Origin of the sequence: Aquincola tertiaricarbonis (assembly GCF_000969605.1) — a bacterium.
Classification (GTDB): domain Bacteria; phylum Pseudomonadota; class Gammaproteobacteria; order Burkholderiales; family Burkholderiaceae_C; genus Aquincola; species Aquincola tertiaricarbonis.
On record NZ_JZUE01000009.1, the window covers coordinates 111429 to 224669 of the forward strand.

Annotated in this window: 105 protein-coding genes and 1 riboswitch (2 of these 106 running past the window's edge); of the genes, 69 read left to right on the forward strand and 36 right to left on the reverse strand. The window is 70.7% G+C overall.

Annotated features, from left to right (window positions below; translation table 11 throughout):
- Positions 1-597, reverse strand: the 5' portion of a protein-coding gene (locus VO99_RS12900) for a fumarylacetoacetate hydrolase family protein (protein WP_046113397.1). 393 nt of this gene lie to the left of the window's left edge; the window shows 597 of its 990 coding nt (coding positions 1-597); its start codon is at positions 595-597; its stop codon lies off the left edge, out of view.
- A 13-nt stretch (positions 598-610) separates the two neighbouring features.
- Here VO99_RS12900 and VO99_RS28820 point away from each other — a divergent pair, with 13 nt between their 5' ends.
- From VO99_RS28820 to VO99_RS12925, 5 genes are all read left to right on the forward strand, one after another.
- Positions 611-1795, forward strand: a complete 1185-nt coding sequence (locus VO99_RS28820) for a DUF3108 domain-containing protein (protein WP_052736301.1) — start codon at positions 611-613, stop codon at positions 1793-1795.
- A gap of 111 nt (positions 1796-1906) precedes the next feature.
- On the forward strand, positions 1907-2194 hold the full coding sequence (locus tag VO99_RS12910) for a BTH_I0359 family protein (protein ID WP_046113285.1): 288 nt from the start codon (positions 1907-1909) through the stop codon (positions 2192-2194).
- Between the two features lie 60 nt (positions 2195-2254).
- Positions 2255-4585 (forward strand): ATP-binding protein, encoded by a 2331-nt coding sequence (locus VO99_RS12915; protein ID WP_046113286.1) that lies wholly within the window; start codon positions 2255-2257, stop codon positions 4583-4585.
- 87 nt (positions 4586-4672) lie between these two features.
- Positions 4673-6823 carry a putative bifunctional diguanylate cyclase/phosphodiesterase gene (locus tag VO99_RS12920; protein ID WP_052736302.1) on the forward strand — a complete coding sequence of 717 codons (2151 nt, stop codon included), beginning with the start codon at positions 4673-4675 and terminating at the stop codon, positions 6821-6823.
- Positions 6820-7878: a homocysteine S-methyltransferase family protein gene (locus VO99_RS12925; protein WP_046113288.1), complete on the forward strand. Its 1059-nt coding sequence runs from the start codon at positions 6820-6822 to the stop codon at positions 7876-7878. Before VO99_RS12920 ends, VO99_RS12925 begins: the two co-directional genes overlap by 4 nt.
- Positions 7879-7898: 20 nt before the next feature.
- Here VO99_RS12925 and VO99_RS12930 read toward each other — a convergent pair whose 3' ends face one another.
- Complete coding sequence (locus VO99_RS12930; protein ID WP_157039554.1) at positions 7899-8411, reverse strand: OmpA family protein; 513 nt, start codon at positions 8409-8411, stop codon at positions 7899-7901.
- Positions 8412-8520: 109 nt separating this feature from the next.
- Positions 8521-9162 (reverse strand): OmpA family protein, encoded by a 642-nt coding sequence (locus VO99_RS12935; RefSeq protein WP_046113290.1) that lies wholly within the window; start codon positions 9160-9162, stop codon positions 8521-8523.
- Positions 9163-9272: 110 nt separating this feature from the next.
- A riboswitch (S-adenosyl-L-homocysteine riboswitch) is annotated at positions 9273-9357 on the forward strand.
- 60 nt (positions 9358-9417) lie between these two features.
- Here VO99_RS12935 and metH point away from each other — a divergent pair.
- The 3 genes from metH to VO99_RS12950 all read left to right on the forward strand — a co-directional run bounded on the left by metH (position 9418) and on the right by VO99_RS12950 (position 15733).
- Entirely contained in the window at positions 9418-12159 is a 2742-nt protein-coding gene (metH, locus tag VO99_RS12940; RefSeq protein ID WP_083440560.1) for a methionine synthase, read from the forward strand.
- A gap of 146 nt (positions 12160-12305) precedes the next feature.
- Positions 12306-14201, forward strand: coding sequence for a DUF1800 domain-containing protein (locus tag VO99_RS12945; protein ID WP_232315351.1), 1896 nt, complete (start codon positions 12306-12308; stop codon positions 14199-14201).
- 2 nt (positions 14202-14203) lie between these two features.
- Positions 14204-15733 carry a DUF1501 domain-containing protein gene (locus tag VO99_RS12950; RefSeq protein WP_052736314.1) on the forward strand — a complete coding sequence of 510 codons (1530 nt, stop codon included), beginning with the start codon at positions 14204-14206 and terminating at the stop codon, positions 15731-15733.
- Between the two features lie 11 nt (positions 15734-15744).
- Here the strand turns inward: VO99_RS12950 and VO99_RS12955 are convergent, their stop codons facing one another.
- Complete coding sequence (locus VO99_RS12955; protein ID WP_046113292.1) at positions 15745-17271, reverse strand: YifB family Mg chelatase-like AAA ATPase; 1527 nt, start codon at positions 17269-17271, stop codon at positions 15745-15747.
- Positions 17272-17628: 357 nt separating this feature from the next.
- Here VO99_RS12955 and VO99_RS12960 point away from each other — a divergent pair, with 357 nt between their 5' ends.
- The 9 genes from VO99_RS12960 to VO99_RS13000 all read left to right on the forward strand — a co-directional run bounded on the left by VO99_RS12960 (position 17629) and on the right by VO99_RS13000 (position 27770).
- A complete protein-coding gene (locus VO99_RS12960; protein WP_046113293.1) occupies positions 17629-17967 on the forward strand; it encodes a P-II family nitrogen regulator in 339 nt (112 codons plus the stop codon).
- 27 nt (positions 17968-17994) lie between these two features.
- Positions 17995-19533, forward strand: a complete 1539-nt coding sequence (gene amt / locus VO99_RS12965; protein WP_046113294.1) for an ammonium transporter — start codon at positions 17995-17997, stop codon at positions 19531-19533.
- Between the two features lie 155 nt (positions 19534-19688).
- Positions 19689-20981 (forward strand): glutamate--cysteine ligase, encoded by a 1293-nt coding sequence (gshA, locus tag VO99_RS12970; RefSeq protein ID WP_046113295.1) that lies wholly within the window; start codon positions 19689-19691, stop codon positions 20979-20981.
- 127 nt (positions 20982-21108) lie between these two features.
- Positions 21109-22947, forward strand: a complete 1839-nt coding sequence (locus VO99_RS12975; RefSeq protein WP_259376497.1) for a potassium transporter Kup — start codon at positions 21109-21111, stop codon at positions 22945-22947.
- A 2-nt stretch (positions 22948-22949) separates the two neighbouring features.
- Entirely contained in the window at positions 22950-24119 is a 1170-nt protein-coding gene (locus VO99_RS12980; protein WP_046113296.1) for a benzoate/H(+) symporter BenE family transporter, read from the forward strand.
- 14 nt (positions 24120-24133) lie between these two features.
- Entirely contained in the window at positions 24134-25093 is a 960-nt protein-coding gene (gshB, locus tag VO99_RS12985) for a glutathione synthase (RefSeq protein WP_046113297.1), read from the forward strand.
- Positions 25094-25172: 79 nt separating this feature from the next.
- Positions 25173-26279 (forward strand): S-(hydroxymethyl)glutathione dehydrogenase/class III alcohol dehydrogenase, encoded by a 1107-nt coding sequence (locus tag VO99_RS12990; RefSeq protein WP_046113298.1) that lies wholly within the window; start codon positions 25173-25175, stop codon positions 26277-26279.
- 13 nt (positions 26280-26292) lie between these two features.
- The gene (gene fghA, locus VO99_RS12995) at positions 26293-27150 is read left to right on the forward strand and encodes an S-formylglutathione hydrolase (protein WP_046113299.1); all 858 of its coding nucleotides are present in this window, start codon (positions 26293-26295) and stop codon (positions 27148-27150) included.
- Positions 27151-27155: 5 nt separating this feature from the next.
- Positions 27156-27770, forward strand: coding sequence for an IMPACT family protein (locus VO99_RS13000; RefSeq protein WP_046113300.1), 615 nt, complete (start codon positions 27156-27158; stop codon positions 27768-27770).
- Here VO99_RS13000 and VO99_RS13005 read toward each other — a convergent pair.
- The 3 genes from VO99_RS13005 to VO99_RS13015 form a co-directional block, all read right to left on the reverse strand.
- The gene (locus tag VO99_RS13005; protein ID WP_232315352.1) at positions 27767-29983 is read right to left on the reverse strand and encodes a TonB-dependent receptor; all 2217 of its coding nucleotides are present in this window, start codon (positions 29981-29983) and stop codon (positions 27767-27769) included. The two genes, VO99_RS13000 and VO99_RS13005, sit on opposite strands and share 4 nt — an antisense overlap.
- 94 nt (positions 29984-30077) lie before the next feature.
- Positions 30078-31115, reverse strand: coding sequence for a purine-nucleoside phosphorylase (locus tag VO99_RS13010; RefSeq protein WP_052736303.1), 1038 nt, complete (start codon positions 31113-31115; stop codon positions 30078-30080).
- A gap of 17 nt (positions 31116-31132) precedes the next feature.
- The gene (locus VO99_RS13015) at positions 31133-32149 is read right to left on the reverse strand and encodes a 5'-methylthioadenosine/S-adenosylhomocysteine nucleosidase (protein WP_052736304.1); all 1017 of its coding nucleotides are present in this window, start codon (positions 32147-32149) and stop codon (positions 31133-31135) included.
- Between the two features lie 143 nt (positions 32150-32292).
- Between VO99_RS13015 and VO99_RS13020 the strand changes: the two genes are divergently transcribed.
- A complete protein-coding gene (locus VO99_RS13020; protein WP_046113302.1) occupies positions 32293-33195 on the forward strand; it encodes a recombination-associated protein RdgC in 903 nt (300 codons plus the stop codon).
- A gap of 16 nt (positions 33196-33211) precedes the next feature.
- On the opposite strand, the gene VO99_RS13025 is transcribed toward VO99_RS13020, so the two are convergent.
- Positions 33212-34279: a porin gene (locus tag VO99_RS13025; protein WP_046113303.1), complete on the reverse strand. Its 1068-nt coding sequence runs from the start codon at positions 34277-34279 to the stop codon at positions 33212-33214.
- A 28-nt stretch (positions 34280-34307) separates the two neighbouring features.
- Between VO99_RS13025 and VO99_RS30245 the strand changes: the two genes are divergently transcribed.
- From VO99_RS30245 to VO99_RS13040, 4 genes are all read left to right on the forward strand, one after another.
- Positions 34308-34478, forward strand: a complete 171-nt coding sequence (locus VO99_RS30245) for a hypothetical protein (RefSeq protein WP_157039555.1) — start codon at positions 34308-34310, stop codon at positions 34476-34478.
- Positions 34475-36319 (forward strand): 5'-nucleotidase C-terminal domain-containing protein, encoded by a 1845-nt coding sequence (locus VO99_RS13030; protein WP_198156934.1) that lies wholly within the window; start codon positions 34475-34477, stop codon positions 36317-36319. The genes VO99_RS30245 and VO99_RS13030 overlap by 4 nt, the downstream gene beginning before the upstream one ends.
- Before the next feature lie 76 nt (positions 36320-36395).
- Positions 36396-38291 (forward strand): ATP-binding cassette domain-containing protein, encoded by a 1896-nt coding sequence (locus tag VO99_RS13035; protein WP_046113304.1) that lies wholly within the window; start codon positions 36396-36398, stop codon positions 38289-38291.
- A gap of 18 nt (positions 38292-38309) precedes the next feature.
- Positions 38310-38714: a PaaI family thioesterase gene (locus VO99_RS13040; protein WP_046113305.1), complete on the forward strand. Its 405-nt coding sequence runs from the start codon at positions 38310-38312 to the stop codon at positions 38712-38714.
- Between the two features lie 33 nt (positions 38715-38747).
- Here VO99_RS13040 and VO99_RS13045 read toward each other — a convergent pair whose 3' ends face one another.
- Positions 38748-39479, reverse strand: coding sequence for a hypothetical protein (locus tag VO99_RS13045; protein ID WP_232315353.1), 732 nt, complete (start codon positions 39477-39479; stop codon positions 38748-38750).
- 89 nt (positions 39480-39568) lie between these two features.
- The gene (locus tag VO99_RS13050) at positions 39569-40996 is read right to left on the reverse strand and encodes an aminotransferase-like domain-containing protein (RefSeq protein ID WP_046113307.1); all 1428 of its coding nucleotides are present in this window, start codon (positions 40994-40996) and stop codon (positions 39569-39571) included.
- 133 nt (positions 40997-41129) lie between these two features.
- Between VO99_RS13050 and VO99_RS13055 the strand changes: the two genes are divergently transcribed.
- The 6 genes from VO99_RS13055 to VO99_RS13080 are packed head-to-tail and all read left to right on the forward strand — an operon-like array spanning position 41130 to position 46264.
- A complete protein-coding gene (locus VO99_RS13055) occupies positions 41130-42107 on the forward strand; it encodes a DMT family transporter (protein ID WP_046113308.1) in 978 nt (325 codons plus the stop codon).
- A complete protein-coding gene (locus tag VO99_RS13060; protein WP_046113309.1) occupies positions 42104-42829 on the forward strand; it encodes an aspartate/glutamate racemase family protein in 726 nt (241 codons plus the stop codon). Before VO99_RS13055 ends, VO99_RS13060 begins: the two co-directional genes overlap by 4 nt.
- Positions 42826-44004 (forward strand): aminotransferase-like domain-containing protein, encoded by a 1179-nt coding sequence (locus VO99_RS13065; protein ID WP_046113310.1) that lies wholly within the window; start codon positions 42826-42828, stop codon positions 44002-44004. The genes VO99_RS13060 and VO99_RS13065 overlap by 4 nt, the downstream gene beginning before the upstream one ends.
- The gene (locus tag VO99_RS13070) at positions 44001-44852 is read left to right on the forward strand and encodes a PhzF family phenazine biosynthesis protein (protein ID WP_046113311.1); all 852 of its coding nucleotides are present in this window, start codon (positions 44001-44003) and stop codon (positions 44850-44852) included. Before VO99_RS13065 ends, VO99_RS13070 begins: the two co-directional genes overlap by 4 nt.
- An 18-nt stretch (positions 44853-44870) precedes the next feature.
- On the forward strand, positions 44871-45542 hold the full coding sequence (locus tag VO99_RS13075; protein WP_046113312.1) for a VOC family protein: 672 nt from the start codon (positions 44871-44873) through the stop codon (positions 45540-45542).
- A 5-nt stretch (positions 45543-45547) separates the two neighbouring features.
- Positions 45548-46264 (forward strand): alanyl-tRNA editing protein, encoded by a 717-nt coding sequence (locus VO99_RS13080; protein ID WP_046113405.1) that lies wholly within the window; start codon positions 45548-45550, stop codon positions 46262-46264.
- 15 nt (positions 46265-46279) lie between these two features.
- On the opposite strand, the gene VO99_RS13085 is transcribed toward VO99_RS13080, so the two are convergent.
- Together VO99_RS13085 and VO99_RS13090 are read right to left on the reverse strand one after the other, a co-directional pair.
- Positions 46280-47197, reverse strand: a complete 918-nt coding sequence (locus VO99_RS13085) for a phosphotransferase family protein (protein WP_046113313.1) — start codon at positions 47195-47197, stop codon at positions 46280-46282.
- A 24-nt stretch (positions 47198-47221) separates the two neighbouring features.
- On the reverse strand, positions 47222-47677 hold the full coding sequence (locus tag VO99_RS13090; RefSeq protein WP_046113314.1) for a c-type cytochrome: 456 nt from the start codon (positions 47675-47677) through the stop codon (positions 47222-47224).
- Positions 47678-47842: 165 nt separating this feature from the next.
- Here VO99_RS13090 and VO99_RS13095 point away from each other — a divergent pair, with 165 nt between their 5' ends.
- From VO99_RS13095 to VO99_RS13110, 4 genes are read left to right on the forward strand one after another with little or no spacing between them, the layout of a single operon-like run.
- On the forward strand, positions 47843-48529 hold the full coding sequence (locus VO99_RS13095) for a cytochrome b/b6 domain-containing protein (protein ID WP_046113315.1): 687 nt from the start codon (positions 47843-47845) through the stop codon (positions 48527-48529).
- Between the two features lie 4 nt (positions 48530-48533).
- Positions 48534-49028, forward strand: a complete 495-nt coding sequence (locus VO99_RS13100; RefSeq protein ID WP_046113316.1) for a GNAT family N-acetyltransferase — start codon at positions 48534-48536, stop codon at positions 49026-49028.
- Positions 49029-49061: 33 nt separating this feature from the next.
- Positions 49062-49934 (forward strand): aldose 1-epimerase, encoded by an 873-nt coding sequence (locus VO99_RS13105; protein WP_046113406.1) that lies wholly within the window; start codon positions 49062-49064, stop codon positions 49932-49934.
- Complete coding sequence (locus tag VO99_RS13110) at positions 49931-50848, forward strand: SMP-30/gluconolactonase/LRE family protein (RefSeq protein ID WP_046113317.1); 918 nt, start codon at positions 49931-49933, stop codon at positions 50846-50848. Before VO99_RS13105 ends, VO99_RS13110 begins: the two co-directional genes overlap by 4 nt.
- 9 nt (positions 50849-50857) lie before the next feature.
- Here VO99_RS13110 and VO99_RS13115 read toward each other — a convergent pair whose 3' ends face one another.
- The gene (locus VO99_RS13115; RefSeq protein WP_232315354.1) at positions 50858-51475 is read right to left on the reverse strand and encodes a redoxin domain-containing protein; all 618 of its coding nucleotides are present in this window, start codon (positions 51473-51475) and stop codon (positions 50858-50860) included.
- A gap of 46 nt (positions 51476-51521) precedes the next feature.
- Entirely contained in the window at positions 51522-53663 is a 2142-nt protein-coding gene (locus VO99_RS13120) for a protein-disulfide reductase DsbD family protein (RefSeq protein WP_046113407.1), read from the reverse strand.
- A gap of 200 nt (positions 53664-53863) precedes the next feature.
- On the opposite strand from VO99_RS13120, the gene VO99_RS13125 reads away from it, so the two are divergent.
- From VO99_RS13125 to VO99_RS13165, 9 genes are read left to right on the forward strand one after another with little or no spacing between them, the layout of a single operon-like run.
- Positions 53864-54343: an ATP synthase subunit I gene (locus VO99_RS13125; RefSeq protein ID WP_046113319.1), complete on the forward strand. Its 480-nt coding sequence runs from the start codon at positions 53864-53866 to the stop codon at positions 54341-54343.
- Between the two features lie 28 nt (positions 54344-54371).
- Complete coding sequence (atpB, locus tag VO99_RS13130; RefSeq protein ID WP_046113320.1) at positions 54372-55256, forward strand: F0F1 ATP synthase subunit A; 885 nt, start codon at positions 54372-54374, stop codon at positions 55254-55256.
- Positions 55257-55314: 58 nt separating this feature from the next.
- Positions 55315-55566: a F0F1 ATP synthase subunit C gene (gene atpE, locus VO99_RS13135; protein ID WP_046113321.1), complete on the forward strand. Its 252-nt coding sequence runs from the start codon at positions 55315-55317 to the stop codon at positions 55564-55566.
- Positions 55567-55606: 40 nt separating this feature from the next.
- Positions 55607-56077: a F0F1 ATP synthase subunit B gene (locus VO99_RS13140; protein WP_046113322.1), complete on the forward strand. Its 471-nt coding sequence runs from the start codon at positions 55607-55609 to the stop codon at positions 56075-56077.
- A 4-nt stretch (positions 56078-56081) separates the two neighbouring features.
- On the forward strand, positions 56082-56606 hold the full coding sequence (locus tag VO99_RS13145) for a F0F1 ATP synthase subunit delta (protein WP_046113323.1): 525 nt from the start codon (positions 56082-56084) through the stop codon (positions 56604-56606).
- Positions 56607-56640: 34 nt separating this feature from the next.
- Positions 56641-58194 carry a F0F1 ATP synthase subunit alpha gene (atpA, locus tag VO99_RS13150; protein WP_046113324.1) on the forward strand — a complete coding sequence of 518 codons (1554 nt, stop codon included), beginning with the start codon at positions 56641-56643 and terminating at the stop codon, positions 58192-58194.
- Positions 58195-58206: 12 nt separating this feature from the next.
- A complete protein-coding gene (atpG, locus tag VO99_RS13155; protein WP_046113325.1) occupies positions 58207-59085 on the forward strand; it encodes a F0F1 ATP synthase subunit gamma in 879 nt (292 codons plus the stop codon).
- Positions 59086-59108: 23 nt separating this feature from the next.
- Positions 59109-60515: a F0F1 ATP synthase subunit beta gene (atpD, locus tag VO99_RS13160; RefSeq protein ID WP_046113326.1), complete on the forward strand. Its 1407-nt coding sequence runs from the start codon at positions 59109-59111 to the stop codon at positions 60513-60515.
- 15 nt (positions 60516-60530) lie between these two features.
- Entirely contained in the window at positions 60531-60950 is a 420-nt protein-coding gene (locus VO99_RS13165) for a F0F1 ATP synthase subunit epsilon (RefSeq protein WP_046113327.1), read from the forward strand.
- Between the two features lie 107 nt (positions 60951-61057).
- Here the strand turns inward: VO99_RS13165 and VO99_RS28825 are convergent, their stop codons facing one another.
- The 4 genes from VO99_RS28825 to VO99_RS13185 all read right to left on the reverse strand — a co-directional run bounded on the left by VO99_RS28825 (position 61058) and on the right by VO99_RS13185 (position 63848).
- The gene (locus tag VO99_RS28825; RefSeq protein ID WP_083440563.1) at positions 61058-61540 is read right to left on the reverse strand and encodes an FxDxF family PEP-CTERM protein; all 483 of its coding nucleotides are present in this window, start codon (positions 61538-61540) and stop codon (positions 61058-61060) included.
- Between the two features lie 157 nt (positions 61541-61697).
- Positions 61698-62219 (reverse strand): TPM domain-containing protein, encoded by a 522-nt coding sequence (locus VO99_RS13175; RefSeq protein ID WP_046113328.1) that lies wholly within the window; start codon positions 62217-62219, stop codon positions 61698-61700.
- Positions 62219-63208 carry a TPM domain-containing protein gene (locus VO99_RS13180; protein ID WP_083440564.1) on the reverse strand — a complete coding sequence of 330 codons (990 nt, stop codon included), beginning with the start codon at positions 63206-63208 and terminating at the stop codon, positions 62219-62221. Before VO99_RS13180 ends, VO99_RS13175 begins: the two co-directional genes overlap by 1 nt.
- 4 nt (positions 63209-63212) lie before the next feature.
- Positions 63213-63848, reverse strand: a complete 636-nt coding sequence (locus VO99_RS13185) for a LemA family protein (protein ID WP_046113329.1) — start codon at positions 63846-63848, stop codon at positions 63213-63215.
- 95 nt (positions 63849-63943) lie between these two features.
- Here VO99_RS13185 and VO99_RS13190 point away from each other — a divergent pair, with 95 nt between their 5' ends.
- The 4 genes from VO99_RS13190 (at position 63944) to VO99_RS13205 (ending at position 69416) form a co-directional block, all read left to right on the forward strand.
- Entirely contained in the window at positions 63944-64741 is a 798-nt protein-coding gene (locus VO99_RS13190) for a hypothetical protein (RefSeq protein ID WP_046113330.1), read from the forward strand.
- Positions 64742-64783: 42 nt separating this feature from the next.
- Positions 64784-65863 (forward strand): uroporphyrinogen decarboxylase, encoded by a 1080-nt coding sequence (hemE, locus tag VO99_RS13195; protein WP_046113331.1) that lies wholly within the window; start codon positions 64784-64786, stop codon positions 65861-65863.
- Positions 65864-66797: 934 nt separating this feature from the next.
- Positions 66798-68921: a primosomal protein N' gene (locus VO99_RS13200; protein ID WP_310733657.1), complete on the forward strand. Its 2124-nt coding sequence runs from the start codon at positions 66798-66800 to the stop codon at positions 68919-68921.
- A gap of 216 nt (positions 68922-69137) precedes the next feature.
- The gene (locus VO99_RS13205) at positions 69138-69416 is read left to right on the forward strand and encodes a cupin domain-containing protein (RefSeq protein WP_046113332.1); all 279 of its coding nucleotides are present in this window, start codon (positions 69138-69140) and stop codon (positions 69414-69416) included.
- An 11-nt stretch (positions 69417-69427) separates the two neighbouring features.
- Here the strand turns inward: VO99_RS13205 and VO99_RS13210 are convergent, their stop codons facing one another.
- Positions 69428-69763: a hypothetical protein gene (locus VO99_RS13210; RefSeq protein WP_198156935.1), complete on the reverse strand. Its 336-nt coding sequence runs from the start codon at positions 69761-69763 to the stop codon at positions 69428-69430.
- Positions 69764-69811: 48 nt separating this feature from the next.
- Between VO99_RS13210 and VO99_RS13215 the strand changes: the two genes are divergently transcribed.
- Positions 69812-70990 (forward strand): NAD(P)/FAD-dependent oxidoreductase, encoded by a 1179-nt coding sequence (locus VO99_RS13215; RefSeq protein WP_046113333.1) that lies wholly within the window; start codon positions 69812-69814, stop codon positions 70988-70990.
- 8 nt (positions 70991-70998) lie between these two features.
- Here the strand turns inward: VO99_RS13215 and VO99_RS13220 are convergent, their stop codons facing one another.
- The 4 genes from VO99_RS13220 to VO99_RS13235 form a co-directional block, all read right to left on the reverse strand.
- The gene (locus tag VO99_RS13220; RefSeq protein ID WP_046113334.1) at positions 70999-71748 is read right to left on the reverse strand and encodes an amino acid ABC transporter ATP-binding protein; all 750 of its coding nucleotides are present in this window, start codon (positions 71746-71748) and stop codon (positions 70999-71001) included.
- A 16-nt stretch (positions 71749-71764) separates the two neighbouring features.
- On the reverse strand, positions 71765-72415 hold the full coding sequence (locus VO99_RS13225; protein WP_046113335.1) for an amino acid ABC transporter permease: 651 nt from the start codon (positions 72413-72415) through the stop codon (positions 71765-71767).
- A gap of 23 nt (positions 72416-72438) precedes the next feature.
- A complete protein-coding gene (locus VO99_RS13230; protein ID WP_198156936.1) occupies positions 72439-73095 on the reverse strand; it encodes an amino acid ABC transporter permease in 657 nt (218 codons plus the stop codon).
- Positions 73096-73189: 94 nt separating this feature from the next.
- Entirely contained in the window at positions 73190-74098 is a 909-nt protein-coding gene (locus tag VO99_RS13235) for a LysR substrate-binding domain-containing protein (protein ID WP_046113337.1), read from the reverse strand.
- Positions 74099-74259: 161 nt separating this feature from the next.
- On the opposite strand from VO99_RS13235, the gene aspA reads away from it, so the two are divergent.
- Positions 74260-75678: an aspartate ammonia-lyase gene (aspA, locus tag VO99_RS13240; protein WP_046113338.1), complete on the forward strand. Its 1419-nt coding sequence runs from the start codon at positions 74260-74262 to the stop codon at positions 75676-75678.
- Between the two features lie 4 nt (positions 75679-75682).
- Here the strand turns inward: aspA and VO99_RS13245 are convergent, their stop codons facing one another.
- Genes VO99_RS13245 through VO99_RS13255 form a run of 3 tightly spaced genes read right to left on the reverse strand, consistent with a single transcriptional unit; the run spans position 75683 to position 77937 of the window.
- A complete protein-coding gene (locus VO99_RS13245) occupies positions 75683-76594 on the reverse strand; it encodes a ketopantoate reductase family protein (RefSeq protein WP_046113339.1) in 912 nt (303 codons plus the stop codon).
- A gap of 10 nt (positions 76595-76604) precedes the next feature.
- Positions 76605-77405, reverse strand: coding sequence for a transporter substrate-binding domain-containing protein (locus VO99_RS13250; protein WP_046113340.1), 801 nt, complete (start codon positions 77403-77405; stop codon positions 76605-76607).
- Between the two features lie 58 nt (positions 77406-77463).
- Complete coding sequence (locus VO99_RS13255; protein WP_046113341.1) at positions 77464-77937, reverse strand: GFA family protein; 474 nt, start codon at positions 77935-77937, stop codon at positions 77464-77466.
- A 183-nt stretch (positions 77938-78120) separates the two neighbouring features.
- Here VO99_RS13255 and VO99_RS13260 point away from each other — a divergent pair, with 183 nt between their 5' ends.
- From VO99_RS13260 to VO99_RS13315, 12 genes are read left to right on the forward strand one after another with little or no spacing between them, the layout of a single operon-like run.
- The gene (locus VO99_RS13260) at positions 78121-78867 is read left to right on the forward strand and encodes a FadR/GntR family transcriptional regulator (RefSeq protein WP_046113342.1); all 747 of its coding nucleotides are present in this window, start codon (positions 78121-78123) and stop codon (positions 78865-78867) included.
- 37 nt (positions 78868-78904) lie between these two features.
- Complete coding sequence (locus VO99_RS13265; protein WP_052736308.1) at positions 78905-79987, forward strand: L-idonate 5-dehydrogenase; 1083 nt, start codon at positions 78905-78907, stop codon at positions 79985-79987.
- 49 nt (positions 79988-80036) lie between these two features.
- Positions 80037-81029 (forward strand): sialic acid TRAP transporter substrate-binding protein SiaP, encoded by a 993-nt coding sequence (locus tag VO99_RS13270; protein ID WP_046113343.1) that lies wholly within the window; start codon positions 80037-80039, stop codon positions 81027-81029.
- Positions 81029-81652 carry a TRAP transporter small permease gene (locus tag VO99_RS13275; protein WP_083440565.1) on the forward strand — a complete coding sequence of 208 codons (624 nt, stop codon included), beginning with the start codon at positions 81029-81031 and terminating at the stop codon, positions 81650-81652. The genes VO99_RS13270 and VO99_RS13275 overlap by 1 nt, the downstream gene beginning before the upstream one ends.
- A gap of 16 nt (positions 81653-81668) precedes the next feature.
- Positions 81669-83075 carry a TRAP transporter large permease gene (locus VO99_RS13280; RefSeq protein WP_046113344.1) on the forward strand — a complete coding sequence of 469 codons (1407 nt, stop codon included), beginning with the start codon at positions 81669-81671 and terminating at the stop codon, positions 83073-83075.
- Complete coding sequence (locus tag VO99_RS13285; protein WP_046113345.1) at positions 83072-84175, forward strand: mandelate racemase/muconate lactonizing enzyme family protein; 1104 nt, start codon at positions 83072-83074, stop codon at positions 84173-84175. Before VO99_RS13280 ends, VO99_RS13285 begins: the two co-directional genes overlap by 4 nt.
- Positions 84176-84194: 19 nt before the next feature.
- On the forward strand, positions 84195-84950 hold the full coding sequence (locus VO99_RS13290; RefSeq protein WP_046113346.1) for an SDR family oxidoreductase: 756 nt from the start codon (positions 84195-84197) through the stop codon (positions 84948-84950).
- Positions 84951-84969: 19 nt separating this feature from the next.
- A complete protein-coding gene (locus tag VO99_RS13295) occupies positions 84970-85833 on the forward strand; it encodes a fumarylacetoacetate hydrolase family protein (RefSeq protein ID WP_046113347.1) in 864 nt (287 codons plus the stop codon).
- 18 nt (positions 85834-85851) lie between these two features.
- A complete protein-coding gene (locus VO99_RS13300; RefSeq protein ID WP_046113348.1) occupies positions 85852-87384 on the forward strand; it encodes a UxaA family hydrolase in 1533 nt (510 codons plus the stop codon).
- A 7-nt stretch (positions 87385-87391) separates the two neighbouring features.
- A complete protein-coding gene (gene manD, locus VO99_RS13305) occupies positions 87392-88603 on the forward strand; it encodes a D-mannonate dehydratase ManD (protein ID WP_046113349.1) in 1212 nt (403 codons plus the stop codon).
- Positions 88604-88608: 5 nt separating this feature from the next.
- On the forward strand, positions 88609-90102 hold the full coding sequence (locus VO99_RS13310; RefSeq protein ID WP_046113414.1) for a mannitol dehydrogenase family protein: 1494 nt from the start codon (positions 88609-88611) through the stop codon (positions 90100-90102).
- Positions 90099-91151 carry an Ldh family oxidoreductase gene (locus tag VO99_RS13315; RefSeq protein WP_046113350.1) on the forward strand — a complete coding sequence of 351 codons (1053 nt, stop codon included), beginning with the start codon at positions 90099-90101 and terminating at the stop codon, positions 91149-91151. The genes VO99_RS13310 and VO99_RS13315 overlap by 4 nt, the downstream gene beginning before the upstream one ends.
- A 36-nt stretch (positions 91152-91187) precedes the next feature.
- Here the strand turns inward: VO99_RS13315 and VO99_RS13320 are convergent, their stop codons facing one another.
- Positions 91188-92447, reverse strand: coding sequence for a glycerophosphodiester phosphodiesterase (locus VO99_RS13320; protein ID WP_083440566.1), 1260 nt, complete (start codon positions 92445-92447; stop codon positions 91188-91190).
- Positions 92448-92531: 84 nt separating this feature from the next.
- Positions 92532-93491, reverse strand: a complete 960-nt coding sequence (locus VO99_RS13325; RefSeq protein WP_046113351.1) for an AEC family transporter — start codon at positions 93489-93491, stop codon at positions 92532-92534.
- Positions 93492-93644: 153 nt separating this feature from the next.
- Here VO99_RS13325 and VO99_RS13330 point away from each other — a divergent pair, with 153 nt between their 5' ends.
- Genes VO99_RS13330 through VO99_RS13355 form a run of 6 tightly spaced genes read left to right on the forward strand, consistent with a single transcriptional unit; the run spans position 93645 to position 100045 of the window.
- Positions 93645-94493: an HTD2 family dehydratase gene (locus VO99_RS13330; protein WP_046113416.1), complete on the forward strand. Its 849-nt coding sequence runs from the start codon at positions 93645-93647 to the stop codon at positions 94491-94493.
- An 11-nt stretch (positions 94494-94504) separates the two neighbouring features.
- Entirely contained in the window at positions 94505-95671 is a 1167-nt protein-coding gene (locus VO99_RS13335; RefSeq protein WP_046113352.1) for an acyl-CoA dehydrogenase family protein, read from the forward strand.
- Positions 95671-96873: a CaiB/BaiF CoA transferase family protein gene (locus tag VO99_RS13340; protein WP_046113353.1), complete on the forward strand. Its 1203-nt coding sequence runs from the start codon at positions 95671-95673 to the stop codon at positions 96871-96873. Before VO99_RS13335 ends, VO99_RS13340 begins: the two co-directional genes overlap by 1 nt.
- Positions 96874-96886: 13 nt before the next feature.
- On the forward strand, positions 96887-98245 hold the full coding sequence (locus VO99_RS13345) for an MmgE/PrpD family protein (protein ID WP_046113354.1): 1359 nt from the start codon (positions 96887-96889) through the stop codon (positions 98243-98245).
- Positions 98242-99042 (forward strand): HpcH/HpaI aldolase/citrate lyase family protein, encoded by an 801-nt coding sequence (locus VO99_RS13350; protein WP_046113355.1) that lies wholly within the window; start codon positions 98242-98244, stop codon positions 99040-99042. Before VO99_RS13345 ends, VO99_RS13350 begins: the two co-directional genes overlap by 4 nt.
- A 28-nt stretch (positions 99043-99070) precedes the next feature.
- Positions 99071-100045, forward strand: coding sequence for a tripartite tricarboxylate transporter substrate-binding protein (locus VO99_RS13355; protein WP_083440577.1), 975 nt, complete (start codon positions 99071-99073; stop codon positions 100043-100045).
- Here VO99_RS13355 and VO99_RS13360 read toward each other — a convergent pair.
- Complete coding sequence (locus tag VO99_RS13360) at positions 100017-100958, reverse strand: LysR family transcriptional regulator (RefSeq protein ID WP_046113356.1); 942 nt, start codon at positions 100956-100958, stop codon at positions 100017-100019. The genes VO99_RS13355 and VO99_RS13360 overlap by 29 nt on opposite strands.
- A 15-nt stretch (positions 100959-100973) precedes the next feature.
- On the reverse strand, positions 100974-101651 hold the full coding sequence (gph, locus tag VO99_RS13365; RefSeq protein WP_046113357.1) for a phosphoglycolate phosphatase: 678 nt from the start codon (positions 101649-101651) through the stop codon (positions 100974-100976).
- A 153-nt stretch (positions 101652-101804) separates the two neighbouring features.
- Between gph and VO99_RS13370 the strand changes: the two genes are divergently transcribed.
- The gene (locus VO99_RS13370) at positions 101805-102305 is read left to right on the forward strand and encodes a hypothetical protein (protein WP_157039556.1); all 501 of its coding nucleotides are present in this window, start codon (positions 101805-101807) and stop codon (positions 102303-102305) included.
- 12 nt (positions 102306-102317) lie between these two features.
- Here VO99_RS13370 and VO99_RS13375 read toward each other — a convergent pair whose 3' ends face one another.
- The 5 genes from VO99_RS13375 to prsT form a co-directional block, all read right to left on the reverse strand.
- Positions 102318-103022, reverse strand: coding sequence for an ArsR/SmtB family transcription factor (locus VO99_RS13375; protein ID WP_046113358.1), 705 nt, complete (start codon positions 103020-103022; stop codon positions 102318-102320).
- Between the two features lie 13 nt (positions 103023-103035).
- Entirely contained in the window at positions 103036-103815 is a 780-nt protein-coding gene (locus tag VO99_RS13380; protein WP_046113359.1) for a sulfite exporter TauE/SafE family protein, read from the reverse strand.
- Positions 103816-103873: 58 nt separating this feature from the next.
- Positions 103874-104554: a ribulose-phosphate 3-epimerase gene (gene rpe, locus VO99_RS13385; RefSeq protein ID WP_046113360.1), complete on the reverse strand. Its 681-nt coding sequence runs from the start codon at positions 104552-104554 to the stop codon at positions 103874-103876.
- Between the two features lie 92 nt (positions 104555-104646).
- Entirely contained in the window at positions 104647-105477 is an 831-nt protein-coding gene (gene xdp1, locus VO99_RS13390; RefSeq protein WP_157039557.1) for an exosortase-dependent surface protein XDP1, read from the reverse strand.
- 138 nt (positions 105478-105615) lie between these two features.
- A complete protein-coding gene (prsT, locus tag VO99_RS13395; RefSeq protein ID WP_052736311.1) occupies positions 105616-108456 on the reverse strand; it encodes an XrtA/PEP-CTERM system TPR-repeat protein PrsT in 2841 nt (946 codons plus the stop codon).
- A gap of 141 nt (positions 108457-108597) precedes the next feature.
- On the opposite strand from prsT, the gene apaG reads away from it, so the two are divergent.
- From apaG to mltA, 3 genes are all read left to right on the forward strand, one after another.
- Positions 108598-108966: a Co2+/Mg2+ efflux facilitator ApaG/CorD gene (gene apaG, locus VO99_RS13400; protein WP_046113361.1), complete on the forward strand. Its 369-nt coding sequence runs from the start codon at positions 108598-108600 to the stop codon at positions 108964-108966.
- A gap of 16 nt (positions 108967-108982) precedes the next feature.
- A complete protein-coding gene (gene tlpB / locus VO99_RS13405) occupies positions 108983-111094 on the forward strand; it encodes a transporter-like protein TlpB (RefSeq protein ID WP_046113362.1) in 2112 nt (703 codons plus the stop codon).
- Positions 111095-111758: 664 nt separating this feature from the next.
- Positions 111759-112934 carry a murein transglycosylase A gene (gene mltA / locus VO99_RS13410; protein WP_046113363.1) on the forward strand — a complete coding sequence of 392 codons (1176 nt, stop codon included), beginning with the start codon at positions 111759-111761 and terminating at the stop codon, positions 112932-112934.
- Positions 112935-112941: 7 nt separating this feature from the next.
- Here the strand turns inward: mltA and VO99_RS13415 are convergent, their stop codons facing one another.
- Positions 112942-113241: the 3' portion of a globin domain-containing protein gene (locus tag VO99_RS13415; RefSeq protein ID WP_046113364.1), read on the reverse strand. It continues 123 nt past the right edge of the window; the window shows 300 of its 423 coding nt (coding positions 124-423); the start codon falls outside the window, past its right edge; it ends in the stop codon at positions 112942-112944.

Consider the following 113241-nt stretch of genomic DNA (forward strand, 5'->3'; position numbering starts at 1 on the left):
GGGGCTGAAGGCGGTGGCCGGCTTGCTCTGGAAGAAGCCGAAGCCCTTGGCCAGCTCGGCGGGCACGAGGTTGCGCAGGCTCCAGTCGTTGACCAGCATCAGCAGGCGGATGCCTTCCAGCGCACGGTCGGGGGCGCAGCCCATGGGGATGTCGCCGGTGACCACCGCCAGCTCGGCCTCGAAGTCGATGCCCCAGGCCTCGTCCCCGAACACCGCTTCGTCGCACGGGCCCAGGAAGTCGTCACTGCCGCCCTGGTACATCAGTGGGTCGCTGTAGAAACTCTCGGGCACTTCCGCTTTGCGGGCGCGACGCACCAGCTCCACATGGTTGAGGTAGGCTGAACCGTCGGCCCACTGGCAGGCGCGCGGCAGCGGCGCCATGCATTTCTGCGGCTCGAAGGCGAACGCATGCCGGGCCTTGCCGTGGTTCAGGGTCTGGTACAGGTCTTCCAGCTGCGGGCTGAGGAAGTTCCAGTCGTCCAGCACCTGCTGCAGGCGGGTGGCGGTGCCGGTCGCAAAATGGGCGGTGGCCAGGTCGCGCGACACCACCACCAGCTGGCCGTCCCGCGATCCATCCTTGTACGTAGCGAGTTTCATGAAAGCGATTGTGATGGCTCCCCCCGCGCCCGGCCGTTGGCGCCGCCGGCTGGTGCTGGGCGGCGTGGCCGCCGCCATCGTGCTGGCCCACGGCGTGGGGCTGCAGCACCTGGGGCTGGCCACACAGGCCGATGGCGAGCTGCCGGGCCGCCCCGGTGCCTTCACCGTGCGCACGCTGGCGGCGGTGGACGTGCCAGCGCAGCCGGCCGCCGCCGCCCCGCAACCCGCCACCCCGCCCATGCCGGCGGCCCAGGCCGGCAAGACGCCCCGGCCCACCGCGGCGCTGCAGGCCATGCCCCAGCCGGCGCCCGCGCCCGGCCAGCCGGCCGAAGACGCGGCCCGGGCCCCGGTGGAGGACGACCCGCCCGCGCCCGAGGAAGCCCCGGCCGCCGACACGCATGCCGAACTGCCCGCGCCCGAACCGACGGTGGCACAGACTGACCCCGGCCCCGACCCCGCCGCCCCCGAGCCCGCCGACCTGCCCCTGGTGATGGCCGCCGCCGCCACCGCCGTGGCCCCCGCCGCCGCGCGGGCGGAAACGGTGGAAGTGCCCGTCTACCCCACCCGGCTGGCCGCCGCTTTCAGCGCGCGCTACCGGCTGCAGCGCGGCATGCTCGGCGGCACCGGCACCCTGCGCTGGGCGCCATCGGCCGACGGCCGGCGCTACGAAGCGCGGCTGGACGGCAGCGTGGCCGGCTTCAACGTGCTGGACTGGACCAGCACCGGCGCCATCGACCGTGCCGGCGTGGCACCCGAGCGCTTCCTCGTGCGCCGCCGCGGCCGCGATGCGCAGGCCGCCAACTTCCAGCGCGGCGCGGGCAAGATCACCTATTCCGGCCCGTCGGTGCAGTACGACTTGCCGACCGGCGCGCAGGACCGCCTGAGCTGGATGCTGCAGCTCGGGGGCGTGCTCAACGCATCGCCCAAGCGCTTCGGCGTGGGCTCGCGGCTGTCGTTCTTCGTCTCCGGCGCGCGGGGCGACGCCGACCTGTGGCAGTTCAGCGTGGTCGGGCTCGAGAACGTGCCGGCCGGCGGCGGCCGGGACACCCTGGCCTTGAAGCTGGTGCGCGAGCCGCGCAAGGCCTACGACACGCACGTGGAGGTCTGGCTGGACCCGGCCCGTGAAGACCGCCCGGTGCTGGCCCGCCTGTCCACGGCCGGCAACGACGACGCGTTGGAGCTGAGGCTGGCCGACTGAACCGGGCGCCCGCGGCCCGGGCCGCCCGATTGCTCCGCAGCGGTCATGAATGCCGTGCATGGCTTGAAACTTGCGATCACGGCGCCAACTGGCCTGCAAGGAGAGAACTCCATGTTGATGCTCTACAACTCGGACAGTTTTGCGGTGGTGCAGTTCGACCTGCCTACCGAAGCCACGCCGGCCCAGGCCAGCCCGGCACAGGACGCACCGCTCACCCGCGGCGGCTACGAAATCGTCGACAAGTTCGCCCGCAAGGAAATCTTCCTGGAAGGTGCGATGGCGGAAAGCTTCAAGGAGGGCGTGGAAGCGCTGATCCAGACCAGCCCGTCGGAGGACGAGCTGGACGACTACATCGCCCGCTTCACCCAGCTGGCCCAGCACCCCGTCGTGCTGCACTGATCCGCCCCGCCAAGGCCCTGCCACCGGCAGGGCTTGCCCAGGCCCGGCGGCTGGGCGAACATGCAGCGCACAACCCCGCTGCGTGCCGTGAATCCCACCGCCGACGTCCCGCTCCACCTGTCGCCCGACCTGCGCGATGCGCCCGTGATGGACCGCATGTGCTCGCGCTTCGTGCTGGCGCTCACGATGCGCAACGCGGGCCGCTTCAACCTGCGGCGCGACTGGAACAGCCTGCTGTCGCTCACCGGCCGCCACCTGGCCTGGCCCGAGCCGGTCCTGCGCCGGCTGCGCGCCTTCCTCGCCCAGCGCTGCCAGAACAACGAGCACTGGCGTGGCCACGAGGCCCTGGGCGACGACGCCTTCCTGCAGCGCCACGGCCACTGGCGCGGGCCGTATGAGGAAGGCACGGTCTTCTTCTACATCGACGAATACATCAAGGACGCGCCGAAGGACTTGCTGACGGTGCTGGCGGCCACCTCGCAGTGGCTGGAGCGCAGCCTGAAGAAGGAGCTGACCCTCGTCGAGAAGAACATCGACGCGCTGGCCGGCCTGCTGCAGCTCAATGCGGCCGAGCGCGCGCTGCTGCTGTACGGCACGCTGGCCCGCTACCAGCGCGACCTGCGCGGCCTGCTGGTGGAGTTCAAGGTGTCCAGCGCGCAGGAGGCGTATGCCGCCATTGCCGACGTGGCCGGCGTGGACCAGCGCGACGTGGCCGAGGCCCTGCGCGCCGGATCGCGGCTCGAGCGCATCGGCATGGTGGAGAACCTCATCTCCGAGCACAACATCACCGACCTGGCCGACCTGATGAAGGTCAGCGACCAGCTGCCGCCGGTGCTGATGCGCGAGTACCCCGGCCCCAACGACCTGATGGCCGTGTTCACCCGCCCGGCGCATGCCAGCGAGCTGCAGCCGGCCGACTTCCAGTTCGTCGGCGACGACCTGGCCGTGCTGGCCGGCCTGCTGCGCAATGCGGTGCAGCGCAAGGCGCCCGGCGTCAACGTGCTGCTGTACGGCCCGCCCGGCACCGGCAAGACGGAGCTGGCCAAGGTGGCCGCGCAATCGGCCGGCCTCACGCTGTACGAGGTGGAGTACGCCGACCGCGACGGCAACTCGCTGTCGGGCCGCGACCGCTACCGCTCGCTGCAGATCAGCCAGGTGTTCCTCAAGACCAGCCCGCAGGTGGCCCTGCTGTTCGACGAGGTGGAGGACGTGTTCCCGCCGCTGTCCACCGACACCGCGCAGCTGATGGCCCGGCTGGACAGCAGCGACGCGCCCAGCGGCAGCGTCAGCGGCAAGGCCTGGGTCAACCAGATCCTCGAGACCAATCCGGTGCCGGTGATCTGGGTCACCAACCGCATCGAGCAGATCGACCCCGCCTTCCGCCGCCGCTTCCAGTACCACCTGGAGCTGAAGTCGCCGCCGCCCGGCGCGCGCGAGGCGCTGGTCACCCGCGCGCTGGCCGAGGTGCCGGTGCGCGCGGGCTTCGCGGCGCGGCTGGCCGAGCGCCGCGGCCTCACGCCGGCGCAGATCCGCACCGCGGTGCGCTTCGCGCGGCTGGCGCAGGCGCCCGATGCGGACGGCGCGGCCATCGAGAGCCTGATCGAGCGCCAGCTGGGCAATGCCGACAAGGCGCTGGGCCAGAGCGGCAGCCAGCGGCCGGCGCGGCCGGTGGTCACGCAGTACGACCTGTCGCTGCTGAACGTGGAAACCCGCTTCGAGCTGCCGCGCATCATCGAATCGCTCGGCCGCCGCGGCCACGGCACGCTGTGCTTCCACGGTGCGCCGGGCACCGGCAAGACGGCGCTGGCCGAGCACATCGCCCAATCGCTGCAGCGGCCGCTGATGGTGCGCCAGGCCAGCGACCTGGTGAGCAAGTTCGTCGGCGAGACCGAGCAGAACATGGCCCGCATGTTCGAGGAAGCCACCGCCGAGGGCGCGGTGCTGCTGCTGGACGAGGCCGACAGCTTCCTGCGCAGCCGCCAGCGCGCCGAGCGCACCTACGAGGTGACCGAGGTCAACGAGATGCTGCAGTGCATGGAGCGTTTCGCCGAGATCTTCATCTGCACCACCAACCTGTTCGACGAGCTGGACGAAGCCGCGCTGCGCCGCTTCACCTTCAAGATCCGCTTCAACCCGCTGACGCCGGCGCAGCGGCTGCGCATGTTCGCGGCCGAGGCGCTGGGCGGCGAGGAGGCGGCGCTGCAGCCGGAGCACCGGCAGCGGCTGCTGCAGCTGGACCAGCTCACGCCCGGCGACTTCGCCGCGGTGCAGCGCCAGGCCGAGGTGCTGGGCGACGTGTTCGATGCCGACGGCTTCCTGGCCCAGCTGGAAGGCGAGCACCGCGCCAAGCCGCTGGTGCGCCAGCGACGCGGCATGGGCTTCGTGCGGTAGCGGCCCGATAGCTCAAGCGTCGGCAGCAATGGCCGACAACGGAAGGTCACGGGTGGCGGCTCCACTCGACCAGCCGCAGTACCCCGCATGGAAGTTACATCAATGGCCCTGCGCTACGACCCGCTCGTCGTCGCGCTGTCCTACCTGATCGCCACCCTGGCGTCCTTCGTGGCGCTGAACCTGGCCCACCGCGTGCGCGCCGAAGACCGGTTGATGGCGGCCAGCTGGTGGATCGGCGGATCGCTGGCCATGGGCTGCGGCATCTGGTCCATGCACTTCGTGGGCATGCTGGCGGTGCAGATGCCGATCGAGATCGGCTACGAAGTGGGCCGCACGCTGCTGTCCTGGGTTGCCGCGGTGGCTTCGTCGGCCATGGCGCTGGGCATCGCCTCGCGGGCGGAATTGCGCTGGTCCACCCTGGCCGGCGGCGCGCTGGCCATCGGGCTGGGCATCTGCGCCATGCACTACACCGGCATGTCGGCGCTGCAGATGGCGCCGGGCATCCAGTGGCACTGGCCCACGGTGGCCGCGTCGGCCGCGGTGGCGGTGGCTGCCTCGGCCGCGGCGCTGCTCATCTTCTTCTGGCTGCGCCGGCTGAGCGGCTCGGCCGCGCGCGCCGGCCAGACGCTGGCCGCCCTGGTGATGGGCGCGGCCATCTGCGGCATGCACTACACCGGCATGGCCGCCGCGTCCTTCGCCGAGGGCTCGGTATGCCTGAGCGCCAACGGCCTGCGCGGCGACAGCCTGGGCATGCTGGTGTCGGTGGCCGCGGTGACGCTGCTGCTGCTGACGCTGTTCACTTCCTTGCTGGATGCGCGGCTGCAGGGCCGGGCACAGCTGCTGGCGCAATCGCTGCAGGCGGCCAACGACGAGCTGCACCAGCTGGCCTTCCGCGACGCGCTCACCGGCCTGCCCAACCGCCTGCTGTTCGACGACCGCGTGGCGCAGGCGGTGCAGCGCACCGGCCGCGACGGCAGCACGCTGGCGGTGCTGTTCGTCGACCTCGACGGCTTCAAGCCGATCAACGATTCCTTCGGCCATGCCTTCGGCGACCTGGTGCTGCGCGAGATGGCGCAGCGCCTGGCCGCCGAGGCCCGCGCCAGCGACACCGTGGCCCGCGTGGGGGGCGACGAGTTCGTGCTGCTGCTGCAGGGCGTGCGCAACGAGGCCGCGGTGGCCCAGGCGGCGCAGCGCATCATCGACGCGCTGTCGCGGCCGGTGACGGTGCAGGAGCGCGAGGTGGCCCTGTCGTGCTCGGTGGGCATCGCGGTGCATGGCAGCGGTGGCGAACGCGGCAAGCTCATGGCCAATGCCGATGCCGCGATGTACGCCGCCAAGCGCGCCGGTGGCCGCGGCTATGCCTTCTTCGAGCCGCACATGGACGCCCATGTGCGCGAGCAGGTGGAGCTGCAGCGCGACCTGCGCCTGGCGCTGGAGCGCGGCGAGCTGGAGCTGCACTACCAGCCCAAGGTGTCGGGCGACGGCAGCGTGATCACCGGTGCCGAGGCGCTGGCACGCTGGCGCCATCCGCGGCGCGGGCTGGTGAGCCCGGCGGTGTTCATCCCGGTGGCCGAGCGCTTCGGCCTCATCGGCGCGCTGGGCGACTGGGTGATCGAGCGCGCCTGCCGCCAGGTGCGCCAGTGGCTGGACGAAGGCCTGCGCGTGCGCGTGGCCATCAACCTGTCGGTCTATCAGCTGCGGCAGGACGACCTGGTGGAGCGGGTGCAGCGTGCCATCGACGAGCACCGCATCGATGCCACGCTGCTCACCTTCGAGATCACCGAGTCGGTGGCGATGGAAGACGCCGAGAGCACCCTGCGCACCTTCGAGCGCCTGGCCTGCATCGGCGTGCAGATGTCGATCGACGACTTCGGCACGGGTTATTCCAGCCTGTCCTACCTGCGCAGGCTGCAGGCGCGGCAGCTCAAGATCGACCGCGCCTTCGTGCGCGACCTGGAGACCAGCGCCGATGCGCGCGCCATCGTGGAAGCGGTGGTGCGACTGGCCCATGCGCTGGGCCTGAACGTGGTGGCCGAAGGCGTGGAAACCCCGGGCCAGCGCGACGTGCTGCATGCGCTGGGCTGCGACGAGCTGCAGGGCTTCCTGTTCGCCAAGCCGATGCTGCCGCACCTGATGGCGCTGTGGGCCGACGGCGTGGGCCGGCCCGAGTCGCTCACCTTCGGCGATTCCGCCTACGTCGCCGTGGATGAAGCGCCGTCCCTAGAATCGGGCGCATGAACTACACCCGCGCCGCCGAACTGCCCGAGCTGCTGAAGCAACGCATCGTCGTCATCGACGGTGCCATGGGCACGATGATCCAGCGGTACAAGCTGACGGAAGCCGACTTCCGCGGCGAGCGGCTGAAGGACCATCCGAAGGACCTGAAGGGCAACAACGACCTGCTGGTGCTGACGCGGCCCGACGTGATCCGCGAGATCCACGACCAGTACCTGGCGGCCGGGGCCGACCTGATCGAGACCAACACCTTCGGCGCCACCTCCATCGCGCAGGAGGACTACGGCCTGCAGGATTTGGCGTACGAGATGAACGTGGCCGCCGCCCGCATTGCCCGCGAAGCCTGTGACGCGGCCAGCACGCCCGACAAGCCGCGCTTCGTGGCCGGCGCGCTGGGCCCCACGCCTCGCACCGCCAGCATCAGCCCCGACGTCAACGACCCGGCGGCGCGCAACGTCACCTTCGAAGCCCTGCGCGCGGCCTACTACGAGCAGGCCCAGGGCCTGCTGGACGGCGGCTGCGACCTGTTCCTGGTCGAGACCATCTTCGACACGCTGAACGCCAAGGCGGCGATCTTCGCGCTGGACGAGCTGATGGAAGCCACCGGCGAGCGGCTGCCGGTGATCATCAGCGGCACCGTCACCGACGCCTCCGGCCGCATCCTGTCGGGCCAGACGGTCACGGCCTTCTGGCACTCGGTGCGGCATGCCAAGCCGCTGGCGGTGGGCCTGAACTGCGCGCTGGGCGCGGCGCTGATGCGCCCCTACATCGAGGAACTGGGCAAGGCGGCGCCGGACACCGCCATCTCCTGCTACCCGAACGCCGGCCTGCCCAACCCGATGAGCGACACCGGCTTCGACGAGACGCCCGACGTCACCGGCGGACTGATGGAAGAGTTCGCAAGGAGCGGCTTCCTGAACATCGTGGGCGGCTGCTGCGGCACCACGCCCGACCACATCGCCGCCATCGCGCAGCGGGTGTCGGCCTACCGGCCGCGCAGCCGGCGCGATCCGCTGTTCAGCGGCCTGGTGCAAGCCGAGGCGGCCGAAGCCGCCTGATCCGCATCGGCCGGCCGGGCTCAGGCGCCGGCGGCCGGATTGACGCGCAGCCGCAGGCCGACCACCGGCCCATCGGCCGCCGCGGGCGCGATGCGGCCGGCGTTCACGCCGCGGCCGGTCAGGTGGCGCGTCATCGACTCCACCCGGCGCCGTCCCAGCCCGGCCTCGCCCCCCGCGGGAGGCGCCACCGTCAGCACCAGCAGGTCGCGCCGGCGCATGCTTTCCGCCACCCGGTCCAGCACCGCGGCCAGCGCCGGCTTGATGGCCGCCTGGCCGGCATCGAAGGCAAAGGCATCCGGCACGTCCACCCGCAGCGCGCCGCTGCGCTCCTGCGCAATCGCCACCGGCGTGCCGCTGAACCATTGCTGCAGCCATTGCTGCTCGGCCATCAGGGCCGCCGGTGCGGCGGCTCGGCGGTCGGCCTCGCTGCCGGCAGGCGTGCTGCCGGCGCCGCCACCTTGCGGACCGGTGGCGCAGCCGGACGCCAGCAGCGCGGCGGCCACGCAGGCGGCAGCCGCGGTGCGGCGGGACATGGGGCGAGGGGAGTGCGTGAACATCGTGGTCATCGCCCGATTGCAGCGCGGCCCGCGGACCCGGCGCGCTGCGCCATGTAAGCGGTGTTGCGGGCGGTGAACCGCGCCGTCAGCCGCCGGTGCCGCCGTTGATCACCAGCCGCACCGGCGCGCCGGGCAGGCCATCGGCCTCGGTGATGCGGGTGGGGGAGATGGCGGCGCTGTAGAAGTGCTCGCGCACGCGGGTGCTGCGCTCACGCGCCAGCGAGCCGGGGCCGCCCGATTCGGCCGGCGCCTCGATGCGCATCTGCAGGCTGGGCTGGCGCTCCAGGCTGCTGCGCACACGGGTGAGCACCGCGGCCAGCGGCGGCTTGACGGCCGAGGCGCCCACGTCGAAGCAGAACTCGGCCGGCACTTCCACCAGCAGCGTGCCGTCGCCCTGCGGCGCGATCACCACCGGCGTGCCCTCGAACCACTGCTGCAGCCAGCGCTGTTCGGTCATCAGCGGCCCGTTCTCGGGCGGCAGCAGCGGCACGCCCGGCTGCGTCTGGGTGGTGGTGGAAGGCGGTGCGGCTTCCGATGCCGGCGGCGCCGGCGGCAGCGCGGCCTCGGCCGAAGGCGCCACCGGCATCGGCGTGGCCGCGGGAGGCAAGGGCAGGGGCGGCGGGGGCTCGGGCAGCGGCGGCGGCGGCACCGTCATGCGGGGCGTGGGCTGGTCTAGCGGCACCCGGGTGCCGCAGCCTGCCAGCACGGCGGCTGCCAGCAGCGCCATACCGACCGGGGTTGATCGATTCCACCACTGCATCGCGTCATCTCCTGCTGAAGTTCATGTGCTTGGACCATTGTGCAGGCGGGGCAGGCCGGCTCGCTAAAATCGCGCCCCTGTCCGAGGAGCGTTGCGACGGCCACACCGGCTGCCAGGCTCGGACACCGGCCCTTCCGCCGTGTGCAACCACGCTCACCCGGCACGGACGACGTTGCGGGTGGGCCGCAGCCGACTCGCCGTGCCGGACTCCTGGATTCCGCCATGTCCGACGCTAGCCTGCCTCACCGCCCCCAACCCGCCCCGCTGCGCCTGGCCGGCCTCGAGCCCGTGACCATCGGCGCAGGCTCGTTGTTCGTGAACATCGGCGAGCGCACCAACGTCACGGGCTCCAAGGCCTTCGCCCGCATGATCCTCAACGGGCAGTTCGAGGACGCCCTGGCCGTGGCCCGCCAGCAGGTGGAAAACGGCGCCCAGGTCATCGACGTGAACATGGACGAGGCGATGCTCGATTCGCAGGCGGCGATGGTGCGCTTCCTGCACCTGATCGCCAGCGAGCCCGAGATCGCACGGGTGCCGATCATGGTCGATTCGTCCAAGTGGTCGGTGATCGAGGCCGGGCTGCAGTGCATCCAGGGCAAGGGCATCGTCAACAGCATCTCGTTGAAGGAAGGCGAGACGGAGTTCAAGCGGCAGGCCAACCTGGTGCGCCGCTACGGCGCGGCCGCGGTGGTGATGGCCTTCGACGAGAAGGGCCAGGCCGACACCTACCAGCGCAAGATCGAGATCTGCGAGCGCGCCTACCGCATGCTGGTGGACGAGGTGGGCTTCCCGCCCGAGGACATCATCTTCGACCCCAACATCTTCGCCATCGCCACCGGCATCGAGGAACACGACAACTACGCGGTCGACTTCATCAACGCCACGCGCTGGATCAAGCAGAACCTGCCGGGCGCGAAGGTGTCGGGCGGCGTCAGCAACGTGAGCTTCAGCTTCCGCGGCAACGACCCGGTGCGCGAGGCGATCCACACCGTGTTCCTGTACCACGCCATCCAGGCGGGCATGGACATGGGCATCGTCAACGCCGGCATGGTGGGCGTGTACGACGACCTGGAGCCGGTGCTGCGAGAGCGCGTGGAAGACGTGGTGCTGAACCGCCGGCCCGATGCGGGCGAGCGGCTGGTGGAGATCGCCGAATCGGCCAAGGGCGCGGCCAAGGACGACTCCGCCCGCCTGGCCTGGCGCACGCTGCCGGTGGCCGAGCGGCTGTCGCATGCGCTGGTGCACGGCATCACCGAGTTCATCGTCGACGACACCGAGGAGGTGTGGCAGCAGATCCGCGCCGACGGCGGCCGGCCGCTGCACGTGATCGAAGGCCCGCTGATGGCCGGCATGAACGTGGTGGGCGACCTGTTCGGCGCCGGCAAGATGTTCCTGCCGCAGGTGGTCAAGAGCGCGCGGGTGATGAAGCAGGCCGTGGCCCACCTGCTGCCCTACATCGAGGAAGAAAAGCGCCTGCTGGTGGAAGCGGGCGGCGACGCCAAGCCCAAGGGCAAGATCGTCATCGCCACCGTCAAGGGCGACGTGCACGACATCGGCAAGAACATCGTCACCGTCGTGCTCCAGTGCAACAACTACGAGGTGGTGAACATGGGCGTGATGGTGCCTTGCCAGGAGATCCTGGCGAAGGCCCGCGAGGAGGGCGCCGACATCATCGGCCTGTCCGGCCTCATCACGCCCAGCCTGGAGGAGATGCAGTACGTGGCCGCCGAGATGCAGCGCGACGACTTCTTCCGCAGCAAGAAGGTGCCGCTGCTGATCGGCGGCGCCACCACCAGCCGCGTGCACACCGCGGTGAAGATCGCGCCGCACTACGAAGGCCCGGTGGTGTACGTGCCCGATGCCTCGCGCAGCGTGGGCGTGTGCTCGGAGCTGCTGTCGGACGAGCGCGCCGCCAAGTTCATCGACGACATCACCGCCGACTACGCCAAGGTGCGCGAGCAGCATGCCAACAAGAAGGCCACGCCGCTGGTGACGCTGGCCGAGGCGCGCGCCAACAAGACGCCGGTGGACTGGGCCGGCTTCACGCCGGTCAAGCCGCGCTTCATCGGCCGCCGCGTGTTCCGCAACTACGACCTGGCCGAGCTGGCCGCCTGCATCGACTGGACGCCCTTCTTCCAGACCTGGGACCTGGCCGGCCGCTTCCCCGAGATCCTGCGCGACGAGGTGGTGGGCGACTCGGCCACGCGGGTGTTCAGCGACGGCAAGCGCATGCTGCAGCGGCTGATCGAGGGCCGCTGGCTGCAGTGCCATGGCGTGATCGGCCTGTATCCGGCCAACACGGTGAACGACGACGACATCGAGATCTACGCCGACGAATCGCGCACCGAGGTGCTGATGACCTGGCACGGGCTGCGCATGCAGAGCGTGCGGCCGGTGGTCGACGGCGTGAAGCGGCCCAACCGCTGCCTGGCCGACTACGTGGCGCCCAAGGGCACGAAGCCGGACTACGTCGGCCTGTTCGCGGTGAGCGCGCAGGGCGTGGAGAAGAAGGAGAAGCAGTTCCTCGACGACCACGACGACTACTCGGCCATCATGCTCAAGGCGCTGGCCGACCGCTTTGCCGAGGCCTTCGCCGAGCGGCTGCACCAGCGCGTGCGCACCGACTTCTGGGGCTATGCGGCCGACGAGGCGCTGAGCAACGAGGAGCTGATCGCCGAGAAGTACCGCGGCATCCGCCCCGCGCCGGGCTACCCGGCCTGCCCCGACCACCTGCCCAAGCGCGACATGTTCCGCGTGCTGGACGCGGCCGACGTCGGCATGGAGCTGACCGAGAGCCTGGCCATGAAGCCGGCGGCCAGCGTCAGCGGCTTCTACCTGGCGCATCCGCAGGCCACGTACTTCAACGTCGGCAAGATCGGCGACGACCAGCTGGCCGACTGGCAGGCCCGCAACGCGCTGGACGAGCGCGACGCCCGCCGGGCGCTGGCGCCGCTGCTGGGGTAGCGGCCGGCTACTCCGGCCTTCCGACGCGTTCTGTTGCAACTCCGCCGAAGCCCCGGCGCTTCCGGCGTTCAGCCCGCTTCGGCACCTTGCCAGCCCTGCCGATAAGCCTCTGAGACACGCAGGCCAGTGCCTGCTCAGGGGCGATGGTGAACGAGGTATCGACGACGGCGCTGCGCCGTCCGTGGTTCCACCGCGGCATGCGGTGGGTGGCAGTGGCGGCAACCGCCGGCTTGGTGGCGGCTTGCGGTGGCGGCGGTGGCGGCTCCGGCGGCGGCGAGACGGCCGTCGGTTCGGGCGCCTCGCCCGCCGTGGGGGCCGACAGCGGCCCGCCCGCCGGCAATGCGCCCGCCACCGGCGGCGGCGTGGCTGCGCCGGGACCGACTGGACCTTCCGTGGAGGCCTCCTACCCGTCTGGCACGCCCACGCGTGCCGATGCGGTGCGCTTCCTGACCCAGGCCACCTTCGGGGCCACGCCGGCCGACATCGAGCGTGTGCTGGCCCTGGGCTACCAGGGTTGGCTAGACGAGCAGTTCGCCCGCCCAGGCGGCTCGCTGCGCAGCAGCTGGGACGCCGCCCACGCCGCCATCCAGGCGGCCGATGCCACCAAGTCGGCCGGCCAGCGCGAGGTGCTGGACGCCTTCTACCGCGAGGCGGTGACCACCGACGCCCAGCTGCGCATGCGCGTGGCCTTCGCGCTGTCGGAGATCTTCGTCGTCTCGTTCCAGAACGACGCCGTCACCAACAACACCCGCGCCGTCGCGGCCTACATGGACATGCTGCGCGGCAACGCCTTCGGCAGCTACCGCCAGGTGCTGGAAGGCGTGGCGCTGCATCCGGCGATGGGGCTGTACCTCTCGCACCTGCGCAACCAGAAGGAGAACGTCGCGGCGGGTCGCGTGCCCGACGAGAACTTCGCGCGCGAGGTGATGCAGCTGTTCTCCATCGGCCTGCACCAGCTCAACGCCGACGGAAGCCGCAAGCTCGACGGCAACGGCGCGCCGATCGCCACCTACACCCACGACGACATCGCCGGCCTGGCCAAGGTGTTCACCGGTTTCAGCTACGCCGGCCCGGACACCCACAACAACCGCTTCTGGGGCGCGACTGGTTACCAGGACCCCGACCGCCTGTGGAAGCCGATGCAGGGCTATTCGCAGTTCCATTCGGTGAGCGAGAAGCGCTTCCTCGGCGCCGTGGTGCCGGCCCAGGGCACGGCGCAGCCGGCCGCCAGCCTGAAGGCGGCGCTGGACACGCTGGCCGCGCACCCCAATGTCGGCCCCTTCATCGGCCGCCAGCTCATCCAGCGCCTGGTGACCAGCCATCCCAGCCCGGCCTACGTGGGACGCGTGTCGGCGGCGTTCACCGGCTCGGGCGGCGACCTGAAGGCGACCGTCAAGGCCATCCTGCTGGACAGCGAGGCCCGCGGCAGCGCGGCGCTGGCCGATCCCGCCTTCGGCAAGCTGCGCGAGCCGGTGCTGCGCCTGACGGCCACGCTGCGTGCGCTGGGCGCCACCTCCGATTCGGGCAGCTGGCTCATCAGCAACACCGACGACGCCGCCACCGCGCTGGGCCAGACGCCGCTGCGCTCGCCGTCGGTCTTCAACTTCTTCCGTCCGGGCTATGTGGCGCCGGGCACGCTGTCCGGCGCCGCCGGCATGACCACGCCGGAACTGCAGCTCACCCATGAATCGTCGGTGGCCGGCTACGCCAACTACATGCGCGGTGGCGTGCAGTCGGGCTGGGGCATGCAGGGCCTGGACGGCAAGGCCGCCCGCCGCGACGTGCAGGTGGACCTCAGCGGCGAGGAGGCCGTGGCCGACCGCCCCGATGAACTGGTCGACCGCGTGGCCGCCCGCCTGATGGGCGCCGCCGCGCCCGCCGCCCTGCGCGGCGAGTTGCTGACCGCCGTGCAGTCGGTGGCCATCCCCGCCGCCCGCGCCGACGGCAGCAATGCCACCCAGATCGCCAACGCCCGACGCAACCGCGCGCTCATCGCCACCTTCCTGGTGCTGGTGTCCCCCGAATTCCTCGTGCAGAAATGACCATGGACCGCTCCGTGAACGCTTCCCGCCGCGCCTTCCTGCAACGGGCGGCCGCGCTCTCCTCCCTGGGTGCCGCCGCCACGCCGCTGGCGCTCAACCTGGCCGCGATGGGCACTGCCAGCGCGCAGACCGCCGGCGACTACAAGGCGCTGGTGTGCGTCTTCCTCAACGGCGGCAACGACGCCTTCAACATGGTGCTGCCCACCGACGCCGCTTCCTGGCAGGCGTACACCACGGTGCGCAACCAGGCGCCCGACCCGATCAACCTGCGCGCGGCCGGCACCGCGCCGGTGGCCACCGCCGCCATCGGCTCGCCCGACCGGCTGGGCGGCGTGCTGGCGCTCGACCCGGTGAACGCACAAGGCCGCAGCTTCGCGCTGCATCCGCTGATGACCGGCGCGCGCGACCTGTTCGCCGCCGGCCGGCTGGCGGTGCTGCCCAACATCGGCCCGCTGGTGCGCCCGACCACGCGCGCCGACTACAACACCGCCTCGTTCCCGCGGCCGGCCAGCCTGTTCTCGCACAACGACCAGCAGGCCGCATGGCAGACGCTGGGCGCCGAAGGCAGCACCGCGGGCTGGGGCGGCCGCATGGGCGACCTGCTGATGTCCGCCAACAGCGGCGCCACCTTCACCTCCATCTCCGCCGCCGGCAGCGCCGTGTGGCTGGCCGGCCGCAGCGTGCTGCAGTACCAGGTGTCGGCCGGCAGCGGCGCCATGCGCATCGGCGGGCAGGGCGCCACCACGCTGTTCGGCAGCGCGGTGGCGATGAACGGCATGCGCAACGTGATGCGCAACGCCCGCACCAGCGACCTGCTGGCCCGTGACCATGCGGCCATCGTCGGCCGCTCGATCGATGCCGAGCAGCTGGTCTCCGCCGCGCTGCCGGCCGCCAACCAGGCGCCGTACGACGCGCCGGGTGCGACCGCCGGCGTGGCGACCTCGCAGCTCTGGTACGACACGGTGAACGGCAGCCGCGCGCTCAACCCGCTGGCGCAGCAGCTGCAGGTGGTGGCCCGCCTGATGGCGGCGCGCGACACGCTGGGCGTGCGCCGCCAGGTATTCTTCGTCAACCTGGGCGGCTTCGACACCCACGATGCGCAGAACCGTGTCCATGGTGACCTGATGGCGCGGCTGTCGCACGCGCTGGCGTACTTCGACGGCGTGCTCGGCGCGATGGGCCTGCGCGAGAGCGTCACCACCTTCACCGCCAGCGACTTCGGCCGCAGCTTCACCAGCAACGGCGACGGCACCGACCACGGCTGGGGCGCGCACCACTTCGTGCTCGGCGGTGCGGTGCGCGGCCGCGACCTGTACGGCACCTTCCCGCAGCTGGGCCTGCCCGACGGCCGGGGCGGCTTCAACAGCCCCGATCAGATCGCCAACGGCGCCCTGCTGCCCACCACGTCGGTGGAGCAGCTCGGCGGCACCCTGGGCCGCTGGTTCGGCCTGTCGGACGGTCAGCTGATGGACGTGTTCCCCAACCTGGCGAACTTCGACGCCAGCAAGCGCAACCTGGGTTTCATGGCCTGACGGCCACGGGCTCAGCGCCCCACCACCGACGTCCGGTACTGCAGCGCCTCGGCCATCTCCGCCACGCCGATCGCGTCGGCCCCTGCCAGGTCGGCCAACGTGCGCGCCACGCGCAGCGTGCGGTGCAGCCCGCGCCCCGACCAGCCCAGGCGCTCGGCGGCGCGCTGCAGCAGCGCGGCTGCGGCGGCGTCGGGCTGGCAGTGCAGCGGCACGTCGGCGGCTTCCAGCTCGGCGTTGATGCGTCCCTGCCGGCGCAGCTGCCGCTCGCGCGCCAGCGCCACCCGCGCGGCCACGGCGGCGCTGGGCTCGCCCTCCGGCGCGCGCATCAGCTCGGCCGGCGCCATGGTGGGTACCTCCACTTGCAGGTCGATGCGGTCCAGCAGCGGGCCGGACAGCCGGCCCTGGTAGCGCGCCACCTGGTCGGGCGTGCAGCGGCACTGCCGCAGCTGCCCCGCCGGCGTGCCGAGAAAGCCGCAGGGGCAGGGGTTCATCGCCGCCACCAGTTGGAACCGGGCGGGGTAGGTGGCCTGCCGCGCCGCGCGCGACAGGGTGATCCGGCCGGTTTCCAGCGGCTCGCGCAGCGCTTCCAGCGCCAGGCGCGGGAACTCCGGCAGTTCATCCAGGAACAGCACGCCCCCGTGCGCCAACGAGATCTCGCCCGGCCGCGGTGGTGATCCGCCGCCCACCAGGGCCGCCGCACTGGCCGAATGGTGCGGCGCACGCACCGGCCGCACCCGCCAGCGCGCCAGGTCGAAACCCTTGCTGCCCAGGCTGGCGATCGCCGCGCTGGCCAGCGCCTCGTCCTCGTCCATCGGCGGCAGCAGGCCGGGCAGCCGCTGCGCCAGCATTGACTTGCCGGTGCCCGGCGCGCCGATCATCAACAGGCTGTGGCCGCCGGCGGCCGCCACCTCCAGCACCCGTTTGGCCGCCGCCTGCCCACGCACGTCGCGCAGGTCGGGCCCGGGCGACGCGGGGCCCGGCGGGCTGCGTTCGGCGCGTGGCAGCGGCTGGGCCTCGTCACCGGGCTGCAACGCGCCCACCACGTCCATCAGGTGGCGTGCGCCATGCAGCACCACGCCGTCCACCAGCGCCGCCTGCTGCGCGCTCTCCCAGGGCAGCACCAGCGCCCGCTGCGCGCCGGCCCGGCGGGCGGCGAAGGCCAGCGCGATGGCGCCACGCACCGGCCGCAGCTCGCCGGCCAGCGACAGCTCGCCGGCGAACTCGTAGCGCGCCAGCCGGGCAGCGTCGATCTGCTCGTTGGCCGCCAGGATGCCCAGTGCGATCGGCAGGTCGAAACGGCCGGACTCCTTCGGCAGGTCGGCCGGCGCCAGGCTGACCGTGATGCGCTTGTTATGCGGAAAGCCCAGTCCGCTGTGCGCCAGGGCGGCGCGCACCCGCTCGCGCGCCTCCTTCACCTCGGTGTCGGCCAGGCCCACCAGCGTGAAGGCCGGCAGGCCATTGGCCAGGTGCACTTCCACCTGCACGGCGGGGGCGTCGAGCCCGTCGAGCGCACGGCTCGCAACGATGGCCAGCGTCATGCCGGACCTCCTTGGCGGGGTTGCAACAGGTGTCCGAACGGCGACGCGGCCATTCTCCAATGGTCCGCCGGCCCTCAAACGCCAGAACAACTGGCACCGCAACGGTGCACTTTCGGCGCATTCACCCGTCTGGTGCGGCCGGCGCTGGCTGGTGGTGCGGTGTGCCGGCGGGCGCCCTGCGCTGGGGCGCGGGGGGCGAAACGGCTTGTTGGCACAAAAGCTGCAAAAAGTTGCTCAGTCGCTCGGCCGTCACCGGTCGGGGCTCTCTTCATCGCCGGTCTGCGGCGAGTTGTCCTGCTCGACCGGCGTCGTCATCGGCGTTCGGCACACCTTTTGATCCAACGGGAGAAAGCAACCATGAAGATGGTGACCGCCATCGTCAAGCCGTTCAAGCTCGACGAAGTGCGTGAGGCCTTGAGCGGCATTGGCGTTCAGGGCATCACGGTGACGGAAGTCAAGGGCTTCGGCCGCCAGAAGGGCCACACCGAGCTCTATCGGGGTGCCGAGTACGTCGTCGACTTCCTGCCCAAGGTGAAGATCGAGGCGGCGGTGGATGACGCCATCGTCGACCGGGTGATCGAGGCCATCGAGGCCTCGGCGCGCACCGGCAAGATCGGCGACGGGAAGATCTTCGTGTCGCCGCTGGAGCAGGTGGTGCGCATCCGCACCGGCGAGACCGGCAAGGACGCGCTCTGACGACGCCCAACACTAAAAGAAGCACCCATGAAAAAACTGATTGTCTCGTTGGCCCTGGGCTTGTCGCTCCTGGGCATCGGAGGGATGGCCGCGGCGCAGCCTGATGCCGCCTCGGCACCGGCGGCGACGGCACCGGCCGAAGCTGCCTCTGACGCCGCCGCCGCACCGGCCGCGGCCGCTCCGGCTGCCGATGCAGCCTCGGCCCCGGCCGAAGCCGCGGCTGCCGCACCCGTTCCCAACAAGGGCGACGTCTCGTGGATGATGCTGTCCACGCTGCTGGTCATCATGATGGCCGTGCCCGGCCTGGCACTGTTCTACGGCGGCCTGGTGCGCAGCAAGAACATGCTGTCGGTGCTGATGCAGGTGATGGTCACGTTCGCGATGATCGTCGTGCTGTGGGCCATCTACGGCTACAGCCTGGCCTTCACCGAGGGCAATGCCTTCATCGGCGGCTTCGACCGCCTGATGATGAAGGGCGTGTGGGACAACACCGCCGGCACCTTCGCCAACGCAGCCACCTTCAGCAAGGGCGTGGTCATCCCGGAGATCGTGTTCGCCGCCTTCCAGGCCACGTTCGCCGGCATCACCTGCGCGCTGATCGTCGGTGCCTTCGCCGAGCGCATCAAGTTCTCGGCCGTGCTGCTGTTCACCGCCATCTGGTTCACGTTCAGCTACACGCCCATCGCGCACATGGTGTGGTTCTGGATGGGCCCGGACGCCTACAGCGGCGCCGACGTGGCCGACGCGATGACCGCCAAGGCCGGCCTGATCTGGCAGTGGGGCGCGCTGGACTTCGCGGGCGGCACCGTCGTGCACATCAACGCAGCGGTCGCCGGCCTGGTGGGTGCCTACATGGTGGGCAAGCGCATCGGCTACGGGCGTGAATCCATGGCGCCGCACAGCCTGACGCTGACCATGGTGGGTGCCTCGCTGCTGTGGGTGGGCTGGTTCGGCTTCAACGCCGGCTCCGCGCTGGAAGCCAACGGCTTTGCCGCGCTGGCCTTCATCAACACGCTGTTCGCCACCGCCGCCGCCGTGCTGGCCTGGTGCATCGGTGAAGCGCTGATGCGCGGCAAGGCGTCCATGCTGGGTGCCGCCTCGGGCGCCGTGGCGGGCCTGGTGGCCATCACGCCGGCGGCCGGCAACGTCGGCATCGCCGGCGGCCTGATCATCGGCTTCATCGCCGGCTTCGCCTGCCTGTGGGGCGTCAACGGCCTGAAGAAGATGCTGGGCGCGGACGACTCGCTGGACGTGTTCGGCGTGCACGGCGTGGGCGGCATCGTCGGCGCGCTGCTGACCGGCGTGTTCAATTCGCCCAACCTGGGCGGCCCCAGCGCCGTGGCCGACTGGACCACGGTGGCGATGATCGCCCCCGACGCCTACACCATCGCCGGCCAGGTGTGGACGCAGGCCAAGGCGGTGCTGCTGACCATCGTGTGGTCGGGCGTGGTCTCGGTGATCGCCTACAAGATCGTCGACCTGACCATCGGCCTGCGCGTGCCGGAAGAAGACGAGCGCGAAGGCCTGGACATCACCTCGCACGGCGAGACGGCCTACAGCAAGTAAGCCGCTGCGCCAGACAGATCGACAGAGCGATTGGGCCGCCTTCGGGCGGCCCTTTTTTTGCCCGTGGCGGAAGGGGCCCCTGGCGTTCCGGCCGGCCGGCCCCACCTGCCGCACTCCTAGAATCGATCATCACTCTGCGCAGACGGGCGATCAGCATGGTTCCGCATCTCATCACCGCCCTCACCGGGCCGATCAACGAACTCGAGCAGCGCATCCTCGAATCGATGCCCGCCATCGAGCGCTGGTTCCGGCTGGAATGGATGGAGCACACGCCGCCGTTCTACACCTCGGTGGACCTGCGCAATGCCGGGTTCAAGCTGGCGCCGGTGGACACCAACCTGTTCCCGGGCGGCTGGCACAACCTGACCCCCGAGATGCTGCCGCTGGCGGTGCAGGCCGCGATGGCGGCCATCGAGAAGATCTGCCCCGAGGCCAAGAACCTGCTGCTGGTGCCCGAGCGGCACACCGGCAGCTTCTACCTGGCCAACGTGCAGCGGCTGAAGAACATCTTCCACCAGGCCGGGCTGAACGTGCGCCTGGGCTCGCTGGACGAGAGCCTGACCGGCCCCACCACCATCACCCTGCCCGACGGCAGCGACCTGACGGTGGAGCCGCTGCAGCGCATCCGTGGCCGCGTGGGTCTGAAGGACTTCGATCCCTGCACCGTGCTGCTGAACAACGACCTCTCGGCCGGCCTGCCGCACGTGCTGGAGAACCTGCACGAGCAGTACCTGCTGCCGCCGCTGCATGCGGGCTGGGCGGTGCGCCGCAAGAGCAACCACTTCCAGAGCTACGAGGAAGTGGCCAAGAAATTCTCCAAGCTGATGGGCATGGACCCGTGGCTGATCAATCCGATGTTCGCGCAGTGCGGCCAGGTCGATTTCACCGAGGGCGAGGGCCTGGAGTGCGTGCAGACGCAGGCCGACGCCATGCTGGCCAAGGTGCGGCGCAAGTACAAGGAATACGGCATCAACGAGAAGCCGTTCGTGGCCGTGAAGGCCGACAACGGCACCGACGGCATGGGCATCCTGATGGTGCGCGACGCCAAGGAACTGGCCGAGCTGAGCCGCCGCGCGCGCAGCAAGCTCAGCGAGGTGAAGGACGGCCAGCACGTGTCGCAGGTGCTGATCCAGGAAGGCGTGCCCACCTACGAGCGCATGCACGACGCGGTGGCCGAGCCGGTGGTCTACATGATCGACCGCTACGTGGTGGGCGGCTTCTACCGCGTGCATGCCGAGCGCGGCACCGACGAGAACCTGAACACCCCGGGCGCCTCCTATGTGCCGCTGGCCTTCGCCGAGCACAACCAGCTGCCCAAGCCCGGCGCCAAGCCGGGGGCCAGCGCGCCCAACCGCTTCTACATGTACGGCGTGATCGGCCGCCTGGCGATGTTGGCCGCCAGCTACGAGCTGGAAGCCACCGACCCGGACGCCGAGGTCTACGAGTAGGGTTTGCGCTGCGGTGCAGCACGGCCGGCGAGCACAATAGCCGTGTTTCGATGACCGACCCCCGCCGGTGGGGTGCCGCTTCGTGGGTTCTCACAACGCCAACCGCTCCCCGGCCGCCCTGGCCGCCTTGACGCTCGCCGCCCTGGGCATCGTCTACGGCGACATCGGCACCAGCCCGCTGTATGCCCTGAAGGAAGTGTTCGCCGAAGGGCGCGTGCCCGTCACGCACGACAACGTGCTGGGCGTGCTGTCGATGATCTTCTGGACGATGACCATCGTCGTCTCGCTGAAGTACGTGCTGCTGATCCTGCGCGCGGACAACAACGGCGAGGGCGGCCTGATCGCCATGCTGGCGCTGGCCACCACCGCGGTGAAGGAACGGCCCGCGCTGCGGCAGACGCTGCTGCTGGTGGGCATGTTCGGCACCGCGATCTTCTACGGCGACGGCGTCATCACGCCGGCCATCTCGGTGCTGTCGGCGGTGGAGGGCCTGGAGGTGGCCGCGCCGGCGCTGCACGGCGTGGTGGTGCCGGTCACGCTGCTGCTCATCACCGTGCTGTTCGCGGTGCAGCGCTTCGGCACGCGCGGCATCGGTCGCTTCTTCGGGCCGGTGATGCTGGTGTGGTTCATCGTGCTGGTGGCGCTGGGGCTGCCGCACATCCTGCGCAACCCGCATGTGCTGCTGGCGCTCAATCCGGTGTTCGCGATGGGCTTCATCGCCGAGCATCCGACCACCGCGTTCATCGCGCTGGGGGCCGTGGTGCTGTGCATCACCGGCGGCGAGGCGCTGTATGCCGACCTGGGCCACTTCGGCAAGCAGCCGATCCGCATCGCCTGGTACAGCTTCGTGATGCCGGCGCTGGTGGTGAACTACTTCGGCCAGGGCGCGCTGCTGCTGGAGCAGCCCGAGGCGGCGGCCAGCCCCTTCTACCTGCTGGCGCCGCAGTGGGCGGCGCTGCCGCTGGTGGGCCTGGCCACCTGCGCCACCATCATCGCCTCGCAGGCGCTGATCACCGCGGCCTTCTCGGTCACGCGGCAGGCCATCCAGATGGGCCTGCTGCCGCGCATGTACATCAAGCACACCTCGGTGCGCGACACGGGGCAGATCTACGTGCCCTTCGTCAACTGGGGGCTGTATGCGCTCATCGTGCTGGCGGTGGGTCTGTTCGGCAGCTCGTCCAACCTGGCGCATGCCTACGGCATCGCGGTCACGCTGGACATGACCATCACCACCGTGATGACCTTCTACGTCATCCGCTACGGCTGGAAGTACTCGCTGCCGCTGTGCCTGCTGGCCACCGGCTTCTTCTTCATCATCGACGTCACCTTCTTCGCGTCCAACCTGCTGAAGTTCTTCTCCGGCGGCTGGTTCCCGATCGTCATCGGCCTGGGCATGTTCACGCTGATGACAACCTGGATGCGCGGCCGCCAGCTGGTGGCGGAGCGCCTGCGCGACGACGCCATCGACCTCAAGAGCTTCCTCGAGTCGGTGTTCATCAGCCCGCCCACGCGGGTGCAGGGCACGGCCGTGTTCCTGGCGGCCGACCCCACCATCGTGCCCAATGCGCTGATGCACAACCTCAAGCACAACAAGGTGCTGCACGAGTACAACCTGTTCGTGTCGGTGCAGAACCACGAGGTGCCGTGGATCGGCTTCGGCCGCCGGCTGGAGATGACGCCGCTGGGCCACGACTGCTGGTCGGTGCTGCTGCACTTCGGCTTCAAGAACGACCCCGACGTGCCCGAGGCGCTGAAGCTGCTGGCCGGCCGCGGGGTGCCGCTGGACGAGATGGAGACCAGCTACTTCCTCAGCCGCGACATTGTGGTGCCCAGCATCGGCCAGGGCATGGCGATGTGGCGCGAGAAGCTGTTCGCCAACATGCACCGCAATGCCGCGGCCGCGGCCGACTTCCTGCACCTGCCGGCCAACCGCATCGTGGAGCTCGGCTCCAAGGTCGAAATTTGAGCATGCGCTTTCTGCGTGACGCGTCGCTGAGCGCGACGGTCGCCGGCTTCGTGGCGGTGCTGGTGGGCTTCACCAGCTCGGTGGTCATCGTGTTCCAGGCGGCCGCCAGCCTGGGCGCAACGTCGGCGCAGCTCACGTCGTGGATGTGGGCGCTGGGCCTGGGCATGGGCCTGACCAGCGCCGGCCTGTCGCTGTGGTACCGGCAGCCGGTGCTCACCGCCTGGTCCACGCCGGGCGCGGCGCTGCTGGTCACCGCTGGCGCGGGCCGCTCGATGGGCGAAGCGGTGGGTGCGTTCATGCTCTGCGGGCTGCTCATCGCGCTGGCCGGTGCCACCGGCGCCTTCCGCCGGGCGATGGACCGCATTCCGCAGGCGCTGGCCGCGGCGTTGCTGGCCGGGGTGCTGGCGCGCTTCGCGTTCGATGCCTTCCTGTCGCTGCGCACCGAGTTCACGCTGGTGCTGTGCATGCTGCTGGCCTACCTGGCCGGCCGCCGCGGCTGGCCGCGCTATGCGGTGCCCGGCGTGCTGGCGGTGGGCATCGCGGTGGCGGCCTGGCGCGGGCTGCTGCACCTGGAGGGCATCTCCTGGGCGCCGGCGATGCCGGTGTTCACCGCGCCGGCGTTCAGCCTTGGCGGGCTGGTGGGCATCGCGCTGCCGCTGTTCGTGGTGACCATGGCCTCGCAGAACCTGCCCGGCGTGGCGGCGCAGCGTGCCGCGGGCTACGACACGCCGGTGTCGCCGGTGATCGCCGTCACCGGCCTGGCCAGCCTGCTGCTGGCACCGTTCGGCGGCTTCGCCTTCAACCTGGCGGCCATCACCGCGGCCATCTGCATGGGGCGCGAGGCGCATGAGGACCCGCGCCGGCGCTACATGGCCGCGGTGGCGGCCGGGGGCTTCTACATCGCCATCGGCCTGCTGGGCGGCGCGGTCGTGGGCCTGATCGCCGCCTTCCCGAAGGAACTGGTGCTGGCCGTGGCCGGCTTCGCGCTGCTGGGCACCATTGGCAGCGGGCTGTCGGTGGCGATGAAGGACGACGCCAGCCGCGAGGCCGCGCTCATCACCTTCCTGGTGACGGCCAGCGGGCTCAGCCTGTTCGGCGTGGCATCGGCCTTCTGGGGCGTGGTGGCCGGCGGCCTGGCGCTGGCTGTGCAACACTGGCGCCCCGCCCGCTGACCCGTCTGCGCCCCATGGATCTGCTGTTCGTTGCCGACCCGCTGGAGGTCTTCAAGACCGCCAAGGACACCACCTTCGCGATGATGCGCGAGGCCGCCCGCCGCGGCCATGCGATCTGGGCCTGCGAGCAGCGCGGCCTGGCCTGGCAGCGCGGTGCCAGGGTGGTGGCCCGCGGCGCTCGCCGCATCACGCTCACCGGCGATGCCTATGCCTGGTTCCAGGTGGCCGAGCAGGCCACCGTGGAACTGGCTGCGGTGGACGCGGTGCTGATGCGCAAGGACCCGCCCTTCGACAGCGAGTACTTCTACGCCACCCACCTGCTCGAGCAGGCCGAGCGCGAGGGCGCGCGGGTGCTCAACAGCCCGCGGGCGCTGCGCGACCATCCCGAGAAGCTGGCCATCCTGGAGTTTCCCGACGTGATCGGCCCCACGCTGGTCACGCGTGATGCGCAGGCCATCCGCGACTTCCATGCCGAGCACCAGGACATCATCCTGAAGCCGCTGGACGGCATGGGCGGGATGGGCATCTTCCGCGTGGGTGCCGACGGCCTGAACCTCGGCTCCATCATCGAGACGCTGAACCAGCACGGCCGCACCACGGTGATGGTGCAGAAGTACCTGCCCGAGATCGTGCAGGGCGACAAGCGCATCATCCTGATCGACGGCCAGCCCATCCCGCATGCACTGGCGCGCATTCCGCAGGGCAGCGAGATCCGCGGCAACATGGCCGTGGGCGGCAAGGGCGTGGCCCAGCCGCTGTCGGCGCGCGACCGCGAGATCGCCGAGGCCATCGGCCCGGTGCTGGCCGCGCGCGGCCTGCTGTTCGTGGGCCTGGACGTGATCGGCGACTGCGTCACCGAGATCAACGTCACCAGCCCCACCGGCTTCCAGGAGATCACCCAGCAGACCGGCTTCGACGTGGCGGCCCGCTTCGTCGATGCGCTGGAAGCCGCGGTGGCCGCGCCCCGCACCTGACGCGGCACCCGCCGCCCACCCCACCCCTGCTGGCCGTCTTCAGCGGCCGGTTCCGTTTGCAGAAGCAGGAGACCCACCGATGAAGACCAAAGCCGCCGTTGCCTGGAAGGCCGGAGCCCCGCTCACCATCGAAGAAGTGACGCTGGACGGCCCGCGCGAAGGCGAGGTGCTGGTGGAGATCAAGGCCACCGGCATCTGCCACACCGACTACTACACGCTGTCGGGCGCCGACCCCGAAGGCATCTTCCCGGCCATCCTCGGCCATGAAGGCGCCGGCGTGGTGGTGGACGTGGGCCCGGGCGTCACCTCGCTCAAGCCCGGCGACCACGTGATCCCGCTCTACACGCCGGAATGCCGGCAGTGCAAGAGCTGCCTGTCGCGCAAGACCAACCTGTGCACCGCCATCCGCGGCACGCAAGGCAAGGGCCTGATGCCGGACGGCACCTCGCGCTTCTCGATCGACGGCAAGCCGCTGTTCCACTACATGGGCACCAGCACCTTCGCCAACCACATCGTGGCCCCGGCCATCGCGCTGGCCAAGATCCGCGAGGACGCGCCGTTCGACAAGGTCTGCTACATCGGCTGCGGCGTTACCACCGGCATCGGCGCGGTGCTGTGGACGGCCAAGGTGGAGGCCGGCGCCAGCGTGGTGGTGTTCGGCCTGGGCGGCATCGGCCTGAACGTGATCCAGGGCGCCAGGATGGTGGGCGCCGACAAGATCATCGGCGTCGACCTGAACCCCGAGCGCGAGGCCATGGCGCGCCAGTTCGGCATGACGCACTTCGTCAACCCGAAGGACGTGCCCAACGTGGTGGACGCGATCGTGCAGCTGACCGACGGCGGCGCCGACTACAGCTTCGAGTGCATCGGCAACACCACCACCATGCGCCAGGCCCTGGAGTGCTGCCACCGCGGCTGGGGCCAGAGCGTGATCATCGGCGTGGCCGCGGCGGGGCAGGAGATCAGCACGCGGCCGTTCCAGCTGGTCACCGGCCGGGTGTGGAAGGGCAGCGCCTTCGGCGGCGCCCGCGGCCGCACCGACGTGCCGAAGATCGTCGACTGGTACATGGAAGGCAAGATCAACATCGACGACCTGATCACCCACACGCTGAAGCTGGACCAGATCAACGAAGGCTTCGACCTGATGAAGCGCGGCGAGTCCATCCGCTCGGTGGTCGTCTACTGAACGGGAGCAGCGCATGGCCTTCGAACTGCTCAGCGCGCATGGCTGCTTCGGCGGTGAACAGCGCTTCTACAGGCACGAGTCGGGCGAGATCGGCCTGCCGATGCGCTTCGGCCTGTACCTGCCGCCGCAGGCCACGCAGGGTACGGTGCCGGTGTTGACGTATCTCGCCGGCCTCACCTGCAACGAAGAAACCTTCGCCATCAAGGCCGGCGCCCAGCGCTTCGCGGCGCAGCACGGCATCGCGCTGCTGATGCCCGACACCAGCCCACGCGGCGCCAATGTGCCGGGCGAGGCCGACGCCTGGGACTTCGGCGTCGGCGCCGGCTTCTACCTGGATGCCACCGAGGCGCCGTGGTCCGCCCACTGGCGCATGGAAAGCTACCTGATGCAGGAGCTGCTGCCCGAGGCTGCGGCCGCGTTCGGGCTGGATGCGCAGCGTGCCGGCCTGTTCGGCCACTCGATGGGCGGGCACGGGGCGCTGACGCTGGCGCTGCGCCATCCGGGGCGCTTCAAGTCGGTGTCGGCCTTCGCGCCCATCGCCGCGCCCACGCGCTGCCCCTGGGGCCACAAGGCCTTCACCGGCTACCTGGGCGCTGACCGCAGCACCTGGCAGGCGCATGACGCCAGCGTGTTGATGTCCCAGCGCACGGTGGCCGCGTTCCCGCAGGGCATCCTGATCGACCAGGGCCTGGCCGACAAATTCCTTGCGGAGCAGCTGTACCCGGAGGCCTTCGAGGCCGCCTGCCAGGCCGCCGGCCAGCCGCTGACGCTGCGCCGGCATGCGGGCTACGACCACGGCTACTACTTCATCAGCACCTTCATCGCCGATCACTTGGCCCATCACGCGGCGGTGCTCAACGCCCCCGCCTGAAGGCCGTGGCCTTCACGCTGGCTGCACCGGTTTCAAGCGAGCTGGTCATCAAGAAGAGCCGCTTCATCGGCTGCGTGGAGCCGATGCGCGACCGGCCCGGCGCCCTGCAGCGTGTGGCTGAACTGCGCGCGATGCATCCCGCCGCCGCCCATGTGTGCTGGGCGCTGCTGGCCGGCGGCGACTCGGCGGCCAACGACGACGGCGAGCCCGGCGGCACCGCCGGCCGCCCGATGCTGGAGGTGTTGCGCCACCAGGAGCTGGAAGGCGTGCTGGCCACCGTGGTGCGCTACTTCGGCGGCGTGAAGCTCGGCGCCGGCGGGCTCGTGCGCGCCTATACCGATGCGGTGGCGCAGGCGCTGCTGTCGGCCCAGCGTGTGCGGCTGGAGCGCCTGGCCGCCCTGCAATGCACCGTGCCTTATGCGATGGAAGGCGCGCTGCGGCGCGAGCTGGAAGCGGCCCAGGCCACGCTGGGCGAGGTGTCCCACGGCATGGAGGTGACGCTGGCCTTCACCGTCACCGAGCCGGCCGTGCAGGCGCTTCGGCAGCGCATCGAAGACCTGACCCAGGGCCGGGTGCGATGGGCGCAGCCCGGCCCTGGCGGTGCTCACGACACGGCCTAGAACGTCGCCTTGAACGACGCACCCCAGGTGCGCGGCTCGTTGATGAAGCCGGTGAGGTTGTTGAAGTCGATCGCGCCCGTGGCCACCACCTTGTCGGTGATGTTGCGGCCGAACACCGCGGCCTCGTACTTGCCGTTGCCCCAGATGTAGCCCAGGCGCACGCCGCCTTCCAGCAGCGACTTGCCGGTGAACTCCTTCGATTCGTACAGGAAGAAGTTGACCTTGCTGCGGTACGACCAGTCGGTGAACACATACCACTCGCCGGTGGCGGTAGGCACGCTGTAGCGCAGGTTGATGTTGCCGATCCACTTCGGCGCGTTGGGCAGCGGGTTGCCGTCGATGTTGTACGAGCCGGCCACGGTGCCCGCCGGGTCGGTGACGGTGCAGCCGCCGCCGCAGCCGAACACCTGCAGGTTGCCGTCCTTGATCTTGGTGTGGTTGTAGCTGCCCGACAGGCCCAGCAGCAGGTTGTCGGTGAGGTAGGCGGTGAGGTTCATTTCCACGCCCTGGCCCTGCGACTTCTTGGCACTCACCAGGATGTTGGCGTTGTCGGTGCCGCCCACCGCGGTGAGCTGCTGGTCCTTCACCGTGTAGCGGAACACGCTGGCCGACAGGCGCGCGCGGCGGTCGAACAGGTCGGCCTTGACCCCGGCTTCGTACGAGGTGTTGGTCTCCGGCGCGGCCGAGGACATCGGCGCGAAGGCCGAGGCCGGCTGGATGCTGGCGCCGCGGAATCCGGTGGCCACGCGGGCATACACGTTCACGTCGGGCGTGAGGGCATAGGTGGCGCTGGCGTCCCAGTTGGTCTTGGAGTCGCTGGTGTCCATCGCCAGGCCGTTGGCGGTGTTCAGCGACGCATCCGGCGCGGTGCCCAACTCCTTCTTGTCATGGGTGTAGCGCAGGCCGCCGCGCAGCTTCAGCCGCGGGCTCACCGCGTAGCTCAGGGAGCCGAAGGCCGCCCAGGCCTTGTTCTCCTGCGTGGTCTCGGTCTGGCTGATCTTGGGGTTGCCGGCGGCGGTGGAGTCGTAGCCCGAGCTCAGCATGCGGTACTTCTCGTTGAAGAAGTACAGGCCGGTCTGCCATTGCAGCGGCGCGTCGGTGGCCGATTCCAGCCGGAACTCCTGCGACACCTGCCGGTGGTCGCGCAGCGCGTCGGCCGTCTCGGACGGGAAGGGGATCGGCGCCGGCTCGGCCGCCGGACCGGCGCCGAAGCCACCGTCCACGTCGCCGCGGCTGAAGCTGCTCAGCGTCTCGTAGCCGGTGATGGAGTACAGCGCCATGCCCGGCAGGCCGAACTTCAGCCGCACGCTGCCGCCGGTGTTGGACAGGGTCTGCTCGTTGATGCCGTCGATGCTCACCTTGTCCGGGTCGAAGCCATCGACCAGGCCGTTGCTGCCGGGCCGGATGATGTTGGCGCGGAACAGCCGCGCGCTGCCCGAGAGGTCGCGGTTGTGCACGTTGAACAGCGCGCTGAAGTCCTTGCTGGGCTCATACAGCGCCTGCAGCCGCACCGCACGGTCGCGGTAGCCCTCGAGGTCCTGCGTGCCGGTGGACTGGGTGTTGCTTACCCAGTCGTCGCGGCGCTGCGCCAGGGCCGACACCCGCGCCGACCAGGCGCCGGTCAGCGGCAGGTTGAACGCACCTTCCAGGTTCACCGCGCTGTCGCTGCCCACGCTGCCGCTGAAGTAGCCCTCCTGCTTCTGCGAAGGACGCACCGAATTGAACTTCACCACGCCGGCCGGCGTGTTGCGGCCGAACAGCGTGCCCTGCGGCCCGGCCAGCACCTCGATGCGTTCCAGGTCGAAGGCGGGGAAGCCCTTCAGGATCGGGTTCTCCTGCACCACGTCGTCGTAGATGAGCGAGACCGGCTGCGAGGCATTCAGCCGGAAGTCGGTGTTGCCGTAGCCGCGGATGTAGAAGCGCGGAAAGGCCCGGCCGAAGGACGACTCGATGTTCATGCTGGGCACGCGGCCCGACAGCACACGCACGTCCTGGCCGCTGGAATTGAGCACGTCCAGCACCTCGCCCGAGATCGTGGACACCGAGCTGGGCACGTCCTTGATGTTCTCGGCCCGGCGCTCGGCGGTGACGGTCACCGATTCCAGCTTGGGGGCCTCCTGCGCCAGCGCCGGCAAGGCCAGCAGCAGCGCGGCGGACAGGGGGGCGAACTGGAAGCCGGTGCGGCGGCTGGCGATACGGCGGGCAGTGGGCAAGGGTTCCTCCAGGGATGGTTTGCCCGGGGGAACCGCAAGGCCCATGCCTGTCGGCGTGCCTCAAAACAGGGTGCGGCAGCACCCTGTGCACCGCTCAAGGCTTGGGCACGCCCTCACGCCACTGCGGCCAGTTCGCCACGATGTCCCGCACCAGCGTGCCGCCCACCGTCTGCAGGTTCTGCAGCGCGGGCATGAAGCCGCCGGTCTGGCCCGAATGGGACGCGGTGAGCGAGGCATGCGCCGTCTGCCCCGGGTGCGGGCGGTCGAAGTTGGAGCCGGCGCGCAGCACTGCCAGCCGCTTGAGGTCGACCTTGCCTGCGGCAGCCGCACGCTCCAGCGCGTTGTAGGTGGCGTTGTCCTCCTGTTGCGTGGTGCAGTAGGTGGCCTGGCCGTCGCTGAGCAGCTTGCTCCAGTCGCGTGCGTGCGCGCCCAGCCGGTGGCCGTGCCACCAGGTGTCGCCGCCCAGCGTGTCGCACTGCGTCACCTGCGGCTTGGCCCGTGCAGCAGGCTCCTTGTACTTGGCGCGGTAGGCCGCGGCCTCGGGGCTGTCGGCCAGCGGCAGGCCGCGGGTCAAGGCCAGGGCCTTCTGCAGCAGGGCTTCGTCCAGCCGGGCAGCCTCGGTGCGGTACTCGAACTTGGGCTTCTCGCCGGGGCCCTTGGTGAGCAGGCCGTAGTAGCCGGTGGACCAGCCCCTGGGCATCTCGCGTGCATCGATCTCGTGCGCGATGCCGAAGTCGATCAGCCAGCGCGCCCAGGCCGCGGTGCCCAGCGTGCCCTGCTGCGGGTCGAGGCCGGCAATGCCGGCGATGAGGAACCAGGTGCGGGTGAAGTCGAAGCGCGGGTCCAGCGTCAGCGCCAGCGTGGAGGCCGCGGCATTGGCATGGCCCATGCCGGTGGTCAGCAGGCACACGTCGTCGGTGTTGCACTGGATGGCCGGGTGGTCGGGAAACAGGCCCGGCACCGGGATGCGCTCGTCCAGCTTGAACGGCTTCACCCAGCCTTCGGCCTCGGGTGAGAACATGGTGATGACCACGGCCTTGATCGGCCGCGGTGCCGCCGCGGTCTGGGCCAGCAGCGGCGTGGCCAGCGTGAGGGCCGCGGCCAGGAGGGTGAGCTTGGGCAGTGTCTTCATGGGCAGGTAGGGTGCGGTCAGCGGGCGGCCTTGCGGCGGGCCGCCCAGGCTTCGAGGAAGGACAGGGTGACGGCGGCTTCATTGGCTTCGGCCAGTCCGCTGGAGAACAGCGCAGCCACGTCGGCATTGAATTCCTCCGCGCCCGCCAGGTCGCTCACGCTGCGCATGGCGATGTAGGGCACGCGGTTGGCATAGGCCACGTGGGCCAGCGCGGCCGTCTCCATCTCGACCACCTGGGCGTTCAGGTTGTCGAACAGGTAGCGGCGGTAGGACGCATTGGCCAGGAAGGCGGTGCCCGACACGCCGGTGCCGCCCACCACCAGCTTGGGCTGCTGGCGCACGCACTGCTTCTCGTCCACGGTGCCGCCGGCGGCGGCCTTGGGGCCGCAGCGCTGCAGCGAGGGCTTCAGGGACTGCGCCACGGCCAGCATGTCGGGGTCGACGGGATAGTCGAATCGGAACTCGCCCTTGGGCGCGCTGATGGCGTTCATCACGAAGTTCTCGCGCAGGAACCAGCCCTGGTAGGCGGGCATCGGCTGGCCATCGGGCTTCTTCGCCAGCGACAGGCCGAGGCAGGACACGTCGCCCGGTGCACCGCAGGCGGCGGGCACCTGGTCGTTCGCATTCCAGAACACTTCCATCGGCATCACCCAGCGGTCGGGCACCGTCACGTCCCCCACATGGTGGGCCGGGTTCACGCCGCCGGCGATGCCGCTCATGATCAGCCGCTGCACCCGGAAGTGGTCGAGCATCAGCTGCGTGACCATCGTCGAATTGATCATGCTCACGCCGCTGAGCACGATGACGACGCGGTTGCCGCGCAGCGTGCCGGTGGTGAAGCGGTTGCCGTTGATGGTGTGCGTGCGCTTGCCGGTGGTCTGGGCCACCAGGATGTCGGCCTCCGCACCGAAGGCCGAGACGATGCCGATGCGCGGCGTGCATTCGGTCAGGCAGCGGGCCGGGGCAGCGGCCTGGGCCGGGGCGGTGAAGGCGCTGGCCAGCAGCGCGAGAAGCAGGGTGGGAAGGCGGCGCAAGAAGGTCTCCGGGCGGTGGTGGTGGAGGGTCGGCGGTGTTCGGCGGGGATGCGCAAATCAGCAATATTGATGCCATTGCACCGCGGTGGCCGCGGAGTGCGGCCAGCGGACAATCCGCGGTTTTTCGCCTTGCCCTTTCCCACGTGTTCAAGAACCTGATCGTCTATCGCATCGCGCCCGAATGGGCGGCCGACCCCGTGCAGCTGGAAGCGGCGCTGGACAAGATGCGTTTCGTGCCCTGCACGCCCACACAACCGATGTCGGCCGGCTGGGTGGAGCCGCGCGGCGTGGCCCATGCGCCGCTGCTGGAGGTGGTGGACGGCCACTGGCTGCTCAAGCTGCAGGTGGAGCAGAAGGCCGTGCCGGGCGCGGTGGTGCGCCGCCGCGCCGAGGACATGGCCGCGCAGATCGAGCAGCAGACCGGCCGCAAGCCCGGCAAGAAGCAGATGAAGGAGCTGAAGGAGGACGCGCTGCATGAGCTGCTGCCGCAGGCCTTCGCCAAGCGGGCCGCGGTGCAGGTGTGGATCGACCCCGAGCAGCGGCTGATGGCCGTGGACAGCGGCAGCGCCAACCGCGCCGACGAGGTGGTGACGCAGCTGGTCAAGGCCGCCGAAGGCCTGGGCGTGACGCTGCTGCAGACCGCCGAGACGCCCGCCGCGGTGATGTCGGCCTGGCTGGCCGGCACCGAGCCGCCGGCCAGCTTCAGCATCGACCGCGAATGCGAGCTGAAGTCGCCCGACGAGATGAAGTCGGTGGTGCGCTATGCCCGCCACGCGCTGGACATCGACGAGGTGCGCCAGCACATCGCCGGCGGCAAGCTGCCGACGCGGCTGGCGCTCACCTGGCAGGGCCGCGTGTCTTTCGTGCTGAGCGATACCGGCCAGATCCGCAAGATCGCCTTCCTGGACGGCGTGTTCGAAGGCCTGCCCAAGGCCGAGAAGGACGAGGCCTTCGAGGCCGACGCCGCCATCGCCACCGGCGAACTGCGCCAGCTGATCCCCGACCTGCTGGAAGCGCTGGGCGGCGAGCACACCATGGCGCTCTGAAGCGCCCCGGGCGCGCTCAAAAGGCGTGCACCACGCCGAGGTCGAAGCCGCCACCGCGGCGGCCGACGACGGTGGTGCCGTCGATGTTGTAGCGGGCGCCGTCCGGGGCGGTGTCCGCCGCCGCCAATGCCGATTGCGTCAGCCGCGCAACGCTGCCGTACAGCAGCGTGTGCCTGGAGAGCTTGTGCACGTACTGCAGGCCCAGCTGCCGGGCGCCCTGGTCGTCGCTGCCCATCCCCGAGCGGTCGGCCGCCGTCCACGCAACGTTGAGGCTGCCGGCCGGACCCACCGGCACCATCGCGCCCAGGTTCAGGTTGCGCTGCGTGCGGTGCTGCCCGCTGGAGACCTCCTGCGCGCTGCGCCAGTACATCACCGAGCCGAGCAGCCGCACCGGCCCGAAGTCGTGCGACAGGCCCAGCGCGCCATAGTCGAAGTGGCCCTTCGCCGCCACCTTGCGGCTGGCACCGGACAGCGGATCGACCCGCGCCACCCGGTCCACCGTCGTGCGGCCCCAGGTCAGGCGCGCCTCGGTGGCCGGTTGCCGGTAGAACAGGCCCGCTGCCACATGCCGGTGGCCGCTGCTGCCTTCGGAGGGTGCGGCCTGGAGCTGCGCATGCAGGCCCTGCCAGGCCGGCGTGATGTACGACACCGCGTTGTTCACGCGGGTGTAGGTGGCGGCATTGGAGAAGTTGAACGGCGTGGCCAGGTTCATCACGTTGCCCACGCCCTTGCCGTTGAGTGCGTCGAAGTCGCCGCCGATCGAGTTCTGCAGCGCGAAGTCGCGGCCCAGGCGCAGCTCGCCGACCGGGCCCCACAGGCGCACGATGCTCTGCCGCTCCCAGAAGGTGGAGGCGGAAGTGCCGGTGTCGGCACGGAGCTGGCTCTCCAGCACGAAGCCCGCCTTCCAGCCGTTGCCCAGGTCGTCGCTGCCTTGGACCGACAGCTTGCTGCTGCGCGCGCCCTCGCGCTGCATCAGGCGGGTGGTGTCGGGGCCGTTGTCGACCTGGCGCAGCGCCAGGTCGATGCGGCCGGAAATCGTCATCTGTTGGGCGACGACCGGCAGGGCGGCCGCGCAGGTCAGCATGCCGGCCAGGAACCGGAGGATTCGTTGCTTGAAGCGCATCGTGGACAGGAGGAGAAGGGTGGGGAGGAGAACTGCCGCGAGCCTTCAACTGCGCAAGAAGCGTTCCATCAATGATGAAAATGACACCAAGGCGCTGATACTTGCGGCTTGCATCAATCTTGCTGTGCCGCCGGACCCGCTGCTTGGTGCCCGACCGTGACCGACCTTCTTCCCAGCCCCCTGTTGCGCCGCCTGGCCCGGCCTGCCATCGCCGCCCTGTTCACGCTGCTCGCGGGGTGCGCGACGTTGCCCCCTGCCGAGCCATTCAAGCTGCGCATCGTCCACATCAACGACCACCATGCGAACCTCGAGCCGCAGCGCGGCTTCGACCTCACGGTGGAGGGCCTGCCCACGCGGGTGGAACTCGGCGGCATGCCGCGCGTGGTGTCCGCGATGCGGCAGCTGGACGACGGCCGGCCGCTGCTGAAGATCCATGCCGGCGACGCGCTCACCGGCACGCTGTTCCATACGGTGTTCGGCGTCGCGGCCGATGCGCAGGTGATGAACCTCGGCTGCTTCGACACGTTCACGCTCGGCAACCATGAGTTCGACGAAGGCGATGCGGCGCTGCGCCGCTTCCTCGACGCCTTGCGCGCCGACGGCCGCTGCGGCACGGCGGTGCTGTCGGCCAACGTGCGGCCGGCAGCCGGCACGCCGCTGGCGCCCGGGGGCGGGCCGGCCTTGGTGCAGCCATACGTGGTGCGCTCCGTTGGCGGCGTGCGCGTGGGCATCGTCGGGCTGACGATCAAGGGCAAGACGCTCGCTTCGTCGCAGCCGCTGCCCAGCACCGTCTTCCTGGAAGAAGTGGACGCCGCGGCCGATGCCGTGGCGGCGCTGCGTGCGCAGGGTGTGCGCCACATCGTGCTGGCAACGCACCTCGGCCTGCAGAACGACCTGGCGCTGGTGCGCCGGCTGCCGGAGGTCGACGTGGTGGTGGGCGGCGACTCGCACACGCTGCTGGCCTCACCGGGCCTGGCCGAGTCCGGCCTGAAGCCCGCCGGTCCCTATCCGCTGCAGGCCACCAACGCCGACGGCGCGCCGGTGTGCGTGGTGCAGGCGTGGGAATACGCCAAGGCGGTCGGCGCGCTGGACGTCACCTTCGACGCCACGGGCCGCGTCACCGCCTGCGGTGGCCGCCTGGTGCTGCCGATCGGCGAGACCGTGCAGCGGCAGGACGCGGCCGGCCGCTGGGCCGCCCTGCCGGCGCCCGAGGCCCGCGCGGTGCGCGAAGTCCTGGCCCGCTCACCCGAATGGCAGGTGTTGCCGCCCGACCCGGCCGCCGAGGCCGTGGTGGCCGGCTACGCCCGGCAGCTGGGGGAACGCCTGCGCGAGCGGCTCGGCGAGGCGCCGGCTGGCCTGTGCCACGAGCGGGTGCCGGGCGGCACGCCCAGCTCGGGCTGCGGGCCGCAGGGCAGCGACACCGCCCAGGTGGTGGCCCAGGCCTTCCTGCAGGCGTCGCGCCGCGCGCACTTCGCGCTGCAGAACGCCGGTGGCGTGCGCACGTCCATCCCGCAGGGCACGATCAGCTACGACACCGCCTACCGCGTGCTGCCTTTCGCCAACACGCTGGTGGAGATGGAACTCACCGGCGCGGAAGTGGCTGCCATGCTGGAAGACGCGGTGTCCTTCCACCGCGACCCGGTCAACGGCGTTCGCGGCTCCGACGGCTCGCATCCCTACGCCGCCGGGCTGCGCTGGTCGCTCGACCTGAACCAGCCGCGCGGCCGCCGCTTCACCGCGCTGGAAGTGCGCGACCGGGCCACCGGACGCTGGCTGCCGCTGCAGCCCGAAGGCCGCTACGTGGTGATGACCAACGACTACATCGCCGGCGGCAAGGACGGCTATGCCACGCTGGGCCGGGTGCATGCCGACCCCACGCGCTGGGTGGACACGGGCCTGTACTACACCCAGACCTTCGTCGACTTCATCCGCGCCCACGGCGCGCTGCGGCCGGTGCCGCCCGACGAGTATTCGCACCGCCTACCGCCCTCCGCCCGCTGAGGCAGGGGCCGGCGGGTATGCTCCCCCGTTGCGTGCGGCGTACCGCTGCACCGCGCCTGAACGCTGCTTGCATCCCATGGCCCTGCTGTCCCTCTCCAATGCCCACCTCGCGTTCGGCCACGTCCCGCTGCTCGATGGCGCGGGCTTCTCGCTCGAAGCCGGCGAGCGCGTGGCCCTCATCGGCCGCAACGGCGCCGGCAAGTCCTCGCTGCTGAAGGTGCTGGCCGGCACCGAGAAGCTGGACGACGGCCTGCTGCAGGCGCAGCAGAACGTGCGCCGCTTCTATGTGCCGCAGGAGCCCGACTTCCCGGCCGGCGCCACCGTGTTCGACGTGGTGAGCGAAGGCGTGGCCGAGGCCAAGGCCCTGCGCGCGCGCTATGAAGCGCATGAGCCCGGCGACGACCTGGACGCCATCCAGACCCGCATCGAGGCACTCGACGGCTGGAACTGGGAACGCCGGGTGGACGAGACGCTGCAGCGCCTGCACCTGGACCCCACGGCCGTGGTGGATGCGCTGTCCGGCGGCACCAAGAAGCGCGTGGCGCTGGCGCAGGCCTTAGCCGCGCACCCCGACGTGCTGCTGCTGGACGAGCCCACCAACCACCTGGACCTGGACGCCATCGTCTGGCTGCAGACGCTGCTCAACGAGTGGACGGGCGCGCTGCTGCTCATCTCGCACGACCGCGCCTTCATCGACGCCGTGGCCACCCGCATCGTGGAGCTGGACCGCGGCACGCTGCGCAGCTACCCCGGCCACTTCACCGCCTACGAGGCCACCAAGGCCCGCGAGCTGGAGGACGAGGCGCTGGCCAACGCCCGGGCCGACAAGCTGCTGGCCCAGGAAGAGGTGTGGGTGCGCAAGGGCGTGGAAGCGCGCCGCACCCGTAGCGTGGGCCGCGTGCAGCGGCTGCAGGCGCTGCGCGAGCAGCGTGCGCGCCGCCGCGATTCGCTGGGCCAGGTGCGGCTGGAAGTGGACTCGGGCGCGCCCAGCGGCAAGATCGTGGCCGAGCTGCGCGACGTGAGCCAGCGCTTCGGCGACCGCACGCTGATCGACCATTTCAGCGCCACCATCCTGCGTGGCGACAAGGTGGGCCTGGTCGGCCCCAACGGCAGCGGCAAGACCACGCTGCTCAAGCTCATCCTGGGCGAGCTGGAGCCCACGCAGGGCACGGTGCGCCGCGGCAGCAACCTGCAGGTGGCCTACTTCGACCAGATGCGCGCCGGCCTCAACCTGGACGCCACGCTGGTGGACACCATCAGCCCGGGCAGTGAATGGGTGGAAATCGGCGGTCAGCGCAAACACGTCAAGAGCTACCTGACCGACTTCCTGTTCTCGCCCGAGCGCGCCAACAGCCCGGTGCGCACGCTGTCGGGTGGTGAACGCAACCGGGTGCAGCTGGCCCGGCTGTTCGCGCTGCCGGCCAACGTGCTGGTGCTGGACGAGCCCACCAACGACCTCGACATCGACACGCTGGAGCTGCTGGAAGAACTGCTGCAGAGCTACAGCGGCACTGTGTTCCTGGTGAGCCACGACCGGCGTTTCGTCGACAACGTGGTCACCAGCACCATCGCCTGGGAGGGCGACGCCCAGCCCGGCCTGTGGCGCGAATACGAAGGCGGCATCGAGGACTGGCTGCAGCAGCGCGACCGCTCGCGCGCCGTGGTGGCGGCTGCGGCTGCCGCGGCCCCGGCATCAGCGCCATCGCCCGCGGCCGGCGGCACCGCGGCCGCCAAGCCGGCCGCGGCCACGCGCAAGCTCAGCTACAAGGAACAGCGCGAGCTGGACGCGCTGCCCGCAAAGATCGAGGCGCTGGAGACCGAGCAGAAGAAGCTCGGCGAGCAGCTGGCCGACCCCGACATTTACACCCGCGAAACCCACCAGAAGGTGGCCGAGCTGCAGGCGCGCTACGCCGCCATCGACGACGAGCTGCTGTCGGCACTGGAGCGCTGGGAGCAGCTGGGCGCGCGCTGAGCCGGCATGATCGGGGGCATGAGCAGTTCCTTTCCCCCCGACACGCTATTCGGCCTGAGCATCCCGCTGGCCACCACCTTCGGCCTGCAGGGCGAAGCCGTGGGCGACGACCAGGCCCGTGTGCGCCTGCCCTTCAACCCTGCCTATGCCAACAGCCGCGGCGACGTGCATGGCGGCGCCCTGTCGGTGCTGTTCGACTGCGGCCTGGCCGCCGCGGTGCGCTCGCATGCGCCGGTGCAGTTCGGCGTGGCCACCATCGACCTGAGCATCCACTTCGTGGCCGCCGCCCGCGGCGACGTGGTGTGCACCGCCCGCTGCGAACGCCGTGGCCGCTCGATCAGCTTCGCCCGCGGCGAGGCGCACGACGCCGAAGGCACCCTGGTCGCGCTGGCCACCGGCAGCTTCAAGCTGATGGAGCGCTGAAGACCGCGCAACCCGGCTGGCGGCGGCTCCGTCCTATCGACCGCCTGTTGCCGCGGGATGGGTGCGGCTGACGATCAGGCCCGCCTGCAGGTACAGGCCGTTGAGCAGCCGCGCCGCGCGCACGCGGTCGAAGCCGGGCCACTCGGCCAGGTCGCGCAGGTTGATCGACTGTCGCTGCAGCCGCTGCACCGCCGCCAGCAGCGTGCCGCTCAGGCCGAGGTTGCGAAGGTCGGTGCCGGGTGAAATGCGGTAGGCCGCCTGGCCGGCGATCTCGGGCAGCAGCTCGTCGCGCGCGCCGCGCATCGCCATGTCCCAGGTGAGCTGCGGCAAGGGGTGGTACAGGTGGGTGTCGCCCACCAGCGAGGCCTGCGCATCGCCCGGCGGCCGCAGCACCGCGGGTTCCACATGCATCACCCGCAGGTCGGACAGCCGCCCGCCCAGCAGTTCCTCCAGCGGCACCGGGCAGTGCGCCAGCTGCTGCGCGGGAAACACCGTCAACGGCAGCACCTTGTCGCCGCTTTGCAGGTGCACCGCCAGCGCATGGCCATGGCGCAGGCTGGCGGCGATGACCACCAGCACGTCGGCCGGCTGGCCGCTCTGTTCCACCCGCTGCAGGTCCATCATCAGCGACGGGCTGAGCGAGGCCAGGAATCCGGGCACGCCTTCGCTGCGCTCGGTGAGCACGAGCTCATCGAGGTACCGCTGGAAGTCACTCACCCGCATGAGGTCGGGTGTGCCAAAGGGCAGGGTGGATTCGAAATTCACGTTGGGTGCCGCGCCGGAAAAGGGGGCATACGCCCGCCCATGTTAAGCGCTGCAACCGCCGGTCCGGCCGGCGTTTCGCCGCGCAGGCTCTACAGGCTCCGTCGCACCTCGCCCAGCGTTTGCCACAGCGCCGCGTTCTGCGCGGTGGCGAAGTTCACCCGCATCAGCGTGGTGGGCCGTGGCGTGGCATGGAACAGCGTGCCCGGCGCCAGCAGCCAGCCGCGGTCGAGCATGGCTTCGGTCAGGCGCTCGGTGTCCACCTGCGTGTCCACCCATCCGAACAGGCCCTGCGGCGGCGCGGCGAAGTGGAAGCCCGCTTCCTGCGCCAGCCGCTGCGTGCGCATGCGCGCGGCCTCCAGCCGGGCGGTCACCCGCTCCGCATGGCGGCGCAGCGAGCCCTGCTCCAGCGTGACGGCCAGCGCGCGCTCGGGCGCGGTGGGCGTGCTGAGCATGCCCAGCAGCCGGGTGTCGATCAGCCGCTCCGTCAGCGCCGGCGCGGCGGCGATGCAGCCCACGCGCCAATTGGGCGTGAGGATCTTGGAGAAGCCGGTGAGGTAGACGCTGCGCTGCAGGTTGTCCAGCGCCGACAGGCGCGGCGCATGCACCGGGGCCATGTAGGCATAGGTGTCGTCCTCCACGATGGTGAAGTCGAAGGCCTCGGCCAGCTTCAGCACCTGGTGTGCGGCGGCCAGCGACAGCATGGCGCCGGTGGGGTTGTGCAGCACCGAGACCGTGATGTACAGGCGCGGCCGGTGCGCCTGGGCCAGCGCACGCATCACCTCCAGGTCGGGGCCCTGCGCGCCGCGCGGCACCGGCAGCACCCGCAGGCCGAGGCGGGCGAGGCGCGCGAATTCGATCGGCCAGCCGGGCTCGTCCACCAGCACCGCATCGCCGGGCTGGGTGAGGGTGCGCGACACCACGTCCAGCGCCTGGGTGGCGCCCATGGTGGTGAGCAGCTGCGCGGGGGTGGCGGCGATGCCGATGTCGGCCAGCCGCTGGACGAAGGCGGTGCGGAAGCGCAGGTCGCCGGCCGGCTCGCCATAGCGCAGCGCGCTGTCGTCGTCCGCCATCGCGCGGCGCATGGCACCGTTGAGCAGCGGCAGGTCCAGCCAGTCCGGCGGCAGCGTGCCCATGCCGGGGCCGGGCGTGCCCACGCCGTGGAACATGCCGCGGATCATCGCCGCCGCGTCGGTGGGGCGGATGCGCGGCGCGCTGCCGGTGGCCGCGGGGGGCCTCTGTGCCGGCCGCCGCAGCGATTGCGGACCGCGCACGAAGAAACCGCGCTGCGGGCGCGCCTCCACCAGGCCCTGCGCCGCCAGCTGGTCGTAGGCGGCCACCACGGTGCTGGGGCTCACCGTGTGGCGGCGTGCGCATTCGCGCACCGAGGGCAGGCGCGCGCCGGGTGCCAGCAGCTGCTGCTCGATGCGCTCGGCATAGCGGGCGGCCAGCTGGGCGGCCAGCGTGGCCTCGCCGTCGCGGGAGAGGGCGGTGGAAGGCAGGGGCGTAGCGGCATTCATGGGCAGGTGGTGCGCTGTAGCTGTGCTGGCAGTGGCAGCAGCACAGATCAGGCTGCAGTGTGCCGAAGTGTACTGATACTGTGCTGGTGCTGGGCCCTAGACTGGGCAGCCGACCTCCTGTGAGAGAGACGCCATGAGCACCGCGCTGCCGATCCTGCCCCGCCCGACCCCGATCACCGGCGCCGCGGCCACCCGGGCGGCCCGCCGCGGCTGGTGGCTGGGCCTGGCCGGCGTGCTGATGTTCGCGCTCAGCATCCCGATGACGCGCCTGGCCGGCGGCGATGCCGCACAGCCGCAGCTGCCGCCGGATTTCGTGGCCATCGGTCGCGCAGCGGTGGCCGGCCTGCTGTCGGTGCTGTACCTGGCCGCCACCGGCGCGCCACGCCCGCGCGGCGCACAGTGGAGCCTGCTGGCCGTCAGCGCGGCCGGGGTGGTGTTCGGCTTCCCGTGGTTCAGCGGCTTCGCCGTGCGCCATGTGGAGGCCATCCACGCCTCGGTGATCAACGGCTTCCTGCCCCTGGCCACCGCGGTGGTGGGTGCGCTGTGGCTGCGCCAGCGGCCGGCGCCGGCCTTCTGGCTGTGCGCGTTGCTGGGCTGCGGCCTAGTGCTGGCCTTCGCGGTGGTGCAGGGCGGCGGCCGGCTACAGGCGGCCGACGGGCTGCTGCTGGCCGCGGTGGCCAGCGGCGCGGTGGGCTACGTGGGCGGCGCCCGGCTGGCGGCGCAGGGCATGCGCGGCGAGCACGTCATCTGCTGGATGCTGGTGCTGTGCCTGCCGCTCACGCTGCCCTGGGCGCTGGCCATCGGCCTGCGCCATCCGGAAGCCCTGGCCGCGGCCCGGCCTGCGGCATGGGGCGGCTTCGCCTATGTGTCGCTGGTGTCGATGTGGCTGGGCTTCTTCGCCTGGTACCGCGGGCTGGCGCTGGGTGGCACGCTGCGCGTGAGCCAGGTACAACTGGTGCAGCCCTTCGCCTCGATGCTGGTGGCGGTACCGCTGCTGGGAGAGCGGCTGGACGGCGTCACCGTGCTGTTCGCGCTGGCGGTGATCGCCACCGTGCTGGTGGGCAAGCGCGTGCCCGTGGCCCCTTCCACTTCACCGGAGCCTTCGCGATGAGAACCCTCGGCCTGCTCGGCGGCATGAGCTGGGAATCCACTGCCGTCTACTACCGCCTGCTCAACCAGGGCGTGGCCCGCCGGCTGGGCGGCCTGCACAGCGCGCCGCTGCGCATCGCCAGCGTCGATTTCGCGCCGGTGGCGCAGTGGCAGTCCGACGGCCAGTGGGCCGCCGCGGCGCAGCACCTGGGCGCACTGGGCTCGGGCCTGTGGCGCGCCGGTGCGCAGGGCCTGGTGCTGGCCACCAACACCATGCACAAGGTGGCCGATGCCATCGAGGCCGCGGCTGGCCTGCCGCTGCTGCACATCGCCGATGCGACCGGCACCGCCATCCGCGCGGCCGGCCTCACCCAGGTGGGCCTGCTGGGCACCCGCTTCACGATGGAGGACGACTCCATCCTGATCGACCGCCTGCGCCAGCGCAGCGGCGTGGAGGTGCTGGTGCCGCCGGCCGCCGACCGCGCCAAGGTGCATGCCACCATCTACGATGAGCTGTGTCGCGGTGTCGTCAGCGATGCCTCGCGGCAGGTGTTCCTCGGCGTGATCGATCGCCTGGCCGCGCGCGGTGCGCAGGGCGTCATCCTCGGCTGCACCGAGATCTCGCTGCTGCTCGACCCCGAGAAGCATCCGTTTCCCCTGTTCGACAGCACCGGGCTGCATGCCGCCGCGGCCGTTGGCTGGTTGCTGGAAGAACCGTCCCACCCTGAACGAAAGCCCTCATGACCTGGAACATGGCACGCCGCGCCGAGCGGCTCAATCCGTCGATCATCCGAGAGATCCTGAAGGTCACCGAGCGCCCGGGCATCGTCTCGCTGGCCGGCGGCCTGCCCGCGGCCGAGGGCTTTCCGGTGCAGGCCATGCGCGAGGCCACCGCCCGCGTGCTGGCCGACCACCCCCAGGAAGCCCTGCAGTACGCGGCCAGCGAAGGCTTCGCCCCGCTGCGCGAATGGGTGGCCGCGCAGCTGGCCACGCAGGGCATGAAGTGCGACGCCGACCAGGTGCTGATCACCACCGGCTCGCAGCAGGGCCTGGACCTGGCCGGCAAGGTGCTGCTGGACCCAGGCAGCACGGTGGCGGTGGAGTCGCCCACCTACCTGGGCGCGCTGCAGGCCTTCGCGCCCTACGAGCCCGAGTTCCTGGCCGTCGATTGCGACGAGCAGGGCCCGCTGCCGGCCGCGCTCAAGGCGGCAAAGGGCGCGCGCTTCCTGTACATGCTGCCCAACTTCCAGAACCCGAGCGGTCGCTGCATGGGCGCGGCCCGCCGCGACGCGCTGATGGCCGAATGCCTGCGCCTGGGCCTGCCGGTGGTGGAGGACAACCCCTACGGCGACCTCTGGTTCGACCAGCCGCCCGCCGCCCCGCTGGCCGCGCATGCGCCCGACGAAGTGCTGTACCTGGGCTCCTTCTCCAAGGTGCTGGCGCCCGGCCTGCGCCTGGGCTACATGGTGGCGCCGCGCCTGCTGTACCCCAAGCTGCTGCAGGCCAAGCAGGCGGCCGACCTGCACACGCCGGGTTTCAACCAGCGCGTGGTGCACGAGGTCATCAAGAACGGCTTCCTCGACCAGCACGTGCCCACCATCCGCGCCCGCTACAAGGCCCAGCGCGATGCGATGCGTGCCGCGCTGGAGCGCCACCTGCCGGCCGGCTGCCAGTGGCAGCTGCCCGCCGGCGGCATGTTCTTCTGGGTGACGCTGCCCGAAGGCTTCGACACCCTGGCGCTGCTGCCGCGGGCGGTGGATGCCGGCGTGGCCTACGTGCCCGGCGCCGCCTTCTATGCCAGCGAGCCGCGCATGAACACGCTGCGGCTGAGCTTCGTCACCGTGGCCCCGGAGTTGATCGAGCAGGGCATTGCCGCCCTCGGCCGGGTGCTGAAGGCTTCGCAGGAGGTGCAGCCATGAGCCAGGACAAGACCCGCCGCTTCACCCAGCTCGACGTGTTCACCGGCCGTGCGCTGTACGGCAACCCGCTGGCCGTGGTGCATGACGCCGAAGGCCTGAGCGACGAGCGCATGGCCGCCTTCGCCCGCTGGACCAACCTGTCGGAGACCACCTTCCTGCTGCCGCCCACCGACCCGCAGGCCGATTACCGGGTGCGCATCTTCACCCCCACCGGCGAGCTGCCGTTTGCCGGCCATCCCACGCTGGGCAGCTGCCACGCCTGGCTGCAGGCCGGCGGCCAGGCCAGGGGCGACCATGTGGTGCAGCAATGCGAGGTGGGCCTGGTGCGCGTGCGCCGCCAGGCGGAAGGCGATGTGCAGCGCCTGGCCTTCGCCGCCCCGCCGCGCCGGCGCACCGGCCCGCTGCCGGACGACGTGCTGGCCCGCATCACCGCGGCGCTGGGCCTGCCGCGCGATGCCATCCGCCACCACGAGTGGTGCGACAACGGCCCCGGCTGGGCCGGCGTGATGCTGGATTCGGCCGGGCAGGTGCTGGCGCTGCAGTGCGACTACGCGGCCCTGGGCGACCTGAAGCTCGGCGTGGTGGGGCCGCATGCGGCCGGGCACGATGCGCAGTTCGAGCTGCGTGCCTTCATCGGCGACGGCGACTACGAGGACCCGGTGACCGGCAGCCTGAACGCAGCCGTGGCGCAGTGGCTGATTGGCGCCGGGCTGGCACCGGCGCGCTACGTGGCTGCGCAGGGCACGGCCATGGGCCGCGCCGGCCGTGTGTTCCTCGAGCATGACGGCAGCGACGTGTGGGTGGGCGGCGAGGTGGCCGGCTGCATCGAAGGCCAGGTGCGCCTGTAGGCCCGAAGGCTGCATCCGATGCACGTCGAACTCGATCACCTGGTGGTGGGCGCGCGCAGCCTGGAAGAAGGCGCGGCCTGGTGCGAAGCCACCTTCGGCATCGTGCCCGGCCCGGGCGGCCAGCATCCGTTGATGGGCACGCACAACCGGCTGCTTCGGCTGCAGGGCGGCGATGCGTTTGCGCAGGCCTACCTGGAGATCATCGCAATCGACCCGGCGGCCGCGCCGCCTGGCCGGGCGCGCTGGTTCGGGCTGGACACGCCGCCGGTGCAGGCTGCGCTGGCCCGCGGACCGCAGCTGCTGCACTGGGTGGCGCGCAGCAGCGCGCTGGCGGAGCAGCACCGGCGGCTGGCCGATGCGGGCCACGACACCGGTCGCGTGCTGGCGGCCGAACGGGCCACGCCGGCCGGCCTGCTGCGCTGGCGCATCGTGGTGGCCGACGATGGCCTGCCGCGCTGCGCGGGCGCGCTGCCCACGCTGATCGAATGGGCCGGCGCGCATCCCACCGACAGCGTGCCCGACAGCGGCCTGCAGCTGCAGGCGCTGGCAGTGCGCGGCCTGCCGAACGTCGCGGCGGAGGTGCTGCAGCCTGCCGGCATCCAGCGGCCGCAGGATGCCGGCCCGGTGCTGTGTGCGCGGTTTCTCAGTCCGCGGGGGCCGGTCATCCTGTCCTCGCCCTTCATGGTGTGATGCCGATGTCCACCGAAGAGCTGTTCCGCGAAGACGCCGAGCTGGCCGACTGCGAGGCCCGCGTCGTGCAGGCCGGCGCGGAAGGCGTGGTGCTGGACCGCACCGTGTTCTATCCGCTGGGCGGCGGCCAGGCCGGCGACCGCGGCGAGCTGCGGCTGCCCGATGGCCGGGTGCTGCGGATCGCCGACACCCGCAAGGGCGAAGCCGGCGTGCTGCATGTGCCCGCGCCCGACCAGCAGGCGCTGCTGGCCGCGCTGCAGCCCGGCATGGCGGTGCAGGCCTGCATCGACCAGGCGCGCCGTGCACGGCACCGGCGCTTCCACACCGCCACCCACCTGCTGTGCGCCCTGGTGCCGCATCCGGTGGATGGCTGCTCCATCACCGCCGAATCGGCGCGGCTGGACTTCCACATGACCGAGCCGCTGGACAAGGACGTGCTGAACGCCGGCCTGGCCCGGCTGGTGGCCGCGGCCCATCCGGTGCGCCACCGCTGGATCGCCGAGGAGGAGCTGGACGCCAACCCGGGCCTGGTGCGCAGCATGAGCGTGCAGCCGCCGCGCGGCCATGGCCGCATCCGGCTGCTGGAGGTGCAGGGCGTCGACCTGCAGCCCTGTGGCGGCACCCATGTGGCCAACACCGCCGAGATCGGCGCGGTGTTCGTCAGCAAGATCGAGAAGAAGTCGGCCCGCACGCGGCGCGTGGTGCTGGGCCTGGCCGACTAGGGCGGGTGGCGCGTCTCAGGGCCAGACGAGCGCGGCCAGGGCCGTGAAGTCCGGCGCGTCCTGCCAGCCCGCCAGCGCGATCTGCGCCGGCAGGTGGCTGTAGCGGTGCAGCAGCAGCAGGCGCAGCAGCGCCTCGCGCTGGCGGCGGTCGAAGGGCCGGCCGTGATAGCCGTCGAAGAAGGCGTCCAGCAGCGACGCATCCCCGGCGGCGAGGAAGCACATCGGCCCCAGCCAGTCGTATTCGCGCGGACCCACCAGGCCATCGCCGAAATCGAACATGCCGCTCAGCGCCTGGCCGCGGTGCAGCAGGTTGAAGGGCGTGTACTCGCCCGTCAGCAGCACCTCGGGGCCTTCGGGTACCGGGCCGTGCAGGAAGGTGTCGAGCTGCGCCAGCAGGTGCGCCGGCAGGCCGGTGCGCTGCTGGCGCGGGTGGCAGCGTTGCCGTTGGCCCTGCAGGAAGTCGGCCCAGCGCGGCGCCAGCGCGGGCAGCTCGCCCGCCGGCAATGCATGCACCTGCGCCGCGAGGCGGCCGATCTTGTGCAGCACGGCCTGCCGCTGCGGCGGCGGCAGCATGGGCCAGACGCGGTCGAGCGGCGTGCCCGGCAGCTGCGTCATCACCAGGTAAGGCCAGCCGTCATGCTCGGCGCTGTCCACCAGGCGCGGCGTGGGCAGCGCCAGCCGGCCGTGCAGCTGCGCCAGCATCGCTCGCTCGAAGGCGAAGTGGTCGCGCAGGAAGGGGGGGTACAGCTTGAGCACCAGGCCGTGGCCCAGCAGGGCCACCAGCACCGTGCCCTCGCCGGCCGGCACCGCCGGCGCGGCGGTGTAGCGCGCGCCCAGCGCGGCCATCACGCCGATCCAGCGCGCGGGGTCCTCCTGCAGGGCGTCGAACTCGGCGACGCCCGGGTTGGCAGGCAGCTGCAACGCCGCGGTCATGGGCGCAGCGGGCGGGGCCGCGGCCTACTTGGCGCGGAAGTCGTCGTGGCAGGCCTTGCAGGTCTGCGCGGTGGAACCGAACGCGGTCTTCAGCTGCGCCAGGTCGCCGGTCTTGGCGGCCACCAGCAGCTTGCCGGTCTCGTCCTGCATCTTCGCGGCGGCAGACTTGAACTTGTCCTGTTCCTTCCAGACCTCGGGCTTGGCCTTGGTGTTGTGGCCCTTGTCGGTGCCCTCGCCGAAGGCGGCCCAGGGCAGCTTGGCCAGGGTGTTCACGATCTCGGCGTTGTCGGCCGCGGCCTTGGCATCGAAGGGCGCCTTGCCGTTGGCCATGGCGCCGATGCGGCCGAAGTGCTGGCCCATCACGAAGAAGGCGCCTTGCCGGTACTCGATGGTGTCTTCGGTCTTCTGGAACTGGGCGGCGGCCGGGAAGGCGACGGCGGTCATCAGCGTGGCAAGAACGGTCGGCAACGTTTTCTTCATGCGGGGGTCTCCGGGCGGAAAGCTGGGGCTGGCAAGACCTCGCGGCGCGAGGCCCGATGAGTGTACGGACGCACCATCGCTTTCATTCCCTGGCGCCCGCAGCGGCTGGAAGCGCCGGCCCGCAGCGGTTATCTTCCAGCCCATGACAGGCTTTCGGAGCTGGGAATGAACGGGGATGCGCCGCTGCAGCGCGTGCGTGTGTGGGACCTGCCCACACGGGTGTTCCATTGGCTGCTGGCGGCCGCGGTGATCGCGCTGGTGGTCACCGCCAAGGTCGGCGGCAACGCGATGACCTGGCACTTCCGCCTGGGCTACCTGGTGATGGCGCTGCTGGCCTTCCGCCTGCTGTGGGGCCTGGTGGGCGGCCATTGGTCGCGCTTTGCCAACTTCATCTACGGCCCGGGCAGCACCTTCGCCTACCTGCGCGGCCACCGCGGACCCGACGGCCGCTTCGAAGTGGGCCACAGCCCGGTGGGCGCACTGTCGGTGTTCGCGCTGCTGGGCGTGCTGGTGGCGCAGGTGGCCACCGGGCTGGTGGCCGACGACGAGATCGCCAACCAGGGCCCGCTGTATGCCCTCGTCTCGGGCGACACCTCGGCCGCCGCCACCGGCTGGCATTCAGGCTATGGGCAGTGGCTCATCATCGGCCTGGTGGTGCTGCATGTGCTGGCCATCGTGTTCTACCGCGTGGTCAAGCGTCGCAACCTGGTGGGCCCGATGCTGTCGGGCGACAAGGCCCTGCCCGCGGGCACGCCCGCCTCGGCCGACCGTGCAGCCACCCGCGCGCTGGCCGCGCTGCTGCTGGCGCTGTGCGCCGGCGGCGCGGCCTGGGTGGCTTCGCTCGGGGGATGAGGCGATGAGCGAATCGCCCCGCATCGAGCTGGTGGACGCCGCGACGCCGGCCCTGCTGGAAGCCACCCGCGGCATCTTCCGCGAATACGCCGAGCAGCTGGGCGTGGACCTGTGCTTCCAGAACTTCGATGCCGAGCTGGCCGGCCTGCCCGGGGACTATGCGCCGCCGGCCGGCGCGCTGCTGCTGGTGTTCGTCGACGACGAACTGGCCGGCTGCGGCGGCTTCCGCCCGCTGCCCGAATCCGACTATCCCAACGCCTGCGAGATGAAGCGGCTGTACGTGCGCCGCGCCTTCCGTCGCTTCGGCCTCGGCCGGCTGCTGGCGCAGGCGCTGATGGACCGCGCGTTGCAGGCCGGCTATTCGTCGATGCTGCTGGACACGCTGGACGACATGGAGGCCGCCCGCGGCCTGTACAGCTCGCTGGGTTTCGAAGAGATCCCGCCCTACTACTTCAATCCCCTGCCGGGATCGCACTACCTGCGCGTGCAGCTGGGCTGAGGCCGCGCGCGGGCCGACGGTACGATGGCCCGCATGAACGATCCAACGCCTTCCCCGCACATCCTCGAACTGCGCGCCGGACCGCTGCGCCTGGCCCTGCGCCCCGACCTGGGCGGCTGCATCGCCGGCCTGTGGCGGGGCGACGTGGCGGTGCTTCGCAGCACCGAGCCGGCCGAGCTGCAGGCCTCGCGGCCTTCGGGTTGCTACCCGCTGGTGCCGTATTCCAACCGCATCGGCTTCCGCCGGTTCAACTGGCTGGGGCAGGCCCACACCACCCAGCCCAACTTCGACCAGAGCCCGCACTCGGTCCATGGCGTGGGCTGGAAGCGGCCCTGGGCGGTGGTCTCGCACACCGACACCGAGGCCGTGCTGCGCTACGTGCATGCGGCCGACGACCACTGGCCCTTCGCCTTCGAGGCCACGCAGACCTTCGTGCTCAACCCCGCTGGCCTGGAGGTGCGCATGGCCGTCACCAACCAGGCCGACCAGCCGCAGCCGGTGGGCCTGGGCTGGCATCCATACTTTCCCAAGCGCGAACGCAGCCACCTGCAGATCCAGGCGGCGCAGCGCTGGGATTCCGACCCCGCCGACGAGCTGCCTCGCCAGGCCGTGCCCCAGCCTGCCATCGACGCGCCGGTGCGCGAGCTGCGCTTCGACAACTGCTTCCAGGGCTGGACGGGCACCGCGCTGATCCGCGACGAACTGCTGTCGCTGCGCCTCACCTCGGCCATGCCCTACCTGGTGGTCTTCACGCCGCAGACCAAGGACTACTACTGCGTGGAGCCGGTCAGCCACCTCAGCAATGCCATCCAGATGGCGGACCCGCTGGCGCATGGGCTGGTGTCGCTGCCACCGGGGCAGACGCTGCAGGGCTGGATGAAGCTGGACGTGGAGGCGGTGCGATGAACGAGCTGCAAGCCGTCGCCGACGCGGTGGGCGTGATCCCTGTGGCCCCTTCGCTGCTCGGCGAATCGCCGATGTGGCATCCCGGCGAGCAGTGCCTCTACTGGTGCGACATCCCCGGCCACAAGCTCAACCGCTTCGACCCCGCCAGCGGCCGGCACGACGAATGGGCCTTCGACACCGACGTGGCCTGCTGCGCGCCGGTGCTCGGCGGCGAGCTGCTGCTGGCGCTGCGCAGCGGGCTGGTGAACTTCGATCCCCGCACCGGCAAGAGCCGCCCGCTGGCCAAGCCGCCCTATGACCCGGCGGTGGAGCGCTTCAACGACGGCAAGGCCGATCCGCAGGGCCGCATGTGGGCCGGCACGCTGTATGAGCCCAAGGACCGGCCGGCCGCCGCGCTGTACCGCTGGTCGGCCGGCAAGCTCACCCGGCAGGCCGAGGGCGTGACCACCGCCAACGGCCTGGCCTGGAGTCCCGACGGCCGCACCGCCTACTGGAGCGACACCAAGGCCCACACCATCTACGCCTTCGACTTCGACCCCTCGCAGGGCACCTTGTCGGGCAAGCGCGTGTGGGTGCAGTTCCCGGTCAAGCAGCCCGGCACGGACCTGGCCGACTACGGCGGCCGCCCCGACGGTGCCAGCGTCGACACCGAAGGCTGCTACTGGGTGGCGATGTTCGAAGGTGCGCGCGTGCTGCGCCTGTCGCCACGCGGCGAGGTGCTGCGCGAGGTCAGGCTGCCGGTGCGCTGCCCCACCATGCCCTGCTTCGGCGGCCCCGACCTGAAGACGCTCTACATCACCACCGGCCGCGAGAACCGACCGGCTGACGAGCTGGCCCGCACGCCCTGGGCCGGCGCGGTGCTCACGCTGCAGGTGGACGTGCCCGGCCTGCCGGCCAACTTCGCGCGGCCCTGACCGCGCCGTTCAGGCGCCGGCGGCGTACTTGATGGAGCAGCCGTAGGCCTGCGTGCGCGACTGCGACACCGGCTTGCCGGCCAGCGATTCGGCCAGGGCGGCGGTCACATGGTTGGTGGCGGTGGCGATGTCGGCCGGGTTGGCGGTGGGCTTGCTGTCGATGGCACCCGCATACACCAGCGTGCCCTTGGGGTCGATGATGTACATGTGCGGCGTGGTGCGGGCGCCGTAGGCACGGCCGATCCGGCCGTCGTCATCCATCAGCGTGGCGGTGGCGGCCGCCTGCTTCGATTGCATCCACTGCTGCAGCTCGGCCGGTGCCTTGTAGTCGCTGGCTTCGCGCGCGGTGGAGCTCACCGCCAGCCACACCACGCCCTTGGCCACTGCGGCCTTTTGGGTGGCGGGCAGGTTGCCGGCGTTGTAGTGCTTCTGGACGAAGGGGCAGCCGGGGTTCACCCACTCCAGCACCACGTGCTTGCCCTTGAAGTCGGCCAGCGAGACCGGCCTGCCCTGTGCATCCGTCGCGGTGAAGGCGGGCGCGGGCGCGCCCACCGATGCGGCGGCCGCTGCGGTGCCGGCAGCCATGGCCAGCAGTGCGGTGCAGGCCCAGGCGGTGACTGTGTTCATGCGGTACTCCATCAGACAACACCCGCAACGCCGCGGGCAGGCAGAGCTACAGCCGGCCGAGTGCTTCGCGCACGGCCTGGGCAGTGAGGATCTCGGGCAGCAACTGTGGCGCGCCGCCGCCGGCACCGGGCCGGTACAGCGCATACACCGGCACGCCGCTGCGGCCCAGTCGCGTCAGCTCGGCGCCGATGGCGGCGTCGCGCCGGGTCCAGTCGGCCCGCAGCAGCGCCACGTCGCGGGCCTGGAAGTCGGCCATCACCTGCGCATCGGCCAGCGTGCCGCGCTTGTTGAACTGGCAGGTCACGCACCAGGCGGCGGTGAAGTCCACGAACACCGGCCGGCCCTGCGCGGTGAGCTCCGCCACCCGGGCGGCGCTCCAGGGCTCCCACGCGCCGGTGGCGATGCCGGCGGTGGCCACCGGTGCATCGGCCGGCGGCTCGCGCAGCGCCGGCAGCGCCCAGGCCAGCGCCGCCGCCAGCAGCAGGGCGCTTACGCCCCCAAAGCCCAGGCGCGCGGTGCGGCCGAAGCCCGGGCCGCCCCAGGCCCAGGCCGCGAAGGCCAGTGCCAGCAGCAGGCCCAGCAGGGCCGCCACCGCATCGATGCCGGCCTGCTGGCCCAGCACCCAGACCAGCCACACCACCGTGGCGAACATCGGGAAGGCCATCAGCACCTTGAAGCGCAGCATCCACACCCCCGGGCGCGGCAGGGCGCGCGCCGCCGCAGGCCACAGGCTGGCGGCCAGGTAGGGCAGGGCCATGCCCAGGCCCAGCGCGCCGAAGACGGCCAGCGCCTGCGCCGCCGGCAGCGTGACGGCCAGGCCCAGCGAAGCCCCCATGAAGGGCGCGGTGCAGGGCGAGGCCACCGCCACCGCCAGCACGCCGGTGAGGAACGAGTCGGCCATCGGGTGGCGTGCGCGCAGGCTGGCCAGGTTGCCCGGCAGCACGGAGCCGAACTCGAACACGCCCGCCAGGTTCAGCCCGATCAGGGTGAACAGCGCGGCCAGCGCCGCCACCACCGAAGGCGATTGCAGCTGGAAGCCCCAGCCCAGCTGCTCGCCGCCGGCGCGCAGCGCCAGCAGCACGCCGGCCAGCGCCAGGAACGACAGCACCACGCCCGCGGTGTAGGCCAGGCCGCCGCCCACGCGGGCGCGCCCGTCGTGCGCATGGCTGGCAAAGCCCAGCACCTTGAGCGACAGCACCGGGAACACGCAGGGCATCAGGTTGAGCAGCATGCCGCCACCCAACGCCAGCAGCAGCGCACCGGCCCAGCCCAGCGACGTGCCGGACGGCGTGGCCTGAGCGCCTGCCTCGTGGGCCGGCGCCGGCGGCGCCGCGGCGGCGAGCGCCGGGTCGGGCCAGGGCCCGGGCACGTCGAAGGCCACCTGCACACCGGCCGGCACCCCCGCGGCCACCAGCACCGCGGCCATGCGGGCGGGGCTCTCGCTGCGCTGGGCCGACAGCGGCACCGCGGCCTGCCAGGCGTCGCCCTGCCACTGCGCTGTGATGCGCGCGGCGTTGTCGACCACGCCCGCCGTCTCGGGGAAGAACTCGACGGCGCGGCCCTGCCATGCGGCCGGCAGGCCGGCGATGCGCAGTTGCAGCGCGGTGTCGCTCAGCGTGGCGGTGGCGCGAGCCTGCGGCAGAGGCGCCGGCATGCGGCGCTGCGCCGCGTCGAAGTCGGCCGCATTCGCCGCCGTGGCGGCCTGCGCTGGCAGCGCCAGCGTGAAGTCGCCGGACTGCGGGATGCACACCTCCTTGCACACCAGCCACTCCGCATGCAGCTTCACCTCCACCGTGGGCGCGGCGAAACCGGCCGGCACCGTCAGCGGCACCGGCAGCAGCAGCGTGTCCTCGTAGCCGTAGTTCACCAGCGGGCCGACGGGCAGCTTCTTCGGCGTGGGCCAGGCCACCTCGCCGGCCTGCAGGCCGGTCGGCAGCGTCCACTGCAGCGTGGTGGGCAAGCCGGAATCGCCCGGGTTCTTCCAGTAGGTGTGCCAGTGCGGCTCGTGGGTGATCTTCAGGCCCAGCCACACGGGCTTGCCGGCCTGCACGCCATCGGGCGCATGCGCCACCAGCTCCACACGCACCTGGTCGGTCTTGACCACCGCGGGCGAGCCGCCGAACAGCACGGCATGCGCGCTACACGGCACGACGAATGCCAGGGACAGCAGGACACGTGGGAGCAGCATGCGCATTGGAAGGCCGCGGGCGGCGGCGGTTCCGGATCTCGGGGCCGATCATTTCAGCACGCTGGGCCGAGCAACGCTGCCTTACGTGAAGACACGTTCGGAGGTCAATCCGCAGCAAGAGGGTGGGATGCCGGGAAAAGCACGGGTTTGACCGTATACTCCCGCCGCTTTGCCACTGGCCGGTAAGAGAGAGCAGCACGATGTCAGAACGGACGCACCGCTCGGACACGTGGGCCGATACCGGACAAGATGAGGTCGACGAGCAGCAGGCCAAGAGCCTGTCGCCCGAAGAGGCCCAGGCTTGGCGCGAGCGGCACCCGGCGATTTCGCCGTGGCGGGTGGTGAGGTTCCAGGCCCTGGTGGGCGTGGTCATCGCCCTCGTGACGTGGGCTGTGACACGGGAGTCGAGCGCGTTCTGGTCGGCGTTGTACGGTGCCGGTGTGGTGGTGTTGCCGGGTGCCGTGATGGCGCGCGGAATCACCAGCAGGCTGAGTGCCACAGCCCCCGGGTCCGGAGCCGTGAGCTTCATGATCTGGGAGTTGGTGAAGTTGCTGGTTTCGGTGTCGCTGCTTGTGCTGGCACCAAAGCTTTTGCCGCATCTGAGCTGGCCGGCTTTGCTGGTCGCCCTGGTGCTGTGCTTGAAAACGTACTGGGTCGCGCTGTTGTGGCGCGGACGGTGAAACGATAAGACTACAGGTTCAAACAGAGATGGCAGCAGCAGAAGGACACGCGCCCACCGCCGGCGAGTACATCGTCCACCACCTCCAGCACCTGCAGAAGACCCTGTCGTTCGAGCCTGCCAAGCAGACCTCGATCGTGGACTTCGGCGTGTTCAACCTCGATTCGCTGGTCTACTCGGTGCTCCTGGGCATCCTGGGCTGCTTCGTGCTGTGGCGTGCCGCTCGCGCTGCCACCTCGGGCGTGCCGGGCCGCTTCCAGGCCGCGCTGGAGATCATGGTCGAGATGGTGGACAACCAGGCCAAGGGCGTGATCCACAACGCCAACAGCCGCAAGCTGGTGTCGCCGCTGGCACTCACGGTGTTCGTCTGGATCTTCCTGATGAACTTCATGGACATGCTGCCGGTCGACCTGCTGCCCAGCATCTGGCACAACGTCGGCCCCGCCATGGGCCAGGCCGACTACATGCGCGTGGTGCCCACCGCCGACCTGTCCACCACGCTGGGCCTGTCGTGCAGCGTGCTGCTGGTCTGCATCTTCTACAACATCAAGATCAAGGGCCTGGGCGGCTGGTCGCATGAGCTGATCGCGGCGCCGTTCGGCGACAAGTGGTTCCTGTACCCGGTCAACTTCCTGATGCAGATGATTGAGTTCCTGGCCAAGACCGTCTCGCACGGCATGCGGCTGTTCGGCAACATGTTTGCCGGTGAACTCGTGTTCATGCTGATCGCGCTGATGGGTGGCGTGTGGGCGTGGCAATTCAACCCCTTGTCCGGCGGCTTCTGGCTGGGCGTCGGGCATGTGGTGGCCGGGACCGTCTGGACCCTGTTCCACATTCTGGTGATCACGCTGCAGGCGTTCATTTTCATGATGCTCACGCTGATCTATGTCGGTCAGGCGCACGACGCGCACTGATCCCGTTCTTTCTCTCGTTTCCTTCCTTTCTCACCAAAACTCTCCTTAGGAGCACAACATGGAAAACATCCTCGGCCTCGTCGCCCTCGCCTGCGGTCTGATCGTCGGTCTCGGCGCCATCGGTGCATCGATCGGCATTGCCCTGATGGGTGGCAAGTTCCTGGAATCGTCGGCTCGCCAGCCTGAGCTGATGAACGACCTGCAAACCAAGATGTTCATCCTGGCCGGCCTGATCGACGCTGCGTTCCTGATCGGCGTCGCCATCGCGCTGCTGTTCGCCTTCGCGAATCCGTTCCAGCTGGCCGCCTGATTTCCCGCCCTGACCCTTTCACGAGCGAAAGGATCGTGCCGTGAACATCAATTCGACCCTGTTCCTGCAGGCGGTTGTCTTTGCGATCCTCGTCTGGTTCTCGATGCGCTATATCTGGCCGCCGATCACCAAGGCGCTGGATGAGCGGGCCCGCAAGATCGCCGATGGCCTGGCTGCGGCCGACAAGGCCAAGTCCGAGCTGGCGCAAGCCAACCAGCGCGTCGAGCAGCAGCTGAGCGCTGCGCGCGACGACGCCGGCAAGCGCCTGGCCGACGCCGAGCGCCTGGCCCAGTCCATCGTCGAGGAAGCCAAGCAACGCGCCAACGACGAAGGCGCCAAGATCGTCGCCGCCGCCAAGGCCGAGGCCGACCAGGCCATCGTCCAGGCCCGCGAAGCCCTGCGCGAGCAGGTGGCTGCGCTGGCCGTCAAGGGTGCCGAGCAGATCCTGCGTCGCGAGGTCAATGCCAGCGTGCATGCCGATCTGCTGCAGCGCCTGAAGACGGAACTCTGAAGCCATGGCCGAGCTTGCAACCATCGCGAGGCCCTACGCCGAGGCGCTGTTCAAGGCCGGCGGCGACGCGCAGACCGCACAGCAACTGAACGCACTGGCCGCCGTGGCGGCCGATGCACGGTTGCAGCAGTTCGCCGACAACCCGAAGGCCCAGCCCGACCAGGTCTATGACCTGATCACGTCGGTGGCCAACCAGCCGCTGTCGCCGGCGCTGCAGAACTTCCTGCGCACCGTGATCGACAACGGCCGGCTCGCCGCGCTGCCCGAGATCGCTGCCCAGTTCCATGCGCTGGTCAATGCCCGTTCGGGCATTTCCGACGCAGCCATCTACAGCGCCTTCCCGATCGACGACACCGCTCTGGCCGAGATGGTGGCTGCGCTCGAAAGGCGCTTCGGGCGCAAGCTCAATCCCACCGTCTGGATCGATCCGGCGCTGATCGGCGGCGTCCGCGTCGTCGTGGGCGACGAAGTGCTCGACACCTCGGTGAAGGCACGTCTCGAACAGATGAAGGTCGCGCTCACCGCCTGAGTGTCCTCGGCCCCGCGGCCGACCGGAGAAAGCTATGCAACTGAATCCCGCTGAAATTTCCGAACTGATCAAGAGCCGCATCGAGGGCCTGCAAGCCTCGTCGGACATCCGCAACCAGGGTACCGTCGTGTCGGTCACCGACGGCATTGTGCGTGTGCACGGCCTGTCGGACGTGATGCAGGGCGAGATGCTCGAGTTCCCGGCCGGCAAGGACGGCCAGCCCTCGTACGGCCTGGCACTGAACCTCGAGCGCGACTCGGTCGGCTCGGTGATCCTGGGCGAGTACGAGCACATCTCCGAAGGCGACACGGTCAAGTGCACCGGCCGCATCCTGGAAGTGCCGGTCGGCCCGGAGCTGATCGGTCGCGTGGTCAACGCGCTGGGCCAGCCGATCGACGGCAAGGGCCCGATCAACGCCAAGCTGACCGACGTGATCGAGAAGGTCGCCCCGGGCGTGATCGCCCGTAAGTCGGTGGACCAGCCGGTGCAGACCGGCCTGAAGTCGATCGACTCGATGGTGCCCATCGGCCGTGGCCAGCGCGAGCTGATCATCGGCGACCGCCAGACCGGCAAGAGCGCCGTGGCGATCGACGCGATCATCAGCCAGAAGGGTCAGAACATGACCTGCATTTACGTCGCGATCGGCCAGAAGGCTTCCTCGATCAAGAACGTGGTGCGCGCGCTGGAGCAAGCCGGCGCGATGGACTACACCATCGTCGTGGCCGCCTCGGCTTCTGAATCCGCTGCCATGCAGTACGTGTCGGCCTACTCGGGCTGCACGATGGGCGAGTACTTCCGCGATCGCGGCCAGGACGCGCTGATCGTGTATGACGACCTGTCCAAGCAGGCCGTGGCCTACCGCCAGGTCTCGCTGCTGCTGCGCCGCCCGCCGGGCCGCGAAGCCTTCCCCGGCGACGTGTTCTATCTCCACAGCCGCCTGCTGGAGCGTGCCGCCCGCGTGAACGCCGACTACGTCGAAGCCTTCACCAAGGGTGAAGTCAAGGGCAAGACGGGTTCGCTGACGGCGCTGCCGATCATCGAAACGCAGGCCGGCGACGTGTCCGCCTTCGTGCCGACCAACGTGATCTCGATCACCGACGGCCAGATCTTCCTGGAAACCAGCCTGTTCAACGCCGGTATCCGCCCCGCCATCAACGCCGGTATCTCGGTGTCGCGCGTCGGTGGTGCCGCCCAGACCAAGCTGATCAAGGGCCTGTCCGGCGGTATCCGTACCGACCTGGCGCAGTACCGTGAGCTGGCCGCCTTCGCACAGTTCGCTTCCGACCTGGACGCCGCCACCCGCAAGCAGCTGGACCGCGGTGCCCGCGTGACCGAGCTGCTGAAGCAGGCCCAGTACTCGCCGCTGCCGATCAGCCTGATGGCTGCCACGCTGTTCGCGGTGAACAAGGGCTACATGGACGACGTCGACGTCAAGAAGATCCTGGCTTTCGAGCACGGCCTGCACCAGCACCTGAAGACCAGCCACGCAGCCCTGCTGCAGACGCTGGAAACCGAAAAGGCGCTGAGCAAGGATTCCGAGGCCAAGCTGACGGACGCGGTCGCTTCGTTCAAGAAGTCGTTCGCCTAACAGGAGCCCGAGATGGCTGTCGGCAAGGAAATACGCGGCAAGATCAAATCGGTGGAGAACACCAAGAAGATCACCAAGGCCATGGAAATGGTCGCCGCGTCCAAGATGCGCAAGGCGCAGGAGCGGATGCGCGGCGCGCGTCCGTACAGCGACAAGATCCGCAACATCACGGCCAACCTGTCGAACGCGAACCCGGAGTACGAGTCGGCCTACATGCGGACCGACGGCACGTCGAAGGTCGCGGGCTATGTCGTCGTCACGACCGACAAGGGCCTGTGCGGTGGCCTGAACACCAACGTGCTGCGTGCCGTCACGGCCCGCATGCGCGAGGACCAGGCCGCCGGCTTCAAGGCGCAGGCCGTGGCCATCGGCAACAAGGGCTACGGCTTCCTGAACCGCATGGGCGCACCGGTGGTGAGCCATGCGGTGCAGCTCGGCGACGCGCCGGTGCTGGAAAGGCTGATCGGCCCGGTGAAGGTGATGCTCGATGCCTTCGTCGAAGGCAAGGTCGACAAGGTCTACCTCTGCTACACCCGCTTCATCAACACGATGCGGCAGGAGCCGGTGATCGAGCAGCTGCTGCCGCTCGACAGCTCGCGCCTGACGCAGACCACTGAAGAGAAGCAGGCGTACGGCTGGGACTACATCTACGAGCCCGATGCCGCCACGGTGATCGACGACCTGCTCACCCGCTACATCGAGGCGCTGGTGTACCAGGCCGTGGCCGAGAACATGGCGTCGGAGCAGTCGGCCCGGATGGTCGCCATGAAGGCCGCCACCGACAACGCCGGCAACCTGATCGGTGAGCTGAAGCTGGTCTACAACAAGACCCGCCAGGCAGCGATCACGAAGGAACTCTCCGAGATCGTCAGCGGCGCCGCTGCAGTGTGACGGAAAAGATTAAAGGAACTGACATGACGCAAGCCCAAGGCAAGATCGTCCAATGCATCGGCGCGGTGGTGGACGTTGAATTCCCCCGCGAGAACATGCCGCGCGTGTACGACGCGCTCAAGATGGAAGGCTCGGCGCTGACGCTGGAAGTGCAGCAGCAGCTGGGCGACGGCGTGGTGCGCACCATTGCGCTGGGGTCGTCCGACGGCCTGCGCCGCGGCACCATGGTCTACAACACCGGCGCCGCCATCTCGGTGCCGGTCGGCAAGGCCACCCTGGGCCGCATCATGGACGTGCTGGGCTCGCCGATCGACGAGCGCGGCCCCGTGAGCCAGGAACTCACCGCGTCCATCCACCGCAAGGCCCCGACGTACGACGAGCTGTCGCCGTCGACCGAGCTGCTGGAAACCGGCATCAAGGTGATCGACCTGATCTGCCCATTCGCCAAGGGCGGCAAGGTGGGTCTGTTCGGTGGCGCCGGCGTCGGCAAGACCGTGAACATGATGGAGCTCATCAACAACATCGCCAAGGCGCACAGCGGCCTGTCGGTGTTTGCCGGTGTGGGCGAGCGTACCCGCGAGGGCAACGACTTCTATCACGAGATGGCCGACTCGGGCGTCGTCAACCTCGAGAGCCTGCCGGACTCGAAGGTGGCCATGGTCTACGGCCAGATGAACGAGCCGCCGGGCAACCGCCTGCGCGTGGCCCTGACCGGCCTGACCATCGCCGAGTCGTTCCGCGACGAAGGCCGTGACGTGCTGTTCTTCGTGGACAACATCTACCGCTACACCCTGGCCGGTACCGAAGTGTCGGCACTGCTGGGCCGCATGCCTTCCGCCGTGGGCTACCAGCCGACGCTGGCCGAGGAAATGGGCCGCCTGCAGGAGCGGATCACGTCGACCAAGGTCGGCTCGATCACCTCGATCCAGGCCGTGTACGTGCCTGCGGACGACCTGACCGACCCGTCGCCTGCCACCACCTTCGCCCACCTGGACGCCACCGTCGTGCTGTCGCGTGACATCGCCGCGCTGGGCATCTACCCCGCCGTGGACCCGCTCGACTCGACCTCTCGCCAGGTCGACCCGAACGTGGTGGGTGAAGAGCACTACAACACCACCCGCGCCGTGCAGGGCATCCTGCAGCGCTACAAGGAACTGCGCGACATCATCGCGATCCTGGGCATGGACGAGCTCTCGCCGGAAGACAAGCTGGCCGTGGCACGTGCCCGGAAGATCCAGCGTTTCCTGTCGCAGCCGTTCCACGTGGCCGAGGTGTTCACCGGCTCGCCTGGCAAGTACGTGTCGCTGAAGGACACGATCAAGGGCTTCAAGGCCATCGTGGCCGGCGAATACGACCACCTTCCCGAGCAGGCCTTCTACATGGTCGGCACGATCGAAGAAGCCGTCGAAAAAGCCAAGAAGCTGCAGTAAGCGCGGAGCATCGACATGGCCACCCTACACGTGGATGTCGTTTCGGCCGAGGAGCTCATCTTCTCGGGCGAGGCGAAGTTCGTCGCACTGCCGGGCGAAAACGGCGAGCTGGGCATCCTGCCCCGCCACACGCCGCTGATCACCCGGATCAAGCCCGGCGCGGTGCGCATCGAGCGCGCCGACAACGGCGAGGAAGAGTTCGTGTTCGTGGCGGGTGGCATCCTCGAGGTGCAGCCTGGCACCGTGACGGTGCTTGCTGACACCGCCATCCGCGGCCATGACCTGGACGAGGCCAAGGCGGCCGAGGCCAAGAAGGCGGCCGAGGAGGCGATGAAGAACGCCAAGACCGACATCGACTTCGCGGCGGCACAGAGCGAGTTCGCCGCCATGGCGGCCCAGCTCGCGGCGCTGCGCAAATTCCGCGGCAACAAGTAAGTCACCCGCGGCGCGACGGCGCCGTCGGGCACAAAAAAGCGGGCCGAGGCCCGCTTTTTCTTTGCCTGCCGCCGGTGAGGGCGGCAAGGCGAGGCAGTTGCCTACGCTCAGTTCGAGCGGCGACGAGCGGCCATGAAGCCGATGGCGCCCAGGCCAGCCAGGAACAGGGCGTACGTTTCGGGTTCCGGAACGGCGGCCACGACCGACTTCAGGGCGTAGGTGCTGCCCGGGGTGCCGACACCCTTGACCGTGTAGAAATAGTCACCAGCGGCAAGATTTGCCGTAAAGGTGGAGCCAATCGAGCCGCTGGCGATGGAGCCCGGCGACGTGAAGCTCGACAGTTCGAAGAAACCCGCCGAGAACGACGAGGGCAGCACGGCGGTCAGGCCGGCTTCGATGGTGCTCTCGCCCGTCAGGGTGAACGAGAACGTGTCCACGAACGAACCAGCCACGACGGCGAAAGCGTGGTCAGCGCCCGAGGTGATGGAGTCACCGAAGGTGGTGAACACGGTCGTCGAGGCCGCATTGGCCTGTGCGCAGGCCAGAACGACTGCAGCCAGTACGGCCGATTGCTTGAGAACTTGCTTCATGAAGATGGCTCCTCCTGATGTGCCACTGAACCCCCGGCCTGCCCATCAGGCCGAAATACGGTGCAGCAACGGCATCACGCCGGTTGCAGTGCAGCAAGAAGAGCGCCAATGTTCGGGTTTCCCCCCTGAACGGGGGCAGGGTTCCGGAAAGTTTGTGTCAAGGTGTCCATGGAGTATCCGGCAGTTCATTGCGCGGAAGGTCACTGTCACCGGCCGGAAAACGGGCCGTGAGCAGGGCGTCCACCGCGTCGATGGCCAGGTTCAGGCCCTGCTCGAACCGGCCGGCACGGAACGCCTCGCGCATGCCGTGCAGGATCGACTGCCACTGCGTCGAGTCCACCGCGCGTGACACTCCCCGGTCCGCCACGATCTCGATGGCGTGGTCGGCCATCAGCAGGTAGATGAGCACGCCGTTGTTCTGCTCGGTGTCCCATACCCGCAGCTTGCCGAAGAGCGTGACCGCGCGGTCACGCGCGCTGAGGTCGTTCCACAGGTAGGACAGGGGCAGTCCGGCCTCCACCGCCAAGCGGATCTCGCCGGTATGGCGGCGCTCACTGACTTCCACGCGGGCCTGCAGCCGAGCCATCGCCTCGGCGTCCAGTGCGCGGCTGACGTCGGATTCGTCGAGCAGGCGGTGCCGCAGCAGCCTCAGCCAGCGGGAGCGATGTTGCCTTGCCATCACCAGTCCCCCGAGGCGCCGCCGCCGCCAAAATCGCCGCCGCCGCCGGAAGAGAACCCGCCGCCGCCGAAGCCGCCGCTACCCCCGCCAAAGCCGCCGCCGCCGAAGATGATGGGTGGAATGCCCGCCCGGCCACCGCGCCGCAGGCCGCCAGCGCGGCGCCCGGCGCTGCCCACGCCCAGCAACCCGACCAGCACCAGGGACACCACCGCCACCGCGCCGCCCATCAGCAGGCTGGCCGACAGCAGCCATCCCAGGCCACCGGCGGCGCCCGCTGTCACCACTGAGCCCAGCTTGCGCCCAAGCACGCCGGTGAGCACTGCGCCCACGACCGGCACGCCGATGAAGAAGAACAACATCAACTCTTCCCACTGCGGACCGGGCTGCGCGTCGCCTCTGCCGGCGGGCGCCGCCTCGGGCGCGGGGAGGTTCTCGCCACGGATGCGGGCAATCAGTGCGTCCACGGCCGCCTGCAGGCCGCCCGCATAGTCGTTCGCCCGGAAGGCCGGCACGATGGTGCGCTCGATGATCTGGCGCGCGGCCAGGTCCGGCACCGCGCCCTCCAGCGCCTTGGCCGGTGCGATGCGCACCTTGCGATCGTTCTTGGCCACCACCAGCAGCAGGCCGTCGCCCACCTCGCGGCGGCCGATCTTCCAGGCGTCGCCCAGACGCTGCGTGAAGTCGGTGATGTCCTCCGGTTGTGTCGTGGGCACGATGACGACCACGATCTGCGGCCCCTGCTGGGCCTCGAAGCCGGCCAGCTTGGCGTCCAGCGCGGCGGCCTGTTCGGGGGTGAGGGTGCCCGTCTGGTCGATCACCCGGCCGCTGAGCGCAGGCACCGGCACCAGCGCGGGCTGGGCGTGCAGGGCGACGGCCGGCCACAGCAGCGCCAACGTCATCGCCAGCAGGGGCAGGCAGCCAGCCAGCCACCGCAGCCGGGCCCGTGCCGGTGCAAGCGAGGGATGGAAGAGCGCCAGCGCGGCGCGCATGCGCTTACCTCGATGCCGCGGGCGCGGCCGGCTTGCCGAAGTCCACCGTCGGCGGCGTGGAGATCTGCGCCTCGTTCTGCACGGTGAAGCTGGGCTTGACCTCGTAGCTGAAGATCTTGGCCGTGAGGTTGGTGGGGAAGCTGCGAGCCAGCACGTTGTAGTCGGCCACCGTCTTGATGTAGCGGTTGCGGGCCACGGTGATGCGGTTCTCGGTGCCTTCCAGCTGCACCCGCAGGTCCTGGAAGCCCTGGTTGGCCTTCAGGTTGGGGTACTGCTCGGACACCACCAGCAGCCGGCTCAGGGCGCTGCTCAGCTCGCCCTGTGCGGCCTGGAATCTCTGGAATGCCTCGGGGTTCTCGATCAGCTCGGGCGTGGCCTGGATCGAGGTGGCACGCGAACGCGCCTCGATGACGCGGGTGAGCGTCTCCTGTTCAAAGGCCGCCTCGCCCTTCACCGTGTTCACGATGTTGGGGATGAGGTCGGCGCGGCGCTGGTACTGGTTCAGCACCTCGCTCCAGCTGGCCTTGGTCTCTTCGTCCAGGCGCTGGAAGTCGTTGTAGCCGCAGCCGGACAACAGGGCGGCAGTGCTCAGCACGGTGGCCGCCAGGACGCTGCGGGCGGCGGTTCGGGGAGTGCGCATCGGGGGTTTCCTCCTGTTTCGGGGCATGCTACCCCGCTGCTCTAGGTGCGCGCGTCACGGCGCGCTTTCAAGCGCAGGGCACATACTGGGCCCACATGACCACCTCCCTGCACGATGCCCTGCGTGGCGCCCGCCAACCGGCCCCGAGTACCGCCCCCGCCGTGCGCCGCGCCGTCGTGGCCGGCGCCGCCGGCGCGCTGGGTGCCGCGGTGCTCGAACAGCTCCTCGGCCGCGGTGGCTTTGCCCAGGTGGCCATCACCACGGTGCAGCCGCTGCAACCCACGTTGCGCGGCATGTGCACGCTGCCCTGGCCGGCGGACGTTGCCACGCTGTCGGCCTTCGGTGCCGCCACGGGCGTGGTGGTGCTGGACGCTCCCCGGCATGCCAACGGCCGCGAGGCGGCCATGCACCGGCCCATGCCGCAAGACCTGCCGGCGCTGGCTGCATGGATGCACGACGCCGGCATCCAGGACCTGCTGGTGGTGCTGCCGCACGACGCCGCCCGGGCGCCCGAAGCGCTGAAGGCGGGCCTGGCCACGCTGGACGAGCAGGCCGTGGCGGCCCTGGGCTTCCGGCACGTGGTGTTCATGCGGCCGGCGCGCGCACCGCAGCGCCAGGCCGCCGGCGGTGCACTGGCCCGCGTGGCCGAGCTGATGCTGTCGCAGCTGCGTTTCATGGTGCCGCAGCGCGACCTGCCGGTGCGCGCGGCCAAGGTGGCCGAGTTCGCGGCGGAACTGGCCCGCGGTCTGGCCGATGCGCCAGGCGGCACCCGGGTGGTGCCGGCGGAACTGGTGTGGCAGGCGGCCCAGCAGGCCGATGCGGCCGCACTCGCACGTGCCTGGCTGGCCGGCGAGGCGCTGCCCCCGGCCCACGAGCGCGCCCGCCGCATGTAGCTGCCGCGCCACGCCGAGGCGGCCGGCGCCGATAATCCGCCGATGCCAGCCCCTCTGCAAAACGACAGCTTCCTGCGCGCCTGCCTGCGCCAGCCCACTGACCACACGCCCATCTGGCTCATGCGCCAGGCCGGGCGCTACCTGCCGGAGTACAACGCCACCCGCGCGCGTGCAGGCAGCTTCATGGGCCTGGCCACCAGCCCGGCCTATGCCACCGAGGTGACGCTGCAGCCGCTCGAGCGCTTTCCGCTGGATGCGGCCATCCTGTTCTCCGACATCCTCACGGTGCCCGACGCCATGGGCCTGGGCCTGAGCTTCGCCATCGGCGAAGGCCCGCGATTCGCCACCCCGGTGCGCGACGAGGCGGCGGTGGACGCGCTGGCCGTGCCCGACATGGACAAGCTGCGCTACGTCTTCGATGCGGTGCGCTCCATCCGCCAGGCGCTGAACGGGCGGGTGCCGCTGATCGGCTTTTCCGGCAGCCCGTTCACCCTGGCCTGCTACATGGTGGAAGGCGCGGGCAGCGACGACTACCGCCGCATCAAGACGATGCTGTACGCCAGGCCCGACCTGCTGCATCGCATCCTGGCCATCAATGCGGAGGCGGTGGCGCAGTACCTCAACGCGCAGATCGACGCCGGCGCCCAGGCGGTCATGCTGTTCGACAGCTGGGGTGGCGTGCTGGCCGATGGCGCCTTCCAGGCATTCAGCCTGGCCTACACGGCCCGCGTCCTGGCGGCGCTGAAGCGCCAGGACGCCGACGGCCAACCCGTGCCGTGCATCGTCTTCACCAAGGGCGGCGGCCAGTGGCTGGAGCAGGTGGCCGCGCTGGGCCCCGACGTGATCGGCCTCGACTGGACGACCGACCTGGGCGCCGCCCGTGCCCGCGTGGGCGACCGCGTGGCCCTTCAGGGCAACCTCGATCCGATGGTGCTGTTTGCCGGCGAGCAGGCCGTGCGGGCCGAAGCGCGCAGGGTGCTGGACCGCTTCGGCCCGCCGGCCGGTGGCGGCCATGTATTCAACCTGGGGCACGGCATCTCGCAGCACACGCCGCCGGACGCCGTCAGCGCGTTGGTAGATGAAGTGCACCGGCATTCACGCGCCCTGCGGCAGGGCGCGTAAGCCACCGGCCGAGCGCTGGAAAGCTTGACTTATCCCCAGATCGGCGTTCTCGCATGGCGCCTTTTGCAGATTTCCAGGCCGGCTGCCAGCGCTGGGGGCCTTGTTCTAAGTGCTTGATTTTCCTGGCGATGCGGCTCTGCCGCTTTTGTGGGCAACCTGTCATGCCTGCCCGGCGAATCAAGCATTTAGCGCGTCTGCCATCAGCTTCTGCACAAAGATATCCACAGAAATTCGGGGCAACTCGGGCAAACCCGGAACGCTTGCCAAGCTAGGGATGCGGCAGGCCGTCGCAAGCGGTGCAACAGCCTTCCAAAAATATCGCGCAGGGGCTTGACTTATCCCCACTTCCACGAACTGCGCCGATGGCGACCCTGGCGGCGAGTGGATGGTTCCTCACTTCAACTGTCATACGCTAAGTCTTTGATTTTTATGATTTCTTTCGTTGCCTCAGGAAGAGGCAGCCTAAGCGGCTTGCCTTGCCAATCAAGGGCTTAGCGCATCTGCCTCCAGCTTTTGCACAAAGTTATCCACAGAAAAACTGGGCAAGTTTTCGATTGACAGAATGCAAACGAGTGCTATTCGGATGGCTGCCTTGCCTTTGGCTCGCGCTTCGATGACATGCCCAGCGGAGTTGCCAACACCGTGCGAGTCCGCTTGACTTATCCCCAAAAAACGGCTTTGCGCTGGCAGGGGGTCGCGGGTAGGGCCGGGGGCGGCAGAATGACCCAAAACCGTGCTAAGTGCTTGATTTTGTTCGCGCAGGCACATGCTGCAAGCTTGGGCAAACCAACGCTGATGCCCGGCGGATCAAGCAGTTAGCGCGTCTACCTCCAGGTTTTGCACAAAGTTATCCACAGAAAATCTGAGCAAGTTCTGAAAGCCGTTTGCCATCAAGCACTTAGACGTCATCCCTCAGGCAGAACCGAGCTTCGGTGTGCAAGTTGAGCATGCAGTCACCGTGTCCGTGGCGGTGGAAACGCCGCAGCACAGCGGTTTGGGCATGCCGCTGGACTACGCCAGCCCGCAACCGCTGCCGCCCGGTACCTTGGTGCGGGTGCCGCTGGGGCGTCGCGACGTGCCAGGCATCGTCTGGCAGCGGCCGCCCCAGGCCGAGGCGCCGCCCGATTTGCGCCCGGTGCGCGAGGTGGTGTCGGCCCTGCCGCCGCTGGGCGCGCACTGGCGGCAGCTGGTGGCCTTCGCGGCGGCGTATTACCAGCGTGGGCTGGGGGAGCTGGCCTTGGCCGTGCTGCCGCCTGAGCTGCGCAAGCTGGACGATGTGCAGCTGGCCCGGCGGGTGTCGCGGCTGCGCAAGGCGACGGCGCCCGCCGTCGGCCCGGCCGCACCGCGTGTCGTCGAGCGCGCCGCCGCGGGCATCGGTGCCGCGCGGGCTGACGAAGTACCGCCGGCGGACCTGCCGCCCAGCCGCCCGCCGCTGAATGACGAGCAGCTGATGGCCGTGCAGGCCATCGGCGCGGCAGCGGGCACCTACCTGCTGCACGGTGTCACCGGCAGCGGCAAGACCGAGGTGTACCTGCATGCGGCGGAGGCGGCACTGGCGGCCGGCCGCCAGGTGCTGGTCATGGTGCCCGAGATCAATCTCACGCCTCAGCTCGAGGCCCGCTTTGCGGAGCGCTTCGCCGGCCGGCGGCTGGTGTCGCTGCACAGCGCGCTCACGCCGGCGCAGCGGCTCAAGCACTGGCTGCTGGCGCACCTGGGCGAGGCTGACCTGGTGCTCGGCACGCGGCTGGCAGTGTTCGCCTCGCTGCCGCGGCTGGGGCTGATCGTGGCCGACGAGGAACACGACCCCTCCTTCAAGCAGCAGGAGGGCGCCCGCTACTCGGCGCGCGACCTGGCGGTGTACCGCGGCCATCTGGAAGGCGTGCCGGTGGTGCTGGGCTCGGCCACCCCCTCGCTGGAAACCTGGCAGCGGGTGCAGGAAGGGCGCTACACCCGGCTGGCGCTGTCGCAGCGCATCGGCGGCGGCGTGCTGCCGCGGGTGCGGCTGTTCGACATGAACACGCTGCCCCGCCAGCGCGGTGCCGCTGCGCCGGCCCTGGCGCCGATGATCGTGGACGCGGTGGCCGAACGCATCGAGCGCGGCGAGCAGAGCCTGCTGTTCCTCAACCGCCGCGGCTATGCCCCGGTGCTGCATTGCACCGCCTGCGGGTGGAAGAGCGGCTGCCCGCATTGCAGCGCCTGGCGCGTGTTCCACAAGGGCGATCGCAGCCTGCGCTGCCATCACTGCGGCTTCAGCGAGCGCGTGCCGCGCGCCTGCCCCGACTGCGGCAACCTCGACATCGCGCCGCTGGGCCGCGGCACCGAGCGGCTGGAGGAGCAGATCGCCGAGCTGCTGCCCGGCGCCCGCGTGGCCCGCATCGACGCCGACACCACGCGGCTCAAGGGCTCGCTGGAAGCGCAGCTGGGCGCGGTGCATGCGGGCGACGTGGACGTGCTGGTGGGCACCCAGATGATTGCCAAAGGCCATGATTTCCGCCGCATTACGCTGGTGGCCGCGGTGAACCCGGACAGCGCGCTGTTCGCCAGCGACTTCCGCGCGCCGGAGCGCCTCTTCTCGCTGCTGATGCAGGCCGCCGGCCGCGCCGGCCGCGATGCCGAGCATGCGGCCCGCAGCGAGATGTGGGTGCAGAGCTGGCATCCGCAGCATGGCCTGTATGCCGCGCTGCGCAAGCACGATTACGAAGCCTTTGCCGCCACGCAACTGGAGGAACGCCAAGCCGCCGGCCTGCCGCCCTTCAGCAGCCTGGCGCTGCTGCGGGCCGAGGCGCGCGAGGCCAGCATCGCCCAGGCCTTCCTGCGGGAGGCCGCCGCGCAGGCACAGGCGGCGGCCGACGAGGCCGGCGTGACGATCTATCCGCCAGTGCCGCCGCCGGTGGCGCGGGTGGCCGACGTGGACCGCATGCAGATGCTGGTGGAGTCGCCCTCCCGGGTGGCGCTGCAGCGGCTGCTGGCCGACTGGCTGCCGCAGCTGCATGGTCTGCGGACCGTGCACAAGGGCGTGCTGCGCTGGGCGGTGGACGTCGATCCGCTGGCCATCTGAGAACCTGTGAACGAACCACTCACGCCCGCTAGACGCGCCCTCACAACCCGGCTTGTCGTTGCAAATGCTCGCCATAGCCCGAGCCATGGCTGCGCTTTGCGCCTGATCCAGGCCGCCCTGTCTCGCCGCTTGGTCGCGACTGGTTCATTCACAGGTTCCGAGGCCGGTGCGCCCGCGCAGAATGGCGGCCGACATGCCGTAAGCAGGAGCCGCCCGATGACCATGCCCACCTTCGACAGCTTCGCCGACGAAGCCCGCAGCCGCGGCTATCCGCAGGTTCTGGAGCGCAGCTGGCCGGCCGATGCCGTGGTCGAGGACCACAGCCATCCCTTCGCGGTGCAGGCGCTGGTGGTGCAGGGTGAGATGTGGCTCACCGTGGGCGGCGCCACCCGCCATCTGCAGGCTGGTGATCGCTTCGAGCTGGACCGCGACGAGCCGCATGCCGAGCGCTATGGCGCCACCGGTGCCACCTACTGGGCCGCACGGCGGGAGTGAGCCGCCGCCGCTCAGTCCACGAACTGCGCCCGCACCAGCTTCCATTCCTGGGTGCCGGTGAGGGTGCGTGAGCAGCCCAGCGGCTCGGGTTCGGCCTTCGGCGGCAACTCGCTGCGCGAACGGTCGCCGGTGCCCACGCCCATCTGCACCCGGTCCAGCCAGATGCGGATGGTGCGGCTGGGGTGGGTGTTGCGCACCTGGATCTGCACGCCGTTGCGCTGCACGCAGGTGGCGGCGAAGTCCTCCACGAACTGCACGTAGCCGGCCGCGGAGGTGTCGTCGGCCGCCGCCGCGGGCAGAGCAAGGCCGGCCAGGATCGCAAGCCCGCTGCACAGCATCCATCGCATCGCCGTCTCCAGGTACTTCGGTGTCGGGCCCATCCTAGACTGCGCGGCATGCAAGCACCGATCGTGATCGTGGGTGGTGGCGTCATGGGCGCGGCCACCGCCTGCTTCCTGGCGCGCGACCAGGGCCTGTCCGCCATCGTCATCGAGCGTGACCCGCTGCATGCGCAGGCCTCCAGCGCGCTGTCGGCCAGCTCCATCCGGCAGCAGTTCAGCACGCCGCTGAACGTCGCGCTGTCCCAGTGGAGCATTGCCTTCCTGCGCCGGCTGGGCGACGAGCTGGCCGTGCCCGGCGAGCCCGCGCCGCAGATCGGGCTGACCGAAGCCGGCTACCTGTACCTGGCCAGCCCGGCCGGTGCCGCGGCGATGCGGGCCCACCAGGCGCTGCAGGCGCGTGCAGGCGCCCAGGTGCAGCTGCTGCAGCCGGATGAGCTGGAGCAGCGCTTTCCGTGGCTCAGCACCGAAGGCATCGCGCTCGGCGCGCTCGGCCTGCGCGGTGAAGGCTGGTTCGACGGCCCCGCGCTGCACCAGGCCTTCCGGCGCAAGGCCATGGCCTGCGGCGTGCGCTTCCTGCAGGCCGAAGCAGTGGGCTTCGAGCACGACGGGGCCGGCCGCGTGCAGGCGGTGCGGTGCGCCGATGGCCTGCGCATCGGCGCCACGCACGGCGTGCTGCTCTCCGCGGGCGCCTGGTCCGCGCCGCTGGCCGCACAGCTGGGCGTGGTGCTGCCGATCAGCGGCAAGAAGCGTGACGTGTTCGTGCTGGACTGCCCGGCCGCGCCGCTGGCCGGCTGCCCGCTGGTGATCGACCCCAGCGGCTTCTGGTTCCGGCCAGAGGGCCGCGGCTTCATCGCCGGTGCGCCGCCGCGCGGCGAGGATGCCGACTTCCTGCCGCTGCACCAGATCGACCATGCGCAGTTCGACGAGCAGCTGTGGCCGCTGATGGCCGCACGCGTGCCGGCCTTCGAGGCTTTGCGGGTGAGATCGGCCTGGGCCGGCTACTACGAGATGAACGCCTTCGACCACAACGGCCTGGCCGGCGCGCTGCCGGGATGGCGCAACGTGTTCACGGCCTGCGGCTTCTCGGGCCATGGCATGCAGCACGCACCTGCGGTGGGCAGTGCGATGGCCGCGCTGATGGCCGGCGGCCGCAGCGATGCACCGTCACTGGAAGTGCTGTCGCCGCAGCGCCTGCTCGACGGCCGGCGCGTGGTGGAGCACAACGTGATCTGAGCCCGCGCCTAGTGGCGCGACGACGCCAGGAAGCTGCGCAGCTCCGGCGTGGCCGGCTCGGCGAACAGCGCCTCGGGCGCGCCCAGCTCGTGGATGCGGCCCTGGTGCATGAAGGCCAGGCGGTCGCTCACCTTGCGGGCGAAGGCCATCTCGTGCGTGACCATGATCAGCGTCATGCCCTGCTCGGCCAGGCTTTCCACCACCTGCAGCACCTCGCCCACCAGCTCGGGGTCGAGCGCGGAGGTGATCTCGTCGCACAGCAGCACCTCGGGGTTCATCGCCAGCGCACGGGCGATGGCCACGCGCTGCTGCTGGCCGCCCGACAGCTGGTCGGGGTAGCTGCCGAACTTGTCGGCCAGGCCCACGCGCTGCAGCAGCTGCGCCGCGCGCTCGCGTGCCTGGGCCTTGGGCAGGCCCTTGACCAGCGTGGGCGCCAGCATCACGTTCTGCCCGGCGTTCAGGTGCGGAAAGAGGTTGAAGCTCTGGAAGATCATGCCCACGTTCTGCCGCAGCGCGCGCATGGCCTGCGGGTCGCCATGCTTGAGCGGCTGGCCGCCCACCACCAGCGTGCCTTCCTGGAACTGCTCCAGCCCGTTGATGCAGCGAAGCAGCGTGCTCTTGCCCGAGCCGCTCTTGCCGATGAGCGCGATCACCTCGCCGCGGGTGACCTGGAGGTCGATGCCCGCGAGCACCTCGTTCGTGCCGAAGCGCTTGCGCAGGCCCTGGATGTCGACCAGCGGTGCGGTGTTGTCTTTCATGGGGGCTTTCAGGAGGTCAGCGGGCGATGCGCAGCCGGCGCTCCAGCCGGCGGCTCCACCAGGACAGCGGGAAGCACAGCGCGAAGTACATGAGGCCGACGAAACCGTAGGCGATGAAGGGCTGGAACGTGGCGTTGGCGATCATCTGGCCGGCCTTGGTCACCTCGATGAAGCCGATGACCGAGGCCAGCGCCGTGCCCTTGACCACCTGCACCAGGAAGCCCACCGTGGGCGCGATGGCGATGCGAAGCGCCTGCGGGAGGATGACGTGGCGCAACTGCTCGCGCAGGTTCATCGCCAGGCTGGAGGAAGCCTCCCACTGGCCGCGCGGAATGGCTTCCACGCAGCCCCGCCATATCTCGGTGAGGTAGGCGCCGGCATACAGCGTGAGGCATACCGAGGCCGCCATCAGCGCCGAGGTCTTCACGCCCAGCAGCGCCAGCCCGAAGTACGCCAGGAACATCTGCATCAGCAGCGGCGTGCCCTGGAACACTTGTACATACAAGCCGACCCCGCGTTGCGCGCCGGGCAGCCTGGCGATGCGGATGACCAGCATCAGCAGCCCCAGCGCGATGCCGCCTGCGAAGGCGATGAGCGACAGCCCCACCGTCCAGCGCAGCGCCAGCAGCAGGTGGCGCACGATGTCCCACGTCGAGAACTCGACCATGTCGTCTTGCCTTTGCGCCCGCGTCAGCGGTGGAAGATGAAGCGCGGCCCGGCCCAGTTGAGCAGGCTGCGCAGCAGCACCGCCAGGCCGAGGTACATCGCGGTGACGACGATGTAGGCCTCGAAGCTGCGGAAGGTGCGGCTGGAGATCAGGTTGGCCGCATAGGAGGCCTCCTGGGTGGAGATCTGGCTGCACACCGCGGAGCCCAGCATCACGATGATGATCTGGCTGACCAGCGCCGGCCACACGCGCCGCAGCGCGGGCGGCAGCACCACGCGCGAGAAGATCTGCCAGCGGTCCATGGCCAGGCTTTGCGCGGCCTCGATCTGGCCGCGGCCGGTGTTCTCGATGCCGGCGCGGATGATCTCGCAGGCATAGCCGCCCAGGTTCAGCACCATGGCCAGCACGCTCGCCACCTCCGGCGACATGCGCACGCCCAGCGAGGGCAGGCCGAAGAACACGAAGAACAGCTGGATGATGAAGGGGGTGTTGCGGATCAGCTCCACATAGGCGCCCACCACCCACTGCAGCCAGCCCGGACCCTCGGCGCGCGCCCAGGCGCAGCCGATGCCTACCACCGTGCCGATGAGCGCGGCAGCCACGGTGAGGCCGATGGTGACCAGCAGCCCGCGCAGCAGCAGCGGCCATTCGGTGAGCACGACGAGGAAGTCGAAGGACATGGGCACGGCGCCGGCGGGCGCGGGGTGGGCAGGAGCAGCCGGGTGGTTCGCAAGAGGTGTGCCACCGGGCGGCCCGCCCGGCACCGTCAGGCTCCTAGCGCCGGGCCTGCAGCGCGCGCCACAAGGCCGCGCTGGCCGGGCGCTGGCGCTCCACGGCGCAGTGCAGCCGGATCTCCAGCGGCGTGCCCCACTGGCGCGGGCCGGCTGCCACCAGCGTGCCTTCCTTCAGCTCCTTGGCCACGCAGCTGGCGGGCAGCCAGCCCACGCCATGGCCTGCCACCACCATGGCCTTGAGGGCCTCGGCCATGTGGGTCTCGAAGCGGGTCTGCAGCGCGCAGGGCTGTGGTGCGTTGAGCAGCAGCATCTCCACCACGTTGCCCAGGAAGGCGCCGGACGAATACGCCATGAAGGGCAGCGGCCGCTTGGGCACGCCGGGCAGCGCGAACACCGGGCGGCCGCGCTCGTCGGCCACCGAGAAGGGCAGGATCTCCTCCACGCCCAGCGTGACGGAGGGATAGCGCGACGCATCCAGCAGCAGTGGCAGCTGCGCATGGTGGTAGCCCAGCAGCATGTCGCATTCGCCTTCCATGAGCCGCTGCACGCCTTCGGGCACGTTGACCGCCATCACATGCGCGGCCACCTCGCCGAAGTGTTCGTTGAGCCGCTTGAGCCAGCCAGGAAAGAAGGTGAACACCAGCGTGTGCGCCACCGCGAAGGTCACGGTGCCGGGGTCGCCGGAGAGCTGCTCACGGCCATTGACCAGCGTGCGCGCGGCATAGATGCCATGCAGGATGTCGGCCGCCAGGCTGTGGAACAGCCATCCCACCGGCGTGAGCTTGGCGGGGCTGGTGCTGCGGTCCACCAGGGTCACGCCCAGCCAGCCCTCCAGGGCCTTGATGCGGCGGCTGAGCGCCGACTGGGTGAGGTGCCGCTGCTGGGCGGCACGGGAAAAGCTGCGGGATTCGGCCAGACTCAAGAAGTCTTCCAGCCATTTCGCTTCCATCGGAACGGGTCGGGTCTCAAGGGGTGACCCAGCCAAGATAGCACGCTGCTTGCGCGAAACGGCAAAGACTCAGTCCGAAACCGCATAACCATCGTCGCAAGGCGGCAGCTTCGCTACGCTGGCGGGCACGCCCGATTCCGAAGGCGACTGGAGGAGACCCGATGACTGCCCAAACCACCCGCAGCGAACACGACCTGCTCGGCGACCGCGAGGTGCCGATCGAAGCCTATTTCGGCGTGCACACGCTGCGTGCGGTCGAGAACTTCCCGATCACCGGCACGCCGATCTCGATCTACCCCGAGCTGATCCAGGCGCTGGCCAGCATCAAGCAGGCCGCAGCCCTGGCCAACCATGAGCTGGGGCTGCTCGACGGCCCGCGCTGCGATGCCATCGTGGCCGCCTGCCAGGAGCTGCGCGACGGCAACCTGCACGACCAGTTCGTGGTGGACGTGATCCAGGGCGGTGCCGGCACCTCGACCAACATGAACGCCAACGAGGTGATCGCCAACCGCGCGCTGGAGCTGATGGGCCACCGCAAGGGCGAGTACCAGCACCTGCACCCGAACGAGCACGTGAACATCGGCCAGAGCACCAACGACGTCTATCCGTCGGCGCTCAAGGTGGCCACGTACACCGGCATCTTCAGCCTGATCGACGCCATGGCCTACCTGCGCCGTGCCTTCGAAGCCAAGGCCGATGAGTTCGCCGGCGTGCTGAAGATGGGCCGCACCCAGCTGCAGGATGCGGTGCCGATGACGCTGGGCCAGGAATTCAGCACCTATGCGGTGATGCTGGGCGAGGACGAGCAGCGCCTGCGCGAGGCCGTCTCGCTGCTGTGCGAGCTGAACCTGGGCGCCACCGCCATCGGCACCGGCATCACCGCGCATCCGCAGTACGCGCCGCTGGTGATGAAGAAGCTGGTGCAGATCACCGGCATGCCGCTGGTCACCGCAGCCAACCTGGTGGAGGCCACGCAGGACTGCGGCGGCTTCGTGCAGCTGTCGGGCGTGCTCAAGCGGGTGGCGGTCAAGCTGTCCAAGACCTGCAACGACCTGCGGCTGCTGTCCAGCGGGCCGCGCGCCGGCTTCGGCGAGATCAACCTGCCGCCGATGCAGGCCGGCAGCAGCATCATGCCCGGCAAGGTGAACCCGGTGATCCCGGAGGTGGTGAACCAGATCGCCTACGAGGTGATCGGCAACGACCTGACGGTCACCTTCGCGGCCGAGGCCGGGCAGCTGCAGCTCAATGCCTTCGAGCCCATCATCGCGCACAGCCTGTTCAAGAGCGTCAAGCACCTGCGCAACGGCTGCATCACGCTGGCCGACAAGTGCGTCAAGGGCATCACCGCCAACCCGGAACGCACCCGCGCGGCGGTGGAGAACTCCATCGGCATCGTCACCGCGCTCAATCCGTACATCGGCTATGCCAATGCCACCGCGGTGGCCCAGGAGGCCCATGCCACCGGCGGCAGCGTGTACCAGATCGTTCTGGAGCGCGGCCTGCTGTCCAAGGCCAAGCTGGACGAGCTGCTGCGGCCGGAGATGCTGACCACGCCGCAGCCCATCCACGTGGGGCGCTGAGGCTTCAGGCCGGCGGGGCCAGCGCCGCCTCGCGGCCCTTCACCGCCACCCACAGCAGGCGGTTGGCCGGCGCCGGCACGCCCAGGCGGTCGCCGGTGCGCACCACGAAGCCGTTCAGGTGGTCGATCTCGGTGGGCTTGGCGCGCGACAGGTCCTGCGCGGTGGAGGAGCGCTGCGCCGGCATGGTCTGTGCGATGCGCAGCACCGCTTGCCACACCACCTCGTCCTCCAGCGTGGTGACGCCGGCCGCATGCGCCACCTTCAGGCATTCGTCCACCACCTCGCGCATCGCCGGCAGCATGCCGGTGACCTGGGCCAGCCGGCCATAGGGCAGCTCGGTCAGCGCCGACAGCGCGTTGTAGGCGCAGTTGAGGATCAGCTTGGTCCACAGCGCGGCCAGCGCATGGTCCGACACCTCCACCGGAATGCCGGCCGCGCGCAGCACCCCAGCCACGCGCTCGCTGTCGGCCGAAGGGCCGACCACCAGCTCGCCCCGGCCATGGTGCTTCACATGCCCGGGCCCGGCCATGGAGGTGGCCACGTACACCACCGCGGGCAGCACCGGCCGCCCCAGCGCGGCCTGCAGCCGCTCGGCGTTGTCCACGCCGTTCTGCAGGCTGAGCAGCACCGCGTCGGGCGAAAGGTACGGCGCCATCGCGGCGGCTGCCGCATCGGTGTCGGTGGACTTCACGCACACCAGCACCAGCTCGGCGCCCTGCACCGCGGCGGTCTCGGTGCTGGCCTGCACGGGGACCACGAATTCGGTGCCGTCGGCGGCCGACAGGCGCAGGCCGTCGCGCTGCATCGCTTCCACATGCTGCACGCGGCCCACCATCGTCACCGCATGGCCGGCCGCGGCCAGCAATGCACCGTAGTAGCAACCCACGGCGCCAGCGCCCATCACGGCGATGTTCATGGCCGGCCTTTCATCGTGTCCATTTCGCTTCGATGCGCTGGTACTCGCCGCCGGCCTTGGCCAGGTGCAGCCACTGGTCGACGAAGGCCTTCATGGCCACGTCGCCGCGCGGCAGCATGATGGCGTTCTCGGCGTACTGCAGCGGCTTGTCCGGGTTCACCGCGCACAGCACGCCGGGGTGCAGCTTCTGCTGTACCAGCGCCTCGGCCGCCTCGGTCACGAACACGTCGGCGCGGCGTTGGGCCAGCTCGTCGAAGATGGTGAGGTTGTCGGTGTGGATCGTCAGCCGGGCCTGCTTGTAGTTGGCCTTGGCAAAGCGCTCGTTGCTGCCGCCGGGGTTGGCGATGGCGCGCACCTCCGGCTTGTCGATGTCGGCCACGCTCTGGTAGCGGGCCACGTCCTCGCAGCGCACGATCGGCGTCTTGCCGTTGACCATGTACGGCGCACTGAAGAACACGCGCTTCTGCCGCTCCAGCGTGACCGAGATGCCGCCCAGCGCGATGTCGCACTGGCCGCCGGTGAAGTCGGCCAGCAGGTTGGCCCAGGTGGTCTTCACCGGCTGCAGCTTTGCGCCCATGGCCGCGGCCAGCGATTGGCCGAGGTCGATGTCCATGCCTTCGAAGCTGCCGTCCGGCTTCAGGAAGCCGAAGGGCTTGTAGTCGCCCGGTGCGCAGGCGCGCAGCACGCCGCTCTTCATCACCCGGTCGAGCGTGGATTCGCCCGCGGCGGCCGTCTGGGCCATGGCGGGCAGCAGGCAGCCCAGCGCCATCACGGCAGCGGCGGTGGCGCGGGCGGCGAACGGAACGGTCATCTTCGAAGCTCCAGTGCCGTCGTCGGTGGTGGGTGGCCGCGGCGGCAGGAGACCGGCGCTAGCGGGTGAGATGGTGACGGCGATGCCAGTCTGCCAAGGATTCCTGGGGATAGGTATCGAAGATCTGGTCCTCGCGGTCCACCACCACCGCCACCCACTCGGGCTTGCTGCCCAGCATCATGTGCGTGACCGAAGGCGGCGCGGGCAGCGGCGTGTCGATGGCGCCGGCATGCGGATGCACCAGATCGGGGTACTCGGGGTCGTACAGCCACAACGCGCTGCCACACTGCCTGCAGAAGTGGCGCTGGCCGCCGCTGGTGCTGCCGTCGTCCATCTTCGCGCGGTACACGCTCAGGTTCTCCTCGCCCTGCACCTTCAGCGTGGTGTGGTCGGCGCCCAGGTTGATGGCGAAGCCGCCGGTGCCGGCCGTCTTGCGGCAGATGCTGCAGTAGCAGCGCATGAAGGGCACCGGCTCGTGGGACACCACCGAGAAGCGCACCGCCTTGCAGTGGCAGGAACCTTCGAGTTGCATGGACAGCCTTTCTGGTCGGGGGGAGGGAAGGGGCCGGACGGGGAGGCAAGGGCGGTGCCCGCGCGGCAAGACGACTCAGGGCAGACCCGGATCGGGAATCTCCGGTGTCATCGCTGGGGCGGGAGACCAAGAATCGCGGCCAACTGGTCAGGCCAGTTGTCCAGTTGCCATGCCTCCCTATCCATGCCGCTGCAAAGCATCGAACCCCGCCGCCTGTACCGCCAGATCGCCGACCAGTTGCGCGGCCTGATCGAAGCCGGCGAGTTCGCGCCCGGCAGCCGGCTGCCGGCCGAGCGGGAGCTGGCGGTGCAGCTGGGCGTGTCGCGGCCTTCGGTGCGCGAGGCGCTGATCGCGCTGGAGGTCGAGGGCGTGATCGAGGTGCGCATGGGCTCGGGCATCTACGTGCGGCCGCGGGAGGCGATGGCCGCCGCGCCTGCCGCCGGCGTGGAGGGCGAAGGGCCGCTGGAAACCATCCGCGCCCGGCAGCTGGTGGAAGGGGAGCTGGCCGCCGCGGCCGCCGTCGCCGCCGGCCGCGACGCCGCGCTGGTGGCCGGCCTGCGCGAGGCCGTCGCGCTGATGGAAGCCGACATCGACGCCGGCGTGATGCCGCTGCGCGGCGACCGCCTGTTCCACCTGCGGGTGGCGGAGGCCAGCGAAAACTCGCCGCTACTGCGCGTGGTGACCGAGCTGTTCGACGAGCGCAACAAGCCGCTGTTCGAGCGCCTGGGCAGCCACTTCGAGAACGAAGCCAACTGGCGCGCCGCGGTGGAGGAGCACCGCCGCGTGGTGGAGGCCATTGCCGCCGGCGACGCCGCCGCCGCCCGCGAGGCGATGCGCGCCCACCTGCAGCTGTCGCACGACCGCTTCATCGCCAACTGGCCCTCCAGCGCGCCGGCCCTGGTGCCGCCAGCCGAGGCGCCGCGCCGCTAGCCGCCGCTCCCCTTACCGCCGTTCCGAGGAAGTACCCATGACCCTGCAAGAAACCGTCGCCGCCTGCCGCATCCACGGTGCGCAGGACCTGCGGCTCGAACCGGCCGGCGTGCGGGGCGACGTGCGCGGCGGCGTTTCCGGCGCAGCCACCGGCACGCTGGGCGAGCACGAGGTGCTGCTGCGCCTGGGCGCCGGCGGCATCTGCGGCAGCGACCTGCATTACTGGCAGCACGGCCGCGCCGGCGCCTTCGTCATCCGCGAGCCGCTGGTGCCGGGCCACGAGGCCTCCGGCGTGGTGGAGGCGGTGGGCGCCTCGGTCAGCCGCGTGAAGCCCGGCGACCGCGTGGCCATCGATCCCTCGCATGCCTGCGGCCAGTGCGACTACTGCCGCGAAGGCCGGCTCAACCTGTGCCGGCACATGTTCTTCCTGGGCAGCGCCAGCGTGCAGCCGCATGCGCAGGGCCTGTTCCGCGAGCGCTTCACCATGCACGAGCGGCAGCTCACGCCGGTGGCCGACCCGTCGGTGAGCCTGGGCGAGATCGCCTGCGCCGAGCCGCTGTCCATCGGCCTGCATGCGGCCCACCGCGCCGGCCCGCTGATGGGCAAGCGCGTGCTGGTGACCGGCGGCGGCACCATCGGCCTGATGTGCGCGATGTCGGCCCGGCTGGCCGGCGCAGCCCACGTGACGGTGGCCGACGTGGCCGACCGGCCGCTGGAGATCGCCCGCACCGTCGGTGCCGATGCGGTGCTGCGCAGCGACCTGGCCGATGCGGCCGAGCTGACCGACCGCTTCCACGTCGCCATCGAGGCCGCCGGCAGCCCGGCCGCGTGGCACACCTGCCTGCAGGCGGTGCGCCGCGGCGGGCGGGTGGTGCAGGTGGGCACGCTGGCGCAGGACGTCGGCTTCAACGCCAACCAGATCATGGCCCGCGAGATCGACGTGGTGGGTGCCTTCCGCGCCAACCACGAGTTCGCGTGGGCGGTGGACGCCATCGCGCAGCGGCGCGTGGACGTGCGGCCGCTGCTGAGCGCGCAGCTGCCGCTGGCCCGTGCGGCCGAAGCCTTCGCACTGGCCGCCGACCGCAGCCGCAGCACCAAGGTGCAGCTCGTGATGGAGTGATCCACCCGCGGATCGCCGACCCCAGAACAACCACCCGTTGGAGACACCGATGACCACGACCCGCTCCTTCCTGAAGGCCGCCGTCACGCTGGCCGCCCTGCTGGCTGCGGCCGGCGCCATGAGCCCGGCCCAGGCCCAGACCAAGCTCAAGTGGGCCCATGTGTACGAGACCTCGGAGCCCTTCCACAAGTGGTCCGTCTGGGCCGGCGAGGAAATCAAGAAGCGCACCAACGGCCGCTACGCGGTGGACGTGTACCCCGCCTCTCAGCTGGGCAAGGAGAACGACATCAACCAGGGCCTGGCCCTGGGCACGGTGGACATCATCATCAGCGGCTCCAGCTTCGCGGCCAAGAGCTATCCGCGCATCGGCGTCACCTACTACCCCTACACCTTCCGCGGCGTGGACCACCTGCTGGCCTACACCAAGAGCGACCTCTACAAGGAGATGGCCGCGGGCTATGCCGACAAGAGCAGCGGCAACCAGATCATCGCCACCACGTACTACGGCGTGCGGCACACCACCAGCAACAAGCCCATCGCCAAGTGCGCCGACATGAAGGGCCTGAAGATGCGCGTGCCCGATGTGCCGGCCTACCTGGCCATGCCGCGCGCCTGCGGCGCCAACACCACGCCCATCGCCTTTGCCGAGGTGTACCTGGCGCTGCAGAACGGCACCGTGGACGCGCAGGAGAACCCGCTGCCCACCATCGAGGCGAAGAAGTTCTTCGAGGTGCAGAAGAACATCGTGCTCACCGGCCACATCGTCGACCACCTCAACACCGTGGTGGCCGGCGGCCTGTGGAAGAAGCTCAGCGACGCCGACAAGAAGCTGTTCACCGACGTCGCCCAGGAGGCGGCGGCCAAGGCCTCGGCCGAGGTGGCCGAGCGCGAGAAGGAGCTGGTGGGCATCTTCAAGGGCAAGGGCATCAACGTGCAGCAGGTGGACATCGAGGATTTCCGCAGCACGGTGCTCAAGGGCGTGCCCTTCGAGCAGTACGGCTACCAGAAGGCCGACTGGGACCGCATCCAGGCGATCAAGTGATGGCTGCCGCCAACCCGACGCTGCCCGAGGGCGGTGGCTACTCGCCCAAGGCCGACCCCTCGGCCCCGGTGCAGGCCAGTGCGGCCGAGCTGGCCGGCAGCTTCGCCGAAGCCGACCAGCACCGCGTGAGCCTGGCCGGCTACACGGTGGAGGACTGGATCTGCGTCGGCTTCTTCTGGGTGATGGCGGCGCTGGTATTCCTGCAGTTCTTCACCCGCTACGTGATGAACGATTCGTTCGCATGGACGGAGGAGCTGGCGGTGTACTGCCTGATGCCGATCGTGTTCATCGGCGCATCGGCCTGCGTGCGGCGCAGCCGGCACATCCAGGTGAATTTCCTCTACCGCTACCTGCCGCCGGCCGTGGGCCGCGCGGCTTCCACCGCGGTGGACCTGCTGCGCACCGGCTTCTTCCTCTATGCCGCGTGGCTGGTGGCGCGCTATGCGCTGGCGGTCAACAACGAGCCGATGACCACCATCGACTGGAACAAGAGCCATGTGTACTGGCTGGCCTTCGCCGGCTTCGCCGCCATGGGCCTGCGCAGCATCCAGGTGAGCTGGGAGAACTGGCGCCGCGGCTATTCCAATCTCGAGCGCCCCGAGGCGTTCGAGGACATCGAGTGACGCAAGGGGCGACCGCATGGCCATCCTGATCGGTTCTTTCCTGCTGCTGATGGTCATCGGCATGCCGGTGGCGGTGGCGATGGCCGGCGCCTCGCTGCTGTACATCACCATCTCGGGCAGCGTGCCCGACATCGTGATCGCGCAGCGCATGATCGCGGGCATCGAGAGCTTCCCGCTGCTGGCGGTGCCCTTCTTCATCCTCGCCGGCAACCTGATGAACATCGCCGGCATCACCGGCCGCATCTACAACTTCGCCGTGGCCCTGGTGGGCTGGATGAAGGGCGGCCTGGGCCAGGTGAACATCATCGGCTCGGTGATCTTCTCGGGCATGAGCGGCACCGCCATCGCCGATGCGGCCGGCCTGGGCAGCATCGAGATCAAGGCGATGAAGGACCACGGCTACTCCACCGAGTTCGCGGTGGGCGTCACCGCCGCCTCGGCCACGCTGGGCCCCATCATTCCGCCCAGCCTGCCCTTCGTCATCTACGGGATGATGGCCAACGTCTCCATCGGCGCGCTGTTTGTCGCGGGCATCCTGCCCGGCGTGTTCATGACGCTGCTGATGATGGTGACGGTGGCCTGGTTCGCGCGGCGCAACGGCTGGGGCAGCGACACGCCCTTCAGCTGGAAGCAGCTGGGCGGCGCCAGCATCGAGATCCTGGTGGTGCTGGCCTTCCCGATGGCGGTGTGGCTGCTGACGCTGGCCGGCGTGTCGCCCAACATGGCGGCGGGCATCGGCTTCGTGGCGCTGCTGCTGCTGGACTGGAAGTTCAACTTCAGCGCGGTGATGGCGCTGATGGCGCCGGTGATCCTGATCGGCGGCATGACCATGGGCTGGTTCACGCCCACCGAGGCGGCGGTGGCGGCGGTGATCTGGGCGCTGTTCCTGGGCCTGGTGCGCTACCGCTCGATGACGCTGCGCACGCTGGCCAAGGCCACGCTGGACACCATCGAGACCACGGCCTCGGTGCTGTTCATCGTCACCGCCGCGTCCATCTTCGCCTGGCTGCTCACCACCACCCAGGCGGCGCAGATGCTCACCGACTGGATCTTCAGCGTGACGCAGAGCCCGTGGGTCTTCCTGCTGCTGGCCAACCTGCTGATCCTGTTCGTCGGCTGCTTCATCGACACCATCGCGGCCATCACCATCCTCGTGCCCATCCTGCTGCCCATCGTGCTGAAGATGGGCATCGACCCGGTGCACTTCGGGCTGATCATCGTGCTCAACCTGATGGTGGGGCTGCTGCATCCGCCGCTGGGCATGGTGCTGTTCGTGCTGGCGCGCATCTCGCGGCTGTCGGTGGAGCGCACCACCATGGCCATCCTGCCCTGGCTGGTGCCGCTGGTGGGCGCGCTCATCGCCATCACCTACGTGCCGGCGCTCACGCTGTGGCTGCCGCAGCAGCTGGGGCTTCTGAAGTGACCCGCATCCGCAGCGTCGAGATCTCGCAGGTGGACCTGCCGCCGCCGGTGCCGCGCGGCGATGCGATCCAGACCTTCGTCACGCAGGAGACGCCGCTGGTGCGCATCCGCTGCGACGACGGCTCCGAGGGCGTGGGCTACAGCTACACCATCGGCAGCGGCGGCTCCTCGGTGGTGGCGCTGCTGCGCGACCACCTGGCGCCGCGGCTGCTGGGCCGCGACCCAGCGCGCATCGAAAGCATCTGGCGCGACCTGCTGTTCGCCACGCATGCCACTTCGGTGGGCGCCATCACCAGCCTGGCGCTGGCGGCCATCGACACCGCGCTGTGGGACTGGCGCTGCCTGCGCGACGGCCAGCCGCTGTGGCTGGCGGCCGGCGGCGCCCGCCAGCGCATACCTGTCTATACAACCGAAGGCGGCTGGCTGCACCTGGCCACCGACACCCTGGTGCGCGAGGCGGTGCTGGCAAAGGAGCAAGGCTTCCGCGGCGCCAAGGTCAAGGTGGGCAAGCCGCACCTGAGCGAGGACCTGGACCGCCTGCGCGCGGTGCGCGAGGCGGTGGGCCCGGGCTTCGAGCTGATGGTGGATGCCAACCAGGTGTTCAACCTGGGCGAGGCGCTGCGCCGCGCGCCGCGGTATGCGGAGCTGGGCATCGCCTGGTTCGAGGAGCCGCTGCCCAGCGAGGACATCGCAGGCCATGCACGCCTGGCGGCCGCCGCCACGCTGCCCATCGCGGTGGGCGAATCGCTGTACTCGCCGGGGCAGTTCGCGGCCTATGTGCAGCAGGGCGCGTGCCACATCGTGCAGGCCGACGTGGCCCGCATCGGCGGCATCACGCCGTGGCTCAAGACGGCGCACCTGGCCGAGGCGCACAACCTGATGGTGGCGCCGCACTTCCTGATGGAGCTGCAGGTGTCGCTGTGCGCCGCGGTGCCGGCCGCGCAGTGGGTGGAATACATCCCGCAGCTGGATGCGGTGACCACCAGCCGGCTGCTGATCGCCGACGGCCAGGCGGTGGCGCCCGATGCGCCGGGGCTGGGCATCGCCTGGCACTGGCCGGAGATCGAGCGCCGGCGCGTGGCCTTCCACACCGTTTCCTGATCCGCTGAAAGCTCAACGCATGACCGACCGACTGCAAGGCAAGCGCTGCCTCGTCACCGCCGCGGGGCAGGGCATCGGCCGCGCCACCGCGCTGGCCTTCGCCCGCGAAGGCGCCACGGTGATCGCCACCGACATCGACGACCGGCTGCTGGCCGAGCTGGGCGGCACGCCCGGCATCACCACCCGCCGGCTGGACGTGACCGACGCCGCCGCCATCGCCGCCACGGTGGCCGAGGCCGGGCGCATCGACGTGCTGTTCAACGGCGCGGGCTATGTGCACGCGGGCAGCATCCTGGAGTGCGACGACGCGGCCTGGGACTTCTCCTTCGAGCTGAACGTGCGCTCGATGTACAGGCTGATCCGCGCGGTGCTGCCGGGCATGCGGGCGCAGCGCGGCGGCGCCATCGTCAACATGGCCTCGGTGGCCGGCAGCATCAAGGGCGCGCCGGGGCGCTTCGTCTACGGCACCACCAAGGCGGCGGTGATCGGCCTGACCAAGTCTGTCGCGGCCGACTTCGTGGCCGAAGGCATCCGCTGCAATGCCATCTGCCCGGGCACGGTGGAATCACCCTCGCTGCGCCAGCGCATCGATGCGCAGGCCCGCGCCAGCGGCAAGTCGATTGCCGATGTGGAAGCCGCCTTCGTGGCCCGCCAGCCGATGGGCCGGCTGGGCCGCACCGAGGAGATCGCCGCGCTGGCCGTCTACCTGGCCAGCGATGAATCCGCCTTCACCACCGGCACCGCCCAGGTCATCGACGGCGGCTGGTCCAACTGACACACGAAAGAAGCAACGCATGAAACTGCTGAGAGTCGGCCCCAAGGGCCATGAACGCCCCGCCCTGATCGACGCCCAGGGCGTGCTGCGCGACCTGTCGGGCGAGCTGTCCGACATCACCGCCCACACGCTGACGCCAGCCGGCCTGGCCCGGCTGCGCGAGCTGAACACCGCCACGCTGCCGGTGCTGGACAAGCCCGGCCGCATCGGCACGCCGTGGTCGGGCATGCGCAAGTTCATCTGCATCGGCCTGAACTACGCCGACCATGCGGCCGAGAGCAACCTGCCGGTGCCTGCGGAGCCGGTGATCTTCATGAAGGCCATCACCGCGCTGATGGGCCCCAACGACGCGGTGGTGCTGCCGCAAGGCTCGGTCAAGAGCGACTGGGAAGTGGAGCTGGGCGTGGTGATCGGCAGCACCGCGCGCTACGTGAGCGAGGCGGATGCGCTGAAGCACGTGGCCGGCTACTGCGTGGTCAACGACCTGTCGGAGCGCGAATACCAGATCGAGCGCGGCGGCACCTGGGACAAGGGCAAGGGCTGCGACACCTTCGGCCCGGTGGGCCCGTGGCTGGTGACGGCCGACGAGGTGCCCGACCCGCAGCAGCTGGGCCTGTGGCTGGAGGTCAACGGCCAGCGCGTGCAGAACGGCAGCACCCGCACGATGGTGTTCAACGTGGCCACGCTGGTGAGCTACGTCAGCCGCTTCATGACGCTGCAGCCCGGCGACCTCATCAGCACCGGCACGCCGCCCGGCGTGGGCATGGGCCGGAAGCCGCCCACCTACCTGAAGCCCGGCGACGAGATGCGCCTGGGCATCGAGGGCCTGGGCGAGCAGCACCAGAAGGTGCATGCATGGGACCCCGCCTTGATCGACAACTGAGCGACGGTTGAGCACGCCATGAGCCACATACGCATCCATGCCAACGACGATGTGGTCATCGCCCGCCGGCAGCTGATCTCGGGCACCGTGCTGGAAGGCGAGGGCGTGACGGTCAGCGGGCTGATCCCCGCCGGCCACAAGGTGGCGGTGCGTGCCATCGCGGCCGGCCAGCCGGTGCGGCGCTACAACCAGATCATCGGCACCGCCACCCGGCCCATCGCCGCCGGCCAGCATGTGCACAGCCACAACCTGGCCTTCAGCCACTTCGAGCGCGACTACGCCGTCGGCCAGGACGCCCAGCCCACGCAGTACGTGGCGCAGCCGGCCACCTTCCAGGGCATCGTGCGGGCCGATGGCCGCGTGGCCACGCGCAACTACATCGGCATCCTCACCTCGGTGAACTGCTCGGCCACGGTGGCCCGGGCGATTGCCGAGCGCTTCCGGCCCGACCCGCGGTTGCCGCCCGAGCACGACCTGCTGCGCGCCTACCCGAACGTGGACGGCGTGGTGGCGCTGACGCACGGCGCCGGCTGCGCCACCGACAGCGCCGGCGAGCCGCTGCAGCTGCTGCGCCGCACGCTGGGCGGCTATGCCAGGCATCCCAACTTCGCGGCCATCATCGTGGTGGGCCTGGGCTGCGAAACCAACCAGATCGCCGGGCTGATGCAGCAGGAAGGGCTGGCGCCTTCGGCCATGCTGCACAGCTTCAACATCCAGGACAGCGGCGGCACCGCGGCCAGCGTGGAACGCGGCGTCGAGCTGATCCGCGCCCTGCTGCCAGACGCCAACCGCGTGCAGCGCGTGCCGGTGCCGGCCAGCCACCTGACGGTGGGGCTGCAGTGCGGCGGCTCCGACGGTTATTCGGGCATCAGCGCCAACCCGGCGCTGGGCGCGGCGGTGGACCGTCTGGTGCGCCACGGTGGCGCGGCCATCCTGTCGGAAACGCCGGAGATCTACGGCGGCGAACACCTGCTCACGCGGCGCGCCGCCTCGCCGGCGGTGGCGCAGAAGCTGATCGAGCGCCTGCGCTGGTGGGAGCGCTACTGCGAGCGCAACGACGCCGAGATGGACAACAACCCCTCGGCCGGCAACAAGGCGGGCGGGCTCACCACCATCCTGGAGAAGTCGCTCGGCGCCATCGCCAAGAGCGGCACCACCCGGCTGGAGGCGGTGCTGGAATACGCCGAGCCCGTGCGCCACCGCGGCCTGCTGTACATGGACACGCCGGGCTACGACCCGGTGTCGGCCACCGGCCAGGTGGCGGGCGGCGCCAACCTCCTCTGCTTCACCACCGGCCGCGGCTCGGCCTACGGCTGCGCGCCATCGCCTTCGCTCAAGCTGTCCACCAACACCGCGCTGTGGCTGCGCCAGCAGGACGACATCGACATCGACTGCGGCGCCATCGTCGAAGGCGAAGCCACGGTGGACGAGCTGGGCGAGCGCATCTTCCAGCTCATGCTGGCCACCGCCTCGGGCACCCCCACCAAGAGCGAACGCCATGGCTACGGCCAGCAGGAGTTCGTGCCCTGGCAGCTGGGCGCCGTGATGTAACCCCGCCATGAAGATCACCAACGCACGCGTCATCGTCTGCTCGCCCGGGCGCAACTTCGTCACCCTGAAGATCGAGACCGACGAGGGCCTGACCGGCATCGGCGACGCCACGCTCAACGGCCGCGAGCTGTCGGTGGCCAGCTACCTGACCGACCATGTCATTCCCTGCCTGATCGGCCGCGACGCGCACCAGATCGAGGACATCTGGCAGTTCCTCTACAAGGGCGCCTACTGGCGCCGCGGGCCGGTGACGATGAGTGCCATCGCCGCGGTGGACACCGCGCTGTGGGACATCAAGGCCAAGGCCGCCGGCCTGCCGCTGTACCAGCTGCTGGGCGGTGCCAGCCGCACCGGCGTGATGGTGTACGGCCATGCCAACGGCCGCGACATCGCCGAGACCACCGACGAGGTGTTGCGCTACGCCGAGCTGGGCTACAAGGCCATCCGCGCGCAGAGCGGCGTGCCGGGGCTGGAGAAGGTGTACGGCGTGGGCCGCGGCCGGCTGTTCTACGAACCCGCCGATGCCGACCTGCCCAGCGAGCACGACTGGAGCACCGAGAAGTACCTGGACCACACGCCCAAGCTGTTCGACGCGGTGCGCAGCGCCATCGGCTGGGACCACCACCTGCTGCACGACGTGCACCACCGGCTCACGCCGATCGAGGCGGCGCGGCTGGGCAAGTCGCTGGAGCCTTACCGCCTGTTCTGGATGGAAGACGCCACGCCCGCCGAGAACCAGGAGGCCTTCCGGCTCATCCGCCAGCACACCGTCACGCCGCTGGCGGTGGGCGAGATCTTCAACACGATCTGGGACTGCAAGGACCTGATCACCCACCAGCTGATCGACTACATCCGTGCCACGGTGGTGCATGCCGGCGGCATCACGCACCTGCGGCGCATCGCCGACTTCGCGTCCGTCTACCAGGTGCGCACCGGCTGCCACGGCGCCACCGACCTGTCGCCGGTGTGCATGGGCGCGGCGCTGCACTTCGACCTCTGGGTGCCCAACTTCGGCGTGCAGGAATACATGCGCCACACCGACGAGACGGACGCGGTGTTCCCGCATGCCTACAGCTTCGACCGCGGCTTCATGCACCCGGGCGAAGCACCGGGCCACGGCGTGGACATCGACGAGGCGATGGCCGCCCGCTACCCCTACCAGCGCGCCTACCTGCCGGTGAACCGCCAGCAGCACGACGGCACGCTGTGGAGCTGGTGAGCGGCATGCCGCGGCTGCAGGCTGACGGGCTGGCCAGGCTGCCGGCCGCCGTGCAGCGGCCGGCGTTCGACCGTGCCGCGCTGTCGGTCGGCATCGTGCACCTGGGCCTGGGAGCCTTTCACCGCGCTCACCAGGCGGTGGTGAACGATGCGGCGATCGAAGCCACCGGCGACGGGGGCTGGGGCCTTTGCGGTGTCTCGCTGCGGCAGCCCGACACCCGCGATGCGCTGGCGCCGCAGCAGGGCCTGTACACGCTGGCGCTGCGCGATGCGGATGAACAGGGCCGGCCGCGGCAGCGGCTGCAGGTGGTGGGCAGCCTGATCGAGCTGCTGGTGGCGCCCGAGGATCCGCAGGCGGTGCTGGAGCGCATCGCCGCGCCGGGCACGCGGATCGTGAGCCTGACGGTGACCGAGAAGGGCTACCACCACGACCCCGCCAGCGGCGCGCTGCGGATCGACGACGCCGACGTGCAGCACGACCTGGTGCACCCCGCATCGCCGCGCACCGCGCTGGGCTTCATCGTGCACGGGCTGGCGTTGCGGCGCGCACGTGGGTGGCCGCCGCTCACGCTGCTGAGCTGCGACAACCTGCCCGCCAACGGCCACCTGCTGCGAGGCCTGGTGCTGGCGATGGCGCGGCAGGTGGACCCGGCACTGGCCGACTGGATCGGCACGGCCTGCAGCTTTCCGGCCTGCATGGTCGACCGCATCGTGCCGCGCACCACCGAGGCCGATCGCGCGCAGGTGAGTGCGGCGCTGGGGGCGGAAGACGCCTGGCCGGTCATCGGCGAGCCCTTCCTCGACTGGGTGATCGAAGACCGCTTCGCCGCCGGCCGCCCGGCCTGGGAGCACGGCGGTGCCCGCTTCGTGGCCGACGTCGCGCCCTTCGAGCTGGCCAAGCTGCGGCTGCTCAACGGCACCCATTCCACGCTGGCCTACCTGGGCGCCATGGCCGGCCTGCGCACCGTGGACCAAGCGGTGCGCGAGCCGCTGTTCCGGCAACTGATCGAGACCCTGATGGCCACGGAGATCATTCCCACCCTGCCCGCCACGCCGGGCTTCGACCTGGCGGCCTACAGCGCGCGCATCGTCGGCCGCTATGCCAACCCGGCGCTGCAGCACCGGCTGCGGCAGATCGCGATGGACGGCAGCCAGAAGCTGCCGCAGCGGCTGCTGGGCACGGTGCGCCACCGGCTGCAGCAGGGCGCGGGCATCGAGCTGCTGGCCCTGGCCGTGGCCGGCTGGCTGCACCACCTGAGCGGCGTGGACGAGGCCGGCGAGGCGCATGCCGTCGACGATCCGCTGGCCGGCACGCTGGCCGCACTGCGCGCGCAAGGCGGTGCCGCCGCGGTGCTGGCCCATGCGCCGGTGTTCGGCGACCTGGCCGGGCAAGCGGCCTTCAGCGGCCCGGTGCTGCGCTGGCTGCAGTCGCTGCAGCAGGCCGGCGTGCGCGCCACGCTGCAGCAGGCGCTGGGCGGGCTGAAGGGAGCCACCGCATGACGAGAGACACCACCATCGTTCACCTGCCGCACACCGCGTTGCGCGACTGGGGCCGGCGCTGCCTGCAGGCCGCCGGCGTACCGGCCGACGACGCCCGCACCGTGGCCGACAGCCTGGTGCAGACCAGCCTCTGGGGCATCGATTCCCATGGCATCGCGCGGCTGCCGCACTACCTCAACCGGCTGCACCACGGATCGATCCGCGCACGGCCCGCGATGCGCGACACCCTCACCGGCCCGGGCACCGCCCAGGTGGCCGGCGACCGCGGCCTGGGCATCGTGGTGGCCCACCATGCCAACCGGCTGGCGATGCGGCTGGCACGCGAAAGCGGCATCGGCGCGGTGGGCGTGGCCGATTCGTCGCACTGCGGCGCCATCGGCCTGTACACGCGGGAGGCGGCGCAGGCCGGCCTGGTCGGCATCGCCTTCACCCACGCCGACCGCATCGCCGCGCCGCAGGGCGGCCACCAGCCGTTCTTCGGCACCAACCCGATCTCGGTGGCCTTCCCGCGCGCCGGCGGCGAGCCGGTGTGCCTGGACATGGCCACCACCTCCATCCCCTGGAACCGCGTGATGAACGCCCGCCGCGAGGGACACGCGGTGTCGCCCGACGTGGCGGTGGACGAACAGGGCCGGCCCAGCACCGACCCGCATCAGATCCGCGCGCTGCGGCCGCTGGGCGGCACCGACTACGGCCACAAGGGCTACGGCCTGGCGCTGGTGATCGAGCTGCTGTGCGGCCCGCTCAACGGCAATCCGTACGGCCCGTTCATCACGCCGATGTACGAGCAGCTCGACCAGCCGCGCGAACTGGGCGCCTTCTTCCTCGCCATCGACCCGATGCGCTTCGCCGGCGGCCCGATGCTGGCCGCCACCGTCGCCCACATGGCCCAGACCCTGGCCGCCGAGCCCGGCTCGCCCCGCATGCCCGGCGACCCGGAGCTGGAGAAGCAGGCGGTGCGGCTGCAGCAGGGCATCCCGGTGGAGCCGGGGCTGCAGGCGGAGTTCAGGGCATGGAGCGAGCGGCTGGGGGTGGCGGCGCCTGTCTAGACAGGCGCCGTAGCCGCGCCGACCTTGGCGAAACGGTCAGCGCTTGCTGTTCGCAGGGGTCGTTGCGCGTCGCCGCGCCACCCACCCCACCACCGCCAGCCCTCCGAGCATCAGCGCATAGGTCTCCGGCTCCGGCACCGCGGCGGCGGCCAGGGCGGCCACGCCGGTGTCGGGGAAGTCGGTGAACACGCCGTCCACGCCCAGGCGCAGGTAGTACTCCATCTCGGCCTGCGGGTCGGCGAAGCCGTAGCCGCCGGAGTCGTTGCGGAAGGTGTACGCATGCACCTGCAGGCCGGCCTCGTGGGCGGCTTCGATGATGCCGGTGCTGCCGTCCACGCGGCGGTCGTTCACCGTCAGCTTGCCGTCGCCGTCGCGGTCCACGCCGTCGTCCACCGTCTTCACCAGGTAGGGCTTCCACGGGCCCACGCCGTCGGCATAGGTGGCCACGAAGGCCAGGCCCTGCGGCGTCAGCAGGTCGGCAAAGGTGCGCGGGTCGCCGGCCACGGTGAAATCGTAGGGGCGGTCGTAGGGCGGCGTCAGGTCCATGGAACCGTCGGCCCGCACATCGTTGGCGTCGACCAGCTGCACCAGCTTGATGTCGGTCTGGCCGTTCAGGTACTGCAAGTTGGCCGACTCGAAGGACTGGATGAACACCGGCGCGTTCTGCGTGTTGCCGTAGGCCGCGTGCAGCTTGCTGACCAGCGTGTCCTCGAAGTAGGTGGCCGAGCGGCCGGCCGCCAGCGACTGCTGCTTCATGTAGGTGCTGTGCTTCAGCTCCGGGTAGATGCCGATCGTGCGTCCGGTGGCCGCGCTCTGCGTCTTGGCCAGGTTGATCACCTCGTCCAGCGTCGGGATCTCGTACAGGCCGTTCAGACTCTGGTCGCGGCTGGCGGTCGGCTGGATGGCGCGCAGCGTCTTGATCTCGGCCAGCGTGAAGGTGTCGGCGAAGTAGGCGGTGGTGCTCACGCCGTCCACCATGCGGGTGCTGCGCCGGTCGGCGCCGAACTTGGCCGACACGTCGGTGGTGCCGTCCAGCACCGGCTCATGGCGGGCGATGAGGTGCCCGTCGCGCGTGAGCACCAGGTCGGGCTCGATGTAGTGCGCGCCCTGCTGGATGGCCTTGGCATAGCTGGCCAGCGTGTGCTCGGGCACGTAGCCCGAGGCGCCGCGGTGGCCGATGATGATCGGCGCCTGGCCGTTCAGCGTGTTCCAGGTCACCGCCCCGGCGGGGAGGCAGGCCGCCGCGCAGGCAGCGGCCAGGGTCAGCCGCGCAAGCGGCAGCGAAGTGGTACTCATGTCCTCGACTCCTCTTGGCATGCCGGCCTGTGCGCGGCCGGTCAGCCATCATGAGCCGAATGTTTGGCAGCGCGATGACAGGAGTTACCCCGCCCCCATCCACCAGGCGGCCAGGCTGAAGGTGCCGAACGCCAGCAGCGTGCTGCTCATGATGATGCGGGCCACGCGGCCGTCGTCGGCGCCGTAGCGCTCGGCCAGCATCGAGACGTTGCTGGCGCTGGGCAGCGCGGCGGCCAGGGTGAGCGCCGTGAGCTGGCCGCCGCTCAGCGGCAGGCCGGCGGCCTGCGCCGCGCGGCCCAGGCCGTAGACCAGCGCCGGATGCAGCAGCAGCTTGATCAGTGCCACCGGCAGGTACAGCGCCACCGGCGTGCGGGTGTGCGCATGCTGGCCGGCCCGCCACAGCACCGCGCCGATGGTGAACAGCGCCACCGGCGTGGCCGCGTCGGCCAGCATGCGGATGATGACGTCCACCGGCCGCGGGAACTCGAGGCCGATGCCGCCCACCGCCGCGCCGGCCGCGATCGACCACGGCAGCGGATTGGAAGCGGCGCCGCGCAGCGCCTTCAGCGCCGCCGCCCGCGAGCCCTGGCCGCTGGCCTCGTGCGCCTGCGCCAGCGCGATGCACAGCGACGAGGTCAGCACCATGTCGGTCAGCATGGTGCTGATCACCGGCCCGGCCGCCGCCTGGCCCAGCAGGGTGGCCAGCAGCGGCACGCCCATGAAGCCCGAATTGGGGAACGCCGCCACCAGCGCGCCGAACGCAGCATCCTTCAGGTGCACCCGTGCCGAGCGGGTGAACCACACGGTGCCGAACACGATGACCAGCGCCGCCAGCGCATACACGCCCAGCACCACCGGGTTCAGCAGCTCGCCCAGCGGCGTGGTGCGGCCGAAGCGGAACAGCATCGCCGGCAGCGCGAAGTACAGGACGAAGGCGTTGAGGCCGGGGATGGCGGTGTCCGGCAGCACGCGCTGGCGGGCCGCCAGCCAACCGGACAACACCAAGGCGAAGAAGGGGATCGTTACTGCAAAGATCTGCTGCATGGCACGGGCGGGGCGCCGGGCGGCCCGTGCGGGCTGGAGCCCGAGTGTGCCAGCGGTGCGGCAGGCGCCGGCCCGACGGGCTTTCGCGGCGCAAAACCCTCGCTTCGGCAAATGCGAATGGCGGCCGGCCGCCGGCCGCGCGATGCTGCGCCCATGACAGAGCACCATGACTACAGCGCCTGGGTCGGGCGCAGCGAGACCCGCCACGACCTGATCGCCGCCGCGCCCCTGGCCGGCCTGGCCGCCACGCTGGACCGCGACGACCCGCCGCCCACCGCCGGCACGCCGGTGCCGCCGCTGTGGCACTGGATCTACTTCAATCCGCAGGTGCCGGCGCGCGAGATCGGGCCCGACGGCCATCCGAAGCGCGGCGGCTTCCTGCCCCCGGTGGCGCTGCCGCGCCGCATGTGGGCCGGCGGCCGGCTCGAGTTCCTGCAGCCGCTGCGCGTGGGCGAGGAGGGCGTGCGCACCTCCACCATCCGCAGCGTCTCGACCAAGTCGGGCCGCAGCGGCGCGCTGGTCTTCGTCACCGTGCGGCATGAGCTGTCGGGCGCCAACGGCCTGGCGCTGACCGAGGAGCACGACATCGTCTACCGCGACCCGCTGCAGCCCGGCGCGCCGGAGGTGCCGCCACAGCCCGCGCCTGCCGACGCCACCTTCGAGCGCGAGATAGTGCCCGACCCGGTGCTGCTGTTCCGCTACTCGGCGCTCACCTTCAACGGCCACCGCATCCACTACGACCAGCCCTATGTCACCGGCGTCGAGGGCTATCCGGGCCTGATCGTGCACGGCCCGCTGATTGCCACGCTGCTGCTGGACAACCTGCGCCGCCAGCATCCCGAGGCCACCGTGCGCCGCTTCGCCTTCAAGGCGGTGCGGCCGATCTTCGACATCCACCGCTTCCACGTCTGCGGCCGGCCCGACGAGGGTGGACGCTTCACGCTGTGGGCCCGCGACCACCAGGGCCACCTGGCGATGCAGGCCACCGCCGAGCTGGCCTGAGGAACCCTGTCATGCAAAACCACCACACCCCCGACGCCTACCAGGACATCCGCGATGCGGTGCGCGCGCTGTGCGCGGAGTTTCCGGACGAGTACCACCGCAAGGTCGACGAGCAGCGCGGCTACCCCGAGGCCTTCGTGGATGCGCTGACCAAGGCCGGCTGGATGGCCGCGCTGATCCCGCAGGAGTACGGCGGCTCGGGCCTGGGCCTGACCGAAGCCTCGGTGATCATGGAGGAGATCAACCGCTCGGGCGGCAACTCCGGCGCCTGCCACGGCCAGATGTACAACATGGGCACGCTGCTGCGCCATGGCAGCGCCGAGCAGAAGCAGCGCTACCTGCCGCGCATCGCCACCGGCGAGCTGCGCCTGCAGAGCATGGGCGTGACCGAGCCCACCACCGGCACCGACACCACCAAGATCAAGACCACCGCGGTGCGCCGCGGCGATCGCTACGTGGTCAACGGCCAGAAGGTGTGGATCTCGCGCATCCAGCACTCCGACCTGATGATCCTGCTGGCCCGCACCACGCCGCTGGCCGAGGTGAAGAAGAAGAGCGAGGGCATGTCGATCTTCCTGGTCGACCTGAAGAGCGCCATCGGCCACGGCATGGTGGTGCGGCCGATCCCCAACATGGTCAACCACGAGACCAACGAGCTGTTCTTCGAGAACCTGGAGATCCCGGCCGAGAACCTGATCGGCGAGGAAGGCCAGGGCTTCAAGTACATCCTCGACGGGCTGAACGCCGAGCGCACGCTGATCGCGGCCGAATGCATCGGCGACGGCTACTGGTTCATCGACCGGGTGAGCGCCTACGTGAAGGATCGCGTGGTGTTCGGCCGCCCCATCGGCCAGAACCAGGGCGTGCAGTTCCCCATCGCCGAGAGCTACATCGAGGTGGAGGCCGCCAACCTGATGCGCTGGAAGGCCTGCGAGCTGTTCGATGCGCAGCAGCCCTGCGGCGCGCAGGCCAACATGGCCAAGTACCTGGCGGCCAAGGCCAGCTGGGAGGCGGCCAACGCCTGCATCCAGTTCCATGGTGGCTTCGGCTTCGCCAACGAATACGACGTGGAACGCAAGTTCCGGGAGACGCGCCTGTACCAGGTGGCACCCATCTCCACCAACCTGATCCTGAGCTACGTGGCCGAGCACCTGCTCGGGCTGCCGAGGTCGTTCTGATGGCTGCTGCCCGCCTTCCCCTTGCCGGCGTCACCGTGGTGGCGCTGGAACATGCGATCGCCGCGCCCTTCTGCACCCGCCAGCTGGCCGAGCTGGGGGCCCGCGTCATCAAGGTCGAGCGGCCCGGCGTGGGTGATTTCGCCCGCGGCTACGACGAACGGGTGCAGGGCCTGGCCTCGCACTTCGTGTGGACCAACCGCTCGAAGGAGAGCGTGACGCTGGATCTCAAGCACCCGGAGGCGGCGCAGGTGCTCGGCAAGCTGCTGGCCCAGGCCGACGTGCTGGTGCAGAACCTGGCACCCGGCGCCGCGGCGCGGCTGGGCCTGTCGTTCGAGGCGCTGCATGCGCAGCATCCCAGGCTCATCGTGTGCGACATCTCGGGTTATGGCGACGATGTGGAGCGCCCCGGTCCCTACCGCGACAAGAAGGCCTACGACCTGCTGATCCAGAGCGAGTCGGGCTTCGTGTCGATCACCGGCTCGCCGGACGAGCCGGCCAAGGCGGGCTGCTCCATCGCCGACATCGCCGCCGGCATGTATGCCTACTCCAACGTGCTGGCGGCGCTGATCGAGCGCGGCATCACCGGTGTGGGCAAGCGCATCGACGTGTCGATGCTGGAATGCATGGTCGAGTGGATGGGCTACCCGCTGTACTACGCCTTCGATGGCGCGCCGCCGCCGCCGCGCGCCGGCGCCGCGCACGCCACCATCTACCCCTATGGTCCGTTCCCGACCGGCGACGGCAAGAGCGTGATGCTGGGCCTGCAGAACGAGCGCGAATGGCAGGCCTTCTGCGCCAAGGTGCTGCAGCAGCCGGCGTTGGCCGACGACGAGCGCTTTGCCAGCAATGGCAAGCGCTCGGCCGCGCGCAATGCGCTGCGGGCCCTGATCGTCGAGGCCTTCGCGACCCTCACCGCCGAGCAGGTGGTGCATCGGCTGGAGGACGCGCAGATCGCCAATGCCAACGTCAACACGATGTCCGACGTGTGGGTCCATCCGCAGCTGCAGGCCCGGCAGCGCTGGACCGAGGTGGCCACGCCGGCCGGCCCGGTGCCCACGCTGCTGCCGCCCGGCGTGCGCGATGCGCAGGACGCCGGCATCGGCCCGGTGCCCGCGCTGGGCGCCCACACCGAGGCGGTGCTGGCCGAGCTGGGCTTCGCCGCCGACGACATCCAACGCCTGCGCGCCGAGCGCGCGGTGTGAACCGGAGCTCCTGATGCACGACGACCATCCCACACAAGCCCTGGCCGCCTTCGCCGCCGGCCTGCGCTTCGACCGGATTCCCGCGCCGGTGCTGCGCCGGGCCGAGGACCTGATGCTCGACTGGCTGGGCTCCACCCTGGCCGGCAAGGGCGCACGCCCGGTGGAAAGCCTGGTGCGCTTCCACACGATGATGGGTCCGGCCGATGGCCCCAGCGAGGTGCTGGTGCACCGCAGCGGCAGCAGCCCGCTGGCCGCGGCGATGGCCAATGCCGCGGCCTCGCACTTCGCCGAGCAGGACGACGTGCACAACGGCTCCGTCTTCCATCCGGCCGCGGTGGTGTTTCCGCCGGCGCTGGCGGTGGCCCAGGCGCTGGGCCGCAGCGGTGCCGAGCTGCTGACCGCGGCCGTGGCCGGCTACGAGGTGGGCATCCGCATCGGCGAGTTCATGGGCCGCTCGCACTACCGCATCTTCCACACCACCGGCACGGTGGGCTCGATCGCCGCGGCGGCCACCGTGGGCCACCTGCTGCGGCTGGATGCCGCGCAGATGCTGCATGCCTTCGGTTCGGCCGGCACCCAGGCCGCGGGCCTGTGGGAGTTCCTGCGCGACGCGGCCGACAGCAAGCAGCTGCACACCGCGCATGCCGCCGGCACCGGGCTCACCGCGGCCTACCTGGCGGCCGACGGCTTCACCGGCGCGCGGCGCATCCTGGACGGCGCGCAGGGCATGGCCGCCGGCATGTCCACCGATGCCGATCCACGCAAGCTCACCGATGGCCTGGGCACCCGCTGGGCGCTGGCCGAGACCTCCTTCAAGTTCCACGCCTCGTGCCGCCACACCCACCCGGCGGCGGACGCGCTGCAGCGGCTGATGCGGGACCACCGGCTGACGGCGGGCGACGTCGCCAGCGTCACTGCGCAGGTGCACCAGGGCGCGATCGACGTGCTGGGCCCGGTGACCGACCCGCAGACGGTGCACCAGGGCAAGTTCTCGATGGGCACGGTGCTGGGCCTGATCGCGGTGCACGGCCAGGCCGGCCTCACCGAGTTCGACGCCTTCTACCGCGCGCCGGCCGTGGCCGCCTTCCGCGACAAGGTGCGCATGCAGCTCGACGACGAGGTGGACGGCGCCTATCCGGCGCGCTGGATCGGCAAGGTGGAGGTCACCACCGCCGACGGCCGGGTGCTGGCCGCGCGGGTGGACGAGCCCAAGGGCGACCCCGGCAACACCCTGAGCCGCGCGGAGCTGGAGGACAAGGCCGTGCGCCTGGCCACGTACCGCGGCGGCGCCACCGAGGCCGAGATGCGGGAGGCGATCGCCCGCATCTGGTCGCTGGCCGAGGCCCCGGTGGTGGGGCGGTTGCTGCCGTGAGCGCGGCCCGTTCCTACCTCTTCGTGCCGGCCGACCGGCCCGAGCGCATCGCCAAGGCGCTGGGCAGCGGTGCCGATGCGGTGATCGTGGACCTGGAAGACGCGGTGGCCCCCGATGCCAAAGACACCGCCCGCACGCAGTTGCAGGCGTGGCTCGCAGGTGCTGATGCGCGGCCCGTGGTCGTGCGCGTCAACGCGGCGGACACCGCATGGTTCGCGGCCGACCTGGCGCTGTGCACCCATGCGCTCGTGGCGGCGGTCATGCTGCCCAAGGCCGAGCGCATGGCCGACGTGCAGCGCGTGGCCGCCCTCGGCCGACCGGTGCTGCCGCTGGTGGAGACGGCCGCCGGCATCGACCAGCTGCGTGCGGTGGCCGCGGTGCCCGGCGTGCAGCGGCTGGTGTTCGGCAGCGTCGATTTCCAGCTCGACCTGGGCATCGACGGCGAAGGCGAGGAGCTGCTGTTCTTCCGCTCGCAGATCGTGCTGGCCTCGCGGCTGGCGCAGCTGCAGCCACCGGTGGACGGCGTGAGCGTCGCCATCGACGACGCCGCGCAGCTGCAGCACGACAGCGACCGCGCGCGCCGCCTGGGCTTCGGCGCCAAGCTGTGCATCCACCCGCGCCAGGTGGCCGCGGTGAACGCCGCCTTCACCCCCACCGAGCAGGCCGTGCAATGGGCGCGCCGGGTGCTGCAGATGGCGGAAACCTCGGGGGGCGCGGCCGTGGCACTGGAAGGCAAGATGATCGACAAGCCCGTGATCCTGCGTGCGCGGGCCATCCTGGCGCGCGTCGGCGCCTGACAAAGACACCACCAACGGAGACAACCGCATGACCTCGATCCGACACCTCCTGGCTGGCGCCGCGGCGCTCGCCTTCGGCCTGGGCGCCTGGGCCCAGGGCTACCCGAACAAGCCGATCACGCTGGTGGTGCCCTTTGCGGCCGGCGGACCCACCGACGTGGTGGCCCGCTCGGTGGGCGCCGCGATGGCCAAGACGCTGGGCCAGTCGGTGGTGATCGAGAACAAGCTGGGCGCCGGCGGCACGCTGGCGGCGGGCTACGTGGCCAAGGCCGCGCCCGACGGCTACACCGTGCTCATCCACCACAACGGCATGGCCACCGCGCCTTCGCTGTACCGCAAGCTGAGCTTCAACGCGCAGACCGACTTCGAGTACGTCGGCCAGGTGGTCGACGTGCCGATGACGCTGCTGGGCCGCAAGGACCTGCCGGCCAACAACGCGCAGGAACTGGCCGCCTGGCTGAAGGCCAACGCCGCCAAGGTGAACCTGGCGCATGCCGGCCTGGGCGCGGTGTCGCACCTGTGCAGCATGGTGCTGCGGCAGGCGGTGGGCGTGGAGCTGCAGACCGTGCCCTATCAGGGCACCGCGCCGGCGATGACGGCGCTGCTCGGCGGCCAGGTGGACGTGCTGTGCGACCAGACCACGCAGACGGTGCAGCACATCAAGGCCGGCACCGTGAAGATGTACGGCACCACCACCGCGCAGCGCATCAAGGCGCTGCCGGATGCGCCCACGCTGGCCGAGGCCGGGCTGAAGGGCGTGGAGGTGGTGGTGTGGCATGGCGTGTATGCGCCCAAGGGCACGCCCAAGGAAGCGCTGGACAAGCTCAATGCCGCGCTGCGTGCCGCGCTGAAGGACCCCGGCGTCACCGCCCGCATGGCCGAGCTGGGCGCCGAGGTGGTGCCCGAGAGCAAGCAGACGCCCGAAGCCCTGCGCACCTGGCTGAAGGCCGAGACCGAGCGCTACGCGCCGATGATCAAGGCCGCGGGGGTGTACGCGGACTGAGCGGCGGCGCGGCGTCCGCCCGCGCATCCTCCTGCAGCAGCGTGACGAGGTCGCGCGCGAAGGGCGGCAGCGCCTCCAGGCTGCGCACGCACACCTGCATCTCGCGCAGCGCCCAGGCGTCGCGCAGCGGCACGCGGTGGATGGCCATCGTGGCCGCATGGCGGCGGGCGGCGGAATCGGGCAGCACGCCCACGCCGATGCCCGCTTCGATCATGCGGCAGGCGGCCTCGAAGTTGCCCACCTCGATGCGCACGCGCAGGTGGCGCTGCAGCCCTTCGCAGATCTGCCGCAGGAAGCTGTGCAGCGCACTGGCTTCCGTCAGCCCGACGTGCGGCAGCGCCAGCGTGTCGGCGAAGTCCACCTCGGCGGCATTGGCCATTGCATGGCCGGCAGGCACCACCAGCACCAGCCGGTCGCTGCGGTAGGGCAGCACCTGCAGCCGGTCGGTACGCACGTTGCCGGCCACGATGCCGATGTCGGTCTGGCCTTCCTGCACCGCGCGCACGATGTCGTGGCTGAGCCGTTCGCGCAGGTCGACGCTCACGTCCGGGTGGCGCTGCAGGTACCGGTGCAGCACCGGCGGCAGGTATTCGCCCAGCGCCGTGGTGTTGGCATACACGCGCAGGTGGCCCTTGATGCCTTCGGCGTATTCCTGCAGGTCGTCGCGCAGGTGCTCGATCTGCGCCAGCACCACGCGGGCATGGTGCACCAAGGCCTCGCCGGGCGGCGTCAGCGACACGCCCTGTGGCGTGCGCAGCAGCAGCTTGGCGCCCGCGCCTTCCTCCAGGTGCTTGATGCGGGTGCTGGCCGCGGGCAGCGAGAGGTGCACCGCCTCGGCCGCGCGCGTGAGGCTGCCGGTCTCGGCCACCCGCAGCATCAGCCGCAGGTCGGTCAGGTCGAAGTGCAGGGCCATGGCGCAGCCGGTGCTTCAGCGGCGGGGCAGCGCCAGCTGGTCGAGCCGGTCGAGGAAGCCGTCGGCATCCACCGCCTGCACCGGCTCGCCATGGTTGTAGCCGTAGGTCACCAGCACCACCGGGCAGCCGGCCGCGCGCGCGGCCTGCGCGTCGTTGGCGGAGTCGCCCAGCATCAGCGTGCGGGCCGGCGCCGTGCCCAGTGCCTGGCAGGTCTTGAGCAGCGGCAGGGGGTCGGGCTTCTTGCGCTCGAAGCTGTCGCCGCCGAACACGAAGGCGAAGTGCCCCGCCAGGCCCTTGGCCGCCAGCAGCGGCTGCGCGAAGGACAGCGGCTTGTTGGTCAGGCAGGCCAGCCGGAGGCCGGCGGCCCGCAGCAGTTCCAGCCCTTCGGCCACGCCGGGAAACACGTCGGCATGCTGGCCGTTGATGGCCAGGTAGTGCTGCTGGTAGCGCTGCCAGGCATGCTCGAACATGGCCTGCGAAGGCGGCTCGCCGGCCGCATGCTGCAGCGTGCTGCGCAGCAGGTGCTCGCTGCCCTTGCCGATGGTGCGCTCGACGAAGGCGCGCTCCGCATGCGGCAGGCCGAGGTCGTCGAGCATGTGGGTGAGGGCGACCATGAAGTCGCCCAGCGTGTCCACCATCGTGCCGTCGAGGTCGACGATGGCGGCTTGCAGGTGGGAGGTGTCGAGCGGCATAGGGTGCGCACCATAACCGCTGCGCGGCCATGCAGGACACATCCTACGGTGGTGGCCGCCCTTGGCTTGGGCAGGCGCTGGCACAAGGCCTGCACGCACCGGGCGCGGCGGCGCCTAGTCTCCTGGTATTCCTAGAACCGCATGGAGATGACGATGACCGCCCGTGCCCTGAACCTTTCGCCCGCGCCGGCTTCCTGCCAGCGCCTGGCCGCATTGGCGGCTGCCTGCCTGCTGGGCCTGGCCACGCAGATGGCGCCGGCCCAGGCCCAGGCCCAGACCGCCGCGGGCAGTGCCGCTTCACGCGCCGAAGCGGAACGCGCCGCGTGCCTCAACGGCACCTCCCATCAGGACCGTGCCACCTGCCTGAAGGAAGCCGGCGCGGCGCAGGACGAACGCCGGCGCGGCACGTTGGACGACGGCCAGGCCGACCGCTACCAGCAGAACGCACTGCAGCGCTGCCAGGGCCTGCCCGCGGCCGAACAGGCCGATTGCGTCAAGCGCGCCAACGGCCTGGGCCAGCAGAGCGGCAGCGTGAAGGGCGGCGGGCTCATCAAGGAAACCGTGACCCGCACCGTGGGCACGCCGCCGGTGGCACAGGCCGCGTCGGCCGCGTCGTCGCCAGCTTCCGATCCGCCGGCGCCGGCCGTGCGCTGACGGCCGAGGCGCTCAGCGCGCCGCATCGCCCAGCCAAGGCGCCAAGGCCTGGCGCCCGGTGGGCGTGAGCTGGAGCGCGCGGCCTTCGCCCTGCCTTCGCAGCCAGTCGCTGGCCATCGCATGGCTGAGCAAGGCGGTACCCAGGGTGCCGGCCAGGTGGTCGCGCCGTTCCGACCAGTCCAGGCAGGGGTAGGCGAAGCGGCGCCGGGCCGTGGGTGCGGTGGGCGTCGGCGCAGTCAGCTGCAGGCCGCTGGCGGCCAGCGCCTGCCGGCCGCCCTCGGTCAGCACGAAGTGGCCGTCCTCCGGCCGCAGGTGCGCCTGCCGCAGCAGGCCTTGCAGCCAGGCGACGCCCAGCTCGCCGGCCAGGTGGCAGTAGCAGGTGCGTGCGTGCTTGAGCGAGCGGTAGCCCGGCTGCAGCCACTTGCCGTCGCCCGCGGAGCGTTCGGCCACCAGCGAGAGCGCCTCCAGCGCATGCGCGATGCGCTCGTCCGCCAGCCGGTAATAGCGGTGGCGGCCCTGCGGCCGCAGGCACAGCAGCTCCGCTTCCACCAGCTTCGACAGGTGGCCGCTGGCAGTGGCCGCGGTGACGCCGGCGCCCGCCGCCAGCTCACCCGCGGTGTGGGCCTGGCCGCCCATCAGCAATGCCAGCATGCGGGCGCGGGTGGGGTCGGCGATCATCGCCGCCACCTTCGCGAAGCGCGGTTCGGGCGCCGTCATGGCCGGGAGTCCGTCAGGCCGCCAGCGCGCGCAGCGCCAGCGTGAGGCCCAGCGCCAGCAGACCGAGGAAGAACCAGCGCTTGAAGCGTTCCGGCCGGGTGCTGCGGCGCAGCCGCTGGCCCAGTGCCATGCCGGCCAGCGTGGGCAGCAGCGCAGCCACCGAGGCCGCCAGCACCGGCAGCGGCAGGGCGCCGCCGCCGCCCAGCGTGGCCGCCAGCGCCAGCGTGGAAACCAGGAACGACAGGCCCAGCGCCTGCACCAGCGATTCCTTCTCCAGGCCCAGCGCCTGCAGGTAGGGCACCGCGGGAATGACGAACACGCCGGTGGCCGCCGTCACCAGCCCGGTGGCCAGGCCCACCAGCGGCGACCACAGCCGCTCCTGCCCCGGCGGCAGCCGCCAGGGCTTCATCAGCAGGCCCATCAGCGCGTAGGCCACCAGCGCCAGGCCCAGCGCCGCGCCGGCCCAGCGGCTGGGGCCGCCCGTGAGCCAGCCCGCGCCCAGCCAGGTGCCGATGCACACGCCGCCCAGCATCGTGGCCAGGCGCCGCAACAATGCGCGCAGGCCTGGATGGCCCACCAGCTGCCACACGTTGCTGATGAAGGAAGGCACCACCAGCAGCGCCGCGGCCTGCGAGGGGGCCAGCTGCAGGCTCAGCAAGCCCATGGCGATGGTGGGCAGGCCGAGGCCGATCACGCCCTTGACGAAGCCCGCCAGCGCGAACACGGCGCCAGTGAACAGCAGCAGCAGGAGCAGGGTGGGGGAGGAGAGGAGGTCGGCAGTCATGGCGGCCATGCTCGCCGGCCCCGGGTGTTGAATGCTTCGGCGCGTGTCGAAGCATGCTGGCCGCAGGTCAGCCGGCCAGTTGGGCGCGCATCGCGTCGATCACCGCCTTGTAGTTGGGCTGGCCGAAGATGGCGCTGCCGGCCACGAAGGTGTCGGCGCCGGCATCGGCCACGCGGCGGATGTTGTCGACCTTGATGCCGCCATCCACTTCCAGCCGGATGTCGCGGCCGCTGGCGTCGATCAGCTTGCGCGCCTGCTCGGTCTTGCGCAGGGCGCTGTCGATGAAGCTCTGGCCGCCGAAGCCCGGGTTCACGCTCATGATGAGCACCAGGTCCACCTTGTCGATCACCCACTCCAGCACGTCCAGCGGCGTGGCGGGGTTGAACACCAGCCCGGCCTGGCAGCCCTCGGCGCGGATCAGCTGCAGCGTGCGGTCCACGTGCGCGCTGGCCTCGGGGTGAAAGCTCACCAGGTCGGCGCCGGCCTTGGCGAAGGCCTGGGCCAGGCTGTCCACCGGCTGCACCATCAGGTGGACGTCGATGGGCACCGGCGTGCCGTCGGCCCGGGCCGCATGCTTGCGCAGCGCCTGGCACACCATCGGGCCGAAGGTGAGGTTGGGCACGTAATGGTTGTCCATCACGTCGAAGTGGATCCAGTCGGCGCCGGCGTGGATGACGTTGCGCACCTCTTCGCCAAGGCGGGCGAAGTCGGCCGACAGGATGCTGGGGGCAATGCGGTAGGTAGCCATGGCGGGATTGTCTTATGCGGCCCGTCGACGCCTGGGACGGGCAAGAAAAAGCCGGCCCGTGGGCCGGCTGCTGGCCTGCGTGACGACGGGGGTCAGGCGGCGGCCAGGCGCGGCAGCGCGGCGTTGCCGCCGGCCGTGCGGCGGCGTGCGGCCACCACGCCGGCCAGCGCCAGGCCGGCCAGGGCCAGCGAGGCGGGCTCCGGCACCCGGCCCACCGGCGGCGGCGTGACGGCATCGGCCACCACGGCCAGCACCTTCACGTAGTCGTCGCCAGCGCTCAGGTTGCGGCCATTGGCGCTGGCGGTGCTGCCGGCCAGCGTGGAGTTGTAGGCCGAGAGCAGCCACCAGCTGGAGCTGGCGCTGCCGGCGTTCACGTTGGACATCGTGGTGTCCAGCGTGCCGTAGTTGCCCACCAGCGACCAGCCGTTGCTCAGCAGCTGCGCGGTGGTCAGGCCGGTGAGGTCGCTGTTGGCCAGCGGGCTGGTGCTGCCGGTGTAGCGCAGCAGGGTCACGTCGGAATCGGTGCTCCACCAGCCCAGCTGCAGCTGCCGCAGGATGACGCTGCTGGTGAAGCTGAGCAGCAGCACGTCGGTGCTGCCGTTGTTGTCCATCGCGTGCTGGGGCGAGGTGGCGTTCAGGCCTTCGCTCGAGGACTTGACGCCGAAGCCGGAGCCGCCGTTGTCGTCGGTGAAGGCCGAGACGAAGGTGCTGCCCGCGCCGTTGGACGAATAGCCGCTGACGGTCAGCGCCGGGTTGCCCCCGCCGCATGCCCAGCTGTTGCCGTAGTTGTTGGCGTTGCCGGCGTTCTGGCTGCACACGCCGGGTTGCTGGAAGCCCCAGGTCATGGCCGCGAAGGCCGGTGCACTGAGGGTGGCGCAACCGACGAAGGCGGCGGCCACAAGAGAGTGACGAACGATGGTCATGAACTTCCCCAAGGTTTTTTGTTACACCGGTGCGCAATTAGCGTGCCGCGCATGTGACTTCTTTGCAAATCAAGCACTTGCAAGCGGGTCCGTCAGCAGCTGGCCAGGATGTGTAAAGCCGGTCGACAGCAGGACGACTCATTGCAGCGACTCCCGCAGCGCCTGCGCCTGCGCGACGCTGTCGAAGGCGGCATGGGCCTTCAGTGCAGCCTCCACCTCGTCCCGGGCCTCCGCGCGCCGGCCGCCCTGCGCCAGCACGGTGGCCAGGTGGAAGCGGATGTCCGGGTTGTCGGGCGCACGCAGCCGGGCATCGCGCAGCAGCTGCAGCGCGCGGTCGGCCTGGCCAGCGCGGAAGGCGGCCCAGCCCGCGGTGTCGATCACGTCCGCGTCCGTCGGCCGCAGCGCCAGCGCCCGCTCGGCCACCGCCAGCGCGCCGGGGTCGTTCAGCTTCAGCAGCACGTTGGCCAGGTTGTTCAAGGCGCGGCCATCCGCGGGCGCCTGCTGCACCAGCGATTCGTAGCTGGCGCGGGCGGCGGCATAACGGCCGGCCCGCGCCTGGCCATCGGCCAGCGCACGGCGGGCGGCCAGGTCCTGCGGCTGCACCTTCACCCATTGCTCCAGCACCGGCAGCGCCAGCCGGGCGCCGTCAGGCTGGCTGCCCAGTGCGCTGAACAGGCGGATGGCGGTATCGGTGGACGGCTCGGTCTGGTGCGCCCTGCGGTACAGCTCGAGGGCGGCCGCGGGCTGGCGCCGTGCCATCGCCACGTCGGCCTGCAGGCTGTAGCCGATCGCGCGGCGCGGGGCCTTCTGCGTGATGGCGCGGGCCTGCTGCTCGGCCTGGGCCAGCTCGCCGCGGCGCAGCGACAGCTCGGCCTGCAGCGCCAGCGCGGGCAGGTGGTCAGGCTGGCCGGACAGGGCCTTCTGCAGGCTGTAGTCCGCGCCTTCGGGATGGCCGGCCGCCAGCTGCAGGCTGGCGATCTCCACCTGCACCGGCGCGTCGAAGTTGGCCACGCGGGTGGCGGTGGCCAGCGTGTTGCGCGCGGCGGCGGTATCGGCCAGCAGCAGGCGCACGCGGGCGTCCGCCAGCAGCACCGCGAGGTTCTGCGGCGCCTTGGCGCCCAGCTTGCGCAGCGGCTCCAATGCAGCATCGGGCCGGCCGGCCTGCAGGTGCAGGTCCACCAGCGCCAGGCCCGGGCGCACTTCCGCGGCGGGTGCGGCGGCGGCGGCTTTCTCCAGCCAGCGCTGCACCTCGGCCGGTCGCTGCTGGCGGCGCGCCAGGGCGGCCATCTCCAGCATGGCGTCCACGTTGCGCTCCTCGCGGCCGATCAGCTCGGCCAGGCGCTTGGCCGCGGCGTCCAGCCGGCCGGCCTGCGCATCCAGCCGCGCCAGGTTGATCTGCGCCGGCATCAGCCGCGCATCGAGCTGCACCGCCTGCTCGAAAGCCTGCCGCGCGGCGTCGGCCTGGCCGCTGCGCAGGCGGGCGGTGCCCAGCAGGTTCAGCAGCCCGGCCTGGCGCGGCTGCTGGCGCACCAGGCTTTCCGCCAGCGCCAGCGCCTTGGCGTCCTGCCGTTCGCGCAGGTACAGGCCCACCAGGGACACCGCCGCCCGCAGCTGCCGCGGGTCCTTCTTCAGCGCCGCTTCCAGCTCGGCCACGGCCCCGGCCGGCTGGCCGCTGCCGAGCAGGCTCAGGCCCAGCGCGGTGCGCACCTCGGCGTTGTCCTGCACCGCCAGCGCGGCCTGCATCAGCTCGGCGGCGCGGGCGTGCTGGCCACGCGCCATCTGCGCGCCGGCCAGCAGCGTCATCGCCTGGGCGTCGGCGGGCTGTGCCTTCAGGTGGGCTTCCAGCAGCAGCACCGCCCGGTCGGTGTTGCCTTCGTCGAGGTGGATCTGCGCCAGCAGCTTGGAGGCCGGGCTGGCGCCCTGCAGCCGCTGCAGCAGCTCCAGGTAGGGCTTGGCCTTCTCGCGCTCGCCCAGGCCGAAGTGGGCCAGGCCGTTGAGCATCAGCAGCTGCGGCCGGTGGCGGATGTAGTCCAGCGGCACCGGGTCGATCAGGTCCGTCACCTGGCGCAGCGCGGTGTGGGCCGCCGGCAAGTCGCCGGCACGCTCGGCCAGCAGCGCGCGCAGGTAGGCACCGCGCGGCTCCCGGGGCGACAGGCGCTGCAGCTCGACCAGGTCGGCACGGGCATCGGCATCGCGCTGCTGGTCCAGCCGCAGGCCGATGCGCGCCACGCGCGCCTCGATGTGCGCAGGATCCAGCTGCAGCGCGCGCTCATGGGCGGCCAGCGCGCCGGCCAGGTCGCCCTGCAGCTGCAGCACCGCGCCCTTCTGGTAGTGGGCCGCGGCGGCGGTGGGCGCCAGTGCCAGGGCGCGGTCGGCGGCGGCACCGGCCTCGGCAAGCTGGCGGGCGCGCAGGCGCACCGCCACCTCGGCCACCCAGGCATCGGCCGATGGCACCAGCGCGCGCGACTGTTCGATCGCGCGCAGCGCCTGCACGCCGTCGCCCAGGTCGGAGGCGGCGGCCGCGCGCTGCAGCAGCAGGGCGGCCTGCACCGGCGGCCGCAGGCCGGCCAGCGCCAGCCGCGGCTGGTTCAGCACGTCGGCCTGCTTGCCCTGGGCCATCAGCGCCTGCGCCAGCGGCACCACCACCTCCGCACGGTCCACGCCCAGGCGCAGCGCCTCGCTGAAGGAGACCTCGGCCGCAGCGGCATCGCCCTGCGCCAGCAGCGCCTGGCCCAGCAGCACATGCACCTGCAGCAGGTTGCGGTCGATCTGCAGCGCGTTCTTCAGCTGGAGGATGGCGCCGGCCAGGTCGCGCTTGTCGTAGCGCGACAGCGCGTCCTCGTAATAGCGGGCGGCCTGGGTGTTGCCCGGGGCGGCCACCGGGGCCGTGGCCCAGGCGGGCCATCCGTGCGCCAGTCCGGCGGCCAGCGCCAGCGGCGGCAGCCAGCGCACGGCGGCGCGGTACAGCAGGGAGGTCATGACGGAGGGGATTTGTAACTGCCGGGGAACTGTAACGATCGGCAACCCCCTTTGGAGGGCACCACCCCCGCGAACAGGCTGCGCGGTGTGCACTAATCCGGCAGCACCCCTTCAGCTCGGGGGGCTCCTAAAATGCCGCGGATGGCAAACCCCGAGTTCCGCTGCACCGTCAAGCTCCAGTACCTGCCGGAGCAGTCCCAGGACGGACAACACGCCTTCGCGTACACCATCCACATCGTCAACAGCGGGGACGTCGCGGCGCAGCTGGTGGCCCGCCACTGGGTCATCACCGACGCCAACGGACACACCGAGGAGGTGCGCGGCCTGGCCGTGGTGGGCAAGCAGCCGCTGCTGGCCCCGGGGCAGAGCTTCGAATACACCAGCTGGACCCGCATCCCCACCGCGCAGGGCACCATGCGCGGCACCTTCTTCTGCATGACGGAGCAGGCCTACCCGTTCGAGGCCGACATACCCGAGTTCATGCTCGCGCAGCCGCAGCAGCTCCACTGACCGGGGGCCGCACGCCGTGCCGGCTGCCAAACCCACGATCGCCTGGGACCTGACGGCGCTGCTCAACGGCGCCGATGCACGGGCCGCGCAGCCCGAGCGCCACATGTGGATGGTGCGGCTGATGGAATGGCTGCGCCACGTTCCCACCCGCCGGGAAGTCGCCGTGGGCACCGACGCCGCCACGGCCCGGCCCGAGCGCGTCACGCCGATGGCGGTGCTGCGGCTGCGCCACCTGCTGCGGGTGCTGGAGCAAAGCCCCGAGCACCGCGTGCAGGTGCAGGGCATGTTCCACGCCTTCTGGCGCGAGATCGACGCCGTGGCGCTGATGGCCGACTTCGGCTTCTCCAGCCGCCGGGCGCTGGGCAGCGAGCTGTGGCAGCGCCTGCGCGCCGAGGTGCTGCCTGGCTCGCCGGCCACGCACGACCTGGCCAGCCTGTTCCCGCTGCTGTTCCGCGGCGGCGATGCCACCTGGCTGGCCCAGCTGGACGAGGAGACGCTGGGCCGCGTGGCCGCGCTGGTGGTGCCGCAGCAGCAGCCCGCGGTGGAGCTGGCCACGCCGCCGCCGCTGGAGGAGGCCACCGGCTCGGCCGGTGCGCGGCCGCAGCAGTGGCGGCAGACGCTGCTGGACGCCATCTCCATCCTGGTGAGCGCGGTGCAGGCGGCGGGCTTCTCGCCGCCGCTGCGCCAGCGCATGAGCCGTGCGCTGCTGGTCTCCGAGCCCTTCCGGCAGCTGCCGCTGGCGGCCGAGCAGGTGCGCAGCGCGGTGCTGTCGGGCGAGCGCGAGGTGGCGCTGCAGGCCACCGTGTACCTTCGCGCGCTGCTGGACGCCTGCCGCCGGGCGACCGACAGCATCGTCGACCACCTGGAGGAGTTCGGCGTCTCGGTGGACATCGTCTTCGAGATCGACCAGCTGCATGAACGCTGCCACCGGGTGGACCAGCTGCTGGGCTGCGTGCTGTCGGAGCAGCCAGCAGCCGACGTGCGCCACCTGCTGGTGACGCTGGTGCAGGTGGCCGGCCAGCGCCGCGGCGTGCGCAACCTGATGGCGCGGCACTACTCCCAGCTGGCGCGGCAGGTGGCCGAGCGGAGCGCCGAGACCGGCGACCACTACATCACCCGCACCCGCGCGCAGTACGCCGACATGCTGCGCCGCGCCGGCGGCGGCGGCCTGGTGATCGCGGGCACCACCTACGCCAAGTTCGGCGTGGCGGCGCTGGGGCTGTCGGCCTTCTGGGGCGGCTTCTGGGCCGGCGCCAACTACGCCGCCAGCTTCGTGCTCATCATGCTGCTGCACTGGACGGTGGCCACCAAGCAGCCGGCGATGACGGCGCCCGCCATGGCCGCCAAGCTGGCCGAGGTGCGCGAGGCCGCCGGCACCACCGGCCAGGCGGACGACGTGGCGGCGGTGGAAGGTTTCGTCGACCAGGTGGCGCACCTGATCCGTTCGCAGGTGGCGGGCATCGTGGGGAACCTGGCGGTGTGCGCACCGGTGGTGCTGGCGGTGCAGTTCATCTGCCAGGCGGCCTTCGGCCGGCCGCTGGTGGGCCCGGCGGAGGCCGACCATGTGCTGCATGCCATCACCCTGCTGGGGCCCACGCCGCTGTATGCCGCGTTCACTGGCGTGCTGCTGTTCGCCAGTTCGCTGATCGCGGGCTGGACCGAGAACTGGTTCGTCTTCCACCGGCTGGACGGCGCCATTGCCTGGAACCCGCGCATCGTGGCGCGGCTGGGCGCGGCGCGGGCGCGGCGCTGGGCCATCTGGTGGCGCAACAACATCTCGGGCCTGGCGGCGAATGTGTCGCTGGGCATGATGCTGGGCGTGGTGCCGGTGGTGTTCGCATTTTTCGGCCTGCCCATCGAGGTGCGGCACGTCACGCTGTCCACCGGCCAGCTGGCGGCGGCGGTGGGCGCGCACGGCCTGGGCCTGCTGCAGACCGCGGCCTTCTGGTGGTGCATCGCCGGCATCGTGCTCACCGGCATGCTCAACGTGACGGTGAGCTTCTGGCTGGCTTTCAAGGTGGCGATGCGCTCGCGCGGCATCCGCGTGCGCGAGCGCAAGCACATCCACGCAGCCATCCGGCAGCGGCTGCTGCGGCAGCCGATGAGCTTCCTGGTGCCACCGAAGTGACGGATGGCCCCACCCCACCGGCCGAGCGCCGGGCCGCCCCAAGCCGGCCGGCGTCCCCTCGGGGGACCGACCGGCGTACCCGCCGGGCGAGGGGCGGACATTCCACCGGCCGAGCGCCGGGCCGCCCCAAGCCGGCCGGCGTCCCCTCGGGGGACCGCCCGGCGCACCCGCCGGGCGAGGGGCGGACATTCCACCGGCCGAGCGCCGGGCCGCCCCAAGCCGGCCGGCGTCCCCTCGGGGGACCGACCGGCGTACCCGCCGGGCGAGGGGCGGACATTCCACCGGCCGAGCGCCGGGCCGCCCCAAGCCGGCCGGCGTCCCCTCGGGGGACCGACCGGCGTACCCGCCGGGCGAGGGGCGGACATTCCACCGGCCGAGCGCCGGGCCGCCCCAAGCCGGCCGGCGTCCCCTCGGGGGACCGCCCGGCGCACCCGCCGGGCGAGGGGCGGACATTCCACCGGCCGAGCGCCGGGCCGCCCCAGGCCGGCCGGCGTCCCCTCGGGGGACCGACCGGCGTACCCGCCGGGCGAGGGGCGGACATCCCACCGGCCGAGCCTACTCGTCGTCGCGGCGCTCGCCCTTGCGGCGGCCGGAGAACATGGTCCACCAGACGATGAAGATGAGAATCGCCAGCGCTCCGAGCGCTTCCAGCAAGAGTAGCCACATGCAGCGAGCTTACCGAACCCTGCGCGCCGCCCTGGCCGCGTGCGCCGCCGCCGTGTTGGCCGCCTGCTCCACCACGCCGCTGCCCGACGACGAAGCCGCCGGGCCGCCGCCGCTCACGCCGCCCGCAGCCACCGCGCCTTCGGTGCCCGGGCCGCCCGGCCTGCCGCCCGGCACCATCGACCGCGCCGCCTCCCGCTGGATTCCCGTGACCTGGGCCGAACTGCCCGGCTGGGACGCCGACCGCGCCGCCGAGGCCTGGAGCGCCTTCCTGCGCGGCTGCGAGCGCCCGGCGCCGGGCTGGAGCCGCCTGTGCGCGGAGGCCGTGTTCAGCACGCCCGCCGACGACCATGGCACCCGCCAGTGGTTCATGCAGCGCCTGCAGCCCTACCGCATCGAGGCGCTGGACCGGCCCGACCCCGACGGCCTGATCACCGGCTACTTCGAGCCGCTGGTCGAGGCCAGCCGCCTGCCGCGCGGTGCCTTCAAGGTGCCGCTGCACCGCGCGCCGGCCGATCTGCAGCAGCGCAGGCCCTGGTTCACGCGGCAGCAGATCGACACCCTGCCGGCCGCGCAGGCGGCGCTCAAGGGCCGCGAGATCGCCTACGTGGCCGATCCGCTGGATGCGCTGGTGCTGCAGATCCAGGGTTCCGGCCGGCTGCGCATCACCGAGCCCGACGGCCGGTTGCAGACGGTGCGGGTGGCCTTTGCGGGCCACAACGACCAGCCCTACAAGTCGGTCGGTCGCTGGCTGATCGAGCAGCGCGAGCTCACCGCCGACACCGCCTCGTGGCCCGCCATCCGCGACTGGGCGCGGCGCAATCCGCGCCGTGTGAACGAGATGCTGTGGAGCAACCCGCGCACGGTGTTCTTCCGCGAGGAGCCGTTGCCCGACCCCACCGCCGGCCCGCGCGGCGCGCAGGGCGTGCCGCTGACGCCCGAACGCTCGATCGCGGTCGACCCGCGCAGCGTGCCCTACGGCACCCCGGTGTGGCTGGACACGACGGAGCCGCTGTCCAACACGCCGCTGCGCCGGCTGGTGCTGGCGCAGGACACCGGCACCGCCATCGTGGGCGCGGTGCGGGCCGACTACTTCTGGGGCCCCGGCGAGATCGCCGAGCAGCAGGCCGGCCGCATGAAGCAGCGCCTGCGCATGTGGGCGCTGGCGCCGAAGTAGGCCGGGCTCAGGACGGGAGGCGGTCGCGCCCCACCTGCTTCATGATCCCGGCCATCGCGCCGTAGACGTCGATCCAGGCGGCGCGCGTTTCTTCATCGAAGGCCGGGCCCAGGCCCTGTTCCAGCGTCTTGAGCAACGCGCCGCCCACGGCGTCGTAGTCCTCGTCGCGCAGGCCCATCAGGCCGGCGTGGCGCTGGCCCAGCCCCTGCACCGCGGGCAGCAGTTCCTGCGGTTCGCGCAGCTGGCGCACCGCCTGGCCCACGGCCATCACCAGCCGCTCGCCGGGCACGTCGGCACCCTCGTCGAG

Bases quoted from the DNA above. Each gene is read 5' to 3' on its own strand.
- VO99_RS28820 (WP_052736301.1), top strand. From the start codon at position 611: ATGGCTCCCCCCGCGCCCGGCCGTTGGCGCCGCCGGCTGGTGCTGGGC.
- VO99_RS12910 (WP_046113285.1), top strand. From the start codon at position 1,907: ATGTTGATGCTCTACAACTCGGACAGTTTTGCGGTGGTGCAGTTCGAC.
- VO99_RS12915 (WP_046113286.1), top strand. From the start codon at position 2,255: ATGCAGCGCACAACCCCGCTGCGTGCCGTGAATCCCACCGCCGACGTC.
- VO99_RS12920 (WP_052736302.1), top strand. From the start codon at position 4,673: ATGGAAGTTACATCAATGGCCCTGCGCTACGACCCGCTCGTCGTCGCG.
- VO99_RS12925 (WP_046113288.1), top strand. From the start codon at position 6,820: ATGAACTACACCCGCGCCGCCGAACTGCCCGAGCTGCTGAAGCAACGC.
- VO99_RS12930 (WP_157039554.1), bottom strand. From the start codon at position 8,411: ATGTCCCGCCGCACCGCGGCTGCCGCCTGCGTGGCCGCCGCGCTGCTG.
- VO99_RS12935 (WP_046113290.1), bottom strand. From the start codon at position 9,162: ATGGCGCTGCTGGCAGCCGCCGTGCTGGCAGGCTGCGGCACCCGGGTG.
- metH (WP_083440560.1), top strand. From the start codon at position 9,418: ATGTCCGACGCTAGCCTGCCTCACCGCCCCCAACCCGCCCCGCTGCGC.
- VO99_RS12950 (WP_052736314.1), top strand. From the start codon at position 14,204: ATGGACCGCTCCGTGAACGCTTCCCGCCGCGCCTTCCTGCAACGGGCG.
- VO99_RS12955 (WP_046113292.1), bottom strand. From the start codon at position 17,271: ATGACGCTGGCCATCGTTGCGAGCCGTGCGCTCGACGGGCTCGACGCC.
- VO99_RS12960 (WP_046113293.1), top strand. From the start codon at position 17,629: ATGAAGATGGTGACCGCCATCGTCAAGCCGTTCAAGCTCGACGAAGTG.
- amt (WP_046113294.1), top strand. From the start codon at position 17,995: ATGAAAAAACTGATTGTCTCGTTGGCCCTGGGCTTGTCGCTCCTGGGC.
- gshA (WP_046113295.1), top strand. From the start codon at position 19,689: ATGGTTCCGCATCTCATCACCGCCCTCACCGGGCCGATCAACGAACTC.
- VO99_RS12980 (WP_046113296.1), top strand. From the start codon at position 22,950: ATGCGCTTTCTGCGTGACGCGTCGCTGAGCGCGACGGTCGCCGGCTTC.
- gshB (WP_046113297.1), top strand. From the start codon at position 24,134: ATGGATCTGCTGTTCGTTGCCGACCCGCTGGAGGTCTTCAAGACCGCC.
- VO99_RS12990 (WP_046113298.1), top strand. From the start codon at position 25,173: ATGAAGACCAAAGCCGCCGTTGCCTGGAAGGCCGGAGCCCCGCTCACC.
- fghA (WP_046113299.1), top strand. From the start codon at position 26,293: ATGGCCTTCGAACTGCTCAGCGCGCATGGCTGCTTCGGCGGTGAACAG.
- VO99_RS13010 (WP_052736303.1), bottom strand. From the start codon at position 31,115: ATGAAGACACTGCCCAAGCTCACCCTCCTGGCCGCGGCCCTCACGCTG.
- VO99_RS13025 (WP_046113303.1), bottom strand. From the start codon at position 34,279: ATGCTGACCTGCGCGGCCGCCCTGCCGGTCGTCGCCCAACAGATGACG.
- VO99_RS13035 (WP_046113304.1), top strand. From the start codon at position 36,396: ATGGCCCTGCTGTCCCTCTCCAATGCCCACCTCGCGTTCGGCCACGTC.
- VO99_RS13040 (WP_046113305.1), top strand. From the start codon at position 38,310: ATGAGCAGTTCCTTTCCCCCCGACACGCTATTCGGCCTGAGCATCCCG.
- VO99_RS13050 (WP_046113307.1), bottom strand. From the start codon at position 40,996: ATGAATGCCGCTACGCCCCTGCCTTCCACCGCCCTCTCCCGCGACGGC.
- VO99_RS13055 (WP_046113308.1), top strand. From the start codon at position 41,130: ATGAGCACCGCGCTGCCGATCCTGCCCCGCCCGACCCCGATCACCGGC.
- VO99_RS13060 (WP_046113309.1), top strand. From the start codon at position 42,104: ATGAGAACCCTCGGCCTGCTCGGCGGCATGAGCTGGGAATCCACTGCC.
- VO99_RS13065 (WP_046113310.1), top strand. From the start codon at position 42,826: ATGACCTGGAACATGGCACGCCGCGCCGAGCGGCTCAATCCGTCGATC.
- VO99_RS13070 (WP_046113311.1), top strand. From the start codon at position 44,001: ATGAGCCAGGACAAGACCCGCCGCTTCACCCAGCTCGACGTGTTCACC.
- VO99_RS13075 (WP_046113312.1), top strand. From the start codon at position 44,871: ATGCACGTCGAACTCGATCACCTGGTGGTGGGCGCGCGCAGCCTGGAA.
- VO99_RS13080 (WP_046113405.1), top strand. From the start codon at position 45,548: ATGTCCACCGAAGAGCTGTTCCGCGAAGACGCCGAGCTGGCCGACTGC.
- VO99_RS13085 (WP_046113313.1), bottom strand. From the start codon at position 47,197: ATGACCGCGGCGTTGCAGCTGCCTGCCAACCCGGGCGTCGCCGAGTTC.
- VO99_RS13090 (WP_046113314.1), bottom strand. From the start codon at position 47,677: ATGAAGAAAACGTTGCCGACCGTTCTTGCCACGCTGATGACCGCCGTC.
- VO99_RS13095 (WP_046113315.1), top strand. From the start codon at position 47,843: ATGAACGGGGATGCGCCGCTGCAGCGCGTGCGTGTGTGGGACCTGCCC.
- VO99_RS13100 (WP_046113316.1), top strand. From the start codon at position 48,534: ATGAGCGAATCGCCCCGCATCGAGCTGGTGGACGCCGCGACGCCGGCC.
- VO99_RS13105 (WP_046113406.1), top strand. From the start codon at position 49,062: ATGAACGATCCAACGCCTTCCCCGCACATCCTCGAACTGCGCGCCGGA.
- VO99_RS13110 (WP_046113317.1), top strand. From the start codon at position 49,931: ATGAACGAGCTGCAAGCCGTCGCCGACGCGGTGGGCGTGATCCCTGTG.
- VO99_RS13115 (WP_232315354.1), bottom strand. From the start codon at position 51,475: ATGAACACAGTCACCGCCTGGGCCTGCACCGCACTGCTGGCCATGGCT.
- VO99_RS13120 (WP_046113407.1), bottom strand. From the start codon at position 53,663: ATGCTGCTCCCACGTGTCCTGCTGTCCCTGGCATTCGTCGTGCCGTGT.
- VO99_RS13125 (WP_046113319.1), top strand. From the start codon at position 53,864: ATGTCAGAACGGACGCACCGCTCGGACACGTGGGCCGATACCGGACAA.
- atpB (WP_046113320.1), top strand. From the start codon at position 54,372: ATGGCAGCAGCAGAAGGACACGCGCCCACCGCCGGCGAGTACATCGTC.
- atpE (WP_046113321.1), top strand. From the start codon at position 55,315: ATGGAAAACATCCTCGGCCTCGTCGCCCTCGCCTGCGGTCTGATCGTC.
- VO99_RS13145 (WP_046113323.1), top strand. From the start codon at position 56,082: ATGGCCGAGCTTGCAACCATCGCGAGGCCCTACGCCGAGGCGCTGTTC.
- atpA (WP_046113324.1), top strand. From the start codon at position 56,641: ATGCAACTGAATCCCGCTGAAATTTCCGAACTGATCAAGAGCCGCATC.
- atpG (WP_046113325.1), top strand. From the start codon at position 58,207: ATGGCTGTCGGCAAGGAAATACGCGGCAAGATCAAATCGGTGGAGAAC.
- atpD (WP_046113326.1), top strand. From the start codon at position 59,109: ATGACGCAAGCCCAAGGCAAGATCGTCCAATGCATCGGCGCGGTGGTG.
- VO99_RS13165 (WP_046113327.1), top strand. From the start codon at position 60,531: ATGGCCACCCTACACGTGGATGTCGTTTCGGCCGAGGAGCTCATCTTC.
- VO99_RS28825 (WP_083440563.1), bottom strand. From the start codon at position 61,540: ATGAAGCAAGTTCTCAAGCAATCGGCCGTACTGGCTGCAGTCGTTCTG.
- VO99_RS13175 (WP_046113328.1), bottom strand. From the start codon at position 62,219: ATGGCAAGGCAACATCGCTCCCGCTGGCTGAGGCTGCTGCGGCACCGC.
- VO99_RS13180 (WP_083440564.1), bottom strand. From the start codon at position 63,208: ATGCGCGCCGCGCTGGCGCTCTTCCATCCCTCGCTTGCACCGGCACGG.
- VO99_RS13185 (WP_046113329.1), bottom strand. From the start codon at position 63,848: ATGCGCACTCCCCGAACCGCCGCCCGCAGCGTCCTGGCGGCCACCGTG.
- VO99_RS13190 (WP_046113330.1), top strand. From the start codon at position 63,944: ATGACCACCTCCCTGCACGATGCCCTGCGTGGCGCCCGCCAACCGGCC.
- hemE (WP_046113331.1), top strand. From the start codon at position 64,784: ATGCCAGCCCCTCTGCAAAACGACAGCTTCCTGCGCGCCTGCCTGCGC.
- VO99_RS13205 (WP_046113332.1), top strand. From the start codon at position 69,138: ATGACCATGCCCACCTTCGACAGCTTCGCCGACGAAGCCCGCAGCCGC.
- VO99_RS13210 (WP_198156935.1), bottom strand. From the start codon at position 69,763: ATGCGATGGATGCTGTGCAGCGGGCTTGCGATCCTGGCCGGCCTTGCT.
- VO99_RS13215 (WP_046113333.1), top strand. From the start codon at position 69,812: ATGCAAGCACCGATCGTGATCGTGGGTGGTGGCGTCATGGGCGCGGCC.
- VO99_RS13220 (WP_046113334.1), bottom strand. From the start codon at position 71,748: ATGAAAGACAACACCGCACCGCTGGTCGACATCCAGGGCCTGCGCAAG.
- VO99_RS13225 (WP_046113335.1), bottom strand. From the start codon at position 72,415: ATGGTCGAGTTCTCGACGTGGGACATCGTGCGCCACCTGCTGCTGGCG.
- VO99_RS13230 (WP_198156936.1), bottom strand. From the start codon at position 73,095: ATGTCCTTCGACTTCCTCGTCGTGCTCACCGAATGGCCGCTGCTGCTG.
- VO99_RS13235 (WP_046113337.1), bottom strand. From the start codon at position 74,098: ATGGAAGCGAAATGGCTGGAAGACTTCTTGAGTCTGGCCGAATCCCGC.
- aspA (WP_046113338.1), top strand. From the start codon at position 74,260: ATGACTGCCCAAACCACCCGCAGCGAACACGACCTGCTCGGCGACCGC.
- VO99_RS13245 (WP_046113339.1), bottom strand. From the start codon at position 76,594: ATGAACATCGCCGTGATGGGCGCTGGCGCCGTGGGTTGCTACTACGGT.
- VO99_RS13250 (WP_046113340.1), bottom strand. From the start codon at position 77,405: ATGACCGTTCCGTTCGCCGCCCGCGCCACCGCCGCTGCCGTGATGGCG.
- VO99_RS13255 (WP_046113341.1), bottom strand. From the start codon at position 77,937: ATGCAACTCGAAGGTTCCTGCCACTGCAAGGCGGTGCGCTTCTCGGTG.
- VO99_RS13260 (WP_046113342.1), top strand. From the start codon at position 78,121: ATGCCGCTGCAAAGCATCGAACCCCGCCGCCTGTACCGCCAGATCGCC.
- VO99_RS13265 (WP_052736308.1), top strand. From the start codon at position 78,905: ATGACCCTGCAAGAAACCGTCGCCGCCTGCCGCATCCACGGTGCGCAG.
- VO99_RS13270 (WP_046113343.1), top strand. From the start codon at position 80,037: ATGACCACGACCCGCTCCTTCCTGAAGGCCGCCGTCACGCTGGCCGCC.
- VO99_RS13275 (WP_083440565.1), top strand. From the start codon at position 81,029: ATGGCTGCCGCCAACCCGACGCTGCCCGAGGGCGGTGGCTACTCGCCC.
- VO99_RS13280 (WP_046113344.1), top strand. From the start codon at position 81,669: ATGGCCATCCTGATCGGTTCTTTCCTGCTGCTGATGGTCATCGGCATG.
- VO99_RS13290 (WP_046113346.1), top strand. From the start codon at position 84,195: ATGACCGACCGACTGCAAGGCAAGCGCTGCCTCGTCACCGCCGCGGGG.
- VO99_RS13295 (WP_046113347.1), top strand. From the start codon at position 84,970: ATGAAACTGCTGAGAGTCGGCCCCAAGGGCCATGAACGCCCCGCCCTG.
- VO99_RS13300 (WP_046113348.1), top strand. From the start codon at position 85,852: ATGAGCCACATACGCATCCATGCCAACGACGATGTGGTCATCGCCCGC.
- manD (WP_046113349.1), top strand. From the start codon at position 87,392: ATGAAGATCACCAACGCACGCGTCATCGTCTGCTCGCCCGGGCGCAAC.
- VO99_RS13310 (WP_046113414.1), top strand. From the start codon at position 88,609: ATGCCGCGGCTGCAGGCTGACGGGCTGGCCAGGCTGCCGGCCGCCGTG.
- VO99_RS13315 (WP_046113350.1), top strand. From the start codon at position 90,099: ATGACGAGAGACACCACCATCGTTCACCTGCCGCACACCGCGTTGCGC.
- VO99_RS13320 (WP_083440566.1), bottom strand. From the start codon at position 92,447: ATGAGTACCACTTCGCTGCCGCTTGCGCGGCTGACCCTGGCCGCTGCC.
- VO99_RS13325 (WP_046113351.1), bottom strand. From the start codon at position 93,491: ATGCAGCAGATCTTTGCAGTAACGATCCCCTTCTTCGCCTTGGTGTTG.
- VO99_RS13330 (WP_046113416.1), top strand. From the start codon at position 93,645: ATGACAGAGCACCATGACTACAGCGCCTGGGTCGGGCGCAGCGAGACC.
- VO99_RS13335 (WP_046113352.1), top strand. From the start codon at position 94,505: ATGCAAAACCACCACACCCCCGACGCCTACCAGGACATCCGCGATGCG.
- VO99_RS13340 (WP_046113353.1), top strand. From the start codon at position 95,671: ATGGCTGCTGCCCGCCTTCCCCTTGCCGGCGTCACCGTGGTGGCGCTG.
- VO99_RS13345 (WP_046113354.1), top strand. From the start codon at position 96,887: ATGCACGACGACCATCCCACACAAGCCCTGGCCGCCTTCGCCGCCGGC.
- VO99_RS13355 (WP_083440577.1), top strand. From the start codon at position 99,071: ATGACCTCGATCCGACACCTCCTGGCTGGCGCCGCGGCGCTCGCCTTC.
- VO99_RS13360 (WP_046113356.1), bottom strand. From the start codon at position 100,958: ATGGCCCTGCACTTCGACCTGACCGACCTGCGGCTGATGCTGCGGGTG.
- gph (WP_046113357.1), bottom strand. From the start codon at position 101,651: ATGCCGCTCGACACCTCCCACCTGCAAGCCGCCATCGTCGACCTCGAC.
- VO99_RS13370 (WP_157039556.1), top strand. From the start codon at position 101,805: ATGACCGCCCGTGCCCTGAACCTTTCGCCCGCGCCGGCTTCCTGCCAG.
- VO99_RS13375 (WP_046113358.1), bottom strand. From the start codon at position 103,022: ATGACGGCGCCCGAACCGCGCTTCGCGAAGGTGGCGGCGATGATCGCC.
- VO99_RS13380 (WP_046113359.1), bottom strand. From the start codon at position 103,815: ATGGCCGCCATGACTGCCGACCTCCTCTCCTCCCCCACCCTGCTCCTG.
- rpe (WP_046113360.1), bottom strand. From the start codon at position 104,554: ATGGCTACCTACCGCATTGCCCCCAGCATCCTGTCGGCCGACTTCGCC.
- xdp1 (WP_157039557.1), bottom strand. From the start codon at position 105,477: ATGACCATCGTTCGTCACTCTCTTGTGGCCGCCGCCTTCGTCGGTTGC.
- prsT (WP_052736311.1), bottom strand. From the start codon at position 108,456: ATGACCTCCCTGCTGTACCGCGCCGCCGTGCGCTGGCTGCCGCCGCTG.
- apaG (WP_046113361.1), top strand. From the start codon at position 108,598: ATGGCAAACCCCGAGTTCCGCTGCACCGTCAAGCTCCAGTACCTGCCG.
- mltA (WP_046113363.1), top strand. From the start codon at position 111,759: ATGCAGCGAGCTTACCGAACCCTGCGCGCCGCCCTGGCCGCGTGCGCC.